Below are 89,853 nucleotides of genomic sequence, written 5' to 3' on the forward strand. Positions count from 1 at the left end.
GCAGTGTGCGGACCCCGATCCGGATCAGGGCCTCGTCATCGATCACCACGACTCGTGTCATGGGAATTCCCCCTCAGAGCGGTAGCCATGCCATGACCGCGAACCCTCCGCCGGGCCTCGGCCTGGCACGGAGCTCCCCGCCCGCCGCCTCCGCCTGCGCGGTGATTTCCTTGATGCCGGAGCCGATGCCCGCGCCGACCGGTGGATCGCCTGGCACCCGTCCGGTGTCGGTGACCTCCAGCAGAAGCTTCGTGTCGTGGTCGGCGCAGGCGATGCGTACTCGGGCGGACGCCGCTCCGGCGTGACGAAGCACGTTGGTCAGCGACTCGTGCACGATCTGATAAGCGATTGTGTCGACCCTCGACGGCAGTTCGGGGAGCCGAGGGTCGACCTGCACTTGGAGATCCACTCCGGCACGCCGGACCCGGTCGGCCAGGCGGTCGAGACAGGCCAGGCCGGGTGCCGGTCGCACCAGCTTGGTTTCCTTGCCACGCAACGACTCCAGCGCGGCGCGGAGGTCGGTCAGCGACTCCTTGCTGGTGGCCCGCACGGCTTCCAGTGCCGCCCTGGCGTCCCGCGCGTCGCGGTCGAGCACGTGCAACGCCATACCTGCCTGCATCGCGATGACGGCGAGCCCGTGGCCGAGGGAGTCGTGCAATTCCTCGGCCATCCGCAGCCGGTCCGCTGACCCGAACTGGTGCGCCTGATCGACACGAGCAGTCTCGCGCGCTTCGCGACGGACGCGGAGCGCCACACCAACTACAACCGCCAGTGTGATGATCGAGCCCCATCCCAGGGCCTGCCACGTCATGGCGGGCCCGACGAATTCCGGCGGCTGCTCGCGGACACGTTTGGCCCAGGACGCCGCCAAAAGCACGGCGAAGTATCCGGTGGTCGTCAGGATCGCCTGGTCCAGCGGGCTCCGCGCGGCCATCACCAGTACCACGGCCGGCGTGGTGAGCAGGATCGGACCGAATGGGTAGCCGAGCGACAGATAGCCGACGACCACGATGCCGTTCAACGTGAGACACAGCAGCGGATACCGGCGGATGATCAGTGTCAGCGAAGCGGCGACCACGAGTACATAGGCAGGCAGATCCGCCTCCAGCCATGCCTCGGGTTGGCTGCTCCCGGTCGTGGCCAGGCCTATGCCGATGAACGGCAGACTCGGCCACGCATCCAGCAGCCATCGCCGAACGCGTTCCCCTCTCCCCATGACTTTGACGGTAACCCGATGGCAACCATTGAACGTCACCTCCTCGACGTATCCCGGCGTACGTATCCCTGCGTAGACACGGCACGACGGCTCGCGGATGTGCCGGCCGAAGCAGCGCGCCATGCTCAAGCGCGCAAAGAATCACTTCTGCGTTCGACAGAAGAGAAATGAGGATTCATGGTGTCCATTTCAAGGGAAAAGCGTCGCACCGGTCAGGCGAAGACGGGCCGGCTGAACGCGGCTATCCGAAATGTCGCGAGGGGAGCCGGTGCCGCAGTCGCTTCCAGCGCGCTTCTGCTCGGCGGCGCCACCGTCGGCAACGCGGAAACGACCGGTATCGGGCCCATGGCATGCGGATTCTACGAAACGAGCAGCTGGGCGTATTACGGTCACTGCGGCAGAACAACCGTTATGATCCGCATCGAGCATCACAACCCGTTCACCCCCGACTGGTACCGGTGCGTTCGACCTGGTGAGACCAGGCTCGGCACTTCGGCGGGAATCTCGTACGCCGTCTACATCGGCGGCGTGGGCTGTCGCCCTTGACTTGAGTAGTTCCTGGGGGGCGTGGTCTGGGGGTCGCGCCCCCCTTGCCCGTCTTCGGCATGTCCGACCGGAACCCGGCGACGCGAACGGCGCTGGGCGGCGCCGTTGTCGGACGACGCCGCCCAGCCGGGTTACCCACCCAGCCCGAGGGGATCCCGGGCGCGGTGATCTTGACATCCGGCACCGACAGATTCCGGCCGGCTCGGCACGGAGCGGATCGCCGCCGAACCGGAAGCCGCATCGCCCAAACGCGGGCATGAGGGTGTTTTCCCAACCGATCGAGTAGTCCGTCATCTCTGTTCCTGACGGCCATGAAGATGGAAAGGCGTTTCATCAAAATTTAATGGACCGCCGATAACGTCGCTCGAGATCGATTGTCTCACCTTTTCGCAGGAATCATGAACTGGGCCGAATGGAGCAGTTCGGCCGAATGCGCCTATTCGATCGATCGCCTTCGCCACATGTGTCACCGCTCGATCCCGTGCGCACCCGAAATCGCCGGGACCCGCTAGCCGAATTCATGGATCCAGAGGGGGTCGAGGGCATGGCTGCCTTCGCGTGGGCTCGTCCGGTTCGTCGTCGCCACAAGGCCGTGGTGGTGGCGTTGTTCTTGGCGTTGGTGGCGATGACGCTCCCGAGCGCGGGCCCGCCGCCCTCGGTGCGGGCGGCGGGAGAGGACGGGGCGGTGACGGCTCCGGAACACCCGGAGGGAACGGCCTTCGATCCGAACCAGATCAAGGACATCAAAGCGGCCGATCCAGGGGCCGGGGTGAACCTGATCGGGCCACCGGCGGCGAACGCCATGGGCGATGCCCGGTTGTCGTATCCGCTGGAGGTGCCCAAGGGAAGAGCGGGCCTGGAGCCGAAGCTGAAGGTGGCGTACAGCTCGGGAGGTGCGAACGGCTGGCTGGGTGTCGGGTGGGATGTCGCCCTGCCGTCCATCACGGTGGACACCCGCTGGGGGGTGCCGCGATATGACGCGGGCCTGGAGACCGAAACCTACGTCCTGAACGGTGAGCAGCTCACCCCCGTCGCCCATCGAGGCGAGTTGCAGAAGCGGACGGCGGAGAAGGTGTTCCACGCCCGCGTGGAAAGCCGGTTCGACCGGATCGTGCGCCACGGGGACAACCCGGCCGGTTACTGGTGGGAGGTCACCGACAAGGCGGGCACCCGCATGCTGTTCGGCGGGGCGGCCGATACGACCTTGACCGACAAAGCGGGCCGCATCGCCACCTGGGCGGTACGCGAGGTCCGTGACGCCAACGACAACGTCATGCGTTACCGCCATGCCAGGGTGAACGACGGTGGGACCGCGGATTCGAAGGTGCCGGGCGGCAACCTGTATCCGCAGAGGATCACCTACACCGGCCATGGCGACGCCGAAGGCAAATACTCGGTGACGTTCCTGCGCGACCGCGACCGGGGTGAGCCGCGTCGCGCGGATGTGCAGATCGACGCCCGCGGTGGCTTCAAGAAGGTGACCGCCGACCTGCTGCGACGGGTCGAGGTCAAGCTGGACGACCAGCTGGTGCGCGCCTACGAGCTGAACTACCGGACCGGCGCGTTCGCCAAGACGTTGCTCGCGTCGATCTCGCAGTTCGGTGCGGACAACCGCCTTTTCACCACGCATTCCATGGACTACTTCGATGACGTCCGTGACAAAGACGGCAATTACACCGGGTTCGCCAAGGCCGAGAATTGGGCGGTCGCCGATGACGACCTCGGGGTGAACGTGCGCGAGGGCGAAGCGTCCGCGCTGTCGGCGAGTACGTCGGTGAGCGCGGGCGGGCACCTGTACACGGGCTACAACCCCGTCGCGCCGATCAAATCGGGCTCGGCCGGGGTGAAGATCGGTGCCAACGCCGGTGTTTCCGACGGGCTGCTCGCGCTGGCCGACGTCAACGGGGACAACCTGCCGGACAAGGTGTTCCGCAAGGGCGGCGAGGTCTGGTACCGGCCGAATCTGGCCGCGCCGGGCGGGCAACCGCGCTTCGGCGACACCGCGCTCAAGCTGCCGGGGCTGCCCGCGATCTCCTCGGAGTCGACGCTGTCGGGCACGATCGGTCTGGAGGCCTTCGCCGGGGTCGCGGCCCAGCTGGATCTGGTGTCCACGATCACCACGTCGGACCGCTACTTTTCCGACGTCAACGGCGACGGGATCACCGACCTGGTCAACAACGGCGGTGTGTTGTTCGGCTATCTGGACGCGAACGGTCAGCCCGCCTACAGCGAGGACAGCAGGCAGACCCCGGTCCCGGTGGGCGGGGGAACGGCGTCGGGAGAGTTCGTCGGTGACCAGCGGGCGGCGTTCGACCGGGCGGTCGGCACCTCGCCGTTGCTGGACAGCGTGCGCCGGTGGGTCGCGCCGTTCGACGGGACGGTGCGCGTCGATGGGCGAGTGCGGTTGGAAAAGGACACGTCGCCGCAGCGTGCCGCCTATCAGAAGGCCGACGGAGTGCGAGTGACGATTCAGCACAAGGGTACCGAGTTGTGGGCGCAGCGGATCGGGCCGGACGACCATATGGAGTTCGCGCCGACGGGGGTCAGCGCGATCGGTGTGCGCAAGGGGGACGCGATCTACTTCCGCACGCAGTCCATTTTGGACGGTATGTACGACACGGTGGCGTGGGACCCGACGATCACCTACGCCGGCGGCGCGAGTACCGACGTCAACGGGTTGAGCAATACCGTCTTCTCCGCGTCCAAGGACTTCACCCTGTCCGGACGGCAGTCTCAGGTCACCGCGCCGGTGACCGGGACCCTGAAGCTGACCGGTGATGTGGTCAAGGACAAGGTGACCTCAGACGACGTGACCGTGGTGATCACCCGCAACGGAAAGGACGTTCTCAACACGAAGTTGCCCGCCTCCTCGACTGGTACCACCCCGATCGACTTAAACGTTCCGGTGACGGCGAAGGACAGCTTCTCGTGGCGACTGCGGGCGGATTCCGCGATCGATCCGAACGCGCTGAAGTGGGTGCCCCAGGCGCACTACACCCAGGCCGAAGGAGTGGAGACGGTTGTCGACGAGAACGGCAAGCCGACGATCGTCATCAACCCGCCGTACGACCTCGACATGTATCCGGTGTCGAATGGCGCCACCCCGCAGAAGGCGTGGACGGCAGGCCAGACCGGGCAACTGTTCGTGCAGCCGTTCATCAACCCGATTGTGATGGACAAGGACAAACACACCTTCGTGTTCACGATCAAGAAGCGCGGTGGCCAGCTGCTGGGCAAGCAGGTCATCGAGATTCCCGGAGGACTGACTCCCAAACCGACGCCGCCGCGGATGACGGTGCAGGTCACGCAGGGCGATGAACTGTTCTTCGACTTCGCCACGGCGGAGGAGAAGGCGCCCGCGCTGATCAGCGCGTCGGCGATGGTCGGTTTCAACCCGGTCTTCCTCCCACAGGTGTCCGCCACGGTGTCCGCGTCCGCGAAGCCGGGTGCGTTCGCCCAGCCCTACCGCGGGTGGGGAGCGATCGGTTACCAGGCTCAAGGTGACCGGGCGACCAAACCGATCGTGGAAAGCGATCTGGTGCTGGACGAGAGCTTCCGCGACTCCCTGCCCAAGGCACCCGAAGAGACGGACGTACCCGCGTTCAAGGCGGATCCGAAGGTGACCATGCCCAGGCTCGCTGTGCTCGTCCCGATGCCCGCCGAGGGCAAATGGGCCGGCGCGGACGACAACACCTGGGTCGGGCCCGGCACCACCGCCAGTTCCCGGTACGGCACGGACACCATCGACGTCCTCTCCGACGCCGACGTGGCCGGGGCGAAAGGCGTGGCGCGCCGGGGGATGACCGTGCAGGTCTCCACCACACTCGGCGCCGGTCCGGTCGGCGGCAGCCTGGCGGGTGGTATCACCGCCGGCGGTGTCGACTTCCTCGACCTCAACGGCGACAGGTTCCCCGACGTCGTGGGCAGCAGCGGGATCCAGTATTCCGACATGACCGGTGGGCTCGGGGCGACCAGGGGGTCGCTGAACGGGACCGTGCGCGACTCGAACTCGGTCGCGGTGTCGGTGTCCGCGGGCGCGGGTAGCCCCGCGCGGACGATGGGTACCGCGCGCGGTACCGATGCGCCTGACGCGGACACCGCTTCGACCACGGCCAGGGCGGGGTTGGAGATGCCCGCGCTGGGAATCGGTGGCAGCCTCGGTGGTGGCGAGTCGGCGACGTTGCGGGATCTGCTCGACATCAACGGTGACGGCCTGCCCGACAAGGTCCACGCCGACGGGAAGGTCGCGCTGAACCTCGGTTACTCGTTCGCCGAGCCGGAGCCGTGGCCCGCGGGCGCGGTCAACACCGCCCAGACCGGGAACGTCGGCGTCAACCTCGGCGTGAACCTCGACAACTACGGCTTCGCGGGTGGCGTGTCGGCGACGCTGGGCGCGACGACGACCAAGGCCGGCATGGCCGACGTCAACGGGGACGGCCTGGCCGACCGCGTGTTCGCCGGCGATGCCGGGCAACCGATCTCCGTCGCGGTCAACACCGGTAGCGGTTTCGCTCCGCCCACGCCGTTCCGCGGCGGGTTCAGCGAGGTCGCGGTCGACAAGAACGCCACCCTCGCCGGCGGTGCCTACTTCACGTTCGGCTTTCCGATGCCCTTCGGCGGGTTCCTGGTGTTCAATCCCGGCGCCGACGCCTCCACCGGCATCGGCCGTAGCGAGGTCGGCCTCCGCGACGTCAACGGCGACGGGCTGGCAGACCACGTCAAATCCACCCGTGACAACGAATTGCTCGTCGCGGCCAACCAGACCGGCCGCACCAACCTGCTCCGTTCGATGACGCGGCCGATGGGCGGGCGGGTCGATCTGGACTACACCCGCACCGGCAACACGCAGGCCATGCCCGAATCCCGCTGGGTCCTGTCCCGTACCACCGTGTCCGACGGACACCCCGGCGACGGAGCCGATACCCAGCTCACCACCTATCGCTACGAGCACGGCAAGTACAACCGGCTCGAACGCGAATTCCACGGCTTCGGCAAGGTCGTCACCGAACAGCGCGACCCAGGCGCGTCCGACGCCCTCTACCGCTCGACCACCGACGAGTACCGCACCGACGGCCCGTACACGGCCGGGTTGCTCGCCCGCACCCTGACCGCCGACGGCGCCGGACGGCCGCTCACCGAAACCGTCAACACCTATCAGCTCCGCGACACCGCGCCGGCCAGCGTGTTCCCGCAACTGACCAGGGTGGACAGGCATTTCCACGAAGGCGCCGCCAAACCCGGCAAGTCCACCCACGTCGAGATGTCCTACGACGGATACGGGAATCTGATCCGGTCGCTCGACACGGCCGATGACGGTGCCGCCGATGACGTGGAAACCACTTACGGCTACAGCGCGTCCGACGCGGCTTGCCGAGAGCGCAACATCGTCGGCGTCGCCAACCTGGTCAAGCAGCGCGGCACGGCCGGCGACGCGGTGTCGCGGCACCGCGAAGCCACCGTGGATTGCGGATCCGGCGCTGTGCGGCAAATCCGCCAGTACCTCACCGACGGCGTTTCGGCCGACACCGACATGGAGTACTACCCGGACGGCAACCTGAAGTCGGTCACCAAGCCTGCCAACCGGACCGGCCAGCGCTACCGGCTGGAGTACGGCTACGACACCGTCGTCGGCGTCCACATCGAGTCCATCGTGGACAGTTTCGGGTTGCGGTCGGGCGCGACGCACGACCTCAGGTACGGGCAGCCGGTGCGCACCACCGACCAGAACGGCCAACAGGTACTGCGCGGTTACGACAGCGTCGGGCGGCTCGACACCGTCACCGGGCCGTACGAGATCGGGTCCGGCAAGGCCACGATCGACTTCGACTACCACCCCGAAGCCGCGGTCCCCTACGCCACCACCCGGCACCTGGACCGCGATGCCGCCGGTGTGCGCGAGGACACGATCGACACCGTGACCTTCGCCGACGGCCTCAAACGCGTCCTGCAGACGAAAAAGGACGCGACGGTCGCGGAGAAGCCCGGTGACGCACCGGAGCAGGTCATGACCGTGTCCGGGCGCATCAAGTTCGACTTCGCCGGGCGGGCGGTGGAGCAGTACCACCCGGTCACCGAACCCAAGTCCGACGACAACAGCACCTTCAACACCGCCTTCGACACGGTGACACCGACGCGGGTGTCGTTCGACGCGCTGGACCGGCCGGTCAAGACGGTCGAGCCGGATGAGGTCACCAGCACCACGACCTACGGATTCGGACCCGACCGGGCCGGGGCGACCCGGTTCGAGACGACCGTCACCGACGGCAACGGCAAGCAGAAGCGCACCTACCAGGACGTCCGCGAACTGACCACCGCGGTCAAGGAGTTCAATCCGGCAGGCGGGCAGCCGGTCATCTGGACCAGTTACGGCCACGATCCGTTCGGCCGGCTCACCACCGTGGTGGACGACAAGAACAACACCACCCGGTCCGAGTACGACCCCCTCGGCCGCCGGACCGTCCTGGACAGCCCGGACGCCGGTCGCACCGAGACCCGTTACGACCTGGCGGGCAACACGACGGCGAAGACCACGGCGAACCTGCGGGCGGCTGCCAAGCAGGTCGAGTACGACTACGACCACAATCGCCTCACCGCGGTCCGTTATCCGACCTTTCCGGCCAACAACGTCACCTACACCCATGGCGGACCAGGCGCCCCCGACAACGCCGCGGGCCGGGTCACCGAGATCCGCGACGCCGCGGGCACCGTCACGCGCGGCTTCGGCCCGCTCGGGGAAACCGTCCGGGAGACCCGCACCATCAAGATCGCCGGGCAGGCTGACCGCGGCTACACCACCCAGTGGCGCTTCGACGCGTTCAACCGTGTCCTGCAAATGACCTATCCGGACACCGAGGTCCTCACCTACACCTACGACAGCGGTGGTCAAGTCGTTCGGGCCACCGGCACCAAGAACGGCACCGGCTACACGTATCTCAACCGGCTCGACTACGACAAGTTCGGCCAGAAGGTCGTGCAGGAGGCCGGTAACGGGGTGCGTACCACCTACACCTACGACCAGGCCGACCGCAGGCTCGCCAGTCTGAAGTCGAAAGCGCCGGGCGGCACCGAGTTCCAGAATCTCGGCTACTCCTACGACAAGGTCGGGAACATCACGAAGCTGACCAACGAGGTGCCGGGGAACGGAACGATCGGCGGGCCCAGCAGCCAGACCTACGGCTACGACGACCTGTACCGGCTCACCAGCGCCAATGGCCAGTACACCACCAAGAACGACCAACAGGACAAGTACTCCCTGGCGCTGGGATATGACTCCGTCCACAACACCACCACCAAGACCCAGCACCACGAGATCACCGGTATCACCGCTCCGGCAGAGGCGGACACGGCGTCGCTGGTCCGAGGCGGTGGGGGAAGCCCGGCGTCGTCGGGCCCGATGTGGTCCGGTCCGATCGAGCCGGTCGAGGATCCGGCCAACCCGGCCGAGGTCCAGGACAAGACCAGCTACGACTACCAGTACGACTACGGCAGCGGGAAACCGCACGCGCCGAGCAAGGTCGGCCCGATCACCCAGGCCTACGACGCGAACGGCAACCTCACCGACACGGTGAACACCGCGGCCGGCGGCAAACGACGCCAGTACGTGTGGGACGAGGAAAACCGGCTCGCCTGCAACTCCGACGACGCCACCGCGACGGTTCCCCAGACTCCGGCGGGCTGCACCGGCGCGGCCGTCACCTACACCTACGACGCGGCCGGTGAACGCGTCATCAAGAACGGTGACGGTCGATCCCTCTATCCCAACCGCGGCTACAGCGAACGGGACGGGACAGGCTACAAGCACATCTTCATCGGCGAGACCCGTCTGACCACCAAGACCGTCGCCGCGGAGGGCGTCGAGAACACCCAGTCCTTCTTCCACGCCGACCACCTCGGCTCGTCCGGCTACGTCACCGACAACCGGGGCACGGTCACCGAACATCTCGAGTACATGCCGTTCGGGGAAACCTGGGTGGAGGAACAAGCCGGGCGCGGTGGTACTCCGTACAAGTACACCGGCAAGGAACTGGACGACGAGACCGGCCTTTACTATCACGGCGCCCGCTACTACAACCCCAGAACCCAACTCTGGGCAGGCGCCGATCCCGCCCTCGCCGAATTCATGTCCGGATCCAAGGCCGCGGGGGGCATCACCGATTCACGTAACCTCGCCGTCTACACCTATGCCCACAACAACCCGGTGATCTTGACCGACCCCGACGGCAGGCAGCCCCGACCGGCCATGCCGGAGCCGCCGTCACCGCCGACGACGAGAAATCATCAGAAAGCCAACGAGGACGGATCGGGACCGAAGAACTACAACGAGTGGAAGCCCAGCCTGCTGGAGAAATACGCGCTGCAGACACTCAGGGCGGAAGCGGTGCTAGGAGCCGGGGCGGTCGGTCAAACGATGTTGGTGATCGCGGCGGACATGTTGATTCACTTCCTCGACAATTCCGGGAGTGATTACACCGTGAATGTCGACAAGATGCTGAAGCAGATCGACGGATTTCAGGACAAGGTCGAGGGCGTAGCGCTCAGGGCGGCGATGGAGGTGTGGAGTGGTTTCCCGTCCGGCCACCGCGAGTCTTTCGCCTTCGAAACCGGCTACTCGAACAATTATCGATCGAACTACAAGACCAACCCGGACTGGTATGCTGCGCTCGGCACGTTCGACTTCCAGATCAGTGGTGTCGTCACGCCGACCAGTGACGGCGGCTACGACATCACCTATCAGGTGAGCATCTACGACTACTACAACTGGGAATCGACCGACCCGCGCCTGTACAGGCAGCCGTCCGATCTGAACGATCTGCATCGCGCCGGGTGGGCGCAGAATTTCGATGTCATCGGACGGTCCAGCCCGCGAACCTTCCATGTCCCGCCCCCGTGATTCCACGTAGGTGAGGTGGCGTGACCGAGCCTGTGCCGTGAAGGCCTCCTTGAGGGACTCTGGGTCCCTCAAGGAGGCCTTCGTTTACTTACCGGTGTACGGACTTTTGCGGCCGTCCGTCCGCGCTACCCTTTGTGAACCGGATAAAGGGACCAAGTGAGGAGATCGAATGGCTCTGTCGGACGCGGTCGTGGAAACACGGCTGCCTGCGAAGGATCTTGATCGCGCGAGGGCCTGGTATGCGGAGAAACTCGGTTTGGAACCCGTTGACGAACGCCCCGGCGGTCTGCGTTATCGCTGCGGACCGACGGTGTTCTGCCTGTTCGCTTCCAGGGGCGCCTCCGAGGGTTCTTTCACTCAGCTGGCGTTCGAGGTCGACGATATCGAGGCCGAGGTCGCCGAGTTGCGGGCGCGAGGTGTCGAATTCGAGGAGTACGATCTTCCGGGCTTCCGCACGGTGAACGGGATCGTCGACCTCGATGACAACTATCCGAGCCGCGGGGCGGGGGAACGGGGAGCGTTCTTTCGCGACAGCGAGGGCAACATGATTTCGCTCGGCCAGCCCGTCGGGGTCCCGGCGCCGGCCTCGGCGGTACCGGCGCTGCGGGGCACCAGTGTCCTGCTCGGTAGTGCCGATCCCTTGTCGCTGCGTGGTTTCTACGAGCGTGTATTCGAGCGTGAACCGGTCGAGGGCTGGCTCCAGCTGGGCAGTATCGGTCTGCTCGTCGACGGCCGGGACGACGTGGCGACCCGGACCGTGGAGCCCGGCCGCGTCCTGCTCACCTTCGACACCGACGACGCGAAGGCGTTGGCGGATCGGCTTCGGGCGGCAAGTGCGCCGGTGGTCAGTGAGCTGGAGGAACGGAAGGACGGCCTGTTCTGCACGTTCGAAGATCCGGATGGGAACTACATTCAGATCATCCAGCTGAACGAGAGCTATTTCGCGCGGATCGGCTCCGCGGAAATCTGACCGCTTTCGAGAGCTGTTCTTCCGGCTGCCGACGCCGGCATGGCCATTCCGCTATGCCGGCGTCGGCGAATGCGGCCATTTGCCCTTCCAGGTTGCCGACAGCGTGATCGGGAGGGGAAGCGCGAAGCCCAAGGCAACAACGAAGGTGTCGCCGTCCGAGACGGGCTGATGTGCTGTTTACCGCGTTGATCGGCGGCACTCTCGGCGGAAGGAACTTCATGCCAGGCGACGAGGTGAGCGAAGACGAGCAGACGATGGTCCTGGAGGCGTTCGCCGACACGATCCTGCCCGGAGCGAAGCGGTCACCCGGTGACCGGGCGATCGCCGGAGTGTCGGCGACACCGGGTGCGGTGGCCGCGGGAGCGCTGACGTTGCTGCGCACACCCGCCACCGGGGTGACCGGGGGACTGGAGTTCCTCGTACCGGCGCTCAACCGCCATGCCGAGGAACACGCGGCCGCTAACGGCTGGGCGCTTGACGAGACCGTCCCGCCGTTTGTCGCGCTCGACTTCGAGCAGCGTTGCTCACTGGTGCTGGACCTGACGGCCCCCGGCAACCCGGAAAGGGACGGCTGGGTGGCACTCGCATTGTTCTGCAACATGGCCTACGACAGCGCCGCGCATCTGCCGACGGCCGAAGCGGTGGCGTCGGGACATCCCGGTCTGCGGGCGATGGGGTGGGCCGCACCCGACGTGGACGGGCTCTGGCGGTTCCCCGACTACTCGTACCGGCGCGCGGTCGCCGACCTCCATCCTGGCACCGATCGAGCCGGGAACCCGGCATGAGCGTCGAGGAAGAGACCGATGTGGTGGTCGTGGGAAGCGGGTTCGGCGGAGCGATCCCCGCATACCACCTCGCCGCCGGCGGGGCCAGGGTCGTGGTACTCGAACGTGGTCCCTGGCTGGACAGCGACGATTTCGAGCACGACTTCCTGCTCGGCTCGTCCTACACCCGGATCTTCGACTTCGTCGTGGGCGACGGGATGAGCGTGCTCGGTGGTAACTGTGTCGGCGGCGGCAGCGTCGTGTATTTCGCGGCGATGCCGCGCGCGCCGCGGTTCGTCTTCGAGCGGCAAGGCTCGCTCGCACGCAGGCTGTGGCCGTCGGACGTCACCCGGGACTCCCTGGAACCGTGGTACGACCGTGTCGCCGAGGCGCTGCCGGTCACCACACAGACGTGGAACGACGTTTCCTACGCGGGTGGTCTGTGGGGCGCCGCCTGCCGGCACGCCGGACGCACGGCGAACCCCACGCCGGTCGCCATCGACACCGGCACCTGCACCAACTGCAACTGGATGATGGCGGGCTGCCGGTTCGACGCGAAGCGGAGCCTGCTGACCAACTACCTGCCCGCCGCGATCGCGCACGGAGCCGAGATCCGTCCCCTGCACGAGGTCCAGAAGCTGGCCCGCGACGGCGACCGCTTCCGGGTGCACTACGACCTCGTCGACGGCGAGGACTACCGGGTGCATCCGGAGCGCGGGGTCATCACGGCCAAACTTGTGGTGCTGGCCGCGGGGGCGGGCGCGACACCTGTGATCCTTCAGCGTTCCGAGGCGGCGCTCGGCGGTCTGCCGTCCGCGGTGGGCCGGTACTTCTCCGGCAACGGCGAGCGGTTGAACACCGCGGTCATCGACGAGGATCGGGTTCGGGAGGTTCTCGGGCTGAGCCGGGACGCGGAGACCGCGTACCGGGCCAACCAGATCGGCAAGGGGCCGACAGTCGCCGCATGGGACCGGCTGGACGCGGAACGACCGGAGTTCACCCGCTACTCGTTGGAGCAGCTGTACTTCCCGCCCGGGCTCGGCACCATCCTCGCCCAGGTTCCCGGTGCGCGGTCGCCGACCTGGTTCGGCCTGCACAAGAAGGAGATGCTCGAACGCTGGCAATCCTGGCTCACGATCTTCCTGATGACCGAGGACGACAACGAGGGCGTTTTCGGTGCACCTCCCGAAACCGGTAACGCGTACCGGATCTCCCAGCAGATGCTCGGACGCGGAAGCCTGCGCTACGAGCCGACGGCGAACACCAGACGTGGCTGGGACCTCGCCGACGCCGACGTCAAGGACATCCTGGAACGGGACGGTCTGGCGAAGGTGGCGCCTTGGACCAACGACGTCGTCGGCGCCTACACCGTCCATCCGTTGGCTTCCTGCCGCCTGGGTGACGACCCGGAGACGTCGGCCCTGACCTCGGGGCACGAGCTCAGGGGGCAACCGGGCATCTTCGTCACCGACGGTTCGGCGGTTCCCACCGCGCTGACGGTCAACCCGGCGATGACCATCGCCGCGCTGGCCGAGCGGGCCGTGCCCGGGCTGGTCGACGCCGCACGGGCGCGGGGTATCCCCGTCACCTACGGCGCGCCGCTGCCCGGCTGACCACATGATCGAAGAAAGGGGGGTCCGATGCGTCATGCCCTTGGCGGGTTCATCAGTCGTCGGGCACTGGGCGGGATCCGGCACGTCCGTGTCGTCGGAGAGGACTCGGCGATCGGCTTGACGGCACGGGTGTACGCGCAGGCGCGGCAGGACTTCGGCCTGGTGGCACCGCCGCTCGCGCTGCATTCGGGCCTGCCGAAGCTGCTGGCGGCGTGCTGGATGATGCTGCGGGAAACGCTGGTGGTGCCCGGCGAGTCCGGTCGTGCGGTCAAGGAGGCTGTCGCAGCGGCGGTTTCTGCGGCGAACGACTGCCCGTACTGCGTCGAGGTGCACGATTCCGTCCTGAATGGACTGAAGGATGCCTCGCCGAGTGTCGCCGCGGCCACTGCCTGGGGACGTACCTGCCTCGATGCCTCGACCGTCGCACCGCCGCCGGTGCCCGCCCGGCAGACCGGGGAAGTCGTCGGGGTCGCGGTGACGTTCGGCTACCTCAATCGGATGGCGAACATCTTCCTCCCTTCTTCGCCGATACCCGCGCAAACCCCTGGTGCGGCGGGGAAATACGTGCGCGGGGCGCTGGGCTGGATGCTCCGCGGCGCTGTCGGCGACGTGACGGCGGGCCTGTCCCTCGACTTGCTTCCCCCCGCCCGCCCGCCGGCGGACGTCTTGTCCTGGGCCGGCGGCGCGCGCGAGGTGTCCGACGCGTTCGCACGGGCCTCGGCGGAGATCGCGCGGGCGGCTGATCCGGCAGTGCCGCCCGCGGTACGCGCCGCGGTACGGGAAGTACTCGACGGCTGGACAGGCGGGCCACCGGGTCCGGGTCGCGGCTGGATGGACCCCGTCGTCGCCGAGCTGCCACCGGCCGATCGCGCCGCCGGAAAGCTGGCCCTGCTCACGGCACTCGCGTCGTACCGGATCGACGACGACGTGGTCGAGGAGTACCGGCGGGACGCTCCCGGGGACGAGGCCTTGCTGAGCCTCACCTCCTGGGTCGCACTGACGGCGGCCCGACGCACCGGGGAATGGATGACCGCCACGAGGCCGGAGGGATCGCAGGAATGACCGAGATACCGAAGAACGCCAGCCCGACCATCAAAGGACTTATCGCGGACGCCGCCGAGTTCGACGAGCTCGTCGCCGGGCTGCCTGAACAGAGTTGGCTGCTACCGACACCGGCGCCCGGCTGGACGATCCGGGACCAGGTCGCGCATGTGTCGTTCGTCTTCCGGCTCGCCGGACTCGCCGCCGCGGACGCCGCGGCGTTCCAGGCGGCGACCGCGAAGCTCGACGGGGGCTTCTCCGCGGCGGTGAACGCCGCCCTCGCCGACTACACCGGACACACCGTCGACGAGTTGTCCGCCCGGTGGCGGTCCGAACGGGACACCGCGATCCGCGCACTGGCGGCGGTTCCGCATGGCCGGACCGTGCCATGGCTGGTCGACCCGCTGCCGCCCGACGTACTCGCCTGCGCGGGGATGATGGAGCTTTTCGGCCACGGGCAGGACATCGCCGACACCCTCGGCATCCGGCGGCGGCGGACCGACCGAATCCGGTACCTGGCCGGATTCGGCGTGCGTACCTGGCAGTTCGGCTACCAGGCACGCGGGCTGACACCGCCAAAGTCCGGATTCCGCTTCGAACTGATCGCCCCGTCCGGCGCGGTATGGGAGTTCGGTCCCGACGAGTCCGACCAGCGGATCACCGGCCCCGCGGAGGACTTCTGCCTCTTGGTCACGAGGCGCCGTCACCGGGACGACCTGGGACTGGTCGCCTCCGGCGCCGACGCGGACCACTGGCTCGACATCGCACAGGCCTACCGCGGACCCGCCGGAACAGGACGCGAGCCCGGTCAGTTCAGCGGCCGGCCGAGTTGAGCCGGGACCACCAGAGGAGTACGGACAGGATGAGTGGGGAAAGAATCTCGGTAGTGGGCATCGGCCTGACCTATCCCGACGCCGGTTCGCCCGCCGAGTTCTGGGAGAACGTCCTCGGCGGCAGGCGGGCGTTCCGCGAGATCCCACCGGAACGGCTCGACCCGAACGACTACTGGGCCGCCGATCCCGCCGCGACGGACCGCCACTACGCCCGTCGAGCGGCCGTGTTGCGCGACTTCGAGTTCGACCGCGTGCGATACCGGGTCGCCGGCAGCACCTTCCGCTCGACCGATCTGACCCACTGGCTCGCACTCGACGTGGCGGCACGGGCGCTGGAGGACGCAGGCTTCCCCGACGGGGCAGGCCTGCCCAGGTCCACGACCGGCGTGATCCTGGGCAACAGCCTCACCGGGGAGTTCTCCCGTGCGAACGTGCTTCGGCTGCGATGGCCCTACGTACGCCGCACGGTGGCCGCGGCGCTGTCGGCCGACGGCTGGGACGGCGGTGCCGTCGCCAAGTTCCTGCACAAGCTGGAAGCCGGCTACAAGGCGCCGTTCCCGGAGATCGACGAGGACTCCCTCGCGGGAGGACTGGCCAACACCATCGCCGGACGGATCTGCAACCACTTCGACCTGGCAGGCGGCGGCTTCGTCGTCGACGGGGCGTGCTCGTCGTCCTTGCTGTCCGTCGTGACCGCCGCGAACGCGTTGGCCGCCGGAGACCTCGACGTCGCGCTCGTCGGTGGCGTCGACCTGTCCATCGACCCGTTCGAGGTGATCGGCTTCGCCAAGACCGGCGCGTTGGCCACCGGCGAGATGGTCGTCTACGACCGGGGCTCGAACGGGTTCTGGCCCGGCGAGGGCTGCGGGATCGTCGTGCTGATGCGTGAACGCGAAGCGGTCGCGGAGGGACGGCGGATCTACGCCTCGCTCACCGGGTGGGGTGTCTCCTCGGACGGTAAAGGCGGGCTCACCCGGCCCGAAGCGGCCGGTCATCGGCTCGCGCTTTCCCGGGCCTACGAACGTGCCGGCTACGGAACCGAGACGGTGTCCCTCTTCGAAGGGCACGGCACCGGTACCGCCGTCGGTGACGCGACGGAGATCGAAGTCCTCTCCGGCGCCCACCGCGCGGCCGGTCCGGCCACCAGGCCGGCGGCACTCGGCACGATCAAGGGCAACATCGGGCATACGAAGGCCGCGGCCGGCGTCGCCGGGTTGATCAAGGCCTCGCTGTCCATCCACCACCAGGTGATCCCTCCCGCGACCGGGCATCGCGATCCGCATCCGCTGCTGCTGGAGGCCGAAGCCGGCGTGTACGTACCGGTCGAAGCCCGGCCTTGGCCGGAGGACTTCCCGATGCGCGCAGGCGTGTCGGCGATGGGGTTCGGAGGCATCAACTCGCACGTCACGCTCGAACAGGGGCCCGGCGTGCACCGGCGCGGTGAGGTCGACGAACGCACCCGTGCCATGGTGGACGGCAGGCAGGACGCCGAGCTGCTGCTGTTCGACGCCGACGACCAAGCCGAGCTGCGCGCCCGCGTGGACCGGCTGGCCGTCCAGGCCACGCGATGGGCGGAGGGCGAACTCGCCGACGTCGCGGGCACCCTTGCCGCCGATTTGTCCGGACGTCGCCTGCGGGCCGCCGTCGTCGCGAGCGGACCACAGGACGCCGCGCGAGCGCTGGCCCGGCTGCGTGACCGGCTCGACGATCGGCGCAGGGTGATCGAGGACGACGTCTTCCTCGACGACGGAACGCGCGCGCCGCGCATCGCGTATCTGTTCCCCGGCCAGGGGTCCGGGAAGGGCGGCAAGGGCGCCATCGCCCGCCGGTTCGCGTCGGCCCGGCGAATCATGGCGGACGCGTCGCTGCCCGAGAACGGCGACCAAGTGGCCACCGAGGTGGCGCAACCCCGCATCGTCGCCGGTTCGCTGGCGACGATGGAGGTGCTGCGCGAGCTCGGAATCGAGGCCGAGGTCGCCGTGGGGCACAGTCTCGGTGAATTGACCGCGTTGTCTTGGGGTGGCTCGGTAGGGGCGCGGACGGTCCTCGACCTCGCCACCCTGCGGGGCAGGGTGATGGCCGACGCGAGCGAAGGTGACGGAGCGATGGCCGGTCTGGCGACCACACCCGACCGCGCCGAACGGCTCATGGCCGGATCGGGCACGGTCATCGCCGGTTACAACGGACCTGAGCAGACGGTCGTTTCCGGTCCCTCGGCGGGGGTGGCGCTGGTCTGCGCCCGGGCCCGCGCCGCGGGGGTGACGGCGATCGCCATCAGGGTCTCGCACGCGTTCCACTCGCCCGCTGTCGAGCCGGCGGCCCGAGCACTGGCCCGTCAGCTCGCCGACGTGCGGTTCGGGGAACTCGGAAGGCCGGTCGTCTCCACCGTCACCGGCGAGCTCCTGTCCGCCGACACCGACTTGCGGGTGCTGCTGCGGGACCAGGTGGTGCTGCCCGTGCGGTTCGACGAGGCCGCGCGCAAGGCCGTCGACGGTTGCGATCTCGTGGTCGAGGTCGGTCCAGGGAAGGTCCTCACCGGACTCGTGGGACAGATCGCGCCGGAGACACCGGTGCTGCCGACGGATTCGGACGGCCGGTCGCTCGCGCCACTGCTGCGGGTCATCGGTGCGGCATATGTGCTCGGCGCACCGGTCGACGTACCCGCCCTGTTCACGGGCCGCGTGGTTCGGCCGTTCCCGCTCGACCGGGACCCGGTGTTCCTGGCGAGCCCGTGCGAGCAGGCGCCGTCGATCGACATCGAGCCGGCGGTGCCGGACCTCCCGCCCTCATCGGCGGTGCCGTCCGACGGCGAATCCAACCAGGGCGGCACGCTGGACATGCTGCGGAAGCTCGCCGCCGAACGCGTCGAGCTTCCGCTGGAGATCGTGACCGCCGAAACACATCCGCTGGACGACCTCCATCTGAGTTCCATCACCGTTGGGCAGCTCGTCAACGACGTCACGCGGTCGCTGGGCCGCCCGCCGCTGGACGGTGTTCCCGGTGTCGCCACCGCCAGGCTGGGCGAGCTCGCGGAGCTGATCGACGACCTCGCGGCGACCGACGCCGGGGGGAATGGTCGGCAGGCGGACGAGGTGGCCGGCGTCGGCCCGTGGGTACGGGCGTTCGAGGTGCGTCACGTCGATGCTCCTCGTCCCGACGCCGTCAGGCATGGTCGCGGGCCTGGCGACTGGACGGTTTTCGCCTCCTCGGACAACCCACTCGCGGAGCCCCTGCGCGCGGCCCTGGTCGCCGCGCAGCTCGGTGACGGCGTCCTGCTGTGCCTTCCCGCCGGCGGCGAGGTGCAGGCCGACCTGTACCTCGCCGCCGCGAAGGCGGTGCTCGCCGCCGAGACGACCCGGTTCGTCGTCGTGCAGCATCGCCGGGGTGCGGCGGGGCTGGCGAAGTGCCTTCACTTGGAACAACCTGCCAGCCCGACCACGATCGTCGAACTTCCCGATGTCACACCGCCAGGAAGCGAGACAGTGGCCACGGTGGTGGCCGAAGTGGCTTCCACCACCGGGTTCACCGAAGTGCGGTACGACATCGACGGCACCCGCACGGTTCCGGTGCTGTCCGGCATCGCCGACGCCGGTTCGGCGAGCCCGCCTCTGGGACCGGGCGACGTCCTGCTCGTGACCGGGGGCGGAAAGGGCATCACCGCGGAATGCGCGTTGGCCATGGCGAAAGATCACGACGTGGCCTTGGCGATCGTGGGGCGTGGTGACCCCGCGACCGACCCCGAGCTGTCCGGGAACCTGCGGCGGATAGCCACCGCCGGCGTCCGGTGCCGCTACGAACGCGCGGACGTCACCTCGCCGGAGCAGGTCCACCAGGCGATCCAGCGGCTGACCACCGAACTGGGCGAGATCACGGGACTGCTGCACGGCGCCGGGCGCAACGAACCGGTGATGCTGACCGGGCTCACCGCGGAACGGTTCCGCGCGACCATGGGGCCGAAGGTCGACGGGCTGCGTGCGGTACTCGGCGCACTCGATCCCGGCAAGCTGAAGCTGCTGGTTACGTTCGGCAGCGTCATCGGCAGAGCCGGTCTGCGCGGCGAGGCGCATTACGCGACGGCGAACGACTGGCTGACCGGGCTGGCGTTGGACTTCGGCCACGAACATCCTCAGGTCAGGGTCCTCGCGCTGGAGTGGTCGGTGTGGTCAGGCGGGGGAATGGGGGAGAAGCTCGGCGTCATCGAGGCGCTCAAACGCGACGGTATCGCGCCGATCTCCGTCGACGACGGCGTCGAGGCGTTCCGGCGGCTGCTGGTCGATCCGGTCCCGCGGTCCGCGCTGGTTGTCACCGGCCGCGCGGGTGGGCTGCCGACGCTCGGCTTCGAACAGGCCGAACCGCCGTTGCGGCGGTTCACCGATCGAGTACTCGTGCACTACCCGGCGGTCGAACTGGTCACCGAGGCGACGCTCGGACCGGACAGTGATCCCTATCTCGACGACCACCTGCTCGACGGGAACAGGTTGTTCCCCGCGGTGCTCGGGATGGAGGCGATGACTCAGGTCGCCGCCGCGTTGACCGGGTCGGCCGGGCCGCCTTGCCTGGAGGACGTGGAGTTCGCTCGTCCCATCGTGGTCGGCACCAGCGGCACGACCACCGTCCGCATCGCCGCGCTCGCCCGCGACTCGTCCACTGTGGACGTCTCAATCCGGTCGGAGGACACAGGCTTCAAGACGGACCACTTCCGGGCCCGGCTGCGCTTTCCCCGGCCGGACCTGCCGCGAGTACGGGGCGAAGAGACCGGTCTGCCACCTGTCCCGGTGGACCCCGCCGATCTCTACGGCGGGGTCTTGTTCCAGGGCGAGCGGTTCCGGCGGCTGACGCGATATCGCAAGGTGGCGGCACGGCACGCGGTGGCGGAGGTCGCCGCCGGGCAGGTGTCGACCTGGTTCGCCTCGTTCCTGCCGCAGGAACTGGCACTGGCCGATCCCGGTACCCGCGACGTGATGATGCACGCGATCCAGTGCTGCGTACCCGACGCGACCCTGTTGCCACAGGGAATCGACCGGCTTTGGCTGTCCACACGCGAAGCACAGGAGTCCGGGCACGTGGTGCTGGACGCGCGGGAACGGTCACAAGACGGGGACACCTACGTCTACGACCTCGACGTGTACGGCGAAACCGGCGTACTCGTCGAGCGCTGGGCCGGGTTACGGCTGCGTGCCGTCCGGAAGGGAGACGGCGCGCGCCCGTGGGTGCCGTCACTGCTCGGGCCGTATCTGGAACGCGGCGTCGAGCGGCTGCTCGGCCCTGGCCGGGTGATCGTCGTCGAACCGGACGACGGCTCCGGCGACGCTTCCGTCACCGCCCGCCGCGCGCGGACGACCCTCGCGGCGAGCCGGGCGCTGGGCTACGAGGTGGAGGTCACCCATCGACCGGACGGCAAGCCCGAGGCCCCCGGGACCGGACTGTCGGCTTCCCACGGGGCGGGACTGACCCTGGTGGTCACCGGGCCTCCGCTCCTCGGCTGCGACGTCCAGCAGGTGACCGAACGGCCTGAACAGGAGTGGGCGAACTTACTCGGCGACGGGCTTCTGGAACTCGGACGCCGGCTCGCGAGCGAAGGTGACGAGTCCGCCGGGGTGGCGGGTACTCGACTGTGGAGCGCCCTGGAATGCCTGCGCAAGGCGGGTATGACGACCTCGGAACTCGTTGTCGACGGGGTTCACGCCGACGGCTGGACGACGTTGTCCGCGGGCGATGCCCGCATCGCGACCTGGGTCACCGAAGTGGCAGGCGCCCGGGAACGGGTCGTGTTCGCGGTACTGGCGGGGAGGTGAGGTGGAAGTGACGGATTACTACGAGATCCGGCACACGGTCGGTTTCGAGGAGACGAACCTGGTCGGCAACGTCTACTACGTGAACTACCTGCGTTGGCAGGGGCGATGTCGGGAGATGTTCCTCAAGGAGCGCGCGCCTTCCGTCCTCGGAGAACTGCGGGCGGACCTCAAGCTGTTCACCCTCAAGGTCGAATGCGAGTTCCTCGCGGAGATCACCGCCTTCGACGAGCTGTCCGTGCGGATGCGGCTCGAAGAGCTGACCCGGACCCAGATCGAGTTCAGCTTCGATTACGTCGTGCTGCGGCCGAACGGAGAACTTCTTGTCGCCCGCGGCCACCAGCGGATCGCTTGTATGCGGGGCCCCAACACCGCGACCGTGCCCGCCCAGGTGCCCGACGCGCTGCGTCGGGCACTGGCGCCGTATTCCGCGAGGCGTGGGTGACGGACGAGGTGCCGCCCCGCTCGCTGCGTGAGCTGACCGCGGAGAACGCGGAGCTGAAACGCGCGATCGTGGCCGGTGATCGCGCGGCTGTCCGGCGCCAGCACGACCTCGGCAAGCACCTCGCGCGCGAACGGCTGGCCATGCTGCTCGACGAGGACTCGTTCACCGAGCTCGAAATCCATCGCCGCCACCAGAGCCAGGGGCCGAAGCTCGACGAGAGACGGCCGTTCACCGACGGCGTGATCATCGGTTCCGGCGCCATCGAAGGGCGGCGGGTCTTCGTGTACGCCCAGGACTTCACCGTTTTCGGCGGATCGCTCGGAGCGGCTCACGCGGCCAAGATCCAGAAAGTGCTCGACCTCGCGACGGAGACCGGAAGCCCGATCATCGGACTGGTCGACAGCGGGGGCGCACGGATCCAGGAGGGCGTGCAGGCACTCGACGGGTACGGCGGGATCTTCCGCAGACAGGTCGCGGCGTCCGGCATGATCCCGCAGATCAGCGTCGTGCTCGGGCCGTCGGCCGGAGGCGCGGCCTATTCGCCCGCACTGGCCGACTTCACCTTCATGGTGCGCGATACCGCCCGCCTCTACCTCACCGGACCGGACGTGGTCGAAGCGGTGAGCGGTGAACGGGTCAGTCACGAGGAGCTCGGCGGCGCCACGGTCCACGGTGAACGTTCCGGAGTCGCCACGGTCGTGCACGCCGACGAGGGCGACTGCCTTGCCGACGTCCGCTACCTGGTGTCGCTGCTGCCGTCCAACAACATGGAACCCGCGCCGGTGACGGCCGTCCGCGGCGCCTCCCGTGACGTGCGGCCCCGGTTGGCCGAGATCGTGCCTGCCGAGCCGAACCGGCCCTACGACATGAAGGCGGTGATCGGCGAACTGGTCGACGACGGCGACTTCTTCGAGGTGCACGAGGATTGGGCGCGCAACGTGGTGTGCGCGCTCGCCCGCGTGGACGGCGAAGTCGTCGGAGTGGTGGGGAACCAGCCGATGGTGCTGGCCGGCGTGCTGGACCGGCGGGCGGCGCAGAAGGCGGCCCGCTTCGTACGGTTCTGCGACGCGTTCGGGATCCCGCTGGTCACCCTGGTGGACGTGCCGGGGTTCCTGCCCGGCACCGAACAGGAACACGAGGGTGTCATCCGGCACGGCGCGCAACTGCTCTACGCCTACTGCGAGGCGACGGTACCGAGGATCCAGGTCGTGCTGCGCAAAGCCTACGGCGGTGCCTACATCGTCATGGATTCCCGGTCGGTGGGCTCCGATCTTTCCCTGGCCTGGCCGACCAACCAGATCGCCGTGATGGGCGCGGAAGCCGCGGTGAACGTCCTGTACGCCAAGGAGAAACCGGCCGAGGATCCGGACCGCGCCCGGCTGCTGGCCGAGGACTACGCCGAGCGGTTCCTGCATTCGCGCTACGCCGCCGAACGCGGCCTGGTCGACGACATCATCGATCCCGCGACGACCAGGGCAGCGATCGCGCGTGGCCTGGTGATGCTGCGCGGCAAACGCGAACCGCGGCCCCGGCGCAAACACGGCAACATACCGCTGTGACGCGCACGGCCGCGGCTCAGACCGGGTGCACCGTCATCGAAAGCCCGCCCCGTACACGCAGCGACAGCATCGGCTCCGGGACGATCCGGGCGCCGGGGAGCGTCGACAGACGTAGCTCCCTGGCGATCATCGCCACCACGAAGACCGACTCGAGAACCCCGAGAGAGTTGCCGACGCAGAAGCGCGGGCCCGCACCGAACGGGATGTAGGAATAGCGTGGCCGTCCGCTCGCCCCCTGTGGCGCGAAACGCTCCGGGGCGAACCGGTCGGGCTCCGGCCAGAACTCGGGATGCCGGTGCAGCGTGTAGGTGCAGACCACGACGTCCGAGCCGGCGGGCACCGAGTAGCCGGCCACCTCGTCGTCGTCCACCGCGATCCTTGGCAGCAGCCAAACCGGTGGATAGAGCCGGAGGACTTCTTCGACGACCATGGACGTGTACGTCAGCCGGTGCAGGTCCTCGTACTCCGGTGGACGGTCGCCGAGCACGTCGACGGCCTCCTGGTGTATCCGGTCCGCGACTTCGGGATGCCGGTCGAGCAGCGTCATGGTCCAGCTCAAGGTGCTGGCCGTCGTCTCGTGCCCGGCCAGCAGCAGCGTGATCAGCTCGTCACGGGCCTGCCGCAGACCGGTCTCACCGTCGGCGGAGGCGACCAATCTGCTCAGCACGTCGTCCGCGCCGGGCACCGGTGCGGACCGTCGCCGGGCGATCAGCTCGTCGGCCACCTGGCGCAGTTCGCGGCGGGAACGCCGGAACCGCCGGTGGATCGGCAGCGGCAGCCACCGGGGCACCAGCCCCAGTGTCACCGCCTCGAACATCGCCTGGTCCTGAACGGACTCGAACGAGTGCCGGATGGAACCGAACGCGCCAAGATCCGCGTCGAGCAGGGATCTGCCCAGCACCCCGAGTGTCAGCCGGGTCATCTCGCCGACCAGGTCCACCGGCCCACGGCCGTGACTGGCGAGCAACCGGTCGACCAGCGCCCTGCCCTCCTCGGCGACGACCGCGGCCTGCCGTGCGATCCGTTTCGTCGAGAACGCCGGTGCGACGGTCCGGCGCTGCTTGCTCCACAGTTCGCCGTCGCTGGTCAACAGGCCGTCGCCGAGTGTCCTCCGGGCCTCCGCGAGGCCGATTCCCTTGTGGTAGTTGGTGTTGTTGTCGGCGAGGAGATACTTGACGTGATCCGGATGGTTGAAGACATAGAGCGCCTTCGGGCCGATGGCGATCCTCACAGCGTCACCGTAGGTCGACGTCGCCGACCCGATCAGCTCCAGCCGGTCTGTGAACAACTGCCCGAGAAGCCTTGGTGTCGCCGTCCACGGCGGTCCCGGTGGACGGCGGCCGCGCGTCACGTTCGCGCGCCTTCGGTCGTGACCGGAGGCGCGGCGCCCTCGCCGTCGTGATGGCCCGGCCGTCGCACGGCGAGTTCGGCGGCGCGCCGCTCGGCCGCTTTGTGGACCAGGTGCAGCGACCACAGGAACAGACCACGGATCAGACAGACCGCGGTTGTCGCGAAGAACAGTCCGTAGGCGATGTGCGAGATCATGAAGAACCCGTAAAGCAGCGCGACGCCGGCGCCGAACGCCACTTGCGCCCCGGGACTGGACGGTGAGGTGCCAGGGTCGGTGACCATGTAGTTGGTGAACAGGACGAACGCGACCCCGGTCATCATTCCGAGCGCCGCCGAGATCGAGGTGTCGAACAGCCATCCGCGGACGACGGCCTGCAGGACGAAGACCACGAGCCAGGCGCCGATGAGCCACATCCGGCCGGTCAGTTTCGCGTTGAGCATCGTGCCCGAAACCAGGATGACGGCGACGATCACCCAGCCGATCCAGCTGTCCACCCGCTCGGTGAAGTGGTAAGGCGGCGAGATGCTGGCCCAGGGGAACAGCAGGAGGATGACCGAGATGCCGAGGTTGGACGGATTCATGTAATGCCGGAGACGGCCCCGTACCGGCGCCCGCAGCACCCACTTCGCGCTGACCGCGACGAAGACGCCGAACATCATCACGAGGACCTGGTCGTTGACATAGGTCAGCATGTTCAGCGCGAGCCCGGTGATGTGGGCGGGATAGAGGAACTCCAGCAGACCCTTGCCCCCGTTGCCGAGGAACCGCGGAGCGCGCCGGTCGGTCCGGGCGGAGACGAGTTCGAGGGCGATCTCGGTGGCGTACGCGGTGAGCAGGGCGATCAGCGGCCAGGACCAGGGCTGCTCGAACCCGAGCACGGTGTAGCCGAGGATGTTGAAGACGGTGATCGAGATGGCGAAGCGACGCAGTGCGACGATCACCTTGGGATCGTGCCGTGGGACGGCGGACTGTTTCTCGGTCGTCGTGTCCGTCATCGGATCACTTCTCCTTCGCCTGCGAACCGAGTTCGAATGTGTGGGTGCCCGGACCGAGCCGTAGGTCCGTCTTCCGTACCTGCCCGGACCGGTCGCGCCACTGAAGCGACACGGCGACCGGCTCGGCGCCGGTTCCGCCGAGCCCGATGTGGACGTCGTGGCTGCGCTTGCCGGAGTGCCCGCTGCCGCCGTCGACGCGGCCGATCAGGCGCCGCCCGTCGGCGGTCGTGACGGTGACCTGGGCGCCGATCACCGGTGAGCCCGCCGACGGCGGGGCGGCAGAGGTCGCGGACGATTCGTGGTGGAGCCGAAGGTGCAGGAACGCGTTGCTGCCGGGAGCGGTGTTGCGGTAGAAGATCGGCGCGTCCCACTGCCGGGCGACGGCCAGGTCGAGTCTGCCGTCGCCGTCGGCGTCACCGGTGGCGATCCCGCGGGTGGGTACCGGAACCGCGAGCCCCAGCCGGTCCGCGATGTCGGTGTACCGGCCGTCGGATCCCTTCGCGAAGAACCGCAGAGCCTGGTCGCCCGCGAGGTCGTCGCCGCTGCGGACGTTGGGCCACCAGTAAGGGTTGTCCAGCAACGCGTCGTTGGCGGTGGCGAGCTCCTGCAGCTGCGGCCACCGGTTCACCCCGCCCTTGACGAACCCGGTCGCCTGCGCGATGGCGGGCACGCCACTGTTGTCGAAGTCGTCGATCTTCGTGTCCCAGCCCCAGCCCGTCCACGCCGTTCCGGCCTGCGCACTGCGGTCGTCATACGGGGCTTCACCGGCGCTCAGCCGCGCGCGGAGATCCTCTTTGTCCTTCGCCGTCGCCATGAACTGGAAGTTGCTTTCCTGGATGCCGAACGACGTGGTGATGTTGCTGACGAACGCGTCGTTCAGGCCGTTGCCGTCGAGATCACCGAAGTCGACTCCCATACCTTTGAACGAGTCGTCGCCGAGGCGCTTGGACTTCGGCACGTCGGGTGTCCTGAGCCCGCTCACCGAGCTGAACGCGAAGTGTCCCGGCGTGGATCGGTTGTGCAGCAGCCGATCCGGCCCGAAGTCGTTGGCGACGTACAGTTCGGGCAGCAGATCGCCGTCGAGGTCGGTCGCGCTCGACGCCAGCGTCCAGCCGTTGCGTGCGTCCTCGGGAAAGACGTCACGGGGGGCCTTCTCGTACCGCGCCGACGGCGACGCGCCGGACGTGGCGCCGGCCCAGCGGAAGAGCAGCTTGTCCCCGCCGTTCCCGGCGTGGGACATCGATCGGTTCATCTCGACACCGCCGTCGGCGGACCCGTCGAGAATCGGGCTGTCGGGAAAGTAGTTCCCGATGAACAGGTCGTCGTGTCCGTCGCCGTCGAAGTCGCCGACCGTGGCGGAGTTGGTGTTCCACTGTGGACCGGTGTACCGGCCGTTCGCCGAGTTCGGGCCTGGCTCCAGTTCGGTGGCGCGGTAGGTCCTCGCCGACAGCGCCGACGTCTCGGACGCGGCGAGGTACAGGATCGCCGTGCGTCCCCAGTAGTAGGCGAGCAGATCCATCCTGCCGTCTTCGTTGAAGTCCGCGGGCACACAACCCATCGGGGCCATCACGTCGTTCATCGGCAAGGCGGACGGGTCCAGCGCGAACGGCGCGTACCGGTCGCCGCCCGCGCCCGGCGTCGGTGTCACGATGACCTGATCGGACCTCGGGTCCACGAGGCACAGGTCGTTGGCCAGTCCATCGCCGTCGAGGTCGTTCATCGCGACGGCGGCGCCGACCGAGGAGATCCACGCGCGGATGTGCTCGTAGTCCTTGTTGACCGTGCGGATGTTCTGCTGTCGTGGCGCGGCGGGGAGGGCGATCGACATCGGGGTGAAGGCGTACCCGGCCGCGAGCCGGTCGCCTTCCGCCGCGTCGGTGGAGGGCAGCCGTACGACGAGGTAACCGAGCACCATCAGGACGACCGCGATGATGCCGGGGAGCTGCCGTCGCACCCGGCTTGGTTCCTTAGTCACGTTTCAAGACCTTCCCGTCAGGACGAACTCGTCGGCGATACGCCGTCGCCAGACCTCGAAGGCAGGCACGCCGTCGTGCGTGCCGGTGTCGGTGGGTCTGGTCCGGCGGCAGACCTCGGCCGCCTCCTCGGGCGTCCTGCCGCAGAACACTTCGGTGGCGAGGCCGGTATGCGGGACACGCAACCCGGCACGCAGCCGTGCCTCGGCGGCGAAGGCGCTGCCCTGTGCGACATCGGGCTGGTGTTTCCCGGCTCGTTCGAAGAACAGGCGGAGTTCCTCTGTGGACACTCCGCCGGCATAGGTGGCCGCCAGGCCCGCTCCGCTGTACAGGTCGGCGTGCCTGCTGCCTGGATAGGCGTCGATCAGCCGCCCGGCGACCTCGGGGTCGGTGCCCGCGACGAACCAGAGTGCCCGGCCGATTCCCTGGTCGATCACCCGCTGCGCGTAGGGCAGGGGAGCGTCGGGCCAGGCGAACCGGTTGTCCCGGTACTGCTCGTGGACGTACTTGCGGGTGTGGAAGTACGCCTGGTGGAAGCCGTAACCGTCAAGGAGGAGCCAGCGCAGGAGCGGGTCGAGTGTCTCGATCGACGGCCAGCGCAGGCGCGGGAGCCGGGCCAAGGCCCAGCCGACGCCGATGTAGGCCATGTAGAGATGCTCCGTGCCGCGTCCCGCCAGGAACCTGGTCACTCGGCGTCCACGCGGCGGCAGCGCGTCCAGCACGGCGAAACCCATCGCCGCGCCTTCGTAAGCGAAGCCCCGGAAACGCTCAGGAACGGTTTGGAGCCGATCTTCGGCGGCGGTTGTCGACCTCGCCTCGACCGCGGTCCCATAGCCGTCGAGAAAGGTGGATCCGATTGTTTCGAGCAGTTCTTTGCTGGTTTCGTTCTTTACTTCGAAACCGCGTACCGCCATGGTCGACTGCGCGCTGTCCGGGGTGAGTATGCGACGCCTCAGCGTTCGCCAATGGCTGCTCAAAACGGCTCGCTCCTCGGTTTGTTGTTTCAGGATTGGCCGTAGACGATCGTCGCAGTACCACGGCCTGGTTTTCCATATCTGCCGATGCTCTGTGCATGGTGCCGTTCAGGCGGTTTCGGCGAACTTTCCACGGATACGTTCCCGCCACAGTTCGTACGCCGGGGAACTCCCGTCGCCCTCGGAGGAGACCGCGGTCCGCATCGCGAGTTCGACTGCTTCGGTGGAGGACAGTCCGGTCAGCTCGGCGCCGGTCTCGGTAGTGTGCGACGGGAGGTACCCGGCCGCGGCCCGTGCGCTGGTGGCGAAGACCGAACCGAGCGCCAGTGAAGGCGCATGCCCGGCCGCGAGCTCACGGAGTGCGATGGCATCGGAGGCGGGGCAACCGCCCGCGAACGTCGCGGCGAGCCCGACACCGCTCCACAGGTCGGCGCGCCGGTGTTCGGCGAACCGGTTCACGGCAGCGGCGGTGTTCGACACGTCTCCGTTGTGGATGAACCAGAGCGCCCGGCCGAGTCCCTGGTCGAACGCACGAGGGAAATAGCGCGGACAGCCCTGCCACGGATAGGCCGTGACGGACTCCTGCCGGTCGACCCACCGTCGCGTGTGGAAGTAGGCGAGGTCGAAGCCGTAGCCGTCCACGGCGAGCCAGCTCATCGTGGGGTGGAACGGGCCGGGAGCGAGGTCGGGCAGCACTTTCTTCCATAGCGGTCTGGGAAGCCGAGCCATCGCGAACCCGATGCCGATGTACGCGAGAAGGAGATGTGGCTGCCCAGGCCCGTCGAGAAGGGCGCGCGTGCGTCGGCCTCGGCCCATCGCGTCGAGGATCGTGAACGCCATCGTCGCGCCCTCATAGGCGAAGCCCCGCAACTCCTGCTCCACCAGCGCGAGCCGGGCCTCGACCTCCCACTGGTCGTGGCAGTCGATGGCCCACTCGAATCCGCAGACGACGGCTTGAGGAATCGCTTCCAGCCGTCGTTTCGGCTTCTCGACGGGGAATCCCCGTCCGGCGAACGTCACGTCGGCGAGCTTCGGCGTGAACAGGAGCCTTCGTACGGAACCGGTGAAGGTGGGCACGCGATCCTCCTGGTGCTGATCGATAGGGGACTCAGTGCCCGCCGGTGATCCGTCCGTCGGGGGCGAGCCGGGACAACACCTCGGTCACGGCCCCTGTCGCCCGTGCCGCCTGTCCCTCATCGAGCACGAGCGGCGGGGAGAGCACGATGGTGTTGCCGTAGTCGCGGACCACCACCTGATGCGCCTCACGGATCTCGGCGGCCACCTCGGCAGCCATGATCGGCTCCCGGGTGTCCCGGTCGGAGACCAGCTCGATGCCGGCGGTCGCACCCTCGACCCGCACGTCGCCGACGACGGGCAGGTCCGCCGCGGCCGCCAGTCCGTCGCGGAACCAGTCGCCGATCCGAGTCGCGTTGACCAGCAGGCCTTCCCGCTCGATCAGGTCGAGGTTGGCGAGTCCGACGGCGCAGGCGACGGCGTGGCCGAAGTACGTGTGCCCGTGGAAGAAACCGCTGCCTCCGGTCAGCGCGTCGGCGATCCGGTCGCCGAGCAGCACAGCGCCGAGCGGGACATAGCCGCTGGTGAGCCCCTTGGCAGTGACGACGAGGTCGGGCCGCATTCCACGCCGTTCCGAATCGAACCAGCTTCCGGTGCGGCCGAACGCGGTGACCACCTCGTCGGCGATGAGCAGGATCCGGTGTTCGTCGAGGGCCTCGCGCACCCGCGGCCAGTAGTCCGGCGGCGGCGTGATCACGCCGCCGCCCGCCATGACGGGCTCCCCGATCATCGCGGCGATCCGGTGCGCGCCGATACGCTCGATCGTCTGCCGCAGCTCGGCGACGAGGAAGTCCGTCGGGCCCTGGCCGTCGTAGAACTCGGCGCGGTACGGATGCGGCGGCGTGAGCTTCTCCACGTGCGGGAGGTTCGGGCCGACGGCGTGCTGCATACCGTCGAAGCCGGTCGCCGTTCCGCTGCCGTAGGTGGCGCCGTGGTACCCCATCCGCCGGGCGAGGAGCCAAGTGCGTTCGGGCTCGCCTCGCCGGTGGTGATAGAGCCGCGCGGCCTTGATCGCGGTGTCGACGCCCTCCGAGCCGCCGTTGGTGAAGAAGACCCGGTCGAGGCCGGCAGGAGCCAGCTCGGCCAGGCGAGCGGCCAGCAGGATGGACTTGTCGTTGGAGTACACGTCGAAGCTCGTGAAGTACTCCAGCCGCGCGAGCTGCTCGGCGGCGGCGTCCGCGATCTCCCGGCGACCGTGGCCGACCTGGCACAGCCAGTTCGCGCCTCCGGTCGCGTCGAGCAGCTCGGTGCCGTGCGCGTCCCAGACGAGACAGCCCTCGCCGCGCACGATCACGTGTCGTTCGGAGCGGGAGTCGCGCTGGTGCGGATGAATGAGGTGGCGTCGGTCGAGTGCCTCGAGCGCGGCCGCTGTCATCCGCGCCGTTCCCGTGGGGCTGGAAATCGTCACTGCATACTCCGATCTTCGTCGTGGAACTGCGAATGCGCGGATTCCGCTAACCTTTTCGGGACACGGTCGACGTTAGCAATCCGGCGGCGGCACACCAGCTCGCAGAATGCTTCGTCATTCGGCACAGCACGTTCGCACACGGAATTCCGCCCCGGTCCGCCTTAGCGTGACTGCGAGCAGGGGAACCGGAACGCGGTGTCCCTTCCCGACCGGAGTCGAGGCGAGAACAATGCGTCCTTTTCAGATCGCTGTTGCCCAAGACGAGCTCGACGAAATGGAACGCAGGATCGCGGATACGAGGTGGCCCTCCGAAATCGCGGACGCCGGCTGGGAACGCGGTGTCCCGCTGGACTATCTCCGCGATCTCGCCGATTACTGGCGGACCGGGTTCGACTGGCGTGCCGTGGAGCGGCGGCTGAACGAGTTCGACCAGTACGTCACGACCATCGACGGCGCTCAGGTCCACCTCCTCCACGTGCGTTCGCCCGAGCCCGACGCGCTCCCGCTGGTGCTCACCCACGGCTGGCCGGGTTCGGTCGCCGAGTTCGCGGAGGTGATCCCGAGGCTGACCGATCCCCGAGCATACGGTGGTGAGGCCGCGGACGCGTTCCATGTGGTCGTGCCGTCCATCCCCGGCTTCGGGTTCTCGGGCAGCACCGAGGACGCCGGCTGGAACGCCCGCAGGGTGGCGGGGGCCTGGGCCGAGCTCATGCGCGAGCTCGGCTACGACCGGTACGGCGCGCACGGGGGTGACGCCGGTGCAGTGATCTCTCTCGAATTGGGCAGGCTGCCGTCCGCGGATCTGGTGGGCATCCACCTGACCATGCTGCTGACCTTTCCCTCGGGTGCCCCCGGCGAGCTGGCCGATCTGTCCGCTGTGGACAGAGAACGGCTCGGCAGGCTGAAGCGGTTCGACGAGGAACTGTCCGGGTACATGAAGTTGCAGTCCACCAAACCGCAAACTCTGGCCTACGCGCTGACCGACTCGCCGGTGGGGCAGCTCGCTTGGATCGCGGAGCGGTACCACGACTGGACCGGCGAACAGCCGCTCGATCCGGACACCCTGCTCACCGTCGCCACTATCTACTGGCTGACGGAGACGGCGGGCTCTTCGGCGCACCACTACTACGAGGGTGCCGCCGACCTGCGTGGCGCCGGCCAGGAGAGTTCGCCGATCACCACACCGGTGGGCGTCGCGGTGTTCGGCGAAGACATCCTGCCCCCGATCCGCCGCCTCGCCGAACGGGATCTGCCCACGATCGTCCACTGGTCGGAGTTCGAACGAGGCGGGCACTTCCCGGCACTCGAGCGGCCGGACGAGTTCGTCGCCGACGTCCGCCGCTTCTTCTCCCGCCTACGCTGAGCTCGCCGCCTTCGGGTGGAGGGGTTCCTCCTCGGGCAGAGGTTCCCGGCCGCGGATCAGATCCGCGGCCTTCTCCGCGATGGCGATGGTGGGCGCGTTGGTGTTGCCGCGCACGAGCCGCGGCATCACCGAGGCGTCCACCACGCGGAGGCCGTCCACCCCTCTCACGCGTAGTCCGGCGTCGAGTACCGTGCCCATCGCACAGGTTCCGGCGGGGTGGAACAGCGTCTGGGTGTGCCGGCGGACATGGTCGCGCAGGTCGTCGTCGTAGTCGGACTCCGGCGGGTCGAGCAGTCTCGTGGTGTACCTGCGCAGCGCCGATCCACGGGCGATCGCCAGCCCGGCCCGCAGGCCTGCCACCGCGACGTCGAGGTCTTCGGGCTCGGCGTAGTAGTCGTGGATGATGCGCGGCTTGGCGGTCGGATCCGGTGACACGATGCGGACGCTGCCGCGGCTGCGCGGCGCGAGAACGCAGGCACCGTAGGACAGCGCGTGGCCGGTCGGTGCTCCGAGCCCGCCCGCGAGGAACATCATCGGCGCCGCGTGGAACTGGACGTCCGGTGCGGCCAGGCCGTCGCGTGTCCGGATGAACCCGCCCGCTTCGGGACCGTTGGACGTCAACGGCCCCGTCCCGGAGCGTTCGAACTCCGCCACGTGACGCGGCTCGGCGGTGACCAGCAGGCTGACCGGTTCGGTATGCGCGAAGTTCAGGTTCACCTGGGGATGATCCTGCAGGTTCGCCCCCACCTCAGGCTGGTCGACCAGCACCCCGATCCCCAGTCCGGCGAGAAGATCGGCGGGTCCGACCCCGGACAGCATGAGCAACTGGGGTGAGTTGTAGGCACCTGCCGAGAGGATCACCTCCCGTTCTGCCCGAAAGGACACCTGCCGGCCGAACCGTTCACCTTCCACGCCACACGCTCTCCCGTTCTCGATCACCACGCGGTGCACCTGAAGGTCGGTCAGCACGGTGAGATTGGGACGATCCGACACGGGGCGCAGAAATCCGGCGGCGGTACTGCAGCGGCGGCCTTCGCGTTGGGTCACCTGGTAATGGCCGAACCCGTCCTGCTCGGCACCGTTGAAGTCCGTGTTGGCCGCGTACCCGGTTTCCGTGGCCGCCTCGACGAACGCGGCCGTCATGGGATTACGTGACCGGCTCTCGGACACAGCGAGCGGACCACCCGTTCCGTGGTAGGCGCCGGCACCGCGTTCGTTGTCCTCCGACCGCTTGAAATAGGGCAGGAGTTCGGGGTAGCTCCAGCCCGGCTGCCCCCAGCCGTCGTAGTCGGAGCGGTGTCCGCGGATGTAGACCATCGCGTTCATCGAACTCGTCCCACCGAGCACCCGCCCGCGGGGCAGGTAGATCCGGCGGTTGCCGCAGTGCCGCTCGTCGTGGCTGTCGTAGTCCCAGTCGAGCGCGGTACGGAAGAGTTTCCCGAAGGCGTACGGGGTATGGATGTTCTCGTTCGTGTCGGCAGGCCCGGCCTCCAGCAGGCAGACCTCGACGCCGGGATCCTCACTCAACCGGTTCGCCAGGACGCAGCCCGCCGAACCCGCGCCGACGATCACATAGTCGTACAAGATCCCTCCAGGCGTTGGTGTTTGTCATCCGAAGCACAGGAACCCGTCCGGACCGTCCGAAGTGGACGGACCGGGCGGCAGTGTGACGGTGCGGGGCAGCGGTCCGGGGGACCAGGTCCCCGGCACGGTGCGCGAGGGAGCGGTGCTGACCGCCGCGTCCGCGGGAAGTGCCTCCGGCGCGTACGGCTCGATGACCTGCAGTTGCCCCCAGTCGGTGGTGGGACGGCCGCGCAGGTAGGTGATGAGTGTCCGCCGTCCGCCGACGACGTCGAGCCAGCCGGCCGGACCACCCTTGTCCGCGCACGACCACCCGGAGTTCCGGAAGGTGGCGTCGCCGTCGATCCGGAAGCGCGGCAGCCTGCCGATCCCGCGCCGTGGCCCGATGACGTCGAGGCACGGGAAGGGGAACGCGGCGGGCCAGTCGATGTACGTGGGCGCGTCCGCGACGACTTCGGTCAACGTGCGTACCCGAGGGACTCTCGGCGCGCCGTTCGCCCCGGTGATCGAGGCGGCCGGGGCGAGGAACCGGATCCGGTCCGCCCCGACGGCGTCGCCGTCGACGGGGACCCGCACTTCCGGGATGCCCGCCGCGACAGTGCGCCGGGTGACGCTCGGCCCACCGGGCCTGCGGTGGCCGAATTCCACGGTGAGGTCGCCGGTGTTCCCGGCCGGGAGCGGCAGGACGACCGGGAGTTCACCGCTCGCCGCCGTGGCGGGCAGCGAGTACCACGGTGTTCCCGCCAGCCCGCCGCCGGCGTCGGCCCACAGCACTCGGGCCTGCTCGCCGTCCGCGGGGGTCAGGCTTCCGGTAGAGGGATCGGTTTCGACGAGGACCTCGTCGGCAAGACCGCAGCCGCCCTTGCCGACGAAGTGCGCGAAGTTGTCCGCCCCGGGGCTGTAACTGTCGTGCTGCCGACCGATCGCGACACCGGCCGAGGTGAAGTGGGCCAGCACCATGGTGGTCGTGACGAGCAGGGCCGGCGCCGTCCGGGAACGGGTGCGCGCGGCCGAAGGCCTGCCCCGAAGGTGCTCGACGACCGCGACGACGGCGGCGGCGCAGGCCAGGATCACGGCGACGGTCCGCAGCGGGATCGGGCCCACCGCCGGCGCGCCGTCCGCCAACGGGAAACCCCAGCCGGACACGTACCAGGCGGTGTTCGGCCCGGACAGCGCCAGCGCGGCAGCCAGCAAGACCGCGGTCGCGACGAGAGCGGCGTCGCGACGGGTCCGGGTCACCGGGGGAGCCCACGTCCTGGTCATCGCGGCGGCGAGCAGGGGGCCGGCGAGGGCGAGGACCCCGAACTGGTGCGAGATCTTGGTCGGGGCCAGCGCGAGAACGGCGAAGGTACCGACCGTGAGACCCAGCAGTCTGCGCAACGGCGCCGTCGCCAAGCCGACGAGCCGACGGCGCCGGATCAGCAGCACCGCGCACACCAGGAGCGAGACGATCGTGAGCAAGACCGGCAGCCGGTAAGCGATGGAACCGCCCACGGAGTCGCTGAGCAGGTCGACGTAGCGCAGATGGTCCTCGTACCAGCCGAATGCCGGGCCGAGGTCGAAATGCAGCCGGGTGGCGTCGGCGAGCGAACGCCAAGTCTGGTCCCAGAACACCACGGTGCCGATCACGGTCGCCGCGGCGGCGATCGGCGGGGCGACCGCCACGAACCCGCGCACCCGCACTCGTTCCCGCACCAGACGCAGCAGCGGACGGGCTCCGACCAGGAAGGGCAGTGTGGCGAGCAGGCCGGTGGGGCTCGCCGCCAGCGCCGGTCCCGCGCACAACGCGGAGAGAGCGACCGGAAGGAGCCCGCGGGTGGCGATGGCGCGCTCGACCGCCGCGTAGACCAGCGCGGTGAAGAACAAGATCACCGGCTCGGCACGCAAGCCGTCGTTGTACGGCAGCCAGAACGCCAGGAACATGGCCGCGCAGGCCCACCGCGATGCTCCGCCTCGCGTCCGCGCACCCAGCCGCGGCAGCAGGAGATGAGCGATGACCAGCCAGGTCCCGACGCCCAGGACGAGTGACGGCAGCCGGAGTACCGGACCTGCCTCGGACAGGCGCGCCAGAAGGGCGTACCCCTCGTAGAACCAGCCGAAGAACGAGTCCGGTGCGCCGAACCATCGGTAGAAGTTGGGCAGGTAGCCGGCGTTCACGCGGTCGCGCACCATGGTCAGGATGTAGCCGTCGTCGGGGGTATGCGTCCCGATCACCCACCACGCCGTCAGCGCCGCCGTGACAACGAGATCGGCTTTCCCCGGGCGCCGCCTGTGCCGGGACGGCCGGTGTCCCCGGCCGTCGACTCCTCGCAGGGCGAGGAGCGCGCAGCCGGTCAGGGTGATCGCGAGCGCGATCGCGATGAGCTTCATCGGTGACGGGCTCGTGTCGAACCGGTTGTCCACCTCCGCGCGAACGGACAGACCCCGGACGCCGTCCAGTGCGCCGTCGATGTCGGAGTAGATCCCGGTCAGCTGAGGACGGTGGTCACCGGAGGCGACCGCGACCGGCGAGCCACCGATCGCGGTCAGCGTCGCGGCGGCGGTTGCGGTGACAGTGATGTCGCAGTCGCCGCCGGGCAGTGGCACCGACGTCTGGGGCTCGCCTCGCGGCCGCACGATCAAGAGTCCGTTGTCGACGCTCAGTGCGAGTCCGGCGATGGCGCCAAGAGGCGACGCCGATGGCGTGGTGGACACCAGAGTGCCGGGGCCGCTCATCCGGCTGTCCAAGGCTCTCGCCGTGGCACAGCCGATCGTGGCCTCCAGGCGCGTCGGGGAGTAGCTCGTCAACGGGGCGTTCACCGCGCGCGTGCCGTATGCGGTCGGCCACGTGACCGTGGTCGTTGCCTGGGAAACCGGGAGGAACGGAACGGTCAGGGTGACCAGGACCGCCAGCAGACCGGTCGACCCGGCGACGACGCGGTATCGCGCACCCCGCCGGGTGACCTGTCCGGCGGCGGGCACTCCGTGGTCACCTCTCCTCGACGATGGCGATCACGTTGCCGTCCGGGTCGGTGAACCAGGCGATGTCCGGCCCCCTGCCCCGGAAGATCCCCTTCTCGTCGGTACGAGGTTTGGTGTAGCGCTCGAAGACGACGCCCCGTGCGGTCAATTCGTCCACCGCCTCGTCGACGTCGCCGACCGGCAGATACAGCGCCGTGTAGGTGGCTGGCCGGTGGTCAGGCTTGCGGTAGATGAGCACCTTGTGCCCGCCGGGGAGGTGGACGTGCAGCTGGCCGAACTTCTTCGTCACTTCGAACCCGAGTGTCCCGCCGTAGAACTTCTGGGCCTTCTGCAGGTCGTTCACCGACATCCCGCTGAACGCCTGTTTCGTGGTGAGCATGGACATCTCTCCTCGGCTGCTCGGTGGATCTGAAGGTGCTGCGGTAGAGGGGCTGTTCGTCCCTGACGGCGTCACGTCAGGGCATGATCACCGCCCGGAACCGGACCGTGCCCGAAGCCACCCGGTCGACCGCGTGGCTGATCTCGCTGAGCGGGAAGGTCTCCACCTGTGGGACCACAGCCCTCGATGCCGCGAGGTCGAGTGCTTCGCTCAGCAGGTGGAGACCGTTGTGCGTGGCCCCGATCAGCTTGTGACGCTGGGCGAAGAACGGTGGCCACAGATTCGGCGGGATCGTCAAGCCGCCTGCCGGGTCGATGCCGGCGAGCACCATCCGGCCGTCGGCGCGCAGCCCGTGCAGGCAGTCCGCGGCCTTGGCATACGAAGGTCCCGTCACCAGGACGATGTCGGCTCCTCCCACGTCGCGCAGCTCTTCACCGTCGGAGACCACGATGTCGGCGCCGAGTGCCCTGGCGAGGTCGTGCTTGTCCGGTGACCGGGTGACCGCGATGGTCTCCGCGCCGGACGCCTTGGCGAACTGGAGGGCGAGGTGGCCGACTCCGCCGATGCCGAGCACGGCGACGCGGTCGTGCGGATTCGGCTCGGCCGCCCGGAAGGCGCTCCAGGCCGTGTAACCGGCGCAGAGCATGGGCGCGGCGAGTTCGTCGGGCAGACCGTCCGGGATGAGCACGGTCGTCTCCGCCGCCGCCGCCAGGTACTGCGCCTGACCGCCGGGGACGGTGAACCCGGTCATCGAAGGGGCGGCGCAGTTCAGCGCTTGGCCGCCCACCGGCCGATGGGACCGGCAGTGCGCACACCGCCCGCAGCCGGCCTGGACCCAGGTGACACCGACGCGGTCACCGGTCCGCCTACTGGTCACGCCCGCGCCGACCTCGACGACGACGCCCGCCACCTCGTGGCCGGGGATCGCCGGATCCGTGGCGGGAAAGGGGATGGCGCCGCGAGTGGCCAGGATGTCGTTGTAGCAGATCCCGCAGGCGCGGACCTCGACCAGTACCTCGCCGGGACCCGGCGCCGGTGGCGGCACGTCACGCACTTCCCACTTCTCGTTCACGCCGGGAATGACCGCTGCTCGCATGGCGTCTCCTAGAGGTAGCGCGTGTTCGGTTCGAGCCCGCACAGCACCCGGCCGTACAGTTCGAGGTTCGTGTCCGGATGCATGAGGGCGTGCTGGTTGATGGCATGGACGTCGCGTGCCATCCGCTGGATGGGCACCGAGAGATAGATCGACGAGCCCCCGCTGGCGGAGTTGAGGATGTCGACCGCCTCCTTGGCCAGCAGGCAGGCCTGGCTCATGTCGGCGCGGGCACGGACCCGCTCGTCGGGTGACCACGGTTCGTCACCGGCGCTCTTGTGATCGACCAGTGCCGCCAATCGGTGGACATGGAACTCCGTGGCGTCGATCTTGAGCGCGGCCTGGGCGACCTGCAGGTGCGTGAGCGGTGCTTCGCGCTGGCTGCTGTAGTTCGTGTAGGTGATCCCGCGGCCGGGCAGCCGGAGCAGGAAGTGCTCCATGGCCGATTTGGCGAGGCCGAGGACGGTGCCTGCCGACGAGACCGACGCCGTCGGCAGCAACGGCGCGCGAAAGATCGGGGACGTGGCGTTGAGCTTGGAGCCGTATTGCTCCACCAGTGCGGCGGCGAGGGGAAGCACCCTGGCGTAGGGCACGTGCACGTCTTGTGCGACCGTCGTGACGCTGCCGCTCGCACCGAGCCCGCTGGTGTGCCAGTCGTCGACGATGGTCAGGTCCGACAGCGGGACCATGGCCATGACCGGCTGTTGTGCGCCGTCGGGGGTGGGCGACATCGCGATGGCGACCTGCCAGCGGGCGTGCAGAGCGCCGCTGATGAAGCCCCACTTGCCGTTCAGCAGCAGCCCGCCGTCGACCGGTACCGCCGTCCCGGTGGGACTGAGCGTGCCGCAGACACGGACGTCTCCGTCCGCGAAGACCTCGTCCTGTGTCTCGTCGGGGAAGAGGCCTGCCATCCACGTCGTGATCCAGGAGACGGCGGTGACCCACGACGCCGAACCGTCCCCGCGGCCGAGTTCCGTGGCGACGTCGACCATCGTGCGAGCGTCGCATTCCCAGCCCCCGTAGCGGGCGGGGACCCGCATGCGGTACACGCCGGCGTCGGTGAGCGCGTCGACGACCGCATCGGACAGACGCCGGTCCTGCTCGGCGGAGGTCGCCTGTTCCCTCAGCAGCGGTACCAGGTTCGCGGCGCGTTCGACGAGCTGCGCGGTCGTCGGCCTGTGGATGGTGTCCACTCTGTCCTCCCTGGATGGTCGGGGCCCTCGGCCCATCGGGCTCATCGTGCTCCGTCGCCGCGAAGAGTTAGACCTCGCGGAATGCCCTCTCGGAAACTGCTCTCTCATAAGGAATCCCGCTTCGCGTAGCGCAACAAGCGAGGTGGTGACCCGATCCGGTGGATGTGACGATGCGATGGTGCCGGGCGCGGGCAAAGATCAGCCGCCGATCAGGGGAGCATTCATGTCCGAAAGCGACGAACAGTCCACTGTGGCCAGTGCCGCCGTCCTGCCGGAACCGGAACGGATGGCGGCGCAAAGCAGCATCCAGCGCGTCGTCGACGCGTGGGCCGCGCACGACGCGCAGGCGTTCGCCGAGGCGTTCACTCCCGACGGGAGCATGATCCTGCCCGGTGTCTACGCGCACGGACGCGCTCAAATCCGGTTCTTCATGGCGAGTGCATTCGCCGTTCCCTACTTCGGCACCCGGGTGACGGGAGCGCCGATCGAGGTGAAGGTGTTGTCCCCCAACGTCGTGGTCTTCGTCAACAACGGAGGAGTGCTCGCACCGGGAGACCGGAAGGTGACACCGGAGCGAGCCATTCGCGCGACCTGGGTGGTCGTCAAACACGACAGCCGGTGGCAGATCGCCGTCTACCAGAACTGTCCCGCCGGAACCGCGTGAACCGAGCACGAGAAGGAGAGCACCATGGGTGATCGAGTGGGACGGCGAGCGGTGGTGCTGGGCGCGAGCATGGCGGGGCTGGTCACCGCACGGGTCCTCGCCGAGGAGTACGAGCGGGTGACGGTCATCGACCGGGACGAGGTGACCGAGGTCGAGGACCCGCGCCGCGGGGTACCGCAGGGTGCGCACGCCCACGCGCTCCTGGCTAAGGGACAGCAGACCTTGGAGGCGTTGTTCCCCGGGATGACCGAGGAACTGCGCGCCGACGGCATCCCGATGGTCGACATGGGCGAGATGCATTGGTTCTTCGAGGGCAGGACGTGGCGGCCCGCGACGACGGGGCTCGTCGTGGCGTCGGTGGCGAGGCCGTTTCTCGAGCGCTGGGTCCGGGCCAGGGTCGCCGCGCTGCCGGAGGTCGAGTTCGTTGAACGGTGCGACATCGTCGGCGTCCGGACGACCCCGGACGGTGGACGGGTCACCGGTGCCCGCGTGCGACGGCATGGCGCCGCTTCGGACGAGGAGGTGCTGGAGGCGGACCTCACGGTGGACTGCACCGGCCGCGGCTCCAGGATGCCGGTCTGGCTCGAGGAACTCGGGTACGCGAGGCCGGAACAGGAGCAGGTGAAGATCGGGCTCTCCTACACCACCTGCGAGTTCGACCTGCCTGACCGGCCATTGACCGGGAGCCTCTCACTGATCCCGCTGGCGACGCCGGGCAGTCCGCGTGGCGCGTTCTTCGGCAGAGTGGGCGGGGACCGGCACATCCTGTCCCTGACCGGAATGCTGGGCGACTGCCCGGACCCCGGTCTGGAAGGCTTCTTGGCCTATACGCGTTCGTTGCCGGTACCGGCCATACACGACGCCGTCGGCACGACCCCGCCGGTCGCCGAGCCGGTCACGATCCGTTTTCCCGCCAGCGTCCGCCGTCGGTACGAGCGGCTGAGCCGCTTTCCCGCGGGGGTACTGGTACTGGGCGATGCCGTGTGCAGCTTCAATCCGGTGTACGGCCAGGGGATGACGGTCGCCGCGCTGGAGGCCGTCGTGTTGCGTGATCAGTTGCGCGAGGGGCGGGTACCGGAAGCGGGCCGGTTCTTCCGGCGTATCGCGGAGGTCGTCGACGCGCCGTGGGCGATCGCGGCCGGGGGCGACCTCAGCTGGCCTGAGGTGGAAGGCAAGCGCACCACCCAGGTGCGGATGGTGAACGCCTACATGGGCAAGCTCCAGGCGGCCGCGACCACGGATGGGCGGATCACCCACGCGTTCATGCGAGTGGCGGGCCTGATCGAGCCGCCGACCGCGTTGATGCGCCCCTCGGTGGTCGCTCGCGTGGTGCGGGGCTCCCTGCGGCGTTCCGGTCGTGCTCCCGGCACCCGGCCGATCGAACAAACCGGCGCGAAGGCATCCTGAAGCTGGACTCCCGTGCCGAAGGCCAGGATCACACGGATCCCCGGCCTTCGGCACGGGAGTCAGCCGGCATCGTGCTGGGATGTCGCGGGGACACGGTCGAGGATGGCCAGCAACGCGGGGGGATCGGCGATACGCCTCGGGCGCAGGTGTACATCGATCCGCTGGACACTGCCGGGGTGGACGGTGAACGGGCCGTGCACCCCGATCGACGGCACGCTGTCTGCGGAAGTTTCGATCGTCGCACAGCGGGCGAGCACGTACCACGTTCCGGCGGGCACCTGTTCGAGAATGAAGGGGCCCGGTCGCGAGAGAATGGCGCACCCGGCGGGGCTTCCTTCTGGCAGGGGATCAGGGAACAGTCCGACGAACGCCGGAGCGATCATATCCGTCCGGGGCGACAGCAGACGTCCGCGGACCACGGCGGTCGGCTTGCGTGGAGCCTGGCCGAGCCTGCCGAATCGCAACCCCGTCCGGCACGGCAGGCCGCCGTATTGGCGGTAGACGCTGGGTGGCAGACCGACACAACTGGTGAAGCGGTTACCGAACGTGCCGACGCTGGCATAGCCGACCCGGTGGCTGATCTCCATTGTGGTGAGGTCGGTCGACCTGAGCAGTTGCTTGGCGTGCTCCAGTCTCAGCGCCGAGAGAAACCGGCCAGGTGAGATTCCGGTGATTCTGTGAAACATTCTTGAGAAATGGAACTTGCTGTACATCGCGGCGTCGGCCATATCGCCGATCGTGATCTTTTCGGAAAGTCTCTGTTGCATGAGCAAAATAGCGCGATTGATACCTTGTTCTATTTCCTGTTCCACCAACGTCCCTCCTCCGAAGATGGTTTATCCGCATACTTCAAGCCGAATGCGAGGCTTTGGCGGTGCGCGTATTCCGGCCGCTGCGGGCATGCGGAGACCGCGCCCGAGTCCCGTCGAAGCCACCTGCGAAGCGTTCAAGGGCGCTCCGTCACGGTGTTCTAAACGGCTGCGGAAGTCGCCCGCCGGACCTGAGGGCTTGTCGCCCACATGTTCGACGGGGTGTCACTGTTTCCGCCATGGTTCCCCCCCATAGAATCGCACCTTGATCACACAGTACCGTCCGTCGCGGGGGCTTTAGCGTCATGCGCTTAGGTAAGCAACGTCGAAGGGCGTCGGCGCTCGGTGAAAGCAGTAGGCCATTTAGCGAGTGGTACATGTGAGTGACCACAGCCGTTTGGTATCACCCATCTTTCGTAGCAGTCGCACCGCGCGAATTGTGAACCAGGCACGGATTCGTTGGCCGGACTGACGTCCGGCGCCGCCGGGTGTCAGTCCGGCACGCCGTAGGTGATTCCGGCGGTCTGCAGCAGTGCAAGCCGAAGTTCGGTATAGGTCCGGCCCAGCACGCGGAGTGTCTCCGCGGCCGTCTTGGTGTCACCTGTCACGAGCGGAAATTGGAGCGAACCGATCAAGCGCGCCTGGCGCTCCATGACGCGGGCCGCGGCGGTGCAGCCGATCGACCCGAACAAGAAGGCCGCGTCCGACAGTCGCATCGCCCCGCCGCTGATCTGGTACTCCACCAGGTACTTGTGCTGCATGCGGCCCAGCCCCGACTCCACCATCTCGGCCAGTCGCTCCGCGCTCGTGGCGGAGTCCGGCCCGTCGAGAAGCTCGATCGCCCGGGGAATGGATTCGCGCAGCGCCGAGACGAGGTCCACCTCGCGCTCCCTGCGGAAGTTGGTGCGGGTCGTGTAGGGCTGCACCGGGTAGCCGACCGTGTCGGCGGCCCACGCGGTCAGGAACGCCTCGGTCGGCACGGTGGCGAACGGGTACCCGTGGGGATCGTGCATGAGGATCAAATCGCCCTCGACGCCGAAGACCACCACGTGGTGGTCGGCCCCGATGGGCTGCCCGAGCCCGGGGTGATGGGGAAGCAGTCCCATCTCGACCGGGCCGGCGAGAACCGGATGCGCCGGGGTCGCGTGCCGCAGGATGCTCATCGCTTCGTCGCGCGAGCCCCCCTGTTGGTCGAAGGTCCATCCGAGAAGCTCGAGTGCGGTCCGAATGCCGTCCGGCGGAAGCCAGTCCTTGGCGCAGAAAAAAGGGAGATCCTGTTCGACCATTCCCGCGCTTTGAATGCTCAGTCCGAACGGCGATCCGCCCAGTACCTCCAGTGCCGCGGTCCCGGGACTGTGTGGCTGGATCATCATCGTCAACGCGTCAGAGGCGCAGTATGGTCCGTTTCCGTGATACTTAACCACCATGGAAGGAGTATGACTGGATTCTCATTGTCATTACCCATTCGTATTTGCGCTTGTCTGAGCAATACCGGAGTGAGATGGCGCGGCGGCGATCACGCCGGGGATAGTGTCAGCCGGGATAAGGACCGACCGGCCACTGCCCGAATGGGCGGACGAAAGGCCGGAAGTCGCCTTCCGAAAAGCGACATCAGGGCCCGGCGGCGTCCCTCCGGTCCCGCTTGGCGCGTGGGCGAGGAATGGGGGAGCGGACATGCCAGACCCGGTCATTGTGGTTATCGATCGAGTCCCGGCGTTCGGGGCCGGGCTGGAGGCGATACTCGCCGGCGACGGATTCGAGGTGGCGACTCCGGCGCGGCCGTCGGCGTGGTTGCGCCAACGCCAGGTCGCGGCCGCGGTGGTCACGCTGCGCGGGCACGAGGACGTCGATCGACTGCAGGAGCTGAGCGAAGAGTTCACCGGCCTCGTGCTCGTGGCGATCCTCTCCTCCTCGGCGCACTCGGTGTACGCCACCGCGCTGCGGTCCGGTGCGCACGCGGCGGTCAGCTGGGATTCCGCGCCCGCGGACATCCTCGCGGTGGTCCGTGCCGCGATGGCGGGCCGGACGGTCCTGCCCACTCCGACCGCACGTGCGCTCGCGAAGTCGGCGCAGGATCGGCCGCAGGGCACCGGCCTGCGACCACAAGAGGTCCAGTGGCTTCGCGTGCTCGCCGGCGGCGGCTCGGTGGTGGAATTGGCCCGTGCCGAGGGGTATTCGCAGCGGGAGGTCTTCCGCCGGTTGTCGGCGGTGTACCGCCGGATGGGCGCCCGCAACCGGCAGGAGGCGATCGCCCTCGCCGGCCAATGGGGGCTGCTGGCCCCGGCCTCTCGGTAGTTGCGCAGTGTGGACAGTCAACCGATTGTCCGGGTGGTAAGTGCTTGACCGACCGTCGTTGATCTGGCTAGCGTCGATGGTAGGTCCGGTTCCGGACTTGCTCGCACCATTCCCACGCAGATATCCCACGCCGGATTCACTCCGAATTCCGGTCGTCTCTTCTCCTTGTCAATCGGAGGTATTCGATCATGTCTTCGCGGAAAACCGGTTTCGTCCGAAAGCTCGCACTGATCATCGCCACCGGTTCCGGTGTCGCGGTACTCGGCGCCCTTCCGGCCGCCGCGGCGGCTCCCGGCGCCACCGTTACGCCGTCGTCCGGTCTGCAGAACGGCCAGTCCGTCACGGCGGAGGGCACCGGATTCCCTGCAGGGGAACAGATCGGCGTCATGCAATGCGGTCCGGGTGACTGGCCGGCGGTCAGTTGCGACTTCGCCGACCGGGTGATCGTGACCGCGAACGCCGGTGGCGGGTTCACCACGCCGGTCATCGTGCGCGCCTCTTACGATGGCGTCGATCCGGTGGAGGGTAAACCCGCGGGCACGGTCGACTGCACGGCGGTCGCTTGCTCGTTGCGCTTCGGGAGTATTACCAACGGTTCCGTCTTCGCGAACCCGGTAATCCTGGGCTTCGGCGCTTAGCTCCGGGTCTCTCAATTCGCCGACCCCGCACTGAGCGGGTTCTTGCCCTGCCGGAAGTACGTGAAGGCCCCCTTCCCTCGGCCGCACCGAGGGAAGGGGGCCTTCATTGAGTATCTTGCGCTCTCAAGCTGTCCTTTGTGGATGATCAATAGGAGCTGGGTCACGCGGACATTCGGTCAGGGCAGGGGGGCGCGCCTTCGCGCCTTACCCGTGCCACTCGAGCTCGATAGCTTGGAACCAACAGAAGATCATGACTCTTCTCGACTACCGGGGTGACGCCGTTGCATGCGATTGTCTTGGTGGGAGGAAAGGGATCCCGCTTGCTGCCGTACACCAGAACCCGGCCGAAGGCGCTGCTCGAACTGGGTGGCCACAGCGTGCTGGAGATCATTCTGCGCCGACTCCGCGCGTTCGGGTTCGACCGCGTGACTCTGTGCGTCTCACATCTGGGCGAGCAGATCCGCGCCGAGATCGGGGACGGCGCGCGACTGGGCTTGTCCGTCGACTACAGTCTCGACGAGCGGCCGCTGGGCACCGCCGCGCCGCTCCGGCTGGCGCCGGGATGGACCGACCCGGCCGTCGTCATGAACGGCGACATCCTGACCACCCTCGACTTCGCGGACCTGCACCGTGCGCACGAGCGCACCGGCAGTGTGCTCACGGTCGCCTTCCTGCGCCGCCGGTTCACGGCGGGCGTCGGACTGGTGCGCCTCGAAGAGGGCCGCGTCATCGAAGTCATGGAGAAGCCGACGTTCGGCCTGAACGTGTCGTCCGGGATCTATGTCGTCAGCCCGTCGGCCCTTGACCATATCCCGGAAGGGCCCGCCGATATGCCCACGCTGATCAACAACCTGATCGGCCACGGCGAGCCCGTACACGGCTACGGTTTCTCCGGGTCGTGGCACGACATCGGTACGCCGGCGCGGTATGAGGAGGCGAAGAAGGCCTTTCAGGCCGAACCCCGCCGCTACCTCGAACCCGGGCCCCCGGGGGCTACCGAGCACGTCGCGGTGGACGAACTCGCCGCGGTGCGGGACATCGGTCTTCTCGTCGACAGCGGGGGCCACCAGCGAAAGGAAGCACGAGCGTGACGAGCCTCCCGGACGTGCTCGTGGTGTTCGGCGGCTACGGACGGGACTTCGCCGGCGCCGAGCGGATGGCGTGGCGGACGCTGGAGCGGCTGGCCCGGCCCGGTCGACGGGTAGCGGTGCTCACCGACAGCGTCGGCGCGACCGGTGAACACCGCCCACGGGCTGTGCCGGTGTTCGGCAGTGAGGCCGACGTACACCGGGCGCTACCGGGGTGGCGGCCGTCAGTGGTGCATGCCTTCGACCTCGCCCGGCCCGCCTGGGTGGCGGCGGCCGCGGAGCTGGCGGACCGCTATCGGGCCACGTTCGCACTCACGCCCGCGTCGGCCGTCCAGGTGTGGCCCGAGCCCGAAACCGCGGCGGCGCTGTGCCGCCGGGCGGACGTCCTGTTCACCCTCACCGGCACCGAGAACACTGTCCTCACCGGATACGGGGTGCCACCGTGGCGGATCTGGGCGATCCCGCACGCCGCCGATCTCGTCGGCACCCCGGACGCGAGCGGCTTCCGGCACCGGTACGGAGTGGACGGCCGGATGGTGCTCTTCGCCGGACGACGTACCGCTTCCAAGGGGTACCGGCGCCTGCTGGCCGCGACCGGGCCGGTGTGGGAACGCCTGCCGGACACGTGGTTCGCCTTCATCGGCCCGAACGCCGACGCCGAAGCCGAAGCGGCGTTCCTTGCCAACGCGGCACCTCGGCTGCTCGACCTCGGCATGGTGGACGAGCAGACGAAGCACGACGCACTGGCGGCCTGCGACCTGCTGTGCCTCCCCACCGTGGCCGATGTCTTCCCACTGGTGTTCGTCGAGGCGTGGACCTGCGGAAGACCGGTGGTGAGCGGCGACTTCCCCGGGGTGGAGGACGTGCTCCGGCCCGGTGTGGACGGTCTGGTCGCCGGGCCGGGACCGGCCGGTCTGGCCGCGACCCTGATCGACGCCTTGCGCGACGAGAAGGGGCTCGCGGCCATGGGACAAGCCGCACTGCTGCGTGCCAGGCGCGAGTTCGGCTGGGACAAGGTGGCAGCCGCGGTCGAGGACGGATACGGATCGGCGATCGGGAGGACCGGATGAACGACACGCCGCCGCCGTGGCGGGTTACCTTGGCGGACAACACGATCGGCGAACCGGAGATCGATGCCGTCACCGCGGTGCTGCACTCCCGCTGGCTCTCCGCCGGTGCGGTGACCCGCGAGTTCGAACACGACTTCGCCGAGCGGCTCGGTGTCCCCGACGCCGTGGCGGTCAGCAGCGGGACAGCGGCACTGCACCTCGCGGTCCTCGGCCTGGGGCTGGGCCCCGGTGACGAGGTCGTGCTGCCCGCGCTGAGTTTCGTCGCGGCCGCGGCGGTCGCCACACTCCACGGCGCGACACCGGTCTTCGCCGACGTGCGCTCCGAGACCGACCTCACTGTCGACCCTGCCGACGTGGCTGCTCTGCTCACGGACCACACGAAGGCGGTCGTCGCGATGCACTACGGCGGTTACTCCGCCGATCTCGCCGCACTGCGGGAGATCACCGCGCGGCGCGGCATCCGGTTGATCGAGGACGCGGCGCACGCGCCCGTCGTCCGTGACGGCGACCGGATGCTCGGCACGGTGGGCGACGTGGGTTGTTTCAGCTTCTTCGCCACCAAGAACGTCACCACCGGCGAGGGTGGGATGGTGGTGGCGGCCGACCAATCGGTACTCGACGAGATCCGGCTGCTGCGCTCACACCATTTGACCCGGTCGACCTGGCAGCGCGCGCAGACCGGGCAAGCCGACTACGACGTCGACGGCGTCGGGCTCAACTACCGTCCCACCGAGATCTCCTCGGCGCTCGGCCGGATCCAGCTCGGACGGCTCGACCGGGATCGAGCACGCCGCCGGGAGCTGGTGGCGGTCTACCGTGACCGGTTGCGGAGGATCCCGGGCCTGGTGATCCCGTTCGACGGACGCGACGACGACAGCGCTCACCACCTGATGGCGGTCCTGCTACCGCCGGGCAGCTCGCGGGAGGAGGTACGGGACACCCTGTCCGCGGCCCGGATCCAGACGTCGGTGCACTACCCGCCGACCCACCGGTTCACCCGCTATCGCTCCGTGGCGAGCAGGGCATTGCCGGTCACCGAGAGGGTCGCACCTCGTCTGCTCTCACTTCCCTTGCATAGCCGCATGTACGACGCTGACGTCGAACTCGTCGCCGACGTGCTGGACACCGCCCTGCCCCGGCCGCGGTGAAGCTGTTCATGTCAGCCGCGTAAGTGCAGGACTCTCGGGTGGGTGTACTCCACGAGACCCCAGTAGCCGTACTCGACACCCATCCCCGACTGCCGGACGCCCCCGAAGGGCACATCCGGCCGGAGGTCGCCATGGGTGTTGACCCAGACCGTTCCGCAGTCGAGCCCGGTGGCGACCAGGCGCGCGGTCTCCCGGTCGCCCCATACCGAACCGCCGAGACCGAACTTCGTCGCGTTGGCCCTGTCGATGGCTTCGTCCACCGAGGAGTAGGCGATGACCGGGAGCACGGGACCGAATTGTTCGTCGTTCTCGAGCCGGGTTCCCGGCGGCAGGCTTGTCACGATCGTCGGCGGATAGAAATGGCCGGGGCGGTCGAGGACGACGCCACCGGTGACGATCTCGGCGCCCGCGTGGGCCGCCTCGGTCACGAAGCCGTGCAACCTGGTCAGCTGGGGTTCGCTCACCACCGGGCCGAGGTCGGTCGCCGGGTCGGTTCCCGCCCCGATCACGGTGGCCTTCGCTTGTGCGGCAAAGGCTTCGACAAATTCCGACCGATCGGCGGCGGGGACGTAGACTCGTTTGACCGCGGCGCAGAACTGACCGCTGTTGGTCATGGCGCTTGCGTACAGCCGCTCGGCGGTGGTGGCGATGTCGGCTCCGGGAAGCACGATCGCGGCGTCGTTGCCACCCAGTTCCAGCACGACCCTGGCGAAGCGGGCGGCGGCGGAACGCGCGATCGCCGTACCGGTCTCGACCGAGCCGGTGAAGGAGATCAACCGGACCGCCGGATGCTCGCACAGGGCGGCACCCAGGCGACCCCCGCCGGCCACCGCCGCACAGACACCCCTCGGCAGCACCTCGGAGAGCAGCTCCGCCATCCGCGTGGTCGCCAGCGGTGTCAGCGGGGACGGTTTGAGCACCACCGTGTTCCCGGCCAGCAGCGCGGGGGCCAGTTTCGTCACCGCCAGGATGAGCGGGAAGTTCGACGGCGCGATCGCGGCGACCACTCCGTGCGGAACGTGCTCGACGGTGATCCGGGTTCCCCCGTCGGCGACTGTTTCCGGTTCGAGTGAAAGTGCGGCGGTGTGGTCGAACCAGTCTGCCGCGACGTCGACCTCGGCGTAGGCCGATCGCAGGGGTTTGCCCTGTTCCCTGGTGAGCAGGGTGGCCAGTTCCTCCCGGCAGGCCGCGATCGAGGCACCGCAGGCCCGCAGGGCGGCTCGGCGGGAATCCGACGGAGTTCGCGCCCAGTCTGGCTGGGCGGCCGAGGCGGCGGTGACGATCCCGCCGAGTTCCGACGGCGAGGTCGCCGCGATCTCGGCGAAGACGGAACCGGTGGCGGGGTCCTCCACGGCGATCAGGTCGGTGGTGGCACCGCGCCCCGGTTGAGACGTCATCGACCGCTCCCGCCACTCGACTGCACCGGCCGTTTTCCAGCCTGACCGGGAACTCCGCGATCGGGAAGGTGCCCTTGTGACCTGCCCGGCCGGCCAGGTGTTTCGCGCGCTCCAGGGCCGCTTGTCCGGCGTCCGTCCTGTTGCGACCGTGAACCGACGGTGTTCGTGGGTCGCTTGTCCTCGCGGAGGTGACGCGGTGGTGCTCAAGGCATACACGGCGGCGGTGATGTCGATGATGGCCGCGGCTCACCCGGACGTCGGCGGCACCGTGACCGACGCCGCACAGGCGCGCCGCATCCACGCCGAAGCCCGGTTCCCGCCCGGCCCGCCCGTCGGATCCGTCGAGGACGTCGACCTGGACGGCGGTCTCTCGGTACGCGTCTACCGGCCGCGAGATCCCGGCGCAGGAGGTGCCCTGCCGGTGGTCGTGTACTTCCACGGAGGCGGGTTCGTGCTGTGCGACCTCGACACCCACGACGGCGTGTGCCGGATGATCGCGGAAAGGACACCGGCCGTCGTGATCGCGGTGCACTACCGGCGCGCTCCCGAGCATCCGTTCCCCGCCGCGGTCGAGGACGCCTACCGCGCGGTGCGCTGGGCGGCGGAGAACGCCGCGGCCTACGGCGCCGCACCGGACCGGCTCGCAGTCGCGGGAGACAGCGCGGGCGGCACTCTCGCCACCGTCGCCTGCCTGATGGCGCGGGACCAGGGCGGACCATCCATTCGCTTCCAGCTTCTCGTCTACCCGGTGACCGACTGCTTCGCACCGAGGACCGAGCACGCCCGGGGATTTCACCTGACACGACGCCAGATGACCTGGTTCATCGAGCAATACCTCGCCGACTCCGCCGACGGAGGACAGCCCTACGCGTCACCGCTGCGTGCGCCCGACCTGAGTGGCCTGCCGCCGGCGCTGGTCCTGACCGTCGAGCACGACCCCCTGCGCGCCGAGGGCGAAGCCTACGCGCGACGACTGGCCGACGCCGCCGTCCCGGCCACCCTGCACCGGGTCGACGGGTTGTTCCACGGCGTGTTCGGGCTCTCGGGGCTCTTGCCCGAGGCAGGCGAACTGGAGCGCCTGGCGGTCGCCGCGCTGAGAGACAACACACGCTCGACCACGACGAGAAGGGGATGAGATGCACGATCAGGCGATCGACCTGGTGCCCGCCATCGGCAGGGTGATGGGCGAGGTGCTGACCCGTGAACCGCTGGACGGCGAGGACGACTTCTTCGCCTGCGGAGGCGATTCCGTCCGGGCGGTGGAGGTGCTCCAGCGGCTGGCTTCGGAACACGGTCCGGCTGGAGAGGAGGCGTCGGACATCTTCCAGGCCCAGTTGCTGCTGGCGATCTTCGACGATGCCTCGCCCGCGGCGTTGGCGTCGGTGATCACGTCCTATGTGGACTGAAGGGGCGGCGACGCCGGTACGCGCGGTGCTGCGGGCGAGGCTGAAATGGAATCGGGAGCGGGTACCGGATCGGATCGCCTTGCGGGTCGCCACCGCGACCGGCTGGGACCACACCACCTGGGCGGAAATCGACGACGCGGTCACCCAGGTCGAGCGACGCGCGGCCGGGCTTCCCGGCGGGCCGGTCGTCGTGGTGGCCAACGGCGACGCCGACAGCGTTACCACGCTGTTCGGCCTGATGACGTCGGGCGTGAATGTCGTGGTGCTGGAATCACATTCGTCCATAGTGGACGATCCGCGTTCGGTGGTGCATCGGATCGGCGCGTCCACTGTGGTCGGTGTACCGGAGCGGCCACACCGGGCCTGGCGTGCGGAGACGGCTCCGCCGGGCACCGTCGGGTTCGGCGCACCGGACGGCGAGGTGTTGCAGCTGACGTCCGGGTCGACCGGTGAACCGAAGCTGGCTCGCCAGCCGCTTCGCAACGTGTTGTCGGGTGCGTTGACCTACCGGCGGACCTTCGAGCTGACCGCGGACGACTCGGTCGCCGTCGCCGTCCCCGTCGCGCATTCGTTCGGTCTGATCGGCGGACTGCTCGCGTCCTTGGTGTCCGGGGCGGATGTGTGGACATTGCCCCGGTTCACCGTCCGCAGAGCGGTCGAGGCGCTCGACGGTGGTGCCACGGCTTTGCTGGCCACGCCGCTCGCCTACCGGCTGCTGATCCCGGCGCTGCCGACGGCGGGGCGGGCACTGAGAGTGGCGCTGTCCTCCGGCGCGCCACTCACCGACGAGCTGGCGAACGGCGCGCGACGCCGTCTGGGCTGTCCCGTGCGCCAGGTTTACGGCAGTACGGAGACGGGACTGATCGCCTGCCATCCGGCGTCGGCGACGGTGTGGCCCGCCAGTTCGGTGGGAACCGCGCCGCCGGGAACGGAACTGCGGGTCGACGACGCGGGAAGGGTGCTGGTGCGGACCCCGACGTTGTTCGAGGGTTACGCCGGCGCGACCGGCCCGGCCCGCATCGAAGACGGCTTCTACGACACCGGCGACACGGGTCGTCTCGAAGACGGCCACCTGTTCCTCACCGGCCGCAAGACGACGTTCGTCAACGTGGGCGGGAGAAAGGTCAATCCGCAGCGGATCGAACGATTCCTCGGTGCGACGCCCGGTGTGCGGGATGTCGCGGTCTACGGCGACAACGACGACGGGACCGGTGAGCAACGCCTGCACGCCGCGGTGGTGCTCGCGCCGGGCACGACCACGCGGGACGTGCTGGCGTCCTGCCGCGAGCTCGGGTTGTTGCCTTACGAGACACCCCACCGCCTGGTGGTGTTGGAGCGCGTACCGCGGACGGCGATGGGGAAGGTCGACGCGCGGCTGCTACGGGAGGCGCTCGGCGCCGCCCGCGACGACGAGAGCGAGGGAGTCACATGAATCATCCAGGAGCCCCTCCGGGCGGCGGCCCGATCGCCGTGATCGGCTTGGGGTACGTCGGACTGCCACTGGCCCTGTCGTTCGCGCGACAGGGCAGGACGGTGGTCGGTGTGGAGACGGACCCCGAGGTCAGATCGTCGCTGGCCGCCGGCCATCCGCGGTTCCACGAGCCGGGGGTGGCCGAGCTGCTGAGGGAACAGCTGGGGGAGCGGTTCACGATCGCGGCGGAGCCGCCGTCATGGCCGGACGCGGTGGTGATCTGCGTCGGCACCGCCGTGGACCCGGAGACGAAGCGACCGAATCTGGCCCATCTGCGGGCCGCCGTCGACGACATCGCGCCATGGGTGGACGACGACACACTGGTGGTCGTCCGCAGCACCGTGCCGGTGGGCACCACCCGGAAGCTGGTGCGTGCCCGGCTGCGGGACCGGGGGGTCGATCCGCTGCTCGCGTTCTGCCCGGAACGCACCATCCAGGGGCGCGCGATGGCGGAGCTGTCAGAGCTGCCCCAGGTCATCGGCGCGATCGACGAGCGGTCCCTCGCCAGGGCGAAGGAGCTGTACGCGCCGGTCGCTCCGGATCAGGTTCCGGTGTCCAGCCCGGAAGCCGCGGAGCTGGTGAAGCTCGTCTGCAACGCGCATACCGATCTCATCTACGGTTTCGGCAACGAGGTCGCGTTGATCTCGGAGGCACTCGCGGTCGACGCCAGTGAGGTCATCGCGTCGGCGAACCTGCGGTATCCGCGGCCGGATCTGTGCCGTCCGGGGTATGTCGGAGGCAGCTGCCTGACCAAGGATCCGTACCTGCTGGCGTATTCGGCCGAGGAAGCCGGCTACCACCCGCCGATGGTCGCCGCCGCCCGTGAGGTCAACGAACGGGTTCCGCGGGCGGCGGTGCAGCACGTGCTCGCGGCGCTGGCCACGGCGGGGCGTCCGGTCAAGGACGCGAAGGTCCTGGTGTGCGGCATCGCCTACAAGGGCCACCCGGAGACCGACGACGTGCGTGGTTCGGCCGTGATCGACGTCGTCCGGCTGCTCGGGGGCCGGGTGGCGGAACTGGCGGGACACGACTACGTGGTCGGCGCTGAGCCGACCGCGCGGATCGGCCTCACCCCCGCGTCACTCGACGAGGGGATGGCCGACGCCGACGCCGTGCTGGTCCTGGTCGACCACCCCCGCTACGCGCGGGAGATCACCGCCGAAGCGGTGCGGACGCGGATGCGTCCTTCCGCCACCGTCGTCGACATCTGGGGCGTGCTCGAAGACGAGCTCGGCGCTCTTCCGGACGTGGACTACCGGAGGCTGGGCAATGGGCGCTGAACGGGTCATGATCACCGGCGGCGCCGGGTTCGTCGGGCTGCACCTGGCCCGGCACCTCGTCCGCGAGGGCAGCGAAGTCACCCTCGTGGACGACTTCTCCCGTGGACGGCAGGACGAGGACTTCCGCGAACTCGGCGAGCACGTCGCGCTGATCGAGCACGACCTCCGGGAACCGTTGCCGTTCGACCCGCCCGACGACGGGTTCGACGCCGTCTACCACCTCGCAGCGGTCGTCGGGGTGGCCAGGGTCAGCCGGAACGCGGCATTGGTACTCGACGTCAACCTGCGCTCTGCGCTGAACGTACTGGAGTGGTGTCTCCGGTACCCGCCGGGAGCGTTGTTCCTCAGCTCCACGAGTGAGGTCGCCGACGGCGCCGCCGGCCTCGGCCTGACGGCGTACCCGACGAAGGAGGACGGACCGTTCGCGCTCGCGGCTCCCGCCGCCCCGCGCGCTTCGTACGCGCTGAGCAAGGTGGTCGCGGAATCCCTGTTCCGGCAGAGCGGTCTGTCACGCTTGCGGATCGGGCGGTACCACAACATCTACGGCCCGCGGATGGGTGACGAGCACGTGATCCCCCAGTTCGTCGCACGGGCGCTCGGGAGGCTCGATCCGTTCCCCGTCTACGGCGGTACACAGGCTCGCGCGTTCTGCTACATCGAGGACGCGATCGACGCGACCGTCGCGCTCACCCGGCTCCCCGATGCCGACCCGATGGTCGTGAACATCGGGAACGACCGGGAGGAGATCCGGATCGACCGGCTCGCCGACAAGGTCGTCACGCTCGCCGGTTACCGGCCGGCACTCGACATCCACCCGGCACCGGCAGGGTCGCCCGAGCGGCGGCTGCCCGACCTCGGAAGGCTGCGCGACGCCGTGGGATACCGGCCGCGGGTGAGCCTGGACGAAGGGTTGCGCCGCACCTTCGAGTGGTACCTCGCCGAGCGCACCCGGACCGAGCCATGACCGGCTTCACCGTGCGTGCGGGCCTGTTGCTGCGCGACGGCGAGGACTTCGTCCCGGTCGGGGTCAACTATCACCCCTCGGTGGCGGGCTGTCGCATTTGGACGGACTGGGATCCGCACGCGCTGCGCTCCGACTTCGCCCGGATGGCAGCGGACGGCTTCGACACTGTGCGCCTGTTCGTCTTCTGGCGCGACTTCGAGCCCGAGCCCGGCGTTTACCGCGGCGAGTCGTTCGAACGGCTGCGTGACGCGGTGCGGTTCGCCGGGGAAGCGGGGCTGGTGTGCGTGCTGTCCCTGCTGACGATCTGGATGAACGGGCAGCGGCTGGACCTGCCGTGGCGGCGGGGCAGGGATCTGTGGCTGGACAAGGGCATGCTCGAACGGCAGGTCGAGTTCGCGAGCCGGGTCGCCGGGTCGCTGCGCGGCCTTGGCAACGTGCTCGCCGTCGACCTCGGCGACGAGGTGTCCAACGTCGAGCCCGCCGCGGCCGCGGCACTGTCCCGCGCGGATGTCGCCGAGTGGCACGCGCTACTGGCGTCGACGTTGCGCCGTGAACTGCCGGGCGTGCTGGTGACGCAGGCCAACGACGCCACGGGTGTTTTCGGCGGCTCGCCGTTCGGAGTGGACAACGCGGGAGGCCTGGATCTCATCGCTGTCCACGGATTTCCGACCTGGGCGCCAGGATCGATCGAGTCCACCATGTCGTACAAGGCGACTTCGCTGGTGCCCTTCCTCGTTCGGTTCGCGGGGGCGTACGGCCTGCCTTACGTCGACGAACTGGGTGGTTACGGAGTGAGCGACGAGGTCGCGGCCCGGTACCTCGCCGCGGCCGCGGCGGCGGCGCTCGCCAACGGCGCCGCCGGGCTCGCCGTGTGGTGCTGGCAGGATCTCACCGCCGCCACCGAGCCCTACGACCAGCGCCCCGGCGAGCGCCACACCGGGCTGCGCCGGATCGACGGCAGCCCGAAGCCCGCGCTCGCCCGGCTGAGCCGGGTAGCGGCGTCGGCGGAGGAGCTGGCGAGCTTCTCTCGCGGAGGTACCGCGTCCATCGCGCTGTACCTCCCGGAGGCCGTCCGCGCCGGACGGGGCTCATATCTGGACCCGGATTCGGGAACCGTCGCGTCGTTCTACGCGTACCTCCTGCTCAAACGTGCGCATCTCGACTTCGACGTCGTGTCCGGTCCGATCGACGGCTACCGGCTGGTGTTGTGTCCGTCCGTGACGAGGGTCGGCGCGGTGGACATCGAGCGACTCGGTGCGTGCCTCGCCGACGGCGCCAGTGTCTATTACTCGCTCGGTGACCATCTGCACGGTTTCCCCGGCGACGCGGTGGCCGGCGTGCGTCTTCAGGACTTCCGCCTGTGCGCGGACGGGCGGAAGTCGTTGTGCTGGGGCACGGACGAGTGGGCGCTGGACTGGGAGAACCGGACCGCCTCGGACGTCGTGCCGACCACGGCCGACCCGGTCGGGTTCTACCGCGACGGCAGCCCCGCGGTGTTCGTCAACGCCGTCGGACCGGGACGGATGCTGTTCTGTGGCGCGCCGGTGGAACGGCAGCTCGACCGGCCGGGGCGTCTCGAAGCCTGGGGTGGTGAGCGGTTCTACCGTCGGATCGCCGAGTTCGCCGGTGTCCTCCCCGAAATCGACTGCACGCTGCCGGAGGTGGAGGTGGTGCCTGCCAGAGCCGATCCAGGCGGGGCCGCGCTGGTCATCAACCACGGCGCCGAACCCGCGCGGGCGGTCCTGAGCTGGCGGACGGGCGCCACGGCGGAGGTGGAGCTGGAACCGAAGGACTGGCGGATCGTTCCGGCGGGAACGGGGGTGCCCGGATGAGGGGCGTGGTGTACCACGGGCCGGGAGACGTCCGGGTGGCACCGGATCTGCCGATGCCGTCGGTGCGAGGGCCGCGGGACGCCGTCGTCCGGGTCACCAGGACGGCGATCTGCGGTACCGACCTGCATCCGTACCGAGGTGAGATCCCGGGGTTCGAATCCGGCACGGTACTCGGACACGAGTTCACCGGCACGCTGGTCGACGCCGGAGATGAGGTCTCTTTACTTGTGGGGCAACGGGTTGTCGCCTCCGACATTGTCGCATGTGGACGGTGTGAACGGTGCGCGCGTGGCGAGCATTACCAGTGTGAGCTGGTGACTCTGTTCGGCTACTCGACCGTGGTCGGTGCCGCCCTGCCCGGTGGTCAGGCGGAGTACGTGCGTGTCCCGTACGCGGACGTCGTCCTGGCCGCCATACCCGACGATCTCACCGATGAGGAAGCACTGTTCGCCGGTGACATCCTGTCCACGGGATACGCCGCGATCCAGGCCACCGCGCTGCTGCCGGGACAGGTCGTCGCCGTGGTGGGCGGCGGACCGGTCGGGCTGTGCGCGGCCATGTGCGCCACCGCCGCCGGCGCCGCGCGGGTCGTCGTGATCGACCTCGACCAGGAACGCCGGGAGCACGCGAACCGGCTCGGGTTCACCGCGTCGTCGCCCGCCGGTCTCAGCGCGGCGCTCGCTCGCGCCGGTGCGCCGGACGGCGCACCGGCGGTGGTCGAAGCGGTCGGGACCGACGCCGCGCTGACCGCGGCCGTGGGCGCCGCCCGCCCCTGCGCCACGATCGCCGTCGTGGGCGCGCACCACGCACTGGATCTGCCATTCCCCGCAGGCACGGCCTTCGCCAGGGAACTCACGATGAGATTCGTTGTCGGCGACCCGATCCGACACCGGGACCAGGTGCTCGCGCTCGTCCGGGCGGACCGGCTCGACCCGGCCGCGCTCGTGTCGCACCGCATGCCGCTTTCCGCCGCCGCCGAGGCCTATCGCCTGTTCGACCGGCGCGAAGCCTTCAAGGTGGTTCTCGACGCATCCGGGTGAGGACATCCGATCAGCGGTAGCCGTTCGTGCCGCTCGGTGGCCCGCCCGTTCGCGCATTACCGAGGTCGGCGGGGGTCTGGGAACGTGAGGACATCAGCAAGCGAGGAGGACGGATGACGGCGTTGGAGGCGGTATCGGTGCATCTGCCGGAGGAGGTCACATCGATCACCCCGTACCTCGCCGATGTAGGCCTCAGCCCGGCACAAATCAAGCTCTACCACAGGTTCTACGGATTCTCCCGGCTGCGGCTCGCACCGTCGGAGTCGATCACCGAGCTGATGCTGGCCGCGGCGGAGGGGCTCGACGCGTTACGCGGCAGGGAAAACCACGTGCGGTATCTCGTGCAGGCCAAGACGATCCAGCTCGCCGCGCCCTATCCCCGCAACCCGTTGCACGAAGTTCGCGAGGCGCTCGGTCTCGACCACGCGATCGCCTTCTCCCTCACCCAGCACGCCTGCGCGTCCGGACTGCTCGCCGTCGACCTCTGCGGCAAGCTCCTCGCCGCGGACGGCGACTCGGACGCGCTGGCGCTGATCCTGGTGGGGGAAAAGGCGTTCACACCTTCGGCACAGGTGATCGCGGACTCCGCGATCATGGGCGAAGGTATGGCGGCCGTCCTGGTCACCGCGAGTGGCGAGCGGGACCGGTTGATCGGTTACGCGACCAGGACCCACGGCGAATACCACACCGGTCCCTTTCTTACGCCTGAGCTGATGGCGACCTTCGATCGGCTCTACGCGCCCGCGCTCGCGGAGGTGATCCTCGCGGCGGTGGGCAGGGCAGGACTGGAAGTGTCCGATGTGGACCTCGTACTGCCGCACAACGTCAACCAGATGTCGTGGCTCCGGGTGGCGAAGTCGATCGGTCTGCCGAGGGACCGGATCCTACTGGACAACCTGCCCGAGCTGGGGCACTGCTTCTGCGCCGACTCGTTCATCAACTACCGGACGGCGATCGACGGCGGACGCCTCCGCCGGGGAGCCCGCTACGTGATGACGTCGGTCGGTCTCGGGGCGACCTTCGCCGCGATGGTCTTCCAGCACTGAGCCGCGAGGACGACCGACAGCACCACCCACTCAGAGAAGAACAGCAGACTGGAGGCAACAACCATGGAGTCGCACAGCGTCGAGCGCGGCAAGATCGTCGAAACGGCCATCGGCCTGCTGGCGACCATGAGCAGGCGGGAGCCGGCGACGATGTCCGAGGAGACTCGCCTGTTCGAAGAACTCGGCCTCGACTCGGTCAACACGCTGGAACTGCTGATGCAGCTCGAGGAACTGCTGGACTTCCAGTTCGACGCCGAAACGCTGGAGCAGCGGTACCTGGAAACCGTCGGCTCCTTGGCCACCTACGTGGCCAAGCAGGCGAGTGTGTGACCGATGTACCTGGCGACCTCACCGGCGGTGGCGCCGATCTCGCCGGAGGCCGGCAGACGGCTGCCGTTGCGACTGGAGCGGGCCGCGAGCCGCGTCTTCGGCGAGGGCCGCCCCTACGATCCGGGCCTGATCCAGTACTTCGCCGATCTGGCGGCGCTGTACGGCCTGCGGCATCGGGACGACTACTTCACTCGCGTCCGCCGCAACACCTTCACCGACATGATCGGCGGTGTGCTGGCGGATCTGGCACCACTGGACGAGCCGTTCGACCTCGTCGTGCTCGCGCACAGTACGCCCGATGCCGAACCGGGCTGGCCCGCGTGCTTCGCCGCCGACGCGCTGCCTGGCGACCCGCTGGTGCTGGCGGTGTCGGATCAGGGTGCCGCGGCCGCTTTCACCGCGCTCCGGATCGTGGCCGACTACGCGACCGCGGACGGGTTCGATCGCGCGCTCGTGCTGATCCTGGACCAGACCACCTTGATGGACGACGATCAGCCTGCCCCGCGCGAGGTGAGGCCCGCTCTCGACGCTGTGGTCGCACTGGTGCTGAGCCGTCATGCGGACGGCGACTGCCCGGTGATCCGTTGCCAGGCCGATCTCGGACGCGATGAGGCGATCGCGTCGGTGACCGCGCTGCTGGCCGACGACCATCCCGCGGCACTGGTGGCAGGACACGGGATCGGCGTCGAACAGCCGGACCTCGATCTGGTGGTGGCCGAACCCGGCAGGCCGTGCACGGGCGTGTGGGCGGCGCTGGTCGATCGGCTGGACGACTGGGAAGCGGGACGCCGGGTGATGCTGGCCGACTACGACCCGGTACTGCGCTATCTGGGAACCTGCTCGATCGAGACACCCCCGCGCGCGACCGCCCGGCAATGGGCGCGCTGCCGGGCGGTGACGCGGGGCGAGAGCCTCGGCGCTGGATTCGACGTGCTGCTGGAGTCGGTCCCGGGCGGGCCCCCGGCGGGCCCGGGTGGGCACGTCCTCGTCCGGCGAGGGGAAGGCGAACCGGCCGAGGACGACCTGCCCGCGACATCAGGGGAATTGCTCGCCGCCGAGGGCCTCGCCGTCGGAGAGCGCGGTCCCCGCCCGGCCGCCGACGACGCGAAGTGGTTGACCGGACTCGCCTGGCTGCGGCTGGGGGCGTCCGAACAGCTCACCGACCGGTGCGTCGCGTACCTGGGGGAGCGCGCCAGCGGCGACGGCAGCCTTCTCGACCGGCAGCTGGTCGCCGGTCAGCTGGCGGACGCCCTGATCGAGCAGTTCGAGATCGAGGCCGTACTCGGTGCGCCTGGCCTCGATCCGCCGACCCTGCGCCGGGTGCACCGCCGGATCACCGACGCCGACCGCCTCCTGTCGCGGCTGCTGGCGGCGAGTGGCTTCCTCAGTGATGGGCCGGGGCGGGTGGCCTACGTGTCCCAGCTGATCGCCGACGTCTGGCTCGGCACGGAGAGCACTGGGGAACGCGGATGACCGAACTGGATGACCGTCTGCTCGCGCTGCGAACGCACGCCCGTGGCTGGGCGGGCGATCTGCGTGCCGTCGCCCTGCGGCTCGAACGTAAGCCCGACCTGATCGTGGAGTCGCTCGGCTTGCCCGCGATGGACCACGTCGGGTTGTTCCAGAGCCCGCCACGGTTCCGTCCCGCGCCACTGGTCGTCGGGTCGCACCGGTTCACCGGGGACAGCTTGCTGGAGCAGGTGGTGCTCGTCGAGGAACTGGCCTGTGGTGATCTCGGGGCACTGATGGCCGCGCCCGGCGCGCCGATGGCGGGACCGCTGGTCGCGCTGCTGGGTGACGAACGGCAGCAGGAGAACTTCTTCGGCAGGCTGGCGTCCCGGCCGACCTGGACGTTCTTCGCGCTCACCGAACCAGGTGGCGGTTCTGCGGCCACCAGTCTCGAAACCCGTCTGCGCCGTGACGGCGACGGCTATCTGCTCGACGGCGTGAAGAAGTACATCGGCAACGCCGGCCGCGCCGGGGTCGGCGTGGTCTTCGCCCGGTCGGATCCGGGGCCGCTCGGCATCCGCGCGGTGCTCGTCGACGCCGAGGACGCCGGGTACACCGCGACCGCGTTGCCGACCCTCGGGTTGAGCGCGGCGGGGCTGAGCGAACTCACGCTGCGCTCCGTCCGGCTGCCGCCGGAGCGTCTGCTCGGACGGCAGCTCTCGGCGGTCCGTCGCGGCATTCTGGGCTGGACCCGGACGTTCGACCGGCTCCGTCCCGTGGTCGCGGCGATGGGGGTCGGCGTGGCGCGGGCCGCCCACGACTACGTGCGGGAGCACCGCCGGGTTCTGCGGGGCGGCGAGCGCACTCGTTGGGAAGAGCTCGGACTGCGGATCGACGCGGCTCGACGGCTCGTGCGGCACGCGGCCGTCACCGTCGACGCGAATCCGGCGCAGGGCCACCTGGCCTCGGCGGCGAAAGTGCGCTCCACCCGGCTGGCCGAGGACGTGACCCTCGCGGCGCTCGGATTCTTCGGTCCCGGTGCCCGGCTCGATCACCCGTTGCTCGACAAGTTCGCCAGGGACGCGCGCGGCGTCGAGTTCATGGAGGGCTCGGGCGACGTGCAGAAGCTCGCCGTCCACCACCAGCTCACCCGAGGGAGGACATCATGACTCAGCCGAACAAGCACGGCGGCCCAGGAGAGGCGGCCCCACACATGCCATCCGGTCCGGGCGGTGGGCCGCCGGATCCGGCGGGTGGCCCGCCTCCCGGTGGTGGTCCGCCGCCGTGGGCGGTGCCGGGGCCGGACCGCCGTTCGATCCGCGCCGCGCTCGCGCGGCTGGCCGTTCCCATGGTGCTGGCCGAGGTCATCGGTCTGCTGGTGGTGGTCGGTGTCCAGGCGTTGCTGGGCAGGATGGACGGGGACGCGCTCTACGTACGTGCGCTGTACATGCCCGTGGCGAGCCTGTTCCTCGCGTTGTTCATCGCGTTCGACATCAGCAATCAGGTCGCCGCGGCCATCAACCGCGGCCGGGGGCGCCCTCAGGACGTGGTGCCGATGGCGCTGAGTTTCAGCCGGATGTGGCTGGCGTTCATCTCGGCTCTCATCGTCGTGCTGGCGCTCGTCGCGCCGTTGCTCGCCGACGCGCTGCTGGTGCCGCCGTCGTCCCACGACCACTTCGTTTCCTTCGTCCGTTGGATGGCGCTGGCCGAGCTGACCTACGTCGGCGTGGTCCTCTGCGCGTCCAGCCTGCGCGGGTTCGGCCATGCGCGGCACAGCGCGGCGGTGATGCTGGTGGGGGCGGGTATCCAGTTCGGCGGGGTGTGGGTGCTGGGCATCGGCGCCGGAATGGGCGCGAGCAGTGTTCCGCTGTCGATCGCGCTGTCGTCGGTCGCCGGACTGGCACTCGGGCTGTTCTTCCTGCGCCGCACTGGTCTGTGGCGGCCGGGGCAGCCGAAACCGTGGCAACCGGACGCCGTCCGGCATCTGCGGCAGGTCGGTCTGCCGGTGGCGACCACCCAGGTCATCCTGTTCGGCTCCAACCTCGTGCTGCTGCGGGTGCTCGGGGTTTTCGATCCCACGGTCGTCTCGGCCTACTCCGGCGCGTCGAGTCTGCAGATCCTGGTACTGATGCCCGGTATCGTCCTTGGCTCGGCGACGGCGATCGTGCTCAACCAGCAACGGGGGGCGGGCAAGGCCGAATGGCTGCCTGGCACGCTCCGCACCGGCCTGGAGATCGCGATCGGGACCTACGTCGTGCTCGGGGTCGCGGTGTGGGCGGCGAGCGGACCGCTGGGTTCGCTGATGTCCGACGTGCCCGAGGTGTCCCACCAGACCGCGCTGTACCTTGGCACGATCGGGCTGACCTATGTCCTGCAGGGGCCGGTCCTGGCCTCGCTGAACATCATGGAACAGATCGGTTCCGGGCTGGTCGCGGTGCTGTTGAACATCTTCTACTACGTCGTCATCGTGGTCGCCAGTGCGCTGGTCGTGGCGGCGGTGCACGACCCGGTCGCCTTCTACCACACGGTGGCGTTGGCCAACCTGGTGGGAATCACCGTCGTAGTGGCGGTGGTGGTCGTGGTCCGCAGGGCGAGCCGGATCGAGTCGGGGCAGCCCTGACGTGCGGTTTGGCGCGGTCGTGCCGTCGCGGGCGGCGGACCTCTGCCGCACATTTGGCATGGCCGGTCAGTGATTCTGCCGGGTCGGGCGCCGGAACCCGCTGCTATCAATGAGAAGCGGCGTTGTTCCGGCCGCAGCGGCACGAGCCGCCACGAGGGGAAGGGGCACAGCCATGACGCATACCGTTCCGGTCGCCGAGGACGCCGGCATGTTCAGCATCGCACTCCTGTCCGGCAACGAGGTCCTGCGGCACGGGCTGGAAATCGTGTTGAGGTCCGTACCCGGTGTCGGGACGGTTCACCGCTGCGGCAGCCGGGAGGACATCGACGGGCTGGCCGCGCTGCCGGTACTGGACTTCGTCATCGTCGCCTCGGCCGACACGCGGTGGCTGGACAGCGTCGCGGGCGCATTCGCCGCGAAGACGAAGATCCTCGTGGTGATCGACGAGATGTCGGTCACCGGTCCGGTTCTGCCCACCTCGGTTCCGGTGGACGGATTCCTGTCCCAGCAGGATCTGTCCGCCGAGACACTCGGCGAGGGCCTGCGCCGGTGCGCGCTCGGCGAACTGCCGATGCCTTCGCGGCTCGCACGGGAGTTGCTGTTCAGGGCGGACGACCCTACCTCGCGTCAGCGGATGCGGGCCGTGAAGCTGACCAGCCGTGAGACGGAAGCGCTCTCCCTGCTCGTGAAGGGGCTGAGCAACAAGCAGATCGCCCGGCGCCTGACCATCTCGAGCCACGGCGCGAAACGGCTCGTGGGCAGCATCATGCTGAAGCTCGACTCGCCGAACCGGACGACCGCGGCGGTCAACGCCATCAAAGCCGGCCTTCTCGACGATCACTGACGGGACGTAGGACCATGACCGCTGACCTGTCCGGCGAGCGCGAATCCTTCGCCGAAGTCGCCAAAACAGCACTGTGGACGGCCGCCGCGCGGGCACGGGAGAGCCGTCGCCACGACAGACTCTTCGACGATCCGTTCGCGGCGACGCTCGCCGGCCAGGAAGGCGTCGCCCTGCTGTCCCACTTCCACCCGTCGCACGCGGCCGACGAGGGCAACCCGTTCCTGGCCATCCGGACCCGCTGGTTCGACGAGTTTCTTCTGCGGTCGGCCAGGCCGGGGTGCCAGATCGTCGGTCTCGGCGCGGGTCTGGACACCAGGGCGTACCGGCTGGACTGGCCCGAAACGGCCGTCGTGTTCGAAGTGGACCAGGCGGACTTGCTGTCCTACAAGGAATCCCGCCTGTCGATGGCCGGCGCGGAAGCTCGCTGCGAGTGTCGCCGGGTGCCGGTGAACCTCACTGACGACTGGGTTGGCGCATTGTCGGACAACGGTTTCGATCCGGCCCGGCCGACGATCTGGTTCGCCGAGGGGCTGCTGTTCTACCTCCCCGAGTCGCTGGCCCGGTACGTGGTCGCGCGTACCGCCGAGCTGTCCGCACCCGGCAGTCTGTTCGCGGCCGACCTCATCGGCACCGGAATCTTCCGTTTCCCTTACCTGAAGCCGTTTCTGGGGAAACTGGAGGCGGCGGGCAGCCCGTGGCGCTTCGGCACCGACCAGCCCGGCGGATTCGTCCAGAACTGCGGCTGGCTGGTGGACGAGGTCGTCGAACCGGGTGCTCCGGCAGCCGACTACGGGCGGTGGCCCGCCTCCGTGGCGCCCGAGACGCTGCGCGACTTGCCCCGTAGCTACCTCGTCGAGGCGGCTGTCTAGACCGTGCCTCCCCGTTCGGTGCTCGGCGCATCGACCCGCAAGCGGGCGCGCCACTCACGACAGAGAGCGGCGCCGTCCCTCAGCCACTTCACCTTCACCTGAGCGTGAAGACCCTGGCCGGACCGTCCACCTGGCCCCCCGGTCGCAAGTGCAGCTCACCGCGAGCGGGAAACAGGACCACCGTGGCCACCGTGTGCTCGTGACGGATGTCGCCGTTCGCGGCGACGTGCACCGGCGGCGCCGACAGCAGCGCGAAGTGCTCCGCGGCGGTCGCGTTCGCGCGCAGCCCGGCGAGGCCCGTGACGCAAGCGTCGAGCCGCCGTACCGAAGCGCGGCGAGCGAACCGGTTCACCTCGTCTTCAGCCATCAGATCCGGGTGCAGGATGTGGTTCGTATGCGCGAAAACAGGTGCGGAGACGGTCCGCATCCGGCCGTCCACCAGCTCGACCCATGCCGCGCGGGACCGGTCGCAGAGCACGAGGTTGCGTGAACTGGCCAGCGGCAGGGTCTGAAGCAGCTCGATGCCCTCGTTCACGTCACGAGCGTGATCGAGGAGGTATCGGACCGCGAGATAGGGCGGTACCCCCGGTTTCCAGGTCCCTCCCAGGATCAGGTTGATGCCGATCGCCAGCCCGGCGTCGTTCAGGCCGAGGTAGCCGAGCTGCCCACCGAAGCTGAGCACGAGGGCGCGGCCGGGCGAACCGTCGCGCACCACCTCGAGGACGGCGATCTGGTCGGCGAGATCGCCGTTGAGATCGACCGTCTGCGCGAGTACCGGGGTGCCGTGCCCCACCCGCGCGTAAGCGGTGCAGTCGCCGTGAGCAGGCACCCTGCGGTAGCCCAGTATCTCGCGCCGTGCCTGCAGCAGTACCGCCTCCCGGCGGCTCAGGCCCGCCCCTTCCGCCAGCCCGTCGATCTCGTCGGCAAGCTCCGGCACCGCGGCGGCGATCGCCGTCCGGTAGGCGTCGATCGTGGGACCGAGCGTGGCCGGCGGCACGGGCCGCCACAGGATCCGGTTGAGGCGGCAGAGATCATCGTCGAGGAAAGCCCGCAAAGCGGCCGCGCGAGCCGTTCCATGCGCACGTCCCCGGGAACGGGCATCGCCCTCGACGCGGACGAACGGAACGTCCGGTACGCGGGTCATCCGGGAGTGATCTTCGGCTGCCGTTCGAGCTGTTCCTTGATCCGCGGCCACTCGGCGCGCAAGACGCTGAAGAACACGGCGTCCCGGCGTCGTCCTCCTGGCATCGGGTTGAAGCTGCGCAGCGTGCCTTCTTCGCGGGCACCGATATTACGCAGCGCGCTACGCGCCTGCTCGTTGAGCCGGTCGGTTTTGAACTCGACCCGTTCCGCCCCCAGGCGTTCGAAGGCGTGTCGGAGCAGCAAGTACTTCGCCCACCGGTTCATCCCCTTGCCGCGGAAATCCCGGCCGAGCCACGACCACCCGATCTCCAGCCTGCCGTCGCGTTCGGCCAGATTGCCGTAGCTCATGCTGCCCGCGGCGCGACCGTCACGTTTGTCGGTGACCAGGTAGACGACCCGGGTGCCGTTGGTGTGGTCGGCGAGCGTGGCGTCGAAGAAGGCTTCGAAGTCGGCATCGGTCTCGACGCGGGAGACGAAGAAGCGCCAGATGTCCGGGTCCATCGCGATGGACCGCACCGCGGCCCGGTCCTCGGCCACGATCGGCCGCAGGAGTACGTACTCGTTGTCCAGGGTCGTAGCCGCGAGTTCCAGCCAGCTCATGCCGTTCCTTTCGAGTCCGCCGAGTCCGTTCCGCTCATGGTGCCCTGGTAACGCCCGTTCTGTCGTTCACCTCGTTCTCGTGAGCGGCGAGGATCGCGGCACGCCTCGGTTTGAGTTGCGCGGTCAGCTGGCCGTTCGCCACGCTGAACCGCTCGCGGGCGAGCACGATCTTGGCGATCCGTTCATCCCGTTCGACCGTGGCGTTCGTCCGCGTCACCCAATCCGTGATCGCGTCCCGGTCGGGCGGACGGCCGACGGCCGAAACCACGGCGACCAGGTAAGTCCGGGAGGGGCAGAAGATGACGCACTCGTCGACCGCGGGGCATTCCCGCAGCCGTTCCTCGATGGGCCGCACGACGATCTTGCGGGCGTTGTCGAGCACGATGACGTCGTCGGCGCGGCCGCGGATGTAGAGGAAACCGTCGTCGTCGAAATAGCCGAGGTCGCCGGTGCGGACGGTGCCGTCGGTGCCGAACACCTCCTCCGAGGCGCCGGGCGGCCCGTACTCGTACCTTGTGTTCACCGGGTGGTCGCCGCGGACGCTGATCACCCCTTCGGCGTCGATCAGGACCTCCTTGCCGGGCACGACCTTTCCGACACTGCCGATCCGCCAGGCCCCGGGGTGGTTCTTGGTGACGATGCAGGTCTCGTTCAGGCCGTAGCCCTCGAAGATGGGCAGGCCCACGTCGGTGAAGAAGCGCAAGGTCGCCGGGCTGGCGGGCGCGGAGCCGGTCCACAGATACCGGATTCGGGGGCCGAAGAACCGTTGCGCGGCGATGGGGAGAGCCGCGGCGGGGTCTGCGGGCGAGATCCTGGCCGCCAGCGACTCGATCCGGCGCCGCATCACCTCGTAGAAGGCCGGGATTCCCATGACCACGCTCGGCGCGGCGCGCCTCAGCGTGGCGAACACCGCGTTGTGCGTGCTGATCGTGACGTCGTGGCCGTGCAGCAGAGCCGAGTAGATCCAATACCGTTGCTGGAGCAAGGACAGCGGCAGGAAGACGAACAGGTGGTCGTCCGGTCCGTGGGAGAACAGCTGCTGAACCGCGCGCAGTGAGCTTTCGATGCTGCCCACCGTCGCGGCCAGTCCCTTCGGCTCGCCGGTGCTGCCCGAGGTGAACTTGATCGTCGTCACGTCGCCGGGCCGATGGCTCACGGGTGCCGGCGTGGTCCCGGCGTCCAACCATCGGCGTACCTCGGCCATGTCGTGGACACCGGGCGCGTCCACCGGTGTGTCGGTGAACAGCAGACGCAGGCTGTAGCGCGCGAGAAGTGCGGGATCGACCCTGAACTTCTCCGGTTCCAGTCCCGCGGTGACGACGCCGAGCCGGAGCGCGGCGAGGTCCAGCAGCACCCATTCGAGGCTGTTGCTCCCGTGGATGCCGATGCGGTCCCCCCGGACGACACCGAGTTCGGCCAGCCTGCCGGCCACGTGCCCGGCCAGCTCCTGAAGCCGGCGGAGATCAAGCGATTCCGACCCGCCGAAGCGGGTGAAGGTGATGTGGCGATCGCTGCGGGGACGGCCGGTGGCGAGGTGGTCCAGCAGTGATTCGCTCACTCGTCCGCCTCCTCGGCGAAGAACACGCGCCCGGCGAGGTCGACGCGGGCCCCGGGGGAGAGCAGTTCCACGGCCGATGGCCAGCGTTCCGGTGGCGTCAGCCCCAGCGCGCCTGCCAGGCGACGGGCGAAGCGGGGCATCACCGGCGCGGCGCAACCGGCGAGCAACCGCGCGGCCGCCAGTTCGAGCGCGATCGCGGTACGGGCCTGATCGCTCCAGCCCGGCAGTCGGATGCCGGGTTCCTCTCGTCCGGCGAACGCGCGGGCGTCCTGAACCAGCCCGCTCAGGCCCTGGGTGGTCTGGTTGAGGGAGAAACCGTCCGGGCCGAGACTGCCGGTCAGTGCCCGGAGCCGGTGCTCCAGACCGGCGAGGAAGGCCGTGTGCTCGGGTGTCCAGGTGCCGGTGTCCGGAGCGTGGCCGCCGTACCGCTCGTCGACCCGGGCGCCGAGGTCGCGCAGCCAGCTCTGCCACTGTCCGATGAGGACGGTGCTCAGCACGGCCTCGAACTCACTCCGGCTGAAGCTGGTCCGCCGCCCTTCGGGGCGGGTCGAGGCGAGGAAGTATCGCACCGCGTCGACGCTTTCGGCCGAGAGGATCTCCTTGCCCCAGATCGCATGACGCCTGCTGGTCGAGAACTTGTCCTCCTCCAGCAGGTAGAACTCGTTGACGTGGTAGTCGATGTCGGGTCGCCACTCGGGAAACGCGAGCCGGTAGAGCGCGGGGTACAGCACCGCGTGGTAGAAGCTGTTGTCGAAGCCGAAGAAGTGGACGATCTTCCAGTCATGCCGTGGCCGATCCCACCGCCAGTTCTTCGCCGATCGGCGTCCCAGCGCCTCGATTCCGTACAGGAAGCCGTAGGCCATCTCCGGCCAGGCCCAGATGGCCTGATCATCCATGTCCGGCGTGGCAGGTGACACACCCCAGCCGGTGGGATGGGTGAGGCTGACGTCGAGCCTGGGGCGGGAGAAGAGGCGGTCGGCCAGTTCGCGCAACCGTGCCGGAACCCGGCCGAGCGCGTGGTGGTCCGCGACCGTCGCCCGGAAGTCGTGCAGGGGCAGGGAATGCCGGACCACCTCCGCCCGTCGCGGCGGTTCCGGGGACAGCGCCGACCGTGGCCGCAGCAGATCGACGCACGCGTTGGGTTCACCGCACTCCTCGCACAGGTTCCCCCCAGTCGGCTGCCCGCAAGCGGGGCACGCGCCGCTGACGTCTCCTTCGTACAGGTACTCACCGGTCTCGCCGTCGAACAGCGCGGTTCCGGGCGTCGGGCGGACCTCACCCGACGCCGTGAGCCGGGAGAAGAAGTCGCGCAGCCCGTCCGCGTATCGCGGCGCGGTACGCGGGACGGTGAACTGATCCGGTTCGATGTCCATCAGCGCCAGCGTCTCGCGAATCTCCGCGCTGAACCGCTCAGCGGTGGTGGCGGGTGACTCGGCGGCATCGCGCGCGTAAGCCGCGACGTAGCTCTGGAAGTCGTCGCTGCCGGTGAGATGCCATGCGTCCGCACCGTTCATCCGCTGGAACCGGACGTAGACGTCGGCACCGAGGTATGGGCCGGAAAGATGCCCGAGGTGCAGGTCACCGTTGGGTGTGGGCGGGGTGGAGAACACCAGTAGCGGTCGTCGCCGAAGCCTCGTCGGCGATTCCGCCGCGAGGGTCGCGTGTGCGAAATCCCGCCAATACACGTCGGCGAAGACGAGATCGGTTTCGCCGGTGTTCTCCACGACGTGGGTCTCGAAAGGCTCGAACAAGGCAACGGTTCCCGGCCCGATGGGATGGTTGGCTCCGTTCACGACCAGCTCGCCGGTGCCTTCGAGCACGACGAACATCTCGATCTCGTCGTGCTGGTGTGGGGCGGAGCTGGTGCCGGGGCGCACCCGTGCCCATCCCGCGCCGACGGTGCCCCCGTCGATCACGCTCATGTCGATGCCGAACGCCGGATGCAGTTCGGCGTCGGAGTACTTGTCAAGAATCACCACAGGCTCCTCGAACCGACGGGGACTTCCAGAAGATCGGCGGTCTCTCGGGCGATCGCCGGGGCCAGCCGGTAGCCCGAGCCGTTCGCGGCGCCCGCGAACACAACACGACCGGTGTCGTCAAGGGTGCGAACCTGCGGCTCGCCGTTGTCGCTGTAGGCGTCGCAGAACACCCTGCCCGACCTGAGGGCGGCTCCGGGCAGATAGCGGTTCAGCACGGTCTCCGCCTCGCGTCTGTGCTCGGCCGAGAGGCCCTCCGGCGGCGCGTCGGGATCGACATCCCATTCCGGGCAGGTGTAGCTGAACAACCAGTGCGCCCGGCGGGGCAGCGGGAGCAGGAAGGCGTCTTCCCGGTCGAACAGCACGAGACTGTGCCGCCGGGAGACCGGCCGGTCCAGATGCAGGGCGACCACCCGTTTCACCCTGGCGCCCACCGCGGGCACGAGGGTTCGCCAAGCGGGGTCGCCGAGCCAGGGGCCCGGGCAGAGCACGACTCGACCCGCCGTCAGGGTCTCGCCACTCGCCAGCCGCACCGCGACATGGGTCGAGCGGGGTTCCACACCGGTGACCCGCAACCCTTCGCCGATGCCGACCTGTGGCCGCAGGGATCGGGCCAGAAGCTGGGCGAGGGCGGGTACATCGGCGTGGTGGCAACCCCGGCATCGCCACACCGTGGCGCCCGGCGGGAGGGTCACTGACCGGCCCGGGACCGCGTCGCCCCGGCGCAGTTCCGCCCCGGCGAGGTAACCGGCCGGAGGCGTGGCACCGGAGGACACCACGTAAGCGTCGAGCGAACGGATGGGGGAAGCCGGTAGCTCCGCGCGGAGCCGCCGGTAGTAGCGCTGGCTGTATTCGGTCATCGCCTGGACGCGCGGTGTCGCCCCGCGCGGGAAGTGCACGCCGGCTGATCGCCGCGTGGCACCGGATCCGATGGCGTCGCGGTCGAGCACCACCACCGTGGAACTCGGCTGCCTCGTCACGATCTCCCTCGCGACGAGGCAGCCGACGATTCCGCCGCCCACCACCGCGACGTCGACGGTTCCGTACATCCTCAGGTCCCCTCCTGGCCGTCGACCGGCCGCTGGGCGGACCACTCGAGGAACGACGGGAGCTGGTCGTCGGAGTCGACCTCTCGCAATCGGTCGATGATGCGTCGGCAGCGCCACGCGAGCAGGCTCAGGTTCGGGTCGGCGAGTCCGCGCTGCTGCCGCGTGGCGTTTTGCACGAAGATGTTGCGGTCCCTCGGTCCGTCCCATCGGACGGCGAAGTTGCGGTCGATGCGGTATTCGTCGTTCTCCCGTTCCAGCCGGCTTTCCAGCGGTGTCAGGAAGTCCATCCGCGAGGGCCGGTAGCCGGTCGCCCAAACCACGACGTCCGCCCGCACGCGTTCGAGCGTTCCGGCGTGGGCGTTGTGGCGGCAGGTCAGCTCCCACTCGCCGGGCCTCCCGGCGACGTCGACCACCTCCCGGTTCGGGTACAGCGACACCAGGCCCTCGTGTCCGTAGACGAACCGGTGCAGATAGAACTGCTGATACAGCTGGCGCAGGGTCGACATCGAGATGCCGTCGCTGGAGAGGACCTGGCGGCGGTTGAACTCCGCCCGCGTCGCGGGGTCCAACCCGGCGAAGTAGTCCGAGTGGCAAGGCATGTAGAAGTCGTTGGTGAACGGCGAGTCGTCCAGCGGGAGGTAGTTCGGCCGCCGCGACAACCAGGTCACGTTGGCGACCGGGCGTTCGACCCGGCTGATCAGATCGAGTACCGCTTCCGCCCCGGACTGCCCGCCACCGACGACAGCGACCCGCTTGCCGCTGAGGTCACCCGCGGTGGTGAGGAAATCGCTGACGTGGAACTGGGTCTCGCCGAGTTTGCCGTTGGTGCAGGCGGGCAGCCACGAGCGCTGTCCGATACCGACGGCGATGTTCTCCGCCGTGAACGTCCGATGGTCGGTCCGTATCCGGAACAGGCCGTCGAACTCGACCGACCGCACTCGTTCACCGAAGAGCAGGTTCTTGTTCCGCCTGCTCGCCCATTCCAGATAGTTGCGGTACTCCTGCCGTGGAATGGCGTCGAATTGAGCGTTGGCGAAGTGGTAAATGCGGCCCTGGTCGTGCAGATACGCCAGGAACGAGAACTCGTTGGTCGGGTCGGCGAGGGTGACGAGGTCCTTGAGGAGCGACACCTGCAGCGTGGTGCCGTGGAACAGTTGCCCGTCATGCCAGCTGAACTCCGGCTCGCGTTCGAGGAACAGATTCGAGATTTCGGGACGGCCGTGCAGCAGCGAGGCGAGGCTCAGATTGGCCGGGCCGATGCCGATCCCGACACACCGGTACCGGATCTGCTCCCGGTTTCGTCCGGCGGCAACCGCCAAACGGTTCGTCTCGGGTGCCGCCACTGTTATCCACCTTCGGCGTGAATCGCTGTTGTCCACACAGGACCCGGCTCGGTCAGTGGTTTCAGTGTTCAGCAGCGCGAAAGCGGGCGGCAGATCCACATTGTGGTATGCCTGTTTTTCCGGAGGGGCTCAGCCGAAGGGGATGGCGATGTCGCACACCTGGTCGTCCGGCTCGGCCGAGGCGAAGTCGGCGAAGTACACCTCGCGAGGGGCGCCGGTCATGTTCAGCTCCCGCTGGGAGATCCAGTGCGTGACGAGGTCGTAGGCGGACAGGATCTGCGGGAACTCCACTTGAGCGCGGCGCAGGCGCAGGTACGCCTCGCGGTGCGCGGGCTCGTGACGGACGGCGAACTTGACGGCGGGTGCCACGTCGAGGGGGATCGGCACGCAGACCTCGACCGGCCCGTCGCTGTCCTCGGAGACGTCGCCGTAGTAGACGGCGAACGGGTGGCCCGCGGGTCCGCCGAGATCCGCGGCGGCCTTGTGCAGTCTGCCGAACGCGCCGCCGAGCCAGCAGGAAAGTGTGTCGACGGTCGTATGCCGCTGTTCGGTCAGGACCTGCTGTGGCAGCACGTCCCGTACGGCGACGGCGGTGGTGTCGGGTGTGTCCCCGCGCATCGTGCCGAGCAGGTGACTGACGAGTTCGCGGCGGACGGACATGTCGCGTTCGATCGTCTGCCAGTACCGCATGATCATCTCGGCAGCCTGCGGCGACGGTGCCGAGATGATCTCCGCGATGGTGGAGAGGGGGATGTCCAGGCGCCGCAGCGTGCCCACGAGCCTCGCGGTCTCCAACTGGCTTTCCTCATACCACCGATAGCCGGTCTGCTCGTCGACATGCCTCGGCGTGAGCAGGCCGAGGCGGTCGTACAGGCGCAGCGCCTTCAGCGACAGGCGTGACCGGCGTGCGAACACGCCGATCTTCAGCAGAGTGTCCACGCCGTCGAGCGTAGTGCAGGTGGGCGGACGGACACGGTCATCGAATGGGGAAGGCGATGTCACAGACGTCTTCGTCGTCGTCGGCGGCCATGAGGTCGGTGAAGTACACCTCGCGGGGCGCGTCGGAGATGGTGTATCCCTGCTTCGCGACCCACTGGGCCACCGTGGCGAACGCGTTCGCGATCTCCGAGGGGTTGGTGAACTGGTGTTTCTTCAGCCGTAGGTACGCCTCGCGGTGTGCCGGCTCGACCCGGGTCGGCAGGTCGCCCGCCTGATCCGGGGCGACGGGACCGCAGACCTCGACGGGGATCTCCGGCGTCTCGTCGGTGAACTGGCCGTGGTAGACGACGAACCAGGACCCGGTCAGCCCGTTGATCGCCTGCGCGGTGCCGAACTGCCGGTCCATCGCCTCGGTGAGCCACTCTTTCACGTCGGGCGCCGCGACGGTCCGCTGCTCGGTGAGCACGAACTGTTCGGGTACGTCGCGCTCGAGGATCTCGGTCATGGGGCTACTCCCTGTCTTCGCGGACGCTGTTCGCCCGATCAGGAGCGACACTGATGCCTGCCCCAAGGGAAGGGTCAAGAACGCGTGGCCGGTTCACCCGATGGTGACGGCTTCCCTTGCGGCGCTGCGCACGGACGAAGGTGGTGGGCTCGATCTTCAGGCGGCACGCTGATCTGCGACGGCACCGGAGACGGGAGACCAGGTGGCCAGCGACGAGAGAGTTCCGGCGCGGCATTCCGCCGCACCGGCCGGCACCCCGCTGCGAGACGTGCTCGCCGAGTTCGCGACCGGTGTCACGGTGCTGACGGTCGCCGGTGAGCGGCCGCACGGGATGACCGCCAACTCGATCACGTCGGTGTCCCTCGACCCGCCGCTGGTGCTGTGCTGCGTCGCCCGCACCGCACGGATGCACGACGCGATCGTGTCGACCGGCAGGCTGGGCGTGTCGGTGCTCGGCCGAGGGCAGGAACAGCTGGCCAGGTACTTCGCTGACAAGCGTCGCCCTGAGGGCGCGGGTCAGTTCGACCGGGTCGACTGGCGCCCTGGCCCGTACACCGGGGCGCCGTTGTTGAGCGGCGCTCTGGCCTGGCTGGAGTGCGAGGTGGCGGAGACCTACGAGGGTGGCGATCACTCGATCTTCCTCAGCCGGGTCCTCGACGCGACCCGCTGCAGCCGGCGCCTGCCCGGTCTGGTGTTCTTCCGGAGCGCTTTCCACCGCGCCGTGCGGATCAGGACGCTTTGACGCGGCCGTAGCGCAGTTCCAGTTCGCCGGTGGCGAGACCGTCCTGGACGTGGTGGAGGAGCGTGCCGAGACCCGAATCGTCCAGGTCGTCGGCTTTCTTGAAGCGGATACAGTTCTGGCCGAGGCTGACCTTGCCGAGTTTGCCCGCGTAGTCCTCGACGAGGTATCGGTCGTTCCGCACGGCGGCGATGTAAAGACTGAGGTAGTTCTTCTGCAGCGCCAGTCCGATGACCGGCCAGTCGATGGGTTCGGAAGAGGACTTGACCTGATATTGGAACTTCCCGTAGCCGATCAGGCTCATTCCCATACCGGGCTTTCCCGCGCCGGTGCCGCCGAAGAACTCCCGTTTCAGCTCCGGCGCCGCGTCCCGGACCATGCGGTCGACCGCCCGAAGGTCTGCTTCCCTGGCGGGATCCGCGGCGAAGTATTCCTTGAGATTGGACGCTGCCACTGTGAACATGGCGGCCAAGCGTACTCGCGATGTCGGACGGCCGAGTGAGGAATCACGCGCAAGTACCTCCTTGGAGGAAATATCGTGGTTTCGCCCGTCCTGCCATGACCCAGAAGGGTTTGCGGATTTCGCATCATCGAGTGTCGAGTATTGCGATCGCGGTACCACTTCGGCCGTTCGAATACTGAAGACCGCGTCGGCACGCAGCATTTCCAGCGAGTTTGGTGTCGAGCCGTACTGTCAGGCAGGGTGCGAAAGTGCGGCCCAGGGCGGCTCAGTGTCCTATCCCTGGGCCGCTCCCGGGCCGCTTCAGGATCAGTCGGGGCTTCCGGGTCTTCGTGTTCGATCCCGGTGCGGTAGTTCTTGGTCCAGTAGGAGATGCCCAACTCGCGGTCGTAGTCGGCGAGCTGGTGGACCCAGCGCTTCCCGACATACGGCACGTCGCACAGAGCGAAGTTGGGCGTAGGCCGTCGCCTCAGTGTCACCTTTACCGGCCATGTTCGCTATCGCAAACGTCCCTGAGAGACCTCTGGAGGGGGACTCTGGGCCGCTTGCAAATGCATGCATTCGCAGGTCCTTGGTCTCGCTTCAGGCTGGAGCCCGCAAACACGCCGCCGCGGCGGGCGACACGGTGACGGTCGAACCGCCGCGACGCCGACCTGCCGCCAGACTCCCGCCCCGCACCCTCGGTCGCCGCCTACGACCAGCTGCTGCGCAACACTCCGAGGAAGGGGGAACGCATCATGACTCGCACCACTGCTCGCGGCCGCGACCAGATCACCGAGGAAGCCGCCGACGCAGCCATCGAGCAGGCCACCTACAAGAGCTTCCTGTCCGAGCTGCTGTTCATCGAGTGCGAAGACCGCGAGGTCCGCCGCAAGGCCCGCCTGGTCAAGCAAGCCGGATTCCCGCGCACCAAACGCATCGAGGAAGGACTTCGACTTCGCCGCCAACCCGAACGTCTCGCCCGCCCTCGTCCACACTCTCGGCAAGGGCGCCTGGATCCGCGCCGGCCAGTCGATCTGCCTGATCGGAGACTCCGGAACCGGCAAGAGCCACCTGCTGATCGGTCTCGGCACCGCCGCAGCGGAAGCCGGGTTCAAGGTCCGCTACGTCACCGCCGCCGCGCTGGTCAACGAGCTCGTCGAGGCCGCCGACGACAAGCACTTGTCCAAGACGATCGCCCGCTACGGCCGCGTCGATCTCCTTTGCCTCGATGAACTGGGGTATCTCGAGCTGGACTGGCGCGGCGCGGAGCTGCTGTTCCAGGTGTTCATCGAGCGCGAGGAACGCTCCAGCATCGCGATCGCGAGCAACTCCGCGTTCAGCGAGTGGGCCCGCACCTTCACCGATCCGCGGCTCTGCGCCGCGATCGTCGACCGCCTGACGTTCGACGCGTCCATTATCGAGACCGGCACCGAGTCCTTCCGGCTGCGCACCACCAAACGCCGCCGCACCAACCGCGCCAGCTGACAACATCGGCCTGATCTGCGACGGGCCGTATGCCGAGCCCACGGCCCGGCATACGAGATCGTCGGCGGCGCTCGTGTCATCGTGGTCGCTCGAGATCAGGTGCGACCCGGGGGTGTGATCACGGTGCACGAACTGCCCGAGAAGGTCCAGCGCTGGGTGAGCGACGCGGTGGGAGGCGGCGCTCAGGTGGCTACAGCCACCGGCCTACGTCAGGGAGCCAATCCTTGGTTGTTGACGTTCGAACCGGGTGGTCGAGTCGAGGCGGCCGTGCTGCGACTCGGAGACCTCACTGATCCCGACCATTGCGAGCGGTTCGCCACCGAGGTCGCTGCCCTGCACGTTGCCGGCAATCACCAGCTGCCCGCGGCCAGGCTGATCGCCACAGATCTCGACGGTTCCGCGGCAGGCGCCCTGGCAGTGCTGACCACCGTCCTGCCCGGGCACAGCCGGATCCCCTCGGTCGCCTCCGCCGAGCGGCTCCAGGGCTTCGGGGCCGCAGCCGCCGCTTTGCAGGCGGTTCCGTTGGCGCCCCGGGCTGCACTGCCGCTGCGGACCCGCTCGATCGCGGACGTCGACTTCGCTGCTCAACGACGAGAAAAGGGCACCACCGCGCTGCTGGCGGCTGCGGAAGAACGCCTCGAACAGTTGCCCGCGCCCGGCGGCCCGACAGTCCTCGTGCATGGCGACCTGTGGTTCGGGAACACCCTCTGGTCCGGTGACCGCTGCACCGGCTTGGTTGATTGGGACTGCGCCGGCGCCGGATCGCCGGGAGTCGACCTGGGCGGTGCACGCTTCGACGCTGCCCTGATGTTCGGGCTACCCGCCGCCGAGCAGGTCCTGGAGGGCTGGCAGCACGCTGCCGGCCGACGAGCCGAGCAGGTCGCCTACTGGGATGTCGTGGCGGCGCTAGGCACCCTGGCCGACATGGCGTTCTGCGTTCCGGCGCTCCACGACCAGGGCAGATCAGACCTCGACGCTGACCTTCTCGGACAACGGCGGGACGCATTCCTCAGCACCGCACTGAGCCGACTCGACGTCGACGATCAGTAGTCAGCACACCACCGAAGCACGCAGGCCGACCAGCAGAAACACGCGAACAAGGTGGGGCCAAATCAGAGTGCCGAACCGGGGCCGATTCGACTTGCCGAAATCAACTGTCCACACTGCCCGCCCTAGGCAGCTCGGAGACCGTCATCGGCTTACTTCTTGCTTTTCCCCAGGATCGGGGACGATTCTCGAGGCGTCTCGCATGACGTACAGTGGGCCGCTGTGCCCAACAGAAGACTCTCGGTCGGCCTCTTCGTCGTGGCCGGTGCCCTTGTGCTGGCCGCGTGCGACGGTTCTGCCGCGCCGGGCGCCCGACAGGACGCTGCCGGCCTCGACCCCGCGAAGTGCGCTGACCCGAATTTCGCCAGTACTCACACGGAGTTCTGCGTCGACAACGCTTCCGCACCGGAAACCCCGGCGACCGATGCCGCCACGCTGCCCAACGGCTTGAAGGTCCGGATCATCTCCGCGAAGTCCGAGACCACGGATTCGAACGTTTACGACTCCGGCCCCACCGAGAACGTCCTGGTCACCATAGCTACCGAGATCACGAATACCGGCACCGCGCCATTCGTCTTTCCGACGGTGAAGAGCAACGTTCGCACAGAGCTGTTGTACGGCGCCAACCATGCCAAGGCGACGAACTCGGCCGTTCAGAAGGGCAACTCCACCGACCTGCCGGAGCAGCTCGTTGCGGGCGGATCGGTGACGATGACGTCGACCTTCACGATGCGCGCCGGGGGCGCGGACAACGTCGTCTTCCGGTTCAACCCTGACAACACCACCGCAGACGACATCACCTTCACGAACGTCCAGACTTTGTACAAGTAGCGCTCGCGCTCGTCGGTGCTTGTTCTGCCGCGTTTCCCCGGTTCGTAGTGAAAGAACTCGGGCGGCGTAGGTGGTCAGGGCTACGAGGTCGGCGTCCGAGTCGATCGCGGCTTCGGCAGCGAGTTCGGGACCACATGTGCCACACCAGTCGGCGAAGTGCCGCCATGCCTAGCGTTCTCGGGTGATCAGGGCGTGTGGGGTGTTCGTGGCGACGGTCGACGCGGGGGATACGCCGGGTCATGCTCTGGTATCGCCACCCGGGCTACCGGGTCGCCGACAGCGGGGAAGCTGTCTCCTCGATACACGGCCGGTGAGATGAGCGTCAGCGCCGGGCCCGCGCACGAACGCCGGTGGCGCCTCGCGGTCAAAGTGCCCTGGACACTGAGCTGGTCCGGAGCTTGCGGGGACTTCGGCCGGCACCGGACCCAACGACTTTTGTGCCCGAGTGGACGACGCGTCGTCGGTCTGAGGGAAGGCTGGAATGTCTGGCTGCCTGGGTGCGTGGCTAGGGGCCGGTTCCACGCTGGCGGCGCAACGCGCGGCGAACCTGTTCCTGCTCGTAGTCGAGTGCGATGGATTGCGGCGCGTCGGTGGTTTCGGGATCGGGCCAGAACTGGAGCAGGTGGTGTTCGACGCCGCGTACCGGTGCGGGTGGGTCGGTGCGGGCGGCGTGGTGATCGGCGCGTTCCAAGGCGGCCCGGAGTTGGTGTCGGTCCCCGGTGTAGCCGCGGACGCGGTACCGGCCTGGTGTGGGCAGGGGCAGTCGAGCGAACTCGACGTCGTGCATGAGGTTGTGCACGGTGGCGACGCTGTGGGAGAAGACCGCCGCTGTGGTCTGGACGGTGCTCCACCGCGGGCCGGGGTGCGGTGGTTCGCCGTCCCAGGACTGCAGGAGCGCGTCCGGGGCGTTCCAAACCCCGGACGCGCTCCTGACCACGACGTAGTCGCCGGTGGCGAACAGCCACCCGGTGCTGCTGCCCAGATCGGGCTCGTCGCCCCCGCCACCGCTGATGAGAAAGACACCGTATTGGGTGGTGGGTTCGCAGGTGATCTCGTGCAGCAGCGAGGTCATCAGATTTCCCGTCAGAGCGACTTGATTTCCACCCAGAAGCGGTCCTGGTCCTTATACATCATCCGCTCGCGAGTGTACCACTGTATTAACGAACCGCCGGCGCTGGAATTCTGGGTTCCGTCGACGTATTTCACGGAAAAGTCGTTATGCGTGCTGGCTGCGCCTTCCCGGGTGGAGGCGAATGGGTATTCGTCGCATTCTTCCCCGGGCTTGGGTGGCTGTTGCACTCTGAGTACGTCGCAGGTCCTTCTGACCTCGGCCCTGTTGGCGCCTTCCTCGTCTCCGGGGATGCGGTGCAGGGGTGGGGCGTCCGGGATGGGATAGGTGTACTTCCCGGGGATCCTCTTCGGATAGTCGCGCGGCGGGAAGGTGGTGTTCGGCAGGTCCTGCGCTTGCCGGATATGCAGGGCGACTTCGCCTTCGTTGTAGTTGGGGTTGTTGGTCCAGTAGGTGAGGTAGGAGAGCACGTTGGAGTTGACGCACGCGACGGTCTCGTTGGGGAAGTAGGTCGCGGAGTCACACCGGATGTCGTTGGGCGGGAAGTCGAACCGGCCCGTGTCGGCCGGGCGGTCGAGTATTTCGGACGAGGTGGAGAAGTACCAGCGGTGGTTGGACACCTTGTCGGTCTCGGTGCTCTTCGATTCGTCGGACAGGATCCCCCACCACAGCCAGATCTTGGTCTCGATCCGGTTCTTCCAGATGTCACCCGTCGCGTTGAACGCCGGGTAGTCGACGCTGCATCCCACGGTCGGGGCACCGCACTGCGGTCCCACGGAGAGCTTGAACTTGTCCAGGTTCTGGTAGACGCCCCAGTTGTCCTTGATCGCCGTCGGGCGGAGGAACACGTCCAGTTCCCGCGAGTGCCGGTTGCCCAGACCGACAGCGTCCCACGCGAGTTTCGCCGAGCCCAGGACCCTACCCGTCCGCTTGTCCCAGGCAACGGCCTGTATCCCCGAACGGTGGCACCAGAAGTTGCGGTGGAAAACATGCCCCTGAGTGCCCTCCGCCCGCGGATCCCGCATGCACAGGTCCAGGAGGAACGGATCGATGGGGCGGTCCGGGTTCTTCAGCTCATGGGTTCGGCCGGTGCTCGGCGGCCGGTAGTTCGAGATCTCGTCCAGCGCTTTCTGGATTCGCTCGTCGTCGGCCTTGTCGCCGGATTTGCTGGATGAGAAGTTCCCCAGTTCGGCGCCGCGGCGCTGGGCGTCCTCGATCGACGGTACCGGTGCCGGCGGGGACACCCCATCAGGGAGGCTGTCGAGCTTCTTCCCGTTCAGATCGGTGATCTCCACCCGCAGCGACGGCCCGTCGTCAGCACTCGCGAACGAGGCCCCCGGCGACAGTGCCGCGGCCAGCATGACGACGAGACCGATGGATATTCTACGAATTCTTCTTCGTGATGCCATCGTTTTCACGATATTCCCCTCATGACAGAAAGGCACACAAGTAGAAGTAGAGAAATAGCCCCATAGACGTCCGGCGTACTGTGACAGCCGGATCGACTGTCATCCTTCCTATCTATGTGATCATGGTGCGTCAAGTGCCGTAAATTCCGTGCGACGGAAAACGTAGAAAGCAGGTGTGCGCACGATCGATATGCCATGGGCTACAGCTCTGAAGAATTGTAGAGTCACAAATTAGGTGGCCTTATTTCTAATGATTGCGATGCCTGGCTGGCAACCGTGTCCGGCGGTCGATCGGCGGCGTGCGCAGTTCGTGCTCGAGCGCCGATCCGAGCAGGCTGGGGGTGCCCGGAGCGCGACTGAATCGGCAGGGTCGTCACAGGGTTGGCGCCTAACGCGCCGGCGTGCGACCTCTGCCGGAGCGTGTTGGCGGCGCCCCTCCTCGATTGTCGGTGCTGGATGCGATGATCCGCGCGCCCGGGACTCGCTTGGGCTGGGTGGGTACCCGGCTGTATGGAGGCCCTGAACCAGCACCGCCCAGCGCTCGCACCCTTCGGACCTGACACGCCGAAAGCGCCTCCATGCGCCGGAGCTGGCGACGCCGGACTTGGAGAGCTGATCCGCCCCTGGCTGGCTGCGTCAGTTCAGATTGAGGCTGCCTTCGCTCATGGTGCGTGGCGTCGGTACCCGTTCGGCCCGGTAGCGGGAGGGGAGGAAGGCCAAGTTGTGTGTGGTGCGATTACTGAACCGGTGTGGCTCGCGGGATCGTGAGTACGTAGGGGTAGGTCCGGCGGGCAGCTGCGCCTTGGATGGTGCCGGCTTGCTGCGCTAGGCGGGTTTGCAGCTCGGACGATGAGCCAAGTTGCTTCGCCTTGGACTTGCGGTAGTCGTCGGCGGTCGTAGTGTTCCATTGTTCGAGGGGGTACCAGCCGACGAGGTAGATGCCTGCCGTGGTGTTCATGTTGGTGAGGTGCGCTGGGCGAGTTGGGTGTCTTGAGCAGTGAGGGTGTCCTTATGCCAGGAGCCTTTGATTTCCAGGGGAATGCTGATGATCGGTGCTGCTGCGGTGTGGTCGTCAGGTGCGCGTGCGTCGATGACGAGGTCGGGACGTTCGCCGGAGTCACCTGTGCCGGTGGGGTGGATCATGACTTCGCGGTTGACGACGATGCGGCTGTGTTCGAGCCGGAGCTTAAGCTGGTGCGTGAGGTAGGCGCCCAGATCTCCCTCTGGTTTGGGTCGCCATTGTTTACTGGGAGTCCCGCTGGGGGCGTTGTTGATGTGTTCGCAGTCCCAGAGCAGGTTGCCGTGGGTTGGTAGATCGTCCGCGATGCTGTCCAGGGTCTCGATGATGACCTCGGCCAATTGTGCCGGGGTTTGGACCACGCGCCGGGTGCGGTTGCTGAGGAGTGCGGTGACCTGGTCGGTAGTGAGGTGGCCCGTGGCTGCGGCTTGCGCTTTGTGGCGGGCGTCGAGCAGAGCGGCCTGCAGGTCGAGTTGATCGGGGTCGTCGTTGACGAGTTGCCGTAGTTGGTGGACGGCGTCGGCTGTTCCGTGGGCAGCGAGGGTGGAGATGGTGCTGCGGCGCCAGTCGTGCACCTTGCGTTCGGGGCTGCTCCAGCTGCCGCCGATCTGGTAGGTGTCGGTGTCGGAGGGGCAGACGGCGGTGAGCCAGCGGTAGAGGCGGGCGAGTTCGACCTCGTCGAGTGCCTCGGTGATCGCTGCGGTGTCCTCTGTGCCTGCGCAGGCAAACGCCAGATCCCGCGCGAATGGCTCGGAGTCGGTGACTGCCTGATGGATCGTTGGCCAATGCTGTACGGCGTTGGCGGTGAGGAGGGCGTGGCCGGCTGCGGTGGCCAGCTTCAGGTCGATCTCGCTTGTTGGCTCGGCGAGGTGGCTGGCTATGGCCTGTTTGGCCAGAGTGATGGCGGTGGCGTCGCCGAAGTGGGCAGGGCGGTCTAAAAAGGTGGAACCAGGTGGAAACGGCAGCTTTGCGGATGCCTGGGTCCGCGGCAAGGACGAGTGGTCCGTCGGTGGTTACCGAGGCATGGGGAGGGGGCGCATCGGGTGTGGTGTCTGGGAGTGGGGCTCGGAGTGCGGAGTGCAGCTCCTCCGCCAGCGCGGTCAGGGTCGGTGTTATCTGCGTGGGGAGGTCCGGCAGGACCAGCGAGCTGGTGGAGTGGGTGAGGTAGGTCCGGACGTATTGCCCGACGGCCGTCTTGAGTTGGGCGGGTGCATGCAGGGTTGCATGGTTGAGGAGATCTTGGACAAGATCGGGGACGGCGTTGAAGTGTTCGGAGAATGCCAGGATGGCTCCCACCCACGCTGCCCATCGCTCGTTCGGAACGGTGGCGAGGGCAGTGTCTGTGTCGTTGTCGGTGGCATGAAGGGTGGCCAGGGCGGTGTATCCGGCGTAGGCGCGCCAGTCAGTGAGGGTGGTGCCCAGCCATTCCTGGTGGTGATCGTGTTCGGCGGACAGGTACCGGCGGGACGCCACTCGCAGCTTGTCTCGGAGTTCGTCCTCGGGCCAGAGCGCAGCCCCGGGGTAGGTGCTGATGTCCCAGTTCGATCCGGTCCGCGCGTTGAAGCAGACCGTCGACCAGCAGGGCACGGATATCCGGGTCGGTGATGATGGCGCTGTGGCTGGCAAGGCTTTCGGGGTCCGCGGCGGCCAGCCACCGTGCCTGGGCCGGGGCGTGGGCCAGCAACCATGCCGCGGTTTCGCGCAGATGCTCAGGGATGGCAGCGGTGTCTTCGTCGGGTGCGCTCACCAGGAACAGCCCCGTGAGCTGCGGGGTCGGGATGGGTGCTGGATCGGTGAGCCTCGCGGCGAGATACCGAGCGGTCAGGAACGCGGCGAATGAGGAGTGCGCGAACATCGCGGTGTTCTGACGCGTGCGCGAGAACAGTGCGGTGGCAAGTGTTTCCGTGACCCGAGGTTTGGTGACCTCGAAGGTGCCCGCGCCGGCCGATTCGTGGTCGCCGATGACCGCTCCGACCGGCACCGCCTGGTCAGACTGGTCTCCGACGAACCCGGTGTGGATGGTGCGCCGGCCGCTGAGCACCAGATGCGAGGCAACGCGCCTGGCGATCGCCAGCCGTTGTTCCCGGCTGGTGGTGGCGAGTTTGGGGTCCCGGTCGTCGTCGTGTTCATCCGCGAGCGCGGCGAGCCCTAGATCGAACAACCGTTTCGGACCGGCCTGTAGCACCTCAGGATCCTGGGCGTAGGCCGACAGCAGGACCCTGAGCGTGAGCGGGACGCTGGCCAGGACTCCAGCAGCGTTGTCCACCACCGTGCTGAGAAACGCCGATGCGTCCGCGCCGGTACTGGCCACCAGTTCCGTGGCGTCCGGCCGGGTCAGGGGCGCGAGATCGCCCACTACACACGACGTCAGCGCGTGCTCGAGAATCTGGGTGAGCTCGTGGCGATACTCCGCCGTGCGGCACGCGATCCAGATCCGTAGCCGATCGGTGTTCCTCGCCGCCAGCTTCTTTTTCAGCCAGTTCGGAAAGTGACGCAGGAACGGGCTCTCGTCGAGTTGATCGATGACGAGAACCAGGTCGGCGCCTTCGCCGGCGAGGTCGGTGCTCGCGGGAAGCGCGTCGAGGTAGACCCCGACGACTTCCTGGGCGGAGCTGATGTCGGCGAGTTGTGAGCCGGTCACCCAGACCGTTCCCGGCTGCCCCGGGAGCGGAGGTGCGGCCTGATCATGTTCCGAGCTGAATGCGTTGAATGTGGTGGTCTTTCCCGATCCTGGCTCACCCAGCAGAACCCACGCACCGGAACTACTTGCCTCGCTCGGCCGCAACCACTCGGCTTCGTGATCGTCAGGCGGCGGCAGGAAACCGTCCGCGTCCAGCGTGAACGGCGGGTCGTCCCCGTCGCTTGCGGAACGACGACGCACCCACCGTTCGACGACCACGTCGAAGTCCATCTGCTGCACCGCCCGTTCTCTCGCCTGGTCCGGCGGACAGGCAGGTCGAATCCTACAAGCGATCGGTTCGTCTCGGTCGGTGATGATGACTGGTGCACGCCGGATTCCGACGGATACTCACCAGGAGATTCGCACGCCCGTCATCGTCCGTAGGGAACAGGGGGCGGTGACGGCCTATTGCCATTCGGTTCCGGCGCATTGCCGGACGAGATCGGCGGTTAGCGGTCCGCCGTGGGGATGCAGAATCACAGCGCGGAGTTCGGGGTCGGTGGCCAAATCGCAGAGATCCACCGGAAGGCATTCCGAGGCCCAGAGGGGTTCGATGAGTCCGCGGATCGCGTCAGGGTTTGTTTCGAGGTGGTCGGCGATCGATGGCCATCGCACGCGGATGATGGTCCATAGGGCGAGGACGTCGGAGGGGACGGTGTTCTGCTCGAGGGTGCGAACCGACCGCAGAATGCTGTAGGTGTTGAGAAATTTCTTGATGTTGCGTGGGTTGGGGTGCAGTAGCGGGAGAAACTTACGCAGGCTGTGTTCGGTGTGTTCACGGTTCTGTGGCGAGGCGAGGGCGAGTGCTGCGTCCCTGGCGAGCTGGTCTCGCGCGGCAGGGGTGGCGGCGCCGAAGATTTCCAGGATCTGGGATTCGTCGTCGGCACCGGCGAGGGCGGTTTTGCCGGCTGTGATCTCCTGGTCGAGGTCACCGTCGCCGTGGGTGTCGGTGATGTTGAGCAGGTGCCCGAGGTAGGTCGTGCGTGCTCGGGTGCTGGGCATTGGAACGGGGACGGTCAACTGGAACAGTTTGTCCATGAACAGGTAGCCCAGGGAGTAGCCGGGAGTGGAGACCGAGCCGAGGAAGGTGGGGAAGGCATCTTCGTAGCTCTTGCGGAGCCAGGCGCCGTCGGCGGCGACGACGAAGTACGCGGCTGAGTGCTCGGTTGTCGTCGGTGTCGGAGTGTCGCGGATCAGGGTCTGGACCGCGTCGAGAAGGTCGACCACATAGCTGCCTGGGCAGCGGTCGAGGTCGTCGATGAAGAACACGACGGGCTTTCGGGCTTTGCCCAGCATCCAGTCGAAGTGGGCGGCGACCTGATCCATCGGATTGGGAGTGGATTGCTCGAACAGACGGGCCCCACGGACGGTGTCCCACAACAGTGTCCGGCCCACGACGCGGGCGCCGGCCCACAGAGTCACCAGGGTGGCGACCACGGCGGTCACGGCTTTGGCGAGGGTGGCGAGCGCGTCTCCTCCCGCGATACGCGGCAATAAGAAGACGGCGAGTCCCGCTACTAGAAGGGCGAGCAGGAACAGCGACAGTGTGACGCCGGCACCGACTCGCCGGGCACGCACCACCGCTTCGGCGACGCGGAGCCCGGCCCTGGAGACAGCACCTCGCTCACAAGCGACCGCCCCGCGGGTCGCGCACAGCAGCGCCCACCACGGCGGCCCGAGACGTGACTGGCGCCAGGCGTCGAACCGGACGATCGTGAACTCATCCTCGAGCCGGAGCTGAAGAAAGTTCAGCAGGGTGCTCTTGCCTGTACCCCAGGCACCATCGAGGTGGATGAGGAATGAGGTTGAAGGAGCCCTGCCGCGGACGTCGCGCAGTTGAGCGGCGAGGACGTCGGCTAAGGACGCCCGGCTGAGGTGATCATCGAGGGCGGGGGCATCGCTGGCCCAATCGACTTTGGTCTCGGGCGTAGGAGGACCTGGTACGGGTTGCTCAGGGGTCGTCGCATGACCTGGGAGCGACGATTCCATCGTGAATTCAATATGAAGGCGATGGGCTTGCTCGTTGACCCATTCTTTGATGACGGCGCTGGTCGGACCATCGAGGTCCTCGGCCAGAAGCCCAAGGAACATAATGACCGGAGGGATTCCGTCCGGGCCGGGGTTGAAGTCTGCCAGGAACTGGACGGCGTTCCATGGGGTGGTGATGTGATCGAGTGACGGAACGGGGATCGTCGGCCCGAGCGCGCGACGGATCAGGGCATGCAGGTTCGGGACATCCAGTAGAAGTAGGTAGCTGCGCAGTGTAGCCAGGGCTGACGCCGGAAACAGTTCCGGGACGGGGCCGTCCGCCATGGACACGGCTTGGGAAGCCTGGGTGTAGACTTCGCCGACCAGCCGGAGGTAGCACGTGCCGGAAAACGTCCTCACGTGCATCGAGATCCGCTGGTACAACTCGGGCTGCAGCCCCGGATCGTTGGCGATGACCTCGTCGAAGTACCGTGCCGACGCGATGACGGCGATCAAATTGCGGGATACGAGGAACGTGTCCTTGACACTCTGCGCATCAAGGATACGAAAGGCGGTGTCGATAGCCTCGCCGAACCAACCTTCGCCGTCGTTGAGTACCTCGCCGAGATTTAAGGCCATACGCAATCTGATCTGCGCTTGCGGGGTTCTCGTGTGGTTGTAGCGGCGGAGGGCAACGGCGAGACGCTCCGGCAGCTGGTCGGCGACGAGAGACCTCGGCGTTCCGGGCGGCTGCAGGATCAGTACGCCGTCACCACGGTCCTCGGTTACCATTTCGTCGAAGTCGAGAAGGCTTTCAGTGAACGCGGTCCTCAGCACGTCGTACACGCCTCGGCGGAGCTCCACCCGATCGAACGAACGGCTGGCTGGGGAAGCAGTACCCACAACATCGACCACGATGATCGTGCGGACGGGGTTCTGCGCCGGGGTCGTCACAAGCCGATGCCTTTCTTGGCTTCACGTGAGGCCCAGCTGGGCAGAAGGCGGCACGCTGGGCCAAGGGCAACCTTGAGGGTTTTACACCACCGACATCTAACGGCCTCGCCAAGAAGGGACTTGAGGTCTCTTTACCGGTCATCCAGTTCCACTGAGTGTCGGCGTCCGCGGAGGTGCGGCTACGCCGACGTGGATGCGAAGCCGTATTCGCGCAGGATGCGCCCGTTCTGTGTGTCGTTCCAGGCTGGGGTCAGGAACTCGAGCGCGTCGGCGGGCATGGCACGAGGGTTGGCCCATACGAGCTCGGTGCACTTGTGCGGCTCGCGGATCTGCGGGGTGCCTGTCCATGTTCGGGCGGTGTAGAAGATGTCCATCCTCGGTTCCTGGGACATGCGGAACCAGGTGGCGCCGGGGGTGAGGTCGGCGGCGCGGAGTTCGATGCCGAGTTCTTCGGCGAGTTCGCGGATCGCGCACTCGGTCGGTGTTTCGCCGAGGTCGACGTGCCCGGCCGGGAGCCCGAGTTGCCCGTCGGCGTAGCCGGAGCCGGCGCGCCGCATCAGCAGCACGTGCTCGTCCGCTGATTCGTGTCCGTGATCGAGTTCCTGGATGAGGAAGACGTGCACGGCGAGGGGGTAGCGGTCGTGTTTGGTGTCGAACACGTACTGCTGGGCGGTCATGGGTCTCCTCAGCTGGCGGACGTGGTGGCGAGGGCTTGCGGCTGGATGTGGCGTGATCCGTCGACGTAGACGGTAATGCCCTTGCAGCCGAGTTCGAACGCGGTGGCGTAGGTGTCGTACACGTCGATCGAGCGCGCGGTCGCGGGCAGGTTGACGGTTTTGGATACTGCTTCGTCGACGCAGGCCTGTACTGCGGCGGCCATCGCCAGGTGTCCTGCCGTGCTGATTTGTGTCGCGGTCGCGAGGACCGCGCGCAGCCGTTGCGGCAGTGTCGGGTCGGCCGGAAGGCGTCCGTGCGTGTCGACGAAACCGAGCACGTCGGTCCGGCCTGCGGTTTTTAGTGCCGCCACGACTCCTGCGCGTTGCTGGCTGGGCAGGTCGTCGGAGAGCCGGAACAGTGGCTCGATCCCGGTCGAGGCTCGTACCACCGGCGCCGAGCGGCCGGTGGGCGGCACGGCGATGGTGGAGGAGTTCCGCAGCAGACCGGTGGTGGCGATCTGGTCGGCGAGGGCGGCCCAGTCGCCGCGGGTCACGCTGTCGACCTCCAGTTCGGTGAACCGGCGCAGAAATCGCGGGTCGGCGTAGCGGGACCGGCCGCTGGCCACGGCTGGGCAGCCACCGCGGGTGGCGGCAAGTTCGACGGAGGCGAGTTTGGAGGTGTAGTTGACCAGTGCGAGTACTTCCTGGGCCAGTCGGCGGCCTTCGGCGCTGTCGTAGGGGAGTCCGGCCGCGAGCAGCAG

At 68.3% G+C, this 89,853-nt stretch carries 67 protein-coding genes and 1 pseudogene (1 of these 68 cut by a window edge); 36 read left to right on the forward strand and 32 right to left on the reverse strand.

Annotation, left to right across the window (positions count from 1 at the left end; all coding sequences use genetic code 11):
• A protein-coding gene (locus ACIBTM_RS26715) for a response regulator (RefSeq protein WP_395879871.1) crosses the window boundary here: on the reverse strand, window positions 1–61 show its 5' portion. The gene continues 596 nt to the left of window position 1, outside the view; only the first 61 of its 657 coding nucleotides appear in the window; it begins with the start codon at window positions 59–61; its stop codon lies off the left edge, out of view.
• 12 nt (window positions 62–73) lie between these two features.
• Window positions 74–1,216 (reverse strand): sensor histidine kinase, encoded by a 1,143-nt coding sequence (locus tag ACIBTM_RS26720; RefSeq protein ID WP_395879872.1) that lies wholly within the window; start codon window positions 1,214–1,216, stop codon window positions 74–76.
• A gap of 345 nt (window positions 1,217–1,561) precedes the next feature.
• Here ACIBTM_RS26720 and ACIBTM_RS26725 point away from each other — a divergent pair, with 345 nt between their 5' ends.
• From ACIBTM_RS26725 to ACIBTM_RS26770, 10 genes are all read left to right on the forward strand, one after another.
• Window positions 1,562–1,762 carry a DUF6355 family natural product biosynthesis protein gene (locus ACIBTM_RS26725; protein WP_395879944.1) on the forward strand — a complete coding sequence of 67 codons (201 nt, stop codon included), beginning with the start codon at window positions 1,562–1,564 and terminating at the stop codon, window positions 1,760–1,762.
• 544 nt (window positions 1,763–2,306) lie between these two features.
• Window positions 2,307–10,652: a SpvB/TcaC N-terminal domain-containing protein gene (locus ACIBTM_RS26730; protein ID WP_395879873.1), complete on the forward strand. Its 8,346-nt coding sequence runs from the start codon at window positions 2,307–2,309 to the stop codon at window positions 10,650–10,652.
• A gap of 169 nt (window positions 10,653–10,821) precedes the next feature.
• Window positions 10,822–11,622 (forward strand): VOC family protein, encoded by an 801-nt coding sequence (locus ACIBTM_RS26735; RefSeq protein ID WP_395879874.1) that lies wholly within the window; start codon window positions 10,822–10,824, stop codon window positions 11,620–11,622.
• A gap of 218 nt (window positions 11,623–11,840) precedes the next feature.
• A complete protein-coding gene (locus tag ACIBTM_RS26740) occupies window positions 11,841–12,407 on the forward strand; it encodes a DUF5987 family protein (protein ID WP_395879875.1) in 567 nt (188 codons plus the stop codon).
• The gene (locus ACIBTM_RS26745) at window positions 12,404–13,999 is read left to right on the forward strand and encodes a GMC family oxidoreductase N-terminal domain-containing protein (protein WP_395879876.1); all 1,596 of its coding nucleotides are present in this window, start codon (window positions 12,404–12,406) and stop codon (window positions 13,997–13,999) included. The genes ACIBTM_RS26740 and ACIBTM_RS26745 overlap by 4 nt, the downstream gene beginning before the upstream one ends.
• A gap of 27 nt (window positions 14,000–14,026) precedes the next feature.
• On the forward strand, window positions 14,027–15,061 hold the full coding sequence (locus ACIBTM_RS26750; RefSeq protein WP_395879877.1) for a carboxymuconolactone decarboxylase family protein: 1,035 nt from the start codon (window positions 14,027–14,029) through the stop codon (window positions 15,059–15,061).
• Window positions 15,058–15,873 carry a TIGR03084 family metal-binding protein gene (locus ACIBTM_RS26755; RefSeq protein ID WP_395879878.1) on the forward strand — a complete coding sequence of 272 codons (816 nt, stop codon included), beginning with the start codon at window positions 15,058–15,060 and terminating at the stop codon, window positions 15,871–15,873. The genes ACIBTM_RS26750 and ACIBTM_RS26755 overlap by 4 nt, the downstream gene beginning before the upstream one ends.
• A gap of 29 nt (window positions 15,874–15,902) precedes the next feature.
• Window positions 15,903–21,668, forward strand: a complete 5,766-nt coding sequence (locus tag ACIBTM_RS26760) for an SDR family NAD(P)-dependent oxidoreductase (RefSeq protein ID WP_395879879.1) — start codon at window positions 15,903–15,905, stop codon at window positions 21,666–21,668.
• Window positions 21,669–21,675: 7 nt separating this feature from the next.
• Window positions 21,676–22,110 carry an acyl-CoA thioesterase gene (locus ACIBTM_RS26765; protein WP_395879945.1) on the forward strand — a complete coding sequence of 145 codons (435 nt, stop codon included), beginning with the start codon at window positions 21,676–21,678 and terminating at the stop codon, window positions 22,108–22,110.
• A gap of 23 nt (window positions 22,111–22,133) precedes the next feature.
• Window positions 22,134–23,669 (forward strand): acyl-CoA carboxylase subunit beta, encoded by a 1,536-nt coding sequence (locus ACIBTM_RS26770; RefSeq protein ID WP_395879946.1) that lies wholly within the window; start codon window positions 22,134–22,136, stop codon window positions 23,667–23,669.
• 16 nt (window positions 23,670–23,685) lie between these two features.
• Here ACIBTM_RS26770 and ACIBTM_RS26775 read toward each other — a convergent pair whose 3' ends face one another.
• The 6 genes from ACIBTM_RS26775 to ACIBTM_RS26800 form a co-directional block, all read right to left on the reverse strand.
• The gene (locus ACIBTM_RS26775; RefSeq protein WP_395879880.1) at window positions 23,686–25,020 is read right to left on the reverse strand and encodes a cytochrome P450; all 1,335 of its coding nucleotides are present in this window, start codon (window positions 25,018–25,020) and stop codon (window positions 23,686–23,688) included.
• Window positions 25,017–26,015 carry an enediyne biosynthesis protein gene (locus tag ACIBTM_RS26780; RefSeq protein ID WP_395879881.1) on the reverse strand — a complete coding sequence of 333 codons (999 nt, stop codon included), beginning with the start codon at window positions 26,013–26,015 and terminating at the stop codon, window positions 25,017–25,019. Before ACIBTM_RS26780 ends, ACIBTM_RS26775 begins: the two co-directional genes overlap by 4 nt.
• Window positions 26,016–26,019: 4 nt before the next feature.
• Entirely contained in the window at window positions 26,020–27,990 is a 1,971-nt protein-coding gene (locus tag ACIBTM_RS26785; protein ID WP_395879882.1) for a CRTAC1 family protein, read from the reverse strand.
• Between the two features lie 3 nt (window positions 27,991–27,993).
• Complete coding sequence (locus ACIBTM_RS26790) at window positions 27,994–28,965, reverse strand: DUF1702 family protein (RefSeq protein ID WP_395879883.1); 972 nt, start codon at window positions 28,963–28,965, stop codon at window positions 27,994–27,996.
• Window positions 28,966–29,070: 105 nt separating this feature from the next.
• The gene (locus ACIBTM_RS26795; protein ID WP_395879884.1) at window positions 29,071–30,039 is read right to left on the reverse strand and encodes a DUF1702 family protein; all 969 of its coding nucleotides are present in this window, start codon (window positions 30,037–30,039) and stop codon (window positions 29,071–29,073) included.
• Between the two features lie 31 nt (window positions 30,040–30,070).
• Window positions 30,071–31,444, reverse strand: coding sequence for an aspartate aminotransferase family protein (locus tag ACIBTM_RS26800; RefSeq protein WP_395879885.1), 1,374 nt, complete (start codon window positions 31,442–31,444; stop codon window positions 30,071–30,073).
• A 229-nt stretch (window positions 31,445–31,673) separates the two neighbouring features.
• On the opposite strand from ACIBTM_RS26800, the gene ACIBTM_RS26805 reads away from it, so the two are divergent.
• Entirely contained in the window at window positions 31,674–32,807 is a 1,134-nt protein-coding gene (locus ACIBTM_RS26805; protein WP_395879886.1) for an epoxide hydrolase family protein, read from the forward strand.
• Here ACIBTM_RS26805 and ACIBTM_RS26810 read toward each other — a convergent pair.
• The 5 genes from ACIBTM_RS26810 to ACIBTM_RS26830 form a co-directional block, all read right to left on the reverse strand.
• On the reverse strand, window positions 32,799–34,391 hold the full coding sequence (locus ACIBTM_RS26810) for a GMC family oxidoreductase (protein ID WP_395879887.1): 1,593 nt from the start codon (window positions 34,389–34,391) through the stop codon (window positions 32,799–32,801). The genes ACIBTM_RS26805 and ACIBTM_RS26810 overlap by 9 nt on opposite strands.
• Window positions 34,392–34,415: 24 nt before the next feature.
• Window positions 34,416–37,349, reverse strand: a complete 2,934-nt coding sequence (locus ACIBTM_RS26815) for an arabinosyltransferase domain-containing protein (protein WP_395879888.1) — start codon at window positions 37,347–37,349, stop codon at window positions 34,416–34,418.
• Window positions 37,350–37,356: 7 nt separating this feature from the next.
• On the reverse strand, window positions 37,357–37,728 hold the full coding sequence (locus tag ACIBTM_RS26820; RefSeq protein ID WP_395879889.1) for a VOC family protein: 372 nt from the start codon (window positions 37,726–37,728) through the stop codon (window positions 37,357–37,359).
• 76 nt (window positions 37,729–37,804) lie between these two features.
• Window positions 37,805–38,824, reverse strand: a complete 1,020-nt coding sequence (locus tag ACIBTM_RS26825) for an alcohol dehydrogenase catalytic domain-containing protein (protein WP_395879890.1) — start codon at window positions 38,822–38,824, stop codon at window positions 37,805–37,807.
• A gap of 8 nt (window positions 38,825–38,832) precedes the next feature.
• Entirely contained in the window at window positions 38,833–40,014 is a 1,182-nt protein-coding gene (locus ACIBTM_RS26830; protein WP_395879891.1) for an acyl-CoA dehydrogenase family protein, read from the reverse strand.
• A 223-nt stretch (window positions 40,015–40,237) separates the two neighbouring features.
• Here ACIBTM_RS26830 and ACIBTM_RS26835 point away from each other — a divergent pair, with 223 nt between their 5' ends.
• Both ACIBTM_RS26835 and ACIBTM_RS26840 read left to right on the forward strand, forming a co-directional pair.
• Entirely contained in the window at window positions 40,238–40,678 is a 441-nt protein-coding gene (locus ACIBTM_RS26835; RefSeq protein WP_395879892.1) for an SgcJ/EcaC family oxidoreductase, read from the forward strand.
• Window positions 40,679–40,702: 24 nt separating this feature from the next.
• The gene (locus ACIBTM_RS26840; protein WP_395879893.1) at window positions 40,703–42,085 is read left to right on the forward strand and encodes an FAD-dependent oxidoreductase; all 1,383 of its coding nucleotides are present in this window, start codon (window positions 40,703–40,705) and stop codon (window positions 42,083–42,085) included.
• A 59-nt stretch (window positions 42,086–42,144) separates the two neighbouring features.
• Here ACIBTM_RS26840 and ACIBTM_RS26845 read toward each other — a convergent pair whose 3' ends face one another.
• Window positions 42,145–42,897, reverse strand: a complete 753-nt coding sequence (locus ACIBTM_RS26845; RefSeq protein WP_395879947.1) for a helix-turn-helix domain-containing protein — start codon at window positions 42,895–42,897, stop codon at window positions 42,145–42,147.
• A 488-nt stretch (window positions 42,898–43,385) separates the two neighbouring features.
• Window positions 43,386–44,180, reverse strand: coding sequence for a hypothetical protein (locus ACIBTM_RS26850; protein WP_395879894.1), 795 nt, complete (start codon window positions 44,178–44,180; stop codon window positions 43,386–43,388).
• 388 nt (window positions 44,181–44,568) lie between these two features.
• On the opposite strand from ACIBTM_RS26850, the gene ACIBTM_RS26855 reads away from it, so the two are divergent.
• From ACIBTM_RS26855 to ACIBTM_RS26875, 5 genes are all read left to right on the forward strand, one after another.
• On the forward strand, window positions 44,569–45,189 hold the full coding sequence (locus ACIBTM_RS26855) for a hypothetical protein (protein WP_395879895.1): 621 nt from the start codon (window positions 44,569–44,571) through the stop codon (window positions 45,187–45,189).
• A gap of 188 nt (window positions 45,190–45,377) precedes the next feature.
• Complete coding sequence (locus ACIBTM_RS26860) at window positions 45,378–45,827, forward strand: enediyne antibiotic chromoprotein (protein ID WP_395879896.1); 450 nt, start codon at window positions 45,378–45,380, stop codon at window positions 45,825–45,827.
• 299 nt (window positions 45,828–46,126) lie between these two features.
• Window positions 46,127–46,918 carry a sugar phosphate nucleotidyltransferase gene (locus tag ACIBTM_RS26865; protein WP_395879897.1) on the forward strand — a complete coding sequence of 264 codons (792 nt, stop codon included), beginning with the start codon at window positions 46,127–46,129 and terminating at the stop codon, window positions 46,916–46,918.
• Window positions 46,915–47,985, forward strand: coding sequence for a glycosyltransferase family 4 protein (locus ACIBTM_RS26870; RefSeq protein WP_395879898.1), 1,071 nt, complete (start codon window positions 46,915–46,917; stop codon window positions 47,983–47,985). The genes ACIBTM_RS26865 and ACIBTM_RS26870 overlap by 4 nt, the downstream gene beginning before the upstream one ends.
• Window positions 47,982–49,133 (forward strand): DegT/DnrJ/EryC1/StrS family aminotransferase, encoded by a 1,152-nt coding sequence (locus ACIBTM_RS26875; RefSeq protein ID WP_395879899.1) that lies wholly within the window; start codon window positions 47,982–47,984, stop codon window positions 49,131–49,133. The genes ACIBTM_RS26870 and ACIBTM_RS26875 overlap by 4 nt, the downstream gene beginning before the upstream one ends.
• An 11-nt stretch (window positions 49,134–49,144) precedes the next feature.
• On the opposite strand, the gene ACIBTM_RS26880 is transcribed toward ACIBTM_RS26875, so the two are convergent.
• Window positions 49,145–50,530 (reverse strand): aldehyde dehydrogenase family protein, encoded by a 1,386-nt coding sequence (locus ACIBTM_RS26880; protein ID WP_395879900.1) that lies wholly within the window; start codon window positions 50,528–50,530, stop codon window positions 49,145–49,147.
• A gap of 196 nt (window positions 50,531–50,726) precedes the next feature.
• Between ACIBTM_RS26880 and ACIBTM_RS26885 the strand changes: the two genes are divergently transcribed.
• The 14 genes from ACIBTM_RS26885 (at window position 50,727) to ACIBTM_RS26950 (ending at window position 65,681) form a co-directional block, all read left to right on the forward strand.
• Window positions 50,727–51,665 (forward strand): alpha/beta hydrolase fold domain-containing protein, encoded by a 939-nt coding sequence (locus ACIBTM_RS26885; protein WP_395879901.1) that lies wholly within the window; start codon window positions 50,727–50,729, stop codon window positions 51,663–51,665.
• A 1-nt stretch (window position 51,666) separates the two neighbouring features.
• Window positions 51,667–51,936, forward strand: coding sequence for a phosphopantetheine-binding protein (locus ACIBTM_RS26890; protein ID WP_395879902.1), 270 nt, complete (start codon window positions 51,667–51,669; stop codon window positions 51,934–51,936).
• A complete protein-coding gene (locus tag ACIBTM_RS26895) occupies window positions 51,926–53,368 on the forward strand; it encodes a class I adenylate-forming enzyme family protein (RefSeq protein WP_395879903.1) in 1,443 nt (480 codons plus the stop codon). The genes ACIBTM_RS26890 and ACIBTM_RS26895 overlap by 11 nt, the downstream gene beginning before the upstream one ends.
• Window positions 53,365–54,687 (forward strand): nucleotide sugar dehydrogenase, encoded by a 1,323-nt coding sequence (locus tag ACIBTM_RS26900; RefSeq protein WP_395879904.1) that lies wholly within the window; start codon window positions 53,365–53,367, stop codon window positions 54,685–54,687. The genes ACIBTM_RS26895 and ACIBTM_RS26900 overlap by 4 nt, the downstream gene beginning before the upstream one ends.
• A complete protein-coding gene (locus tag ACIBTM_RS26905) occupies window positions 54,677–55,651 on the forward strand; it encodes an NAD-dependent epimerase/dehydratase family protein (protein WP_395879905.1) in 975 nt (324 codons plus the stop codon). Before ACIBTM_RS26900 ends, ACIBTM_RS26905 begins: the two co-directional genes overlap by 11 nt.
• Window positions 55,648–57,483 (forward strand): beta-galactosidase trimerization domain-containing protein, encoded by a 1,836-nt coding sequence (locus tag ACIBTM_RS26910; protein WP_395879906.1) that lies wholly within the window; start codon window positions 55,648–55,650, stop codon window positions 57,481–57,483. Before ACIBTM_RS26905 ends, ACIBTM_RS26910 begins: the two co-directional genes overlap by 4 nt.
• Window positions 57,480–58,523 carry an alcohol dehydrogenase catalytic domain-containing protein gene (locus ACIBTM_RS26915; RefSeq protein ID WP_395879907.1) on the forward strand — a complete coding sequence of 348 codons (1,044 nt, stop codon included), beginning with the start codon at window positions 57,480–57,482 and terminating at the stop codon, window positions 58,521–58,523. The genes ACIBTM_RS26910 and ACIBTM_RS26915 overlap by 4 nt, the downstream gene beginning before the upstream one ends.
• Before the next feature lie 113 nt (window positions 58,524–58,636).
• A complete protein-coding gene (locus ACIBTM_RS26920; protein WP_395879908.1) occupies window positions 58,637–59,569 on the forward strand; it encodes a 3-oxoacyl-[acyl-carrier-protein] synthase III C-terminal domain-containing protein in 933 nt (310 codons plus the stop codon).
• Between the two features lie 63 nt (window positions 59,570–59,632).
• Window positions 59,633–59,899, forward strand: a complete 267-nt coding sequence (locus ACIBTM_RS26925) for an acyl carrier protein (RefSeq protein ID WP_125795815.1) — start codon at window positions 59,633–59,635, stop codon at window positions 59,897–59,899.
• Between the two features lie 3 nt (window positions 59,900–59,902).
• The gene (locus ACIBTM_RS26930) at window positions 59,903–61,372 is read left to right on the forward strand and encodes a hypothetical protein (RefSeq protein ID WP_395879909.1); all 1,470 of its coding nucleotides are present in this window, start codon (window positions 59,903–59,905) and stop codon (window positions 61,370–61,372) included.
• Window positions 61,369–62,517 (forward strand): acyl-CoA dehydrogenase family protein, encoded by a 1,149-nt coding sequence (locus ACIBTM_RS26935; RefSeq protein WP_395879910.1) that lies wholly within the window; start codon window positions 61,369–61,371, stop codon window positions 62,515–62,517. Before ACIBTM_RS26930 ends, ACIBTM_RS26935 begins: the two co-directional genes overlap by 4 nt.
• Window positions 62,514–63,968, forward strand: a complete 1,455-nt coding sequence (locus ACIBTM_RS26940; RefSeq protein ID WP_395879911.1) for an MATE family efflux transporter — start codon at window positions 62,514–62,516, stop codon at window positions 63,966–63,968. The genes ACIBTM_RS26935 and ACIBTM_RS26940 overlap by 4 nt, the downstream gene beginning before the upstream one ends.
• Before the next feature lie 172 nt (window positions 63,969–64,140).
• Window positions 64,141–64,812 (forward strand): response regulator transcription factor, encoded by a 672-nt coding sequence (locus ACIBTM_RS26945; protein ID WP_395879912.1) that lies wholly within the window; start codon window positions 64,141–64,143, stop codon window positions 64,810–64,812.
• 14 nt (window positions 64,813–64,826) lie between these two features.
• Window positions 64,827–65,681, forward strand: coding sequence for an SAM-dependent methyltransferase (locus ACIBTM_RS26950; protein WP_395879913.1), 855 nt, complete (start codon window positions 64,827–64,829; stop codon window positions 65,679–65,681).
• A gap of 94 nt (window positions 65,682–65,775) precedes the next feature.
• Here the strand turns inward: ACIBTM_RS26950 and ACIBTM_RS26955 are convergent, their stop codons facing one another.
• The 8 genes from ACIBTM_RS26955 to ACIBTM_RS26990 all read right to left on the reverse strand — a co-directional run bounded on the left by ACIBTM_RS26955 (window position 65,776) and on the right by ACIBTM_RS26990 (window position 74,794).
• On the reverse strand, window positions 65,776–66,825 hold the full coding sequence (locus ACIBTM_RS26955) for a C45 family autoproteolytic acyltransferase/hydolase (protein WP_395879914.1): 1,050 nt from the start codon (window positions 66,823–66,825) through the stop codon (window positions 65,776–65,778).
• A complete protein-coding gene (locus tag ACIBTM_RS26960) occupies window positions 66,822–67,424 on the reverse strand; it encodes a GNAT family N-acetyltransferase (protein WP_395879915.1) in 603 nt (200 codons plus the stop codon). The genes ACIBTM_RS26955 and ACIBTM_RS26960 overlap by 4 nt, the downstream gene beginning before the upstream one ends.
• Before the next feature lie 34 nt (window positions 67,425–67,458).
• Window positions 67,459–68,982: an AMP-binding protein gene (locus tag ACIBTM_RS26965; RefSeq protein WP_395879916.1), complete on the reverse strand. Its 1,524-nt coding sequence runs from the start codon at window positions 68,980–68,982 to the stop codon at window positions 67,459–67,461.
• Window positions 68,979–70,958, reverse strand: a complete 1,980-nt coding sequence (locus ACIBTM_RS26970; RefSeq protein WP_395879917.1) for a class I tRNA ligase family protein — start codon at window positions 70,956–70,958, stop codon at window positions 68,979–68,981. The genes ACIBTM_RS26965 and ACIBTM_RS26970 overlap by 4 nt, the downstream gene beginning before the upstream one ends.
• Window positions 70,955–72,007, reverse strand: coding sequence for an NAD(P)/FAD-dependent oxidoreductase (locus ACIBTM_RS26975; protein WP_395879918.1), 1,053 nt, complete (start codon window positions 72,005–72,007; stop codon window positions 70,955–70,957). Before ACIBTM_RS26975 ends, ACIBTM_RS26970 begins: the two co-directional genes overlap by 4 nt.
• 2 nt (window positions 72,008–72,009) lie before the next feature.
• Window positions 72,010–73,350, reverse strand: a complete 1,341-nt coding sequence (locus ACIBTM_RS26980) for a lysine N(6)-hydroxylase/L-ornithine N(5)-oxygenase family protein (RefSeq protein ID WP_395879919.1) — start codon at window positions 73,348–73,350, stop codon at window positions 72,010–72,012.
• 129 nt (window positions 73,351–73,479) lie between these two features.
• A complete protein-coding gene (locus tag ACIBTM_RS26985) occupies window positions 73,480–74,289 on the reverse strand; it encodes a MerR family transcriptional regulator (protein WP_395879920.1) in 810 nt (269 codons plus the stop codon).
• Between the two features lie 37 nt (window positions 74,290–74,326).
• Window positions 74,327–74,794, reverse strand: a complete 468-nt coding sequence (locus ACIBTM_RS26990) for a GyrI-like domain-containing protein (RefSeq protein WP_395879921.1) — start codon at window positions 74,792–74,794, stop codon at window positions 74,327–74,329.
• A gap of 202 nt (window positions 74,795–74,996) precedes the next feature.
• Here ACIBTM_RS26990 and ACIBTM_RS26995 point away from each other — a divergent pair, with 202 nt between their 5' ends.
• Window positions 74,997–75,536: a flavin reductase family protein gene (locus tag ACIBTM_RS26995; protein WP_395879922.1), complete on the forward strand. Its 540-nt coding sequence runs from the start codon at window positions 74,997–74,999 to the stop codon at window positions 75,534–75,536.
• Here ACIBTM_RS26995 and ACIBTM_RS27000 read toward each other — a convergent pair.
• Window positions 75,523–75,996, reverse strand: a complete 474-nt coding sequence (locus ACIBTM_RS27000; protein WP_395879949.1) for a DUF1801 domain-containing protein — start codon at window positions 75,994–75,996, stop codon at window positions 75,523–75,525. The two genes, ACIBTM_RS26995 and ACIBTM_RS27000, sit on opposite strands and share 14 nt — an antisense overlap.
• A gap of 747 nt (window positions 75,997–76,743) precedes the next feature.
• Between ACIBTM_RS27000 and ACIBTM_RS27005 the strand changes: the two genes are divergently transcribed.
• The 3 genes from ACIBTM_RS27005 to ACIBTM_RS27015 all read left to right on the forward strand — a co-directional run bounded on the left by ACIBTM_RS27005 (window position 76,744) and on the right by ACIBTM_RS27015 (window position 79,338).
• On the forward strand, window positions 76,744–77,460 hold the full coding sequence (locus ACIBTM_RS27005; protein ID WP_395879948.1) for an ATP-binding protein: 717 nt from the start codon (window positions 76,744–76,746) through the stop codon (window positions 77,458–77,460).
• A gap of 114 nt (window positions 77,461–77,574) precedes the next feature.
• A complete protein-coding gene (locus tag ACIBTM_RS27010; protein WP_395879924.1) occupies window positions 77,575–78,510 on the forward strand; it encodes a phosphotransferase family protein in 936 nt (311 codons plus the stop codon).
• Between the two features lie 270 nt (window positions 78,511–78,780).
• Window positions 78,781–79,338, forward strand: a complete 558-nt coding sequence (locus ACIBTM_RS27015) for a hypothetical protein (protein ID WP_395879925.1) — start codon at window positions 78,781–78,783, stop codon at window positions 79,336–79,338.
• Window positions 79,339–79,843: 505 nt separating this feature from the next.
• Here ACIBTM_RS27015 and ACIBTM_RS27020 read toward each other — a convergent pair.
• The 7 genes and pseudogenes from ACIBTM_RS27020 to ACIBTM_RS27050 all read right to left on the reverse strand — a co-directional run.
• On the reverse strand, window positions 79,844–80,410 hold the full coding sequence (locus ACIBTM_RS27020; RefSeq protein ID WP_395879926.1) for a hypothetical protein: 567 nt from the start codon (window positions 80,408–80,410) through the stop codon (window positions 79,844–79,846).
• A gap of 11 nt (window positions 80,411–80,421) precedes the next feature.
• Window positions 80,422–81,816 (reverse strand): NucA/NucB deoxyribonuclease domain-containing protein, encoded by a 1,395-nt coding sequence (locus ACIBTM_RS27025; RefSeq protein ID WP_395879927.1) that lies wholly within the window; start codon window positions 81,814–81,816, stop codon window positions 80,422–80,424.
• A 954-nt stretch (window positions 81,817–82,770) separates the two neighbouring features.
• On the reverse strand, window positions 82,771–83,826 hold the full coding sequence (locus ACIBTM_RS27030) for a hypothetical protein (protein WP_395879928.1): 1,056 nt from the start codon (window positions 83,824–83,826) through the stop codon (window positions 82,771–82,773).
• 410 nt (window positions 83,827–84,236) lie between these two features.
• Window positions 84,237–85,745: an NACHT domain-containing protein gene (locus ACIBTM_RS27035; RefSeq protein WP_395879930.1), complete on the reverse strand. Its 1,509-nt coding sequence runs from the start codon at window positions 85,743–85,745 to the stop codon at window positions 84,237–84,239.
• A 174-nt stretch (window positions 85,746–85,919) separates the two neighbouring features.
• Entirely contained in the window at window positions 85,920–88,436 is a 2,517-nt protein-coding gene (locus tag ACIBTM_RS27040) for a P-loop NTPase fold protein (protein WP_395879931.1), read from the reverse strand.
• Window positions 88,437–88,615: 179 nt separating this feature from the next.
• Window positions 88,616–89,113: an NUDIX domain-containing protein gene (locus ACIBTM_RS27045; RefSeq protein ID WP_395879932.1), complete on the reverse strand. Its 498-nt coding sequence runs from the start codon at window positions 89,111–89,113 to the stop codon at window positions 88,616–88,618.
• Window positions 89,114–89,121: 8 nt separating this feature from the next.
• Window positions 89,122–89,853, reverse strand: a pseudogene (locus ACIBTM_RS27050) (hypothetical protein); the annotation flags it as partial.

The sequence above is a fragment of the Amycolatopsis sp. NPDC049868 genome (assembly GCF_044461365.1).
Taxonomy (GTDB): domain Bacteria; phylum Actinomycetota; class Actinomycetes; order Mycobacteriales; family Pseudonocardiaceae; genus Amycolatopsis.

What these genes read in the sequence shown, in the direction of transcription:
- ACIBTM_RS26720 (WP_395879872.1), bottom strand. Translation starts at nt 1,216, where the DNA reads ATGGGGAGAGGGGAACGCGTTCGGCGATGGCTGCTGGATGCGTGGCCG.
- ACIBTM_RS26725 (WP_395879944.1), top strand. Translation starts at nt 1,562, where the DNA reads ATGGCATGCGGATTCTACGAAACGAGCAGCTGGGCGTATTACGGTCAC.
- ACIBTM_RS26730 (WP_395879873.1), top strand. Translation starts at nt 2,307, where the DNA reads ATGGCTGCCTTCGCGTGGGCTCGTCCGGTTCGTCGTCGCCACAAGGCC.
- ACIBTM_RS26735 (WP_395879874.1), top strand. Translation starts at nt 10,822, where the DNA reads ATGGCTCTGTCGGACGCGGTCGTGGAAACACGGCTGCCTGCGAAGGAT.
- ACIBTM_RS26740 (WP_395879875.1), top strand. Translation starts at nt 11,841, where the DNA reads ATGCCAGGCGACGAGGTGAGCGAAGACGAGCAGACGATGGTCCTGGAG.
- ACIBTM_RS26745 (WP_395879876.1), top strand. Translation starts at nt 12,404, where the DNA reads ATGAGCGTCGAGGAAGAGACCGATGTGGTGGTCGTGGGAAGCGGGTTC.
- ACIBTM_RS26750 (WP_395879877.1), top strand. Translation starts at nt 14,027, where the DNA reads ATGCGTCATGCCCTTGGCGGGTTCATCAGTCGTCGGGCACTGGGCGGG.
- ACIBTM_RS26755 (WP_395879878.1), top strand. Translation starts at nt 15,058, where the DNA reads ATGACCGAGATACCGAAGAACGCCAGCCCGACCATCAAAGGACTTATC.
- ACIBTM_RS26760 (WP_395879879.1), top strand. Translation starts at nt 15,903, where the DNA reads ATGAGTGGGGAAAGAATCTCGGTAGTGGGCATCGGCCTGACCTATCCC.
- ACIBTM_RS26780 (WP_395879881.1), bottom strand. Translation starts at nt 26,015, where the DNA reads ATGACGGACACGACGACCGAGAAACAGTCCGCCGTCCCACGGCACGAT.
- ACIBTM_RS26805 (WP_395879886.1), top strand. Translation starts at nt 31,674, where the DNA reads ATGCGTCCTTTTCAGATCGCTGTTGCCCAAGACGAGCTCGACGAAATG.
- ACIBTM_RS26820 (WP_395879889.1), bottom strand. Translation starts at nt 37,728, where the DNA reads ATGCTCACCACGAAACAGGCGTTCAGCGGGATGTCGGTGAACGACCTG.
- ACIBTM_RS26825 (WP_395879890.1), bottom strand. Translation starts at nt 38,824, where the DNA reads ATGCGAGCAGCGGTCATTCCCGGCGTGAACGAGAAGTGGGAAGTGCGT.
- ACIBTM_RS26835 (WP_395879892.1), top strand. Translation starts at nt 40,238, where the DNA reads ATGTCCGAAAGCGACGAACAGTCCACTGTGGCCAGTGCCGCCGTCCTG.
- ACIBTM_RS26840 (WP_395879893.1), top strand. Translation starts at nt 40,703, where the DNA reads ATGGGTGATCGAGTGGGACGGCGAGCGGTGGTGCTGGGCGCGAGCATG.
- ACIBTM_RS26850 (WP_395879894.1), bottom strand. Translation starts at nt 44,180, where the DNA reads ATGGTCGAACAGGATCTCCCTTTTTTCTGCGCCAAGGACTGGCTTCCG.
- ACIBTM_RS26855 (WP_395879895.1), top strand. Translation starts at nt 44,569, where the DNA reads ATGCCAGACCCGGTCATTGTGGTTATCGATCGAGTCCCGGCGTTCGGG.
- ACIBTM_RS26860 (WP_395879896.1), top strand. Translation starts at nt 45,378, where the DNA reads ATGTCTTCGCGGAAAACCGGTTTCGTCCGAAAGCTCGCACTGATCATC.
- ACIBTM_RS26875 (WP_395879899.1), top strand. Translation starts at nt 47,982, where the DNA reads ATGAACGACACGCCGCCGCCGTGGCGGGTTACCTTGGCGGACAACACG.
- ACIBTM_RS26880 (WP_395879900.1), bottom strand. Translation starts at nt 50,530, where the DNA reads ATGACGTCTCAACCGGGGCGCGGTGCCACCACCGACCTGATCGCCGTG.
- ACIBTM_RS26890 (WP_395879902.1), top strand. Translation starts at nt 51,667, where the DNA reads ATGCACGATCAGGCGATCGACCTGGTGCCCGCCATCGGCAGGGTGATG.
- ACIBTM_RS26895 (WP_395879903.1), top strand. Translation starts at nt 51,926, where the DNA reads ATGTGGACTGAAGGGGCGGCGACGCCGGTACGCGCGGTGCTGCGGGCG.
- ACIBTM_RS26900 (WP_395879904.1), top strand. Translation starts at nt 53,365, where the DNA reads ATGAATCATCCAGGAGCCCCTCCGGGCGGCGGCCCGATCGCCGTGATC.
- ACIBTM_RS26905 (WP_395879905.1), top strand. Translation starts at nt 54,677, where the DNA reads ATGGGCGCTGAACGGGTCATGATCACCGGCGGCGCCGGGTTCGTCGGG.
- ACIBTM_RS26910 (WP_395879906.1), top strand. Translation starts at nt 55,648, where the DNA reads ATGACCGGCTTCACCGTGCGTGCGGGCCTGTTGCTGCGCGACGGCGAG.
- ACIBTM_RS26915 (WP_395879907.1), top strand. Translation starts at nt 57,480, where the DNA reads ATGAGGGGCGTGGTGTACCACGGGCCGGGAGACGTCCGGGTGGCACCG.
- ACIBTM_RS26920 (WP_395879908.1), top strand. Translation starts at nt 58,637, where the DNA reads ATGACGGCGTTGGAGGCGGTATCGGTGCATCTGCCGGAGGAGGTCACA.
- ACIBTM_RS26925 (WP_125795815.1), top strand. Translation starts at nt 59,633, where the DNA reads ATGGAGTCGCACAGCGTCGAGCGCGGCAAGATCGTCGAAACGGCCATC.
- ACIBTM_RS26930 (WP_395879909.1), top strand. Translation starts at nt 59,903, where the DNA reads ATGTACCTGGCGACCTCACCGGCGGTGGCGCCGATCTCGCCGGAGGCC.
- ACIBTM_RS26935 (WP_395879910.1), top strand. Translation starts at nt 61,369, where the DNA reads ATGACCGAACTGGATGACCGTCTGCTCGCGCTGCGAACGCACGCCCGT.
- ACIBTM_RS26940 (WP_395879911.1), top strand. Translation starts at nt 62,514, where the DNA reads ATGACTCAGCCGAACAAGCACGGCGGCCCAGGAGAGGCGGCCCCACAC.
- ACIBTM_RS26945 (WP_395879912.1), top strand. Translation starts at nt 64,141, where the DNA reads ATGACGCATACCGTTCCGGTCGCCGAGGACGCCGGCATGTTCAGCATC.
- ACIBTM_RS26950 (WP_395879913.1), top strand. Translation starts at nt 64,827, where the DNA reads ATGACCGCTGACCTGTCCGGCGAGCGCGAATCCTTCGCCGAAGTCGCC.
- ACIBTM_RS26955 (WP_395879914.1), bottom strand. Translation starts at nt 66,825, where the DNA reads ATGACCCGCGTACCGGACGTTCCGTTCGTCCGCGTCGAGGGCGATGCC.
- ACIBTM_RS26960 (WP_395879915.1), bottom strand. Translation starts at nt 67,424, where the DNA reads ATGAGCTGGCTGGAACTCGCGGCTACGACCCTGGACAACGAGTACGTA.
- ACIBTM_RS26975 (WP_395879918.1), bottom strand. Translation starts at nt 72,007, where the DNA reads ATGTACGGAACCGTCGACGTCGCGGTGGTGGGCGGCGGAATCGTCGGC.
- ACIBTM_RS26990 (WP_395879921.1), bottom strand. Translation starts at nt 74,794, where the DNA reads ATGACCGAGATCCTCGAGCGCGACGTACCCGAACAGTTCGTGCTCACC.
- ACIBTM_RS27000 (WP_395879949.1), bottom strand. Translation starts at nt 75,996, where the DNA reads ATGTTCACAGTGGCAGCGTCCAATCTCAAGGAATACTTCGCCGCGGAT.
- ACIBTM_RS27020 (WP_395879926.1), bottom strand. Translation starts at nt 80,410, where the DNA reads ATGACCTCGCTGCTGCACGAGATCACCTGCGAACCCACCACCCAATAC.
- ACIBTM_RS27025 (WP_395879927.1), bottom strand. Translation starts at nt 81,816, where the DNA reads ATGGCATCACGAAGAAGAATTCGTAGAATATCCATCGGTCTCGTCGTC.
- ACIBTM_RS27035 (WP_395879930.1), bottom strand. Translation starts at nt 85,745, where the DNA reads ATGGACTTCGACGTGGTCGTCGAACGGTGGGTGCGTCGTCGTTCCGCA.
- ACIBTM_RS27045 (WP_395879932.1), bottom strand. Translation starts at nt 89,113, where the DNA reads ATGACCGCCCAGCAGTACGTGTTCGACACCAAACACGACCGCTACCCC.